Origin of the sequence: Haladaptatus sp. CMAA 1909, from assembly GCF_043952005.1 — an archaeon.
GTDB lineage: Archaea > Halobacteriota > Halobacteria > Halobacteriales > Haladaptataceae > Haladaptatus.
In genome coordinates, this window is the sequence record NZ_JBIOAV010000003.1 from 1 (window position 1) to 115,343 (window position 115,343).

The 115,343-nt window shown below is 53.6% G+C and carries 90 protein-coding genes and 8 pseudogenes (1 of these 98 running past the window's edge); 38 read left to right on the top strand and 60 right to left on the bottom strand.

Annotated features, from left to right (window positions below; genetic code table 11):
- The 3 genes and pseudogenes from ACGYLY_RS22065 to ACGYLY_RS22075 form a co-directional block, all read left to right on the top strand.
- A pseudogene (locus ACGYLY_RS22065) lies at positions 1 to 350 on the top strand (hypothetical protein); the annotation flags it as partial.
- Positions 351 to 925: 575 nt separating this feature from the next.
- A complete protein-coding gene (locus ACGYLY_RS22070; protein ID WP_395284945.1) occupies positions 926 to 1,522 on the top strand; it encodes a hypothetical protein in 597 nt (198 codons plus the stop codon).
- Positions 1,523 to 2,628: 1,106 nt separating this feature from the next.
- Positions 2,629 to 3,786 (top strand): glycosyltransferase family 4 protein, encoded by a 1,158-nt coding sequence (locus ACGYLY_RS22075; protein WP_395284946.1) that lies wholly within the window; start codon positions 2,629 to 2,631, stop codon positions 3,784 to 3,786.
- On the opposite strand, the gene ACGYLY_RS22080 is transcribed toward ACGYLY_RS22075, so the two are convergent.
- A complete protein-coding gene (locus ACGYLY_RS22080) occupies positions 3,766 to 4,923 on the bottom strand; it encodes a glycosyltransferase family 4 protein (RefSeq protein WP_395284947.1) in 1,158 nt (385 codons plus the stop codon). The two genes, ACGYLY_RS22075 and ACGYLY_RS22080, sit on opposite strands and share 21 nt — an antisense overlap.
- Positions 4,924 to 5,113: 190 nt before the next feature.
- On the opposite strand from ACGYLY_RS22080, the gene ACGYLY_RS22085 reads away from it, so the two are divergent.
- From ACGYLY_RS22085 to ACGYLY_RS22100, 4 genes and pseudogenes are all read left to right on the top strand, one after another.
- A complete protein-coding gene (locus tag ACGYLY_RS22085; protein WP_395284948.1) occupies positions 5,114 to 6,358 on the top strand; it encodes a glycosyltransferase family 4 protein in 1,245 nt (414 codons plus the stop codon).
- A gap of 562 nt (positions 6,359 to 6,920) precedes the next feature.
- A complete protein-coding gene (locus ACGYLY_RS22090) occupies positions 6,921 to 7,700 on the top strand; it encodes a sulfatase-like hydrolase/transferase (protein ID WP_395285396.1) in 780 nt (259 codons plus the stop codon).
- Positions 7,701 to 7,744: 44 nt separating this feature from the next.
- Positions 7,745 to 8,383 (top strand): annotated as a pseudogene (locus ACGYLY_RS22095) (IS6 family transposase).
- Between the two features lie 162 nt (positions 8,384 to 8,545).
- The gene (locus ACGYLY_RS22100) at positions 8,546 to 9,457 is read left to right on the top strand and encodes a hypothetical protein (RefSeq protein ID WP_395284949.1); all 912 of its coding nucleotides are present in this window, start codon (positions 8,546 to 8,548) and stop codon (positions 9,455 to 9,457) included.
- Between the two features lie 53 nt (positions 9,458 to 9,510).
- On the opposite strand, the gene ACGYLY_RS22105 is transcribed toward ACGYLY_RS22100, so the two are convergent.
- The 4 genes from ACGYLY_RS22105 to ACGYLY_RS22120 form a co-directional block, all read right to left on the bottom strand.
- Entirely contained in the window at positions 9,511 to 10,497 is a 987-nt protein-coding gene (locus tag ACGYLY_RS22105; protein ID WP_395284950.1) for a hypothetical protein, read from the bottom strand.
- 142 nt (positions 10,498 to 10,639) lie between these two features.
- Positions 10,640 to 11,761: a glycosyltransferase gene (locus tag ACGYLY_RS22110; RefSeq protein WP_395284951.1), complete on the bottom strand. Its 1,122-nt coding sequence runs from the start codon at positions 11,759 to 11,761 to the stop codon at positions 10,640 to 10,642.
- A 31-nt stretch (positions 11,762 to 11,792) separates the two neighbouring features.
- Entirely contained in the window at positions 11,793 to 13,280 is a 1,488-nt protein-coding gene (locus ACGYLY_RS22115) for a flippase (RefSeq protein ID WP_395284952.1), read from the bottom strand.
- A 5-nt stretch (positions 13,281 to 13,285) separates the two neighbouring features.
- A complete protein-coding gene (locus ACGYLY_RS22120) occupies positions 13,286 to 14,236 on the bottom strand; it encodes a hypothetical protein (protein WP_395284953.1) in 951 nt (316 codons plus the stop codon).
- A 442-nt stretch (positions 14,237 to 14,678) separates the two neighbouring features.
- Here ACGYLY_RS22120 and ACGYLY_RS22125 point away from each other — a divergent pair, with 442 nt between their 5' ends.
- Positions 14,679 to 16,238 (top strand): hypothetical protein, encoded by a 1,560-nt coding sequence (locus ACGYLY_RS22125; protein ID WP_395291282.1) that lies wholly within the window; start codon positions 14,679 to 14,681, stop codon positions 16,236 to 16,238.
- A 591-nt stretch (positions 16,239 to 16,829) separates the two neighbouring features.
- On the opposite strand, the gene ACGYLY_RS22130 is transcribed toward ACGYLY_RS22125, so the two are convergent.
- From ACGYLY_RS22130 to ACGYLY_RS22160, 7 genes and pseudogenes are all read right to left on the bottom strand, one after another.
- On the bottom strand, positions 16,830 to 18,308 hold the full coding sequence (locus ACGYLY_RS22130; RefSeq protein WP_395284955.1) for a sulfatase: 1,479 nt from the start codon (positions 18,306 to 18,308) through the stop codon (positions 16,830 to 16,832).
- 100 nt (positions 18,309 to 18,408) lie between these two features.
- Positions 18,409 to 18,657 (bottom strand): annotated as a pseudogene (locus tag ACGYLY_RS22135) (integrase core domain-containing protein); the annotation flags it as partial.
- A 141-nt stretch (positions 18,658 to 18,798) separates the two neighbouring features.
- Positions 18,799 to 20,004 carry a glycosyltransferase family 2 protein gene (locus tag ACGYLY_RS22140; RefSeq protein WP_395284956.1) on the bottom strand — a complete coding sequence of 402 codons (1,206 nt, stop codon included), beginning with the start codon at positions 20,002 to 20,004 and terminating at the stop codon, positions 18,799 to 18,801.
- A 409-nt stretch (positions 20,005 to 20,413) separates the two neighbouring features.
- Positions 20,414 to 22,063, bottom strand: a complete 1,650-nt coding sequence (locus ACGYLY_RS22145; RefSeq protein ID WP_395284957.1) for a sodium/phosphate symporter — start codon at positions 22,061 to 22,063, stop codon at positions 20,414 to 20,416.
- On the bottom strand, positions 22,056 to 22,808 hold the full coding sequence (locus ACGYLY_RS22150) for an FtsX-like permease family protein (RefSeq protein ID WP_395285397.1): 753 nt from the start codon (positions 22,806 to 22,808) through the stop codon (positions 22,056 to 22,058). Before ACGYLY_RS22150 ends, ACGYLY_RS22145 begins: the two co-directional genes overlap by 8 nt.
- 1,305 nt (positions 22,809 to 24,113) lie before the next feature.
- Positions 24,114 to 25,070: pseudogene (locus ACGYLY_RS22155) on the bottom strand (FtsX-like permease family protein); the annotation flags it as partial.
- A 3-nt stretch (positions 25,071 to 25,073) separates the two neighbouring features.
- Positions 25,074 to 26,171: a DUF1616 domain-containing protein gene (locus ACGYLY_RS22160; RefSeq protein WP_395285398.1), complete on the bottom strand. Its 1,098-nt coding sequence runs from the start codon at positions 26,169 to 26,171 to the stop codon at positions 25,074 to 25,076.
- A 352-nt stretch (positions 26,172 to 26,523) separates the two neighbouring features.
- Between ACGYLY_RS22160 and ACGYLY_RS22165 the strand changes: the two genes are divergently transcribed.
- Positions 26,524 to 26,769, top strand: a complete 246-nt coding sequence (locus tag ACGYLY_RS22165; RefSeq protein ID WP_395284958.1) for an antitoxin VapB family protein — start codon at positions 26,524 to 26,526, stop codon at positions 26,767 to 26,769.
- A gap of 93 nt (positions 26,770 to 26,862) precedes the next feature.
- On the opposite strand, the gene ACGYLY_RS22170 is transcribed toward ACGYLY_RS22165, so the two are convergent.
- Positions 26,863 to 28,158, bottom strand: a complete 1,296-nt coding sequence (locus ACGYLY_RS22170; RefSeq protein WP_395284959.1) for an RNA-guided endonuclease InsQ/TnpB family protein — start codon at positions 28,156 to 28,158, stop codon at positions 26,863 to 26,865.
- Positions 28,159 to 28,668: 510 nt separating this feature from the next.
- Here ACGYLY_RS22170 and ACGYLY_RS22175 point away from each other — a divergent pair.
- Both ACGYLY_RS22175 and ACGYLY_RS22180 read left to right on the top strand, forming a co-directional pair.
- Positions 28,669 to 31,542, top strand: a complete 2,874-nt coding sequence (locus tag ACGYLY_RS22175; protein ID WP_395291283.1) for an FtsX-like permease family protein — start codon at positions 28,669 to 28,671, stop codon at positions 31,540 to 31,542.
- A 275-nt stretch (positions 31,543 to 31,817) separates the two neighbouring features.
- The gene (locus tag ACGYLY_RS22180) at positions 31,818 to 32,843 is read left to right on the top strand and encodes a PGF-CTERM sorting domain-containing protein (protein ID WP_395284961.1); all 1,026 of its coding nucleotides are present in this window, start codon (positions 31,818 to 31,820) and stop codon (positions 32,841 to 32,843) included.
- Between the two features lie 205 nt (positions 32,844 to 33,048).
- Here the strand turns inward: ACGYLY_RS22180 and ACGYLY_RS22185 are convergent, their stop codons facing one another.
- The gene (locus tag ACGYLY_RS22185) at positions 33,049 to 33,666 is read right to left on the bottom strand and encodes a DUF4352 domain-containing protein (RefSeq protein ID WP_395284962.1); all 618 of its coding nucleotides are present in this window, start codon (positions 33,664 to 33,666) and stop codon (positions 33,049 to 33,051) included.
- 354 nt (positions 33,667 to 34,020) lie between these two features.
- Between ACGYLY_RS22185 and ACGYLY_RS22190 the strand changes: the two genes are divergently transcribed.
- Positions 34,021 to 34,665 carry a DUF4397 domain-containing protein gene (locus tag ACGYLY_RS22190; RefSeq protein ID WP_395284963.1) on the top strand — a complete coding sequence of 215 codons (645 nt, stop codon included), beginning with the start codon at positions 34,021 to 34,023 and terminating at the stop codon, positions 34,663 to 34,665.
- Between the two features lie 579 nt (positions 34,666 to 35,244).
- On the opposite strand, the gene ACGYLY_RS22195 is transcribed toward ACGYLY_RS22190, so the two are convergent.
- The 3 genes from ACGYLY_RS22195 to ACGYLY_RS22205 form a co-directional block, all read right to left on the bottom strand.
- Positions 35,245 to 35,769: a DUF1697 domain-containing protein gene (locus tag ACGYLY_RS22195; protein WP_395284964.1), complete on the bottom strand. Its 525-nt coding sequence runs from the start codon at positions 35,767 to 35,769 to the stop codon at positions 35,245 to 35,247.
- Positions 35,770 to 36,356: 587 nt separating this feature from the next.
- The gene (locus ACGYLY_RS22200) at positions 36,357 to 37,976 is read right to left on the bottom strand and encodes an alpha-amylase family protein (protein ID WP_395284965.1); all 1,620 of its coding nucleotides are present in this window, start codon (positions 37,974 to 37,976) and stop codon (positions 36,357 to 36,359) included.
- A 342-nt stretch (positions 37,977 to 38,318) separates the two neighbouring features.
- The gene (locus ACGYLY_RS22205; RefSeq protein WP_395284966.1) at positions 38,319 to 39,752 is read right to left on the bottom strand and encodes a sodium:solute symporter; all 1,434 of its coding nucleotides are present in this window, start codon (positions 39,750 to 39,752) and stop codon (positions 38,319 to 38,321) included.
- A 100-nt stretch (positions 39,753 to 39,852) separates the two neighbouring features.
- On the opposite strand from ACGYLY_RS22205, the gene ACGYLY_RS22210 reads away from it, so the two are divergent.
- On the top strand, positions 39,853 to 40,899 hold the full coding sequence (locus ACGYLY_RS22210; protein ID WP_395284967.1) for an NrpR regulatory domain-containing protein: 1,047 nt from the start codon (positions 39,853 to 39,855) through the stop codon (positions 40,897 to 40,899).
- A gap of 3 nt (positions 40,900 to 40,902) precedes the next feature.
- Here ACGYLY_RS22210 and ACGYLY_RS22215 read toward each other — a convergent pair whose 3' ends face one another.
- Both ACGYLY_RS22215 and ACGYLY_RS22220 read right to left on the bottom strand, forming a co-directional pair.
- On the bottom strand, positions 40,903 to 41,901 hold the full coding sequence (locus tag ACGYLY_RS22215; RefSeq protein ID WP_395284968.1) for an agmatinase family protein: 999 nt from the start codon (positions 41,899 to 41,901) through the stop codon (positions 40,903 to 40,905).
- A gap of 290 nt (positions 41,902 to 42,191) precedes the next feature.
- On the bottom strand, positions 42,192 to 42,608 hold the full coding sequence (locus ACGYLY_RS22220; RefSeq protein ID WP_395284969.1) for a VOC family protein: 417 nt from the start codon (positions 42,606 to 42,608) through the stop codon (positions 42,192 to 42,194).
- A 166-nt stretch (positions 42,609 to 42,774) separates the two neighbouring features.
- Here ACGYLY_RS22220 and ACGYLY_RS22225 point away from each other — a divergent pair, with 166 nt between their 5' ends.
- Positions 42,775 to 43,332 carry a MaoC family dehydratase gene (locus tag ACGYLY_RS22225; RefSeq protein ID WP_395284970.1) on the top strand — a complete coding sequence of 186 codons (558 nt, stop codon included), beginning with the start codon at positions 42,775 to 42,777 and terminating at the stop codon, positions 43,330 to 43,332.
- 224 nt (positions 43,333 to 43,556) lie between these two features.
- Entirely contained in the window at positions 43,557 to 43,886 is a 330-nt protein-coding gene (locus tag ACGYLY_RS22230) for a hypothetical protein (protein WP_395284971.1), read from the top strand.
- Between the two features lie 552 nt (positions 43,887 to 44,438).
- Here the strand turns inward: ACGYLY_RS22230 and ACGYLY_RS22235 are convergent.
- The 6 genes and pseudogenes from ACGYLY_RS22235 to ACGYLY_RS22260 all read right to left on the bottom strand — a co-directional run.
- A pseudogene (locus tag ACGYLY_RS22235) lies at positions 44,439 to 44,924 on the bottom strand (zinc-binding alcohol dehydrogenase family protein); the annotation flags it as partial.
- Position 44,925: 1 nt separating this feature from the next.
- On the bottom strand, positions 44,926 to 46,206 hold the full coding sequence (locus ACGYLY_RS22240; RefSeq protein WP_395284972.1) for an RNA-guided endonuclease InsQ/TnpB family protein: 1,281 nt from the start codon (positions 46,204 to 46,206) through the stop codon (positions 44,926 to 44,928).
- 2 nt (positions 46,207 to 46,208) lie between these two features.
- A complete protein-coding gene (locus ACGYLY_RS22245; RefSeq protein WP_395291284.1) occupies positions 46,209 to 46,352 on the bottom strand; it encodes a hypothetical protein in 144 nt (47 codons plus the stop codon).
- Between the two features lie 121 nt (positions 46,353 to 46,473).
- Positions 46,474 to 47,019 (bottom strand): annotated as a pseudogene (locus ACGYLY_RS22250) (alcohol dehydrogenase catalytic domain-containing protein); the annotation flags it as partial.
- A 101-nt stretch (positions 47,020 to 47,120) separates the two neighbouring features.
- Complete coding sequence (locus ACGYLY_RS22255) at positions 47,121 to 48,224, bottom strand: glutamate-cysteine ligase family protein (RefSeq protein WP_395284973.1); 1,104 nt, start codon at positions 48,222 to 48,224, stop codon at positions 47,121 to 47,123.
- Positions 48,225 to 48,651: 427 nt separating this feature from the next.
- The gene (locus ACGYLY_RS22260; RefSeq protein WP_395284974.1) at positions 48,652 to 49,563 is read right to left on the bottom strand and encodes a M48 family metallopeptidase; all 912 of its coding nucleotides are present in this window, start codon (positions 49,561 to 49,563) and stop codon (positions 48,652 to 48,654) included.
- 184 nt (positions 49,564 to 49,747) lie between these two features.
- Between ACGYLY_RS22260 and ACGYLY_RS22265 the strand changes: the two genes are divergently transcribed.
- Positions 49,748 to 49,954 carry a hypothetical protein gene (locus tag ACGYLY_RS22265; RefSeq protein WP_395284975.1) on the top strand — a complete coding sequence of 69 codons (207 nt, stop codon included), beginning with the start codon at positions 49,748 to 49,750 and terminating at the stop codon, positions 49,952 to 49,954.
- A gap of 37 nt (positions 49,955 to 49,991) precedes the next feature.
- Here the strand turns inward: ACGYLY_RS22265 and ACGYLY_RS22270 are convergent, their stop codons facing one another.
- From ACGYLY_RS22270 to ACGYLY_RS22280, 3 genes are all read right to left on the bottom strand, one after another.
- Positions 49,992 to 50,807: an aldo/keto reductase gene (locus ACGYLY_RS22270; protein ID WP_395284976.1), complete on the bottom strand. Its 816-nt coding sequence runs from the start codon at positions 50,805 to 50,807 to the stop codon at positions 49,992 to 49,994.
- A 1,056-nt stretch (positions 50,808 to 51,863) separates the two neighbouring features.
- Complete coding sequence (locus ACGYLY_RS22275; protein WP_395284977.1) at positions 51,864 to 53,048, bottom strand: acyltransferase; 1,185 nt, start codon at positions 53,046 to 53,048, stop codon at positions 51,864 to 51,866.
- A 129-nt stretch (positions 53,049 to 53,177) separates the two neighbouring features.
- A complete protein-coding gene (locus ACGYLY_RS22280) occupies positions 53,178 to 54,725 on the bottom strand; it encodes an oligosaccharide flippase family protein (protein WP_395284978.1) in 1,548 nt (515 codons plus the stop codon).
- A 352-nt stretch (positions 54,726 to 55,077) separates the two neighbouring features.
- Here ACGYLY_RS22280 and ACGYLY_RS22285 point away from each other — a divergent pair, with 352 nt between their 5' ends.
- Complete coding sequence (locus ACGYLY_RS22285) at positions 55,078 to 56,553, top strand: hypothetical protein (protein WP_395284979.1); 1,476 nt, start codon at positions 55,078 to 55,080, stop codon at positions 56,551 to 56,553.
- Positions 56,554 to 56,566: 13 nt separating this feature from the next.
- On the opposite strand, the gene ACGYLY_RS22290 is transcribed toward ACGYLY_RS22285, so the two are convergent.
- Together ACGYLY_RS22290 and ACGYLY_RS22295 are read right to left on the bottom strand one after the other, a co-directional pair.
- Complete coding sequence (locus ACGYLY_RS22290) at positions 56,567 to 58,681, bottom strand: carboxypeptidase-like regulatory domain-containing protein (protein ID WP_395284980.1); 2,115 nt, start codon at positions 58,679 to 58,681, stop codon at positions 56,567 to 56,569.
- 976 nt (positions 58,682 to 59,657) lie between these two features.
- Entirely contained in the window at positions 59,658 to 59,918 is a 261-nt protein-coding gene (locus tag ACGYLY_RS22295; protein ID WP_395284981.1) for a hypothetical protein, read from the bottom strand.
- Here ACGYLY_RS22295 and ACGYLY_RS22300 point away from each other — a divergent pair.
- Positions 59,917 to 60,735 (top strand): hypothetical protein, encoded by an 819-nt coding sequence (locus tag ACGYLY_RS22300; protein WP_395284982.1) that lies wholly within the window; start codon positions 59,917 to 59,919, stop codon positions 60,733 to 60,735. The genes ACGYLY_RS22295 and ACGYLY_RS22300 overlap by 2 nt on opposite strands.
- 235 nt (positions 60,736 to 60,970) lie before the next feature.
- Here the strand turns inward: ACGYLY_RS22300 and ACGYLY_RS22305 are convergent, their stop codons facing one another.
- Positions 60,971 to 61,093 carry a zinc ribbon domain-containing protein gene (locus ACGYLY_RS22305; RefSeq protein ID WP_395284983.1) on the bottom strand — a complete coding sequence of 41 codons (123 nt, stop codon included), beginning with the start codon at positions 61,091 to 61,093 and terminating at the stop codon, positions 60,971 to 60,973.
- A 209-nt stretch (positions 61,094 to 61,302) separates the two neighbouring features.
- Between ACGYLY_RS22305 and ACGYLY_RS22310 the strand changes: the two genes are divergently transcribed.
- Entirely contained in the window at positions 61,303 to 62,916 is a 1,614-nt protein-coding gene (locus ACGYLY_RS22310; RefSeq protein WP_395284984.1) for a PQQ-binding-like beta-propeller repeat protein, read from the top strand.
- A gap of 768 nt (positions 62,917 to 63,684) precedes the next feature.
- Here the strand turns inward: ACGYLY_RS22310 and ACGYLY_RS22315 are convergent.
- Positions 63,685 to 64,803, bottom strand: a complete 1,119-nt coding sequence (locus ACGYLY_RS22315) for a mechanosensitive ion channel family protein (protein WP_395284985.1) — start codon at positions 64,801 to 64,803, stop codon at positions 63,685 to 63,687.
- Between the two features lie 1,376 nt (positions 64,804 to 66,179).
- Positions 66,180 to 67,025 (bottom strand): mechanosensitive ion channel family protein, encoded by an 846-nt coding sequence (locus tag ACGYLY_RS22320; RefSeq protein WP_395284986.1) that lies wholly within the window; start codon positions 67,023 to 67,025, stop codon positions 66,180 to 66,182.
- Positions 67,026 to 67,882: 857 nt separating this feature from the next.
- Here ACGYLY_RS22320 and ACGYLY_RS22325 point away from each other — a divergent pair.
- From ACGYLY_RS22325 to ACGYLY_RS22360, 8 genes are all read left to right on the top strand, one after another.
- A complete protein-coding gene (locus ACGYLY_RS22325; RefSeq protein WP_395284988.1) occupies positions 67,883 to 69,376 on the top strand; it encodes a DUF58 domain-containing protein in 1,494 nt (497 codons plus the stop codon).
- 2 nt (positions 69,377 to 69,378) lie between these two features.
- Positions 69,379 to 69,837, top strand: a complete 459-nt coding sequence (locus ACGYLY_RS22330) for a hypothetical protein (RefSeq protein ID WP_395284989.1) — start codon at positions 69,379 to 69,381, stop codon at positions 69,835 to 69,837.
- On the top strand, positions 69,830 to 70,717 hold the full coding sequence (locus ACGYLY_RS22335) for a hypothetical protein (RefSeq protein WP_395284990.1): 888 nt from the start codon (positions 69,830 to 69,832) through the stop codon (positions 70,715 to 70,717). Before ACGYLY_RS22330 ends, ACGYLY_RS22335 begins: the two co-directional genes overlap by 8 nt.
- An 843-nt stretch (positions 70,718 to 71,560) precedes the next feature.
- Positions 71,561 to 72,379 (top strand): GNAT family N-acetyltransferase, encoded by an 819-nt coding sequence (locus tag ACGYLY_RS22340; RefSeq protein ID WP_395284991.1) that lies wholly within the window; start codon positions 71,561 to 71,563, stop codon positions 72,377 to 72,379.
- 81 nt (positions 72,380 to 72,460) lie between these two features.
- Complete coding sequence (locus tag ACGYLY_RS22345; RefSeq protein WP_395284992.1) at positions 72,461 to 72,853, top strand: OsmC family protein; 393 nt, start codon at positions 72,461 to 72,463, stop codon at positions 72,851 to 72,853.
- Positions 72,854 to 73,009: 156 nt separating this feature from the next.
- Positions 73,010 to 74,044, top strand: coding sequence for a thiamine pyrophosphate-dependent dehydrogenase E1 component subunit alpha (locus ACGYLY_RS22350; protein ID WP_395284993.1), 1,035 nt, complete (start codon positions 73,010 to 73,012; stop codon positions 74,042 to 74,044).
- The gene (locus ACGYLY_RS22355; RefSeq protein ID WP_395284994.1) at positions 74,041 to 75,051 is read left to right on the top strand and encodes an alpha-ketoacid dehydrogenase subunit beta; all 1,011 of its coding nucleotides are present in this window, start codon (positions 74,041 to 74,043) and stop codon (positions 75,049 to 75,051) included. The genes ACGYLY_RS22350 and ACGYLY_RS22355 overlap by 4 nt, the downstream gene beginning before the upstream one ends.
- Positions 75,052 to 76,047 carry an NAD(+)/NADH kinase gene (locus tag ACGYLY_RS22360; RefSeq protein ID WP_395284995.1) on the top strand — a complete coding sequence of 332 codons (996 nt, stop codon included), beginning with the start codon at positions 75,052 to 75,054 and terminating at the stop codon, positions 76,045 to 76,047. It abuts the gene before it with no gap.
- 35 nt (positions 76,048 to 76,082) lie between these two features.
- On the opposite strand, the gene ACGYLY_RS22365 is transcribed toward ACGYLY_RS22360, so the two are convergent.
- Positions 76,083 to 77,696: a 2-oxo acid dehydrogenase subunit E2 gene (locus ACGYLY_RS22365; protein ID WP_395284996.1), complete on the bottom strand. Its 1,614-nt coding sequence runs from the start codon at positions 77,694 to 77,696 to the stop codon at positions 76,083 to 76,085.
- Positions 77,697 to 77,870: 174 nt separating this feature from the next.
- On the opposite strand from ACGYLY_RS22365, the gene ACGYLY_RS22370 reads away from it, so the two are divergent.
- Entirely contained in the window at positions 77,871 to 78,152 is a 282-nt protein-coding gene (locus tag ACGYLY_RS22370; RefSeq protein WP_395284997.1) for a hypothetical protein, read from the top strand.
- Between the two features lie 56 nt (positions 78,153 to 78,208).
- Here the strand turns inward: ACGYLY_RS22370 and ACGYLY_RS22375 are convergent, their stop codons facing one another.
- Together ACGYLY_RS22375 and ACGYLY_RS22380 are read right to left on the bottom strand one after the other, a co-directional pair.
- Positions 78,209 to 79,273, bottom strand: coding sequence for an APC family permease (locus ACGYLY_RS22375; protein WP_395284998.1), 1,065 nt, complete (start codon positions 79,271 to 79,273; stop codon positions 78,209 to 78,211).
- A 6-nt stretch (positions 79,274 to 79,279) separates the two neighbouring features.
- The gene (locus ACGYLY_RS22380; protein ID WP_395284999.1) at positions 79,280 to 79,558 is read right to left on the bottom strand and encodes a hypothetical protein; all 279 of its coding nucleotides are present in this window, start codon (positions 79,556 to 79,558) and stop codon (positions 79,280 to 79,282) included.
- A gap of 424 nt (positions 79,559 to 79,982) precedes the next feature.
- Between ACGYLY_RS22380 and ACGYLY_RS22385 the strand changes: the two genes are divergently transcribed.
- Positions 79,983 to 82,475, top strand: coding sequence for a TIM-barrel domain-containing protein (locus ACGYLY_RS22385; RefSeq protein ID WP_395285000.1), 2,493 nt, complete (start codon positions 79,983 to 79,985; stop codon positions 82,473 to 82,475).
- A gap of 175 nt (positions 82,476 to 82,650) precedes the next feature.
- On the opposite strand, the pseudogene ACGYLY_RS22390 reads toward ACGYLY_RS22385, so the two are convergent.
- From ACGYLY_RS22390 to ACGYLY_RS22400, 3 genes and pseudogenes are all read right to left on the bottom strand, one after another.
- Positions 82,651 to 83,034: pseudogene (locus tag ACGYLY_RS22390) on the bottom strand (manganese catalase family protein); the annotation flags it as partial.
- A gap of 11 nt (positions 83,035 to 83,045) precedes the next feature.
- Positions 83,046 to 84,326: an RNA-guided endonuclease InsQ/TnpB family protein gene (locus ACGYLY_RS22395; protein ID WP_395285001.1), complete on the bottom strand. Its 1,281-nt coding sequence runs from the start codon at positions 84,324 to 84,326 to the stop codon at positions 83,046 to 83,048.
- 266 nt (positions 84,327 to 84,592) lie between these two features.
- A pseudogene (locus tag ACGYLY_RS22400) lies at positions 84,593 to 85,024 on the bottom strand (manganese catalase family protein); the annotation flags it as partial.
- Between the two features lie 188 nt (positions 85,025 to 85,212).
- On the opposite strand from ACGYLY_RS22400, the gene ACGYLY_RS22405 reads away from it, so the two are divergent.
- The 3 genes from ACGYLY_RS22405 (at position 85,213) to ACGYLY_RS22415 (ending at position 89,172) form a co-directional block, all read left to right on the top strand.
- Entirely contained in the window at positions 85,213 to 86,412 is a 1,200-nt protein-coding gene (locus tag ACGYLY_RS22405; protein ID WP_395285002.1) for an AI-2E family transporter, read from the top strand.
- 79 nt (positions 86,413 to 86,491) lie between these two features.
- Positions 86,492 to 87,823: a DUF389 domain-containing protein gene (locus ACGYLY_RS22410; protein ID WP_395285003.1), complete on the top strand. Its 1,332-nt coding sequence runs from the start codon at positions 86,492 to 86,494 to the stop codon at positions 87,821 to 87,823.
- Positions 87,824 to 87,921: 98 nt separating this feature from the next.
- Positions 87,922 to 89,172 (top strand): sulfite oxidase, encoded by a 1,251-nt coding sequence (locus tag ACGYLY_RS22415; RefSeq protein ID WP_395285004.1) that lies wholly within the window; start codon positions 87,922 to 87,924, stop codon positions 89,170 to 89,172.
- A gap of 32 nt (positions 89,173 to 89,204) precedes the next feature.
- On the opposite strand, the gene ACGYLY_RS22420 is transcribed toward ACGYLY_RS22415, so the two are convergent.
- The 4 genes from ACGYLY_RS22420 to ACGYLY_RS22435 form a co-directional block, all read right to left on the bottom strand.
- Positions 89,205 to 89,408: a hypothetical protein gene (locus tag ACGYLY_RS22420; RefSeq protein ID WP_395285005.1), complete on the bottom strand. Its 204-nt coding sequence runs from the start codon at positions 89,406 to 89,408 to the stop codon at positions 89,205 to 89,207.
- A 9-nt stretch (positions 89,409 to 89,417) separates the two neighbouring features.
- Entirely contained in the window at positions 89,418 to 89,921 is a 504-nt protein-coding gene (locus ACGYLY_RS22425) for a DUF2243 domain-containing protein (RefSeq protein WP_395285006.1), read from the bottom strand.
- Positions 89,922 to 90,007: 86 nt separating this feature from the next.
- On the bottom strand, positions 90,008 to 90,295 hold the full coding sequence (locus tag ACGYLY_RS22430) for a hypothetical protein (RefSeq protein WP_395285007.1): 288 nt from the start codon (positions 90,293 to 90,295) through the stop codon (positions 90,008 to 90,010).
- A gap of 92 nt (positions 90,296 to 90,387) precedes the next feature.
- A complete protein-coding gene (locus tag ACGYLY_RS22435) occupies positions 90,388 to 90,876 on the bottom strand; it encodes a ferritin-like domain-containing protein (RefSeq protein WP_395285008.1) in 489 nt (162 codons plus the stop codon).
- A 173-nt stretch (positions 90,877 to 91,049) separates the two neighbouring features.
- Between ACGYLY_RS22435 and ACGYLY_RS22440 the strand changes: the two genes are divergently transcribed.
- Positions 91,050 to 91,592 (top strand): uracil-DNA glycosylase, encoded by a 543-nt coding sequence (locus ACGYLY_RS22440; RefSeq protein ID WP_395285399.1) that lies wholly within the window; start codon positions 91,050 to 91,052, stop codon positions 91,590 to 91,592.
- A gap of 16 nt (positions 91,593 to 91,608) precedes the next feature.
- Here the strand turns inward: ACGYLY_RS22440 and ACGYLY_RS22445 are convergent, their stop codons facing one another.
- On the bottom strand, positions 91,609 to 92,169 hold the full coding sequence (locus ACGYLY_RS22445) for a type 1 glutamine amidotransferase domain-containing protein (RefSeq protein WP_395285009.1): 561 nt from the start codon (positions 92,167 to 92,169) through the stop codon (positions 91,609 to 91,611).
- 133 nt (positions 92,170 to 92,302) lie between these two features.
- Between ACGYLY_RS22445 and ACGYLY_RS22450 the strand changes: the two genes are divergently transcribed.
- From ACGYLY_RS22450 to ACGYLY_RS22465, 4 genes are all read left to right on the top strand, one after another.
- On the top strand, positions 92,303 to 93,034 hold the full coding sequence (locus ACGYLY_RS22450) for an SRPBCC family protein (RefSeq protein ID WP_395285010.1): 732 nt from the start codon (positions 92,303 to 92,305) through the stop codon (positions 93,032 to 93,034).
- Entirely contained in the window at positions 93,031 to 94,200 is a 1,170-nt protein-coding gene (locus ACGYLY_RS22455; protein ID WP_395285011.1) for a zinc-dependent alcohol dehydrogenase, read from the top strand. The genes ACGYLY_RS22450 and ACGYLY_RS22455 overlap by 4 nt, the downstream gene beginning before the upstream one ends.
- A 697-nt stretch (positions 94,201 to 94,897) precedes the next feature.
- Complete coding sequence (locus ACGYLY_RS22460) at positions 94,898 to 97,432, top strand: FtsX-like permease family protein (protein WP_395291285.1); 2,535 nt, start codon at positions 94,898 to 94,900, stop codon at positions 97,430 to 97,432.
- Between the two features lie 84 nt (positions 97,433 to 97,516).
- Complete coding sequence (locus tag ACGYLY_RS22465; protein WP_395285013.1) at positions 97,517 to 98,182, top strand: ABC transporter ATP-binding protein; 666 nt, start codon at positions 97,517 to 97,519, stop codon at positions 98,180 to 98,182.
- Positions 98,183 to 98,613: 431 nt separating this feature from the next.
- Here ACGYLY_RS22465 and ACGYLY_RS22470 read toward each other — a convergent pair whose 3' ends face one another.
- From ACGYLY_RS22470 to ACGYLY_RS22485, 4 genes are all read right to left on the bottom strand, one after another.
- Positions 98,614 to 99,741 (bottom strand): methyltransferase, encoded by a 1,128-nt coding sequence (locus ACGYLY_RS22470; RefSeq protein WP_395285014.1) that lies wholly within the window; start codon positions 99,739 to 99,741, stop codon positions 98,614 to 98,616.
- A gap of 451 nt (positions 99,742 to 100,192) precedes the next feature.
- Entirely contained in the window at positions 100,193 to 101,251 is a 1,059-nt protein-coding gene (locus tag ACGYLY_RS22475) for an AAA family ATPase (protein WP_395285015.1), read from the bottom strand.
- Positions 101,252 to 101,349: 98 nt separating this feature from the next.
- The gene (locus ACGYLY_RS22480) at positions 101,350 to 102,492 is read right to left on the bottom strand and encodes a DUF4350 domain-containing protein (RefSeq protein ID WP_395285016.1); all 1,143 of its coding nucleotides are present in this window, start codon (positions 102,490 to 102,492) and stop codon (positions 101,350 to 101,352) included.
- 2 nt (positions 102,493 to 102,494) lie between these two features.
- Positions 102,495 to 102,770, bottom strand: a complete 276-nt coding sequence (locus ACGYLY_RS22485; protein WP_395285017.1) for a hypothetical protein — start codon at positions 102,768 to 102,770, stop codon at positions 102,495 to 102,497.
- Positions 102,771 to 102,873: 103 nt separating this feature from the next.
- Here ACGYLY_RS22485 and ACGYLY_RS22490 point away from each other — a divergent pair, with 103 nt between their 5' ends.
- Positions 102,874 to 103,425: a metal-dependent hydrolase gene (locus ACGYLY_RS22490; RefSeq protein WP_395285018.1), complete on the top strand. Its 552-nt coding sequence runs from the start codon at positions 102,874 to 102,876 to the stop codon at positions 103,423 to 103,425.
- A 27-nt stretch (positions 103,426 to 103,452) separates the two neighbouring features.
- Here ACGYLY_RS22490 and ACGYLY_RS22495 read toward each other — a convergent pair whose 3' ends face one another.
- The 12 genes from ACGYLY_RS22495 to ACGYLY_RS22550 all read right to left on the bottom strand — a co-directional run.
- Positions 103,453 to 103,953, bottom strand: coding sequence for a hypothetical protein (locus ACGYLY_RS22495; protein ID WP_395285019.1), 501 nt, complete (start codon positions 103,951 to 103,953; stop codon positions 103,453 to 103,455).
- A gap of 59 nt (positions 103,954 to 104,012) precedes the next feature.
- Positions 104,013 to 104,264, bottom strand: coding sequence for a hypothetical protein (locus tag ACGYLY_RS22500; RefSeq protein WP_395285020.1), 252 nt, complete (start codon positions 104,262 to 104,264; stop codon positions 104,013 to 104,015).
- A gap of 70 nt (positions 104,265 to 104,334) precedes the next feature.
- Positions 104,335 to 105,513, bottom strand: a complete 1,179-nt coding sequence (locus ACGYLY_RS22505) for an AGE family epimerase/isomerase (RefSeq protein WP_395285021.1) — start codon at positions 105,511 to 105,513, stop codon at positions 104,335 to 104,337.
- Positions 105,514 to 105,589: 76 nt separating this feature from the next.
- Positions 105,590 to 106,609, bottom strand: a complete 1,020-nt coding sequence (locus ACGYLY_RS22510) for an NAD(P)-dependent oxidoreductase (protein ID WP_395285022.1) — start codon at positions 106,607 to 106,609, stop codon at positions 105,590 to 105,592.
- Between the two features lie 15 nt (positions 106,610 to 106,624).
- Positions 106,625 to 107,434, bottom strand: coding sequence for a sugar phosphate isomerase/epimerase family protein (locus ACGYLY_RS22515; RefSeq protein ID WP_395285023.1), 810 nt, complete (start codon positions 107,432 to 107,434; stop codon positions 106,625 to 106,627).
- Positions 107,431 to 108,789, bottom strand: coding sequence for a glycerate kinase (locus tag ACGYLY_RS22520; RefSeq protein ID WP_395285024.1), 1,359 nt, complete (start codon positions 108,787 to 108,789; stop codon positions 107,431 to 107,433). Before ACGYLY_RS22520 ends, ACGYLY_RS22515 begins: the two co-directional genes overlap by 4 nt.
- A gap of 20 nt (positions 108,790 to 108,809) precedes the next feature.
- Positions 108,810 to 110,144 carry a glucoamylase gene (locus ACGYLY_RS22525; RefSeq protein WP_395285025.1) on the bottom strand — a complete coding sequence of 445 codons (1,335 nt, stop codon included), beginning with the start codon at positions 110,142 to 110,144 and terminating at the stop codon, positions 108,810 to 108,812.
- Between the two features lie 16 nt (positions 110,145 to 110,160).
- Positions 110,161 to 111,306 carry an ABC transporter ATP-binding protein gene (locus tag ACGYLY_RS22530; RefSeq protein ID WP_395285026.1) on the bottom strand — a complete coding sequence of 382 codons (1,146 nt, stop codon included), beginning with the start codon at positions 111,304 to 111,306 and terminating at the stop codon, positions 110,161 to 110,163.
- A 33-nt stretch (positions 111,307 to 111,339) separates the two neighbouring features.
- The gene (locus ACGYLY_RS22535) at positions 111,340 to 112,497 is read right to left on the bottom strand and encodes an ABC transporter ATP-binding protein (protein ID WP_395285400.1); all 1,158 of its coding nucleotides are present in this window, start codon (positions 112,495 to 112,497) and stop codon (positions 111,340 to 111,342) included.
- A gap of 24 nt (positions 112,498 to 112,521) precedes the next feature.
- Complete coding sequence (locus ACGYLY_RS22540) at positions 112,522 to 113,421, bottom strand: carbohydrate ABC transporter permease (protein ID WP_395285027.1); 900 nt, start codon at positions 113,419 to 113,421, stop codon at positions 112,522 to 112,524.
- Between the two features lie 3 nt (positions 113,422 to 113,424).
- Positions 113,425 to 114,330, bottom strand: coding sequence for a carbohydrate ABC transporter permease (locus ACGYLY_RS22545; RefSeq protein ID WP_395285028.1), 906 nt, complete (start codon positions 114,328 to 114,330; stop codon positions 113,425 to 113,427).
- A 40-nt stretch (positions 114,331 to 114,370) separates the two neighbouring features.
- Positions 114,371 to 115,343: the 3' portion of an ABC transporter substrate-binding protein gene (locus tag ACGYLY_RS22550; protein WP_395285029.1), read on the bottom strand. The gene runs 362 nt beyond the window's last position; 973 of the gene's 1,335 nt are visible here — the last part of the coding sequence; its start codon lies beyond the right edge, outside the window; it ends in the stop codon at positions 114,371 to 114,373.

A 115,343-nucleotide genomic window follows, 5' to 3' on the forward strand; every position in this document is an offset into this window, starting at 1 on the left:
ATGGTACGATTTCTATCATAGATTGCGACTTCTATCACCGCTATCCAAACAGCAGCTGCGGAGGGCCGATTACAGCACCAGCGCCGTGCCAGCGCATCGATATTCGACGGACTCGAATCAGTTACGATTCAACAAAAAATCACGATGCGATCTACACATATGATGCAACGATGTACGACGGCACGCCGGCGAATCTCGAATATTTGCGACTCGAAGACGTGCAGGTCACCAACGACCACGATTCGGAGTACGCGATCTACATCGGACAGGAGCCAGATGAATGGAGACAATCGTCCGGTGTGTTAGGTGGGAGTAGCCCACAGACGAACTCAAGTTATATCGAAGGTTAGATGACCATTAATGATAATCCCACATCGCCGAATACAACGCCACCATTGCCGAGTCCACCGACACTCGGAGAGATACCAATGGAGGATGCACAGCTCGTCCGTATTGACAATACGGGTAATAACTCACCATCGTCGTACGAAATTACGGCGGGTGAGTACGTCCTTCCGACAGGTAATGACGATGCAACGATAGCCACAGGGTGGGGGCCAGATGGTGGACCAACTCGGCCGCCAAATTCGGAGGTTGCTACTGGGACAGTTCCGGCTGGGGAGGTGTTTGCTTTTTATGTAACTGGTGGCATTGTCTCGACGGAATCAGATGGGCTAGCGACCTGGACGGTCGATGGGGAACCGTACGAGCCGGGTACTGAGGGAGTACTCGTGACGAACACTCTCTCAAGTAACCAGGAAAGCAGAAATCAGTGGCAGCAGGCTGATTCGGTCGGGCACCGACTAACATCGCCATCGCGAAGCCGCTGTCATTCAATGGCAGCCACCCATGTCACATCCGCCTTCGGAACGTTGACGATGGCAATTTCGAGTACAAACTCGAAGAATGGCCATATCTCGATGGCTTGCATACCAGCGAGACGTTCTCTACACTCGCCACGACACCAGGTGAACGAGAGTTACAACTGGGTGATGGATCTTCGTGCCGAGTGAAAGCAGGAACAGTCGACGTTAACCAGAACTTCGACTCTGTGTCGCTTGACAATTTCTTTGGGTCGGAGACACCAATTGTGTTGGCACAAGCCCAGACGTTCGATGGGTCCGATCCGATCGTGACCCGGGTACGGAACGTCTCGAATGTGTCGTTCGATGTGCGCGTCCAAGAGGAGGAAGCTGCGGAATCGCACGTGCCTGAAACAGTCGGCTACATTGCGCTCGAGCAAGCAACGGGTACACTCTACGGTACGCCGTTCGAGGTCCGACAGACCGACACAACGGTCAACGAGAACTGGACACGTCTCACGTTCGACCACAAATATACGCAACCACAATTCATCAGTAGCATGCAGACGTTCAACGGTCCCGATACGGCAAATCTCCGTTATCGGAATCTCACAAGCACTGGCGTCGAGGTCAAAGTGGAAGAAGAGCAAAGCACCGACACCGAGACGAGTCACACTAACGAACGTATCGGGTACGCTGTCTTTGCGGACTCCGTGTAAGAGTCGACATGGCGTTCATCAAAGCTTCGAAAGGGACGTGAACGTTGGTAATTCGTTTCGGGCGTACGTCCTTTCCTCCAACGAGAGAAACGAGTAAGCAAAGGTAGTGTGAACGAGTGTCTCTTGTGACACCATGACAGCATCGACTACCTCTGGTTGCTCTTGCAAGAATTATATTGTTGTAAGAACGAAGGAGTTCAAATACACTCACCATCCAATCGCAGACAGATCGCACTCGACAGTAGTCGACCGTTGTGTTCGATGGTGGTGTGGGTGAAACTTTTGTCCCTCTGATTGGAGTGATGCGGCACACGGAGGGTTCGCCGAACCTCCCATATTATGGGATTGAAATTACTCCTTCCAGTGTGCGCGAACCCATCCACGTAGGTTGGGGTGGTTCCACTCGACGCGAATGCTCTTTTCTTCGATTTTTGTGGTTGCGTCGATCTTGGGAGTAGCGAGATACCCATCAACGTACGCCACTCCAGAAACTGAAACAAATGGTTCCGCCGTTAATGCGAATGGACTCTAATTCTGGAGATTTGGAGTTAAGACGACTCATCGCCCGAGGCTACGTTCGGACGACCACCGATTCAAATGTCAGATCACATGATTCGAGCGACGTTCGTACGGACTTCTGACTATCAGCGGACGAAGGAACACGCAAGCTTCTCTAAGACTGCTACTTCCATAATAGTCATGCGGACCGAACGAAACTAGCAATCGTCGTGAAATCCTTGTCGACTCCAGGGAAGACTCCGAACGTTCAACCGTTATTAGTTTGAACACTGGGTCGAAAGCACAATTTGAGCAAAACTATCCGAAGAATGGGTGAAAATCCATGTCTTGAAATACTGAAATACGAATAGTTTATGTATAAAAGGTTGCGAGACAATAAACACCAACAGAACATCTACTGGGTATTGCATTTAAATACCTTCACCGGTGACTCAGTTCGACAAAGCAGTTTATCGGGAATATTTGCAAAAATTTGTCTATTCAGTTTAAAGATAGCCAATTATATATTTGTATTTATCATATGTGGAATAATTATCGACTGGTTTCCAAAGAGAATATATATTACACTACTGTAGCAATAAAACATATTGACCATTGAATTCTCAGACCAGGATGATGATTCAGTCCGCGTATTAGCTCTCAACAAGCGAACGTGGCACCACTCTAAGTCGGGGGGTGCAGAATTGAATTTAGAGCGAAGTTTAAAGGGACTTGCTGAGAAGGGTCACGAAATTCACTTGCTCACGGGTTCTGACGAAAATAGACCGAAGAAAGACATTGACCAGTCTGTTCATATTAAGAGAATTGGAATCAACCATCGGTTTTCATCTCCGTGGGACGTGGTCGTAGCTTATTTAACAATCTCGATTTATTTCTATTGGTGGGTTTACCGGCTCTCACCAGATATAATCTATGCGGTAAACTCACCTCTTCCGTGGCCAGTGATTACACGACGGAAGAAAATAACAATATTTCACCATATAGCTATCGATTCATTTTACGAGACTCATCCGTTTCCACAAAATGTACTTGGGTCACTCACACAGTGGATAGGTGTCTATCGAGAGCGAGCTAATCCCTCTGTCAGTGTCAGCCCTAGTACGACAAAGGAACTCGTTTCTAGAGGTCACAAGCCTGAGACGATTTACGAGATTAAGAATGGACTGGATCTAAAAAAGTTTTCACCAGGCAATAAATCCGCAAAGCCGAGAATCGTTTATGTAGGGGGATTGGAAAAGTACAAAGGGGTTGATAAGATACCGACAATTCATCAGAAAATCAACCAGATGATGGACCAGCCAGTCTTTTTAGATGTTGCAGGCAAGGATGGGCCATTATGTGAGCGAATCAAATCATACTGTGATAAAAATACTAATGCACGATTTCACGGATTTGTTAGTCACGAAAAAAAAGTCGAATTATTACAATCAGCATGGGTGTTTATTGCACCGAGCAGAGTCGAAGGATGGGGTATTGCAATACTTGAGGCGAATGCTTGTGGAACACCTGCCGTTGGAAGTAACGTGAGTGGACTTCAAGATTCGATTCGAACAGGAGAGACTGGTCTTCTTGCTAATGAAGAGAATCCAGAACTATTTGCACAGCAAGTTACCCGATTACTGACCAATACGGAAGAACGTAATGAACTAGCAAATCGAGCTCAAGTATGGGCCAATAAACATTCTTGGGAACAAACCATCGATTCTCTAGATGAACTCATTCGTTCAATTAGCAGCAATGACTGACTCGTAGAGAGACTCGAGGCGGTCTATCCTCGATTTAATCGAAAAGTACTGCTCTGCACTTGTTCTTGCCTCTATACTCATCCTGTCAAGTTGAGTTTGATTGTGTGCCAGTGTCGTCAACGCGTCTATCAATTCATTTTCATCATTTGGTGAGACAAGAATCGTATTATCACCAACTTCGACGCCATCTGGAGCTTTTGAGAGTGAAGAGGCGATGACGGGTGTCCCTGATGCATAAGCTTCAATCATTGTCAATGTAGGAAATGCTTCCCCTGATTTTGAAGTGAAAAGAAAAACATCGGCAGCCGAATAGTACTCCTTTAATTCTTTGTCCGACAATGATCCAAGATACTCTACGTTATCGTGCTCACTTGCGACCTGTATGACTTCTCCGCTCATTGGTCCATCTCCAGCGATAAAGAATTGGATACTTTTGCTATAATCTTTAAATTTTTTAACTGTATTTAATAGCACATCAACCCCCTTCTTCTCAGACATTCGTGATAGTGAAAATGCAGCGACTGTATCAGAATCGCAATTGAGTACAGACTCTTTACTCCCGCGGCGAGGGTGGAAACGGTCACTCTCAACACCATTCATTAGTAGTGTTGTGTCAATCTCGCCATCAAGTTGTGTTACGTATTGTTGGATCTCTTCAGTCACACAGCAAACCAAATCTGCGGATTGGAGGTTCCATCTGCCAACTATATTGTCATTAATAATTTCCACACATTTCGCTGGCCAAGAATACTCGACAAACGGGGTGTGCTGATGAATAATGACTGGAATGTCTGTTGGTAATCCTAAAAGCATAGCAGTGGTTGTGAGATAATTCAATCCATGAAGATGAACGATATCAACATCTGATCCTTTGATTAAAGAATTCATTTTCTGCCGCGCTTCTACGAAGTCAGGAATAGGATAAGGGATACCAATACTCTCAAATGGGTTCCATGCTCTATATCTTTTGATATTGTATCCGTTTCGTTCCGATTCGTGGTCCTCGGCCCCGATATCTGTCGTAATCACAGTCACATCGTGCCCCCGTTCGGCGAGCTTTTTTGCATGTAACTGAACAACCGATTCAATCCCCCCAATATGGGGGTGGTAATAGTGTGAGCCAAGTATGATATTCATTAATAAATAAGTCCTCCCAGACACTGCAATTTGTGCTCATAGCCTAGGCCGTACAGTTGATCCGTATTAACTTCTTTATTCACGTATTGGAAAGAGAGGATACGATAAAGTAAAAAGCATTCGCATCAAAGAAATCGCTAAGCCAAACAAGATGACACTAATTAATAAAGAAATGAGGGAATATTAACTAATGGCGAAAATCTGTTTAGTCAACGGTGTCTATCCACCGGACGAGTTCGGAGGGGCGGAAAACTATGTTCAACGGACTGCAGTTGCTCTCGACAATCGAGGTCACGATGTCTCAATCCTAACAACAACAAGCAAATTCTCCCGTGATACGTTAGATATCACGAAAGAAACCCGAGATGGTATCCAGATTTGCCGGTTTTATCCATTGAATGTCTCTCACCGGAGTGAAGGGACCGGAGGAAGCGTGTTTACAAAAGGAATTTGGCATCAGCTGGATACCGTTAACCCACACGTAAAAACGGTGGTGAAGAAATTCCTGGAGGATCAAAAGCCAGATGTGGTTCATACAAATAATTTTATGGGCATCTCAACGTCGGCCGCGAAGGCAATCTCCGAGAGTGATTCTAGATACGTCCATACCCTTCACGACTATAGTCTTATTTGTCCGAAAAGTAATCTTCTCCGTGACAAGACACTCCCCGGAGACGAATTGGGGGTTTGTGAGAACCCGCCGTTACCCTGTAGACTGTATGGGAAGGCTAAAAAAAGGATGCTTGGTCAGCCTGATTTGGTGGTCGGACCCAGCCAGCACGTTATCGATATTCACCGAGAACATGGTTTCTTCGAAGGAGTTGAATCGAGGCGACTCCAACATGGTATCAATTCGGAACGATTCAATTGTGATGTGCCAGTCTGTGAAACCAATAAATCAGCTGAGTCGACTGAATCTGTACTCTATGTCGGCAAACACTTACGGGCAAAAGGTATCGAGACATTAATCGCATCTGCGGAAAGACTACCAAACGTTACATTCCACCTGTGTGGTACTGGACCATTCGACACGTACAGCTCGGATGCTGCAGAACGATTAAATAATGTGAAATATCACGGATTCGTTTCAGAGGAACGCCTTCAACAACTGCGAGATGAGTGTGCGGCAGCGGTAGTTCCTTCGATTTGGATGGAAAACTCCCCGTTGACTATTTACGAAAGTTTTGCAGTTGGATTACCGGTAATCGGATCGAATATCGGTGGAATTCCGGAACTGGTTGATGAATCACGAGGGAGACTATTTACACCTGAAAACGATAATGAACTTTCTAGGAAAATTAGCGACTTGATCTATGAAGCCGATAGAGGGGAATTGAGAAGAAACACACGGACATGGGCAAAGAATCGAGGGCTAGAAGACCATATCACAGGTCTAACTGAATGTTACAACATTAGAAAGAAACCAAAAAGATAATGTGAAATGATCACAATACTGGCCCCATAAAGGTCCCAATTTCGGCAGGTGCACTCGATTATTTTCGAGATTTAATCCCTACGTCTATAGAGAGTGTTACGCTATCCGGATATGACTCGTATATATCATGGCAAGCGGACCGCGAACATGAGCGAGATAACTTCGATCTCGAACGACGAGAGATTTCAGTAGATCATATCATCATAATCGTGCTTGACGCCCTTCGTCCAAGTTTTGAACCAAAGCTAAATTTGGAGTTCGAACGAGCAATTGCTCCCAGCACCTGGACATTCCCCTCTGTCACAAGCTTTCACAGTGGTCTTTACCCACACGAACACGAGGCTGTTGCGCATACTCATCCAAACGATGAGTCGTACGTGATGCCCAAACAGGCAACTCCACGGTACACGCTTCCTTCTGTACTTGAGTTAGTGGGATATGAGACGTATGGAGGATTCGCGTTTATGACGCCGTTCCTGGCGTCACGTGGTTGGTACAACAGATATCAGGTATACAGAGACACTCGTGCAGAACGAGTACTGTAGGACTATGAGAGCTGGCAATCAAATGGGAACAAACATTTGCGTATCTCCACCTAGAAGACTTACATGTACCAAGATCACTACCAAAAAGATATATCGAGGGAAACAAGGTAGATACACCGCTTGAGACACTCGAACGGCTGGTACGATATACTAGTGGCTTTGACGGGTCAGATTCATGCGAACAATTTCGCATTGAACTCCTAAAACTCTACCAAGCAGCTCTCAACCACGTCGAAGAAGTGTTGGACCCGTTTATTGAGCGATTTCGAGAAAACTCGATGATCATTTTGACTGGTGATCATGGTGAAGCACACTGGGAACATCACCGAATTGACCAACGGTTTACCGATTCACGACCGAACTACAGCGTCGGTCACGGTGGGACACCGTTTGATATGGTCACTCGTGTTCCATTAGCTGCAGATGTTCTGGACGGTAAAATTCTTCCAGAAAATGGTTTTGCGTTGCTCTATGATATACCTGTAACCGTGAGTCGAGAAGTCCTTAAAGATCATCCATTCGATAAACGAGAGTGGCACGAAGAAATTCCAGAGAATAGGATTGTATCCTGTGAAGGTACACGATACGGTACCGAGCGAAAAGCCGCATATCGTGGGAGGAAAAAGGTAATCAGAAGCAAAACCGATGGCATGACACTTACTAGTGAAATTAACCCAAATGCATGTGAGATATTCACTGGCGAAGGATTGGATGATGAAGAGATATTGGAACTTCTTGGTGCGCTCCCAGAGTACTGGTCAGACTGGAATATCGACTCTAAGACTGGCACTGTCTAGTTAGGCCAGTTTGAGACGGTGAGGAGTTCTTGTCACAAGTGTCCATATCGCTCGAAGAACCCCTCAGCAATGGCTTAAACGCGGATTTAGAAGAAACTTGGGAGAGTGAGCGGACGGCGACGCCCGTCAAGGCGTTCGCCGTCCGGCTCCACGCGACCGGTTGTTAACTCAGAGAGACACAAGCAATTCTAGCGCTTTTTGACGTAGAACGCTCACATCAAGCGATTTTTCAGTGGGTGCATCGGCTGGCTGACAGCGTCTCCGACCCGCCGTCGGCTTCGCCGACGCGGGTCGCGGTGGACGAAACCGCTGTCAAGATTAACGGCGAGTGGTTTTGGGTGTACGCTGCAATAGACACTGAAACAAAACTGCTGCTTGATATCGAAGTGTTTGATCGGCATGGCACTGATCAAGCAGCTGTGTTTCTCGGCCAGTTGACCGAGAAACGCGATCTCTCGGACACCGTGTTTCTCGTTGATGGCTACGGCTATCGGACTGCCCTCTTTCGAATTGGATTGAGCGGTCGGCTCAACTACACGGAGCGAAACCTGATCGAAAAGTGGTTTCACACGCTCAAACAGCGCATCGACCGCTTCCATACGTCATGGATGGGCAGTCGACCGAGCGTCCAGCAGTGGCTTGAACAGTTTGTGCATTACTATAACCATCAGCGACCGCACTAATCGCTCAACAATCGAACGCCTGTCGTAGAGGAGCTAAACTAGACAGTGCCCTCTATCTGATTATTCGGAAGAGTCATCTATTTCTATCTGGACTTATCCGGTTGTTTCCATCTATCTTAATCACAAAACCTATTTGACCCTGGGTGACTTTCTCTCATATTAATGGATCTCACAGATTGGTTAGAAAAATCATATGAGAACTTACGTACAGATGGATGGGATGGATTAAAGCGTTCTATGTGGCCAGCCTATCGGAAAATCATTGAACAGGGTCGGCGGTTCCAACCAGTTGGTGACAATATTTATGATTATGAGTGGGATTTGTTAGTTGTGGTAGATGCTTGTCGATTAGACTTGATGCAAGAGGTTGCACCGGAGTATTCATATATACCCTCTGTTTCTTCCCACTGGTCACTTGATAGTACTACTGCACTCTGGATGCAGCGAACCTTCGAAAATCGAGATACATCGAAAACGACATATATCTGTGGAAATCCTTTCTCAGAAGAAATACTTGAAGCCGCATCATTTGTTGATCTACACGAAATTTGGAGAGACGTGTGGACTAATCCGGGAACGGTTCCTCCGCGTCCCATTACAGATGCGACTATCGATGCCATGCGAAACCATCGGAGCCAGCGAACAATTACACACTATCTTCAACCACATTGTCCGTTTATCCCCCGTCCAGGACTGTCTGCTGGTAAGGATTTAAATCAGTTTGGTAATCAAGACCATCGAGATGTGTGGGAACTCTATCGTGACGGAGATCTCAGGTTCGATAATCTCTGGGATGGTTACCGGTCAAATCTCAAACTAGTGCTTGATGAAATTGAGCTCTTACTGAATAATGTTTCTGCCGAGAAGGTTGTCATCACGAGTGACCATGGTAATGCACTAGGAAAACTTGGTATTTACGGTCATCCGCCGCGGATGCCACATTGTTCTCTTCGGGAAGTACCCTGGATAAAAACTACTGGTGAGGATTCCGGTGAACATACACCCCAGACGGACATCGAAAATCAGGAGAATATAGATCGTGCGGCACAGTTGAGAGCACTTGGATACGTTTGAGCGCTAAACTATTGTTCCTGCCCAGGATTTTATACGGTGGAATAAATCGTATTTCAGAGGTACCCGAGTGAACGTAAGTTCTCTTCTACGTCGAGGTCTGTGTTTTCGACACCGATCTCTGGGATGCTTGTATTGTTGTCAATTGCACTGGTGAATGCAAGTGGTACACGTCGGAGATATGGATTAAATGATCCACTGGTGTGCCCCCAGCGCCCCCACTCGCCGAAGCATTCTCCGTGATCTGCCGAAATGAGGACATTATCAGCATCGAAATTATTTAGCAATCGCTGGACTCCATCAAGACCGGCTCTCAGTTCCGTGAGGTACTTTTCCCAGACCAGCTTTTCTTCGCCACCTGAATGAATATAGTCCCACGGATACTGCTCTGCCTGTGATAGCTCGGTTGCTCCGCGTTTGGCCGCCGCCGCAGAGAACGGGTAATGTGGTTCAATAATATGTGCTATAACGCGGTCGAATTTATCCTCGCGACCGACATCGATAGCTAGATCGACCACAGTCTCAGCATCTGCTTGTGGCTGGTAAGAATATCCAGACCGACCTTCACCATAGCGCCATGCTGGAATGTGTAAGCCAAGCCTGTCTCCGGGTACTGTCCCCCAATTTGTCGGTGCACTGGTGGCACGAAATCGATCCTCAGGTCGGAAACCTTCATCAAGGATTTGCGCTGGCCAGCCGTTTGCAGAGATAAGTGCGGTATTTTCAATTTCATCAGAATATTTTTCGGTGAATGTTGCCGCCGTCCATTCGAGTGTGGAGGACCCAACCGATATTGTGTGTTTTATTTTTATTGACTCTAAAAATGAATATTCGTCTGCCACTGCTCGGAGTGCATCAGGACGGCAAGTGTCGAGGACGACTAAGAGATCCCAATCCCTCTCAAATACGTTGACACCTATCGGTATATTCGCCGAAAGTGAGAGTGTTGCTCCTTTCACGAATGGGATACCCAAGTAACGTGCAGCCAATCTTGGATTATTTAGTCCTTTCCATATCTTCTCAGGAAACGATTTAGTGGACATCCTTGTAGTAAGGAAGACAAACTGACTGTTGAACTTTTCTGTCTTGGTCTCATCAACTCGGAGTAAAAACTAGAAGTAAATATAGATTTTAAATGAACCACGTCTTGAAAGCTAAAATCCACTGTGAGAAAGACAGTATTATTTACAATTCTTCGTACAACTCCACAATATCTTTGCCAATTCTCTCCCAGTCATAGCGTTTTTGACATTCACAAATTTGATCAGAGAACTCCTTCTGTTGCTCATCGTTTCGTAGCATCTCAATTGTTTTGTTACCAATCTCTCGTGAAGTGTTCCGGTCTGTGACTAAACCCGTTCCATCTGCTGAGACTGTCCGGCCAATGTCGCCTGTGTTGGTAGCAATGACCGGTGTTCCGAACGCATAGGCTGTCTTTAATACTCCGCTCGCTGTTGCATCGTAGTACGGAAGGACCACCGCCGTTGCTCGAGAGAAAAATTTTCCAACTTCTTCGTTGGGAATGTAACGGTCGTGAAGTTCGACTCGCGAGTCATCGCGAAGTTTCTCCAACGTATCATCTAAATATGTCGAGTTTCTGAACGCACCCACGTCTGGATTGCCGGCAACGATAGCTGATATATTCTGAAACTCTCGTTCAACTATATTAAGAATTTCAGGAATTCTGTCGTAACCCTTATTGGGTCGAATTCTACCGAAGAACAGCAGTGTATTAGAATCAGTTGGAATGTCTTCGAACTCCTCTTCGAGGAAGAAATCGTACAATCCATGTGGGAATATCTCTACCTTCTCCATCGGATACTTCGCCTCAACCGCCTGTTCATAACAAGCTTGACCATGAACTATTGTGGTATCTAACATCTCTGAGGTCCATTTATTCAAACGCGTCCGAATCTGGAGATGCTGAGGGCCGTATTCCATCCCAGTATGTGCAATCGGGTCATGGACTGTTCCAACTACCGGAACTTTGAAAAGTTTGAGAATTGGAACGAGTATCGTGGAACTTGCTGATGAAATAAATGGGTGATGGATGACATCCGGATCAATGTCACGAGTAAGCCACAATAGTTCTCCAAGGCCGAGAATACGTCCGGTGATTCGGCCAGTGGTGTTCGTGGTTGCAGAATACGAATGGAAAGTGACTCGGTTAGAGAGCAGGCCCTCTATATCTGCGTCAGCGGGGCCGATAATGTGCGTATCAGCCCACTTTGATATACCATTTGCCATTTGTGTGGGGTACTGTGCAGTACCTCCCTTACCACTAAATACGTATAGCAGTACCTTCATAATTGATCGTATATGATTTTTGGTGTGGCTCTCATACAATGTTGACCCCAATTTGTTTCAGTAGTGTCTTATCTGAATCTTCAACCCCTAGGACATAGAGTGTCACTAAGAAGAATATCACTCCTAAAAACCCACCTACAATGGCAAGAGGGAGTCCGTCAGTAACTTCACTTACTATTCTCATCACGCTGTAACAAACTATGATGGCGACGATAGGTTTATAATAATTTCGAGAATATGGCGACATTCCCTCGTAGTACCAAACCTCTAGGAGCTTGAGGACGTTGAAAATGCTGGCGGAAATTAACGTTGCAATTGCTGCCCCAATTAATCCGAACTCTTGGATAAACACTATGTTTAGGACCAAGTTGAATATTCCGAGCCCCCAGTTGTTCACCATCGTGATAAGTTGATGATCTGTCATCATTAGCAAGGTTCCACATGGTCCTGCTGCCGCCTTTATCAGCTCATTTAAAGCGAGTACAACCACTATCATTTGCGCCACCACGAATGATCCTCCGAACAAAACAAGAAGTTCCTTTCGATATACAATAATCCCGACTGCAACGGGTAACGTGGCTGTTAGTGACCACCGCGTTACAGACTTGTAATAGTTTTCAAGATCTTCTAGTCGATTTTCCGCGTACATTGCCGACGCTTGGGGAGGAAATAGCTGATTCAGTCCGTTCAAGGGGAGTGCTATCAGCATCGACAACAATGCCGCAACTCGATAGAATCCAATAGATGCTCCACTTAAAAAGAACCCAATAATAAACACATCGATACGGGTGGTGATAGATGATCCTGCACTTGACAATGTTAACGGAGCGGTGTATCGATAAAATCGTGTTAATTTTTGCTTATCAGCTGTTAGTCGGGGTCTGATATCTAATTGATGAAATAGCAAAGATCCAGCTATCGTAAAAAGTAAGATGGATCCGATCAGTATTGCAGTCACGGTACCTTCTACGGCAAGTCCAAGTACAGTGGCCATACCCACGGCTACTAATCGAGAGAGGGGTTCCAGCAATTCTGATAATCCTAGTTGGTATTTTGGGAAATTAAGCGCTCGGAATGTATTCTGTATCACTCGTGTCAATGCCTTGAATGGGAGAATGAATGCGAGGACCCGTAGTGCGAAGATGAATGACTTTTCTGAGAGCGTGTACGAAGAAATAAGTGGTGCAAAAATGTACATTAGCACGGAAACCAACATACTTGCTGCGAATGCCGAATAGACTGCCATACCAAGAAAGCGTTCCTGCTCCCATTTGTCATCTAAATATTCCGGCAAAAATCTGACCATCGCTTTATCAGTGCCGAAATCCGCGACGTTAAGGGCAAACAGTACCAGCGAATTTGCATACGTGAATATCCCGTATCCGAGGGGACCGAGTAGATTTGTTAGCAAAAAATTGATACCAAAACCTATGAAATTTTTAGATATTCTTCCCACAGCAAAGAGGGATGCGCCTCGTGCAGCAGATCCAAGTGCTGATGACAACTCCTTGTTACTCATAGTGATTATTCTGTGTATCCAAGGTCCCGGAGCCGGTTCTGTACCACGTTATTAGCTACCTCTTTATCATCCGACACAGGTGGGTCGTACGTTACCTTCTTTCGATTATCAAAATTCAACACAAGCCAAGGAATGTCAATCAACTCTGGTGTATAAAGCCCACGTGGGTGACCCCAATCCGGAATCGGAATGGGAGACGAGCGCTCACCAACCATGTTCCCGTGATCGGAACTCACCACTGTCTTTCCTGTTAGTTTATTTCCAAGATTGGAGAGAGTAGGAACGATAACGTTGAGGTTTCGGTTGTAGGCATCCCAAATTACTTCGGAAGGAATATTGAGTGTCCCACTACGGAGCTGAAGCCAAAACGGAACTTCTTCTGTGGTTTGGTCGGGCACTTGCTTATCGAACTCAGTATCAGTTCCCACAAATGGGAAATGTGGTTGCATGAAGTGAATTAGCAACCGCTTATTCGGATATTCCTCGTTGGCCCGTAAAGCATAATCATAGACAGTTTCTGGTAGGACGGTCGCTTCGTTTTCGTCCCACCCAGCCTCATTCCAGACGTCAACAACCTTGTGGAATCGGAACTCACACGTATTCTCAATTCGTCGATGCATCGGATTCGCAGTAATGTAAACAGTATCTGTTGCATCTCGCCCGTCAAAGTTTGCTTCGAGGAATTGGGCAGTCATAGATCCCTTCGACTTTTCACGACTAAGCTCACCGGGTAAGTTGACATGTTGCTCAAACATGTCGTACCTACACGCATCCAACAATAGGAGGTTGTCCCAATCCTTGGAGTGAATGTTAATACCATCTTTGTACTCTGATTTCCCATAGCAGAACTTGTGATACAGGATGTTCGCGTTCCGAATATGGAGAAATAATCTCTTGAGCGATTTGGGAAAGTCCGTGGCTAAAGTCACATGATACCTATTGTACTTCTCCATCATAAACTTGAATGTCTGAGATTACTGAAAGATAGTTATAATTTGGCAGGATCTCCCGTCTTGAATATGTTGTCCGTATTGAGGTCAATCGGTTAATTTCTTGAAATCTATCGAAGAAATTAAATCCGACTCGAATTAGATAATGATATCAATCGTTTTGATCTGGATTTTCGGTGGTTCGACGTCTATTAGCCAAAATTTTCCCGAAGTGTCACCTATATTTGGACCACAATACAGGCGTAGAAATTCAAAACGTTCATGCCGTTCAAATACTTATCTACGTACAGTGCTAAAAGGACCGCGAACATGGGATTGGCGGATGCAAGCCTGTATCCCCCTATTATTGATCGCTTCTACCACGATCTACCTAGCCCACTCCCAACACATTTCAGGGCCTTGGGCGGGTATATATTATCACTACTCAATGTTCTGGATTTTAACATGCGTGTCTGCCATTCTTGTAATTTACTGGCGCGAAAGGTTACCAAATGCTTTTACGGAATTTTATTCAGTCCTATTCGCTCTCACGATTGTGAGTGTGTCTCTATCGTGGGGATTTCCGTATGGTCCTGCTGACGCGTGGAGACACCTCTGGATTGTAAAAAGCCAGGAGTTCTCATTGCAGACTAACGTTTACCCTCTATTTCACGTCTTAGTTGCAGAAATCTCGATTATATCGGGTAGTAAACCAATGTATGTCTTGGAAAGGGTACCCGCCCTAGCTACATCATTAGGTGTTGTATTCTCACTGGCTGTCCTTTCCCGACTTGAGTTCAGACCTAAAAACTGTAGTATTATTGTGATTTTGGTTCCAGGATTACTATTCGGATTCATACCGCGGCCATTCACATTGGCAGTTCCATCCATTTTACTCGCGTATTGGTACGTACTCGCACGAGGTGATGGATTACAAACCAATCTTTATATCGTCGCAACAATTCTTTTCTTAGTATTCGTATTATTACATCCATTTATAGCTATAATCTATCTGATCATCCTTGTGATCGATGCGGTTCTAAGTCTTAGAATCCGAATCCCAATAATGTCCTCACTCCGCAGTTTCAAGTCCAAATCGATGATCCAGGATACGACTTCATATATCCCAACAATTGTTGGCACTTTCATAATATTTTATTTTTTGAATACAAACATCGGGGGTCACTTACTTCAGTCACTAGTTCTTTCGTTAGTTGGTCTTGATAACGGTGGCCCATCTTATCAAGCCGGAGTTGCATCAAGTGCAACCTCAGGCATCAGGGCGATTGTCGAGGCTATTAAACGTGGTAGTTATTCACTTCTGTTCTCTAGTATCGCAGGAATCGGTATAATCTCTGGTCTACGCAGAAAAGAGTTGGAACATTCAGTGATAGTTGCAACATTGTCAGGTATCGCGACAATAGGACTATTTCTCGGTCTCGCGGTTTTTTCTCCTGGGGGCATCGGCCTTTTCAGGATACTTTCATTTGCTCCTGTCTTGAGCTTGCCAGCGGCAGCGTATGGAATTGAATATCTTGATGAAAACATAAATAGCAAAACTAAGATAGTTACTTTCATTGGGGTGCTTGTTCTTTCCGCTGGAATAGGCGTAGCATTTGTTACTCCCACAACTGGGGGTATTGAGTTTACTGCGAACTCACAGCAGGTGGCTGCATCAGATTGGATAGTAATGACCCAACCATCTGATGTGGTGGGCAGTCGAAGTACGTTTAATATAATTTTGGGACGTCATGGTCCATCCGCAAAATCTAGACTATCTAGTGAGAATTTGTCTGACAATCAAGTAACATATAGCTGGGTGCAGACGGATCCAAAACCTGGGACTCTATACGTTGTTGATGATCCTGCAGTCGCACTTACACATGTTGACGCTTCGGAAGGAATAAAGTCACCACTGAGGTGTCTTTCATCATTCCGCATACGGCAGGGGAAAATATATGACAACGGGGGTGCGGATATTTACAGAAAGTCGACACCACAATCCAATCTTTGCTATAATGTCGGATAAATTATATAAAGAATACAAATCATATTTTGGATATATGGTGCCGTCTAGCGAAGCAATGCTGTTATTGAGAAGCGTTTCACGGCCACTACCGGACGCAACTAACAAATCAATTTCAGCCATCGGTACAACAATTTTGGTAAAACTGTCGAATTCTAGCTTCTCACAGAACAACCGATCTTATCCTTTAGAATATTTCACCAATGAACAGTGCAGAGAATCTCGACAACCGTATCGTTGTCGCTCGATTTCGCTTATCTAGACAGTACCGAATATCTGACAATAGGGTTGGTTGGGCACCGTCTAGATAAGGGAAACCAAGCGAGGACGGTACGGTTGTTGAGATTCAATACACCAACCAGTAGTGAGATACTCTCGAGAATAAGATCGGTTGCGCTGTGAAAAGCTAGAATTCGACAGCGTTCGCAAAAGTGTGTACCAATGGTTATAATCGATTTATTAACTGCGTCCGGTAGAGGACGTGAACCACTGCTTTACAACAGAATCGCTTAACTAGACAGTGCCGTTGGTTGATTCATATAAAATTTATTATATATAGACATAATATACAGATGAGCACAGTTTATTTTTAACTTATTTCATATATCCAAGCTGAGAAAGTAAATTTTGAGTTTCTTTTTGAATTTGTGCGGAAGGGGCTGAATTTTTCAGATCATCAAGTGTAATGATATTGTCTCTTATCGCTTTTACAAGACGATCTGGTGTGTCCAAGCTATCCCGTTTTTCAATCTCCTCGGGATCTGCTTTAAGGTTGAAGTAGTAAGCATCATCAAGTATTGAATCGTCTGGGTGAAGAGATTTAGTGATTAACTTGTGTTTGCCAGATATTGCTGCAAATGTATGCCCCTGTTCAGTGAGTGCATCTGCTAAGACTACTGCCCCAGGATCTGGATTAAAGTGGCTGTCGCGACCTGACTTACGAACAAAATCGACAGGGTTGAGATCGGTAATCTCTGCAATAATTTCATACAACCACCCAGTAGATGTTGGTTCTACAATTGTTTGTGTTCCGTCAATAGCGCCCCCTCCAATTATGAGTGGGACACGCAACAATTCATTGTACATATAGTCACGTGTAGTATCGTAGAGATGACGATCTTGTCCCGATGCATGGCCATAAATTCCACGGTCAAACAAGGCTTCGCCATGATCGGCAGTGATGATGAGTACAGACTCCTCCCACATATTTGACTTTTTCAAATATTTTATTATTTTTCCGACTTGACGATCAACATATCTAATCATCGAGTCGTACATAGTATTGTACGTAGCCGTTCGTTGCTGACTAATACGACGGATGTCAGCATTGTAGTGTGATATCGTCGAGACTGATTCTAGTTCGGATCGTTCAGTGCGATCGTGATTGATTGGTGCATGGATATCGTTGAAGTGAGCCCACCCAAATATAGGTTGATCCGGGGTTCTATTCGGTTGAGGGAGCGTCTTTATTATTTCTCTAGTGACCTCTTCACCATCAACGGTTGGCCATCTGGAACGCTGTTGGTATTCCCTATATGTATAGAATATTGGGGCGTAAAGTGCCCAACGGGTAATATTATTAGCGTTTCTAACATTTGATCGAAGGTTGTGGATGTGTGATCCTAATGATGCGAGTCTCGAGTTTCTATTATCTCCCGTGTCGTTTGTTGTTGTATCTTTTGATTCCACACCCCACCCGACATTACCCACTGCAAGGTTCTTGAATGAGTCAAAGCCGTAGGCGTATCCTTTCATTTCTGCTAATTGAGGGTTTGCTAAACGCGCAACTGTTTCGTAGCCCTTGCTAGAAAGCCAAGACGCAATAGTTGGAGAAGGTGGTGTACGGTGCCACCGTCGACTTATGTAGCCGCTATCTGTTGAGAGTGCGCTGGCAATGATCCCTGGAAAACTCTCATTCGTTCGTGGTCCAGTCGAGTAACATTGTTCCCACCGGTAACCTTCCGACGCGAGAGCGTCTATTTCTGGTGTAGTCTCCCGGTCGTGACCGTAGCAACTTACTCGGTCCGCACGTAGACAATCGATCGATACCAGAATAATATTTGGGAATTCCATTAGTTTCAATTAGTAGTAAAACATTGTTAATCTTTCTATATCTCATCCATCACAGCACGGAAAAATAGAAAAATATTATAATATAATCATAAGGAACTGTCTAGTTTAGCTCCTCTTCGACAGGCGTTCGGTTGTTGAGCGATTGATGCGGTCGCTGATAGTTATAGTAATGCACAAACTGTTCAAGCCACTACTGGACGCTCGGCCGACTGTCAACCCACGACACATGGAAGCAGTCGGTCCGCTGTTTGAGCGTGTGAAACCACTTTTCAATCAAGTTTTGCTCGGTGTAGTTGAGCTGACCGCTCAACCTAATTCGAAAGAGGGCAGTCCGATAGCCACATCCCAACATTCGAAATTTGCCGTCTCTAACGTCTCTCCGAACAGTTCTTAGTTGAGCATAAACACCAAAACCACTGAACTGCTCGTTTCTCAAACTGGCTTAACTAGCCAGTGCCGCCAATATCTCTATGTTCTCTAAATTACTCATTCATTCCGCAATCGTACTCATGAAGAACGCCGAGAACACTGTTTGGACACCTAAAACTATCGCTGTGAGCGCAAGAATGTCGTCCATCAGCAGCGGCAGCTCAACGAACCCACTCGACACCCACTGTACCACGAGAAATGTCGCATACGCCGCACCACCAGCGAACAACAGCACCCCAAGTGTTGCTGCATGTTCAAGTCGCAACTGCTTCAAAATCCAACCCATGATAGGTTGGCGCGATTGCTTGATCGGATTCCCAGCAACAGTCGCGAACACGCCTAGACTCCCAACCTGATAGCCGGTTATCGCCAACAAACTCCCGGCAATCATCGAATGCAGGCCGACGTGTACCCCATTGATCGTAATACCAGTATACGCGAGTAGCATCACCAGCAATCCGATTCCGGTCAACAGCATCGCTGGAACCGAGAACAAATACCCAGGCGCATTTACGAGCATGAACTTCACGTGCCGCCAACCGTCACTGAAACTATCGAGGGTTGCATCACCTTCGCGTTCGTGATAGATGATTGGAACCTCTTTGATCGTCATATCACGAGCACCAGCTTCCATAATCATCTCACTTGCATACTCCATTCCAGTCGTCTTCAACTCCAACTCCTCATATGCTTCCCGTTCGATAACACGGAATCCACTGTGTGCGTCTGAAACACCCGCACCATAGAATACGTTGAGGAATTTCGTCAACAGGGGATTGCCAATGTATTGATGAAGCTTCGGCATCGAACCAGGTTTAATCTCACCTTCAAGCCGACTTCCCATTACCATGTCGGCATCACTCTCGTTGAGTTCATTCAACAACCGAGGTAAATCCTCGAAGTCATACGTTGTGTCTGCATCACCGATTGCGACATAATCTCCACGAGCGCGTTCGAACGCGTATCGATACGCATACCCGTAACCTGGTTGGTCTGGCTCGATGACGATTGCTCCCATTTCGCGAGCAATCTCGGGCGTTCGATCCGTCGAACTGTCACTGATGATGATCTCGGTCGTCACACCGATCTCGTTGATTCCCCGCTTGACCATCTCGATACATTCAGCAATGCCACCTTCCTCATTGAGCGTCGGCATGATGACACTCAAGGTCGGTGTCTCTTCGCTATCTTGGCCTACAAGAAGATCGCTGGATTCGGTACTCTGTGTGCCGTGAGACGTAGTACTACTCGCTTGTTTGGTGTCCATTGAGATTCAACCCCGTATCAGTCGTCTGCGTTTTGCTTGTCCGTACTCACGGTCGCTCGTGTCATCACCGGTGATTCACCACAGTCGACACAGGCAAACGAACCTGCGACTGTTTTGGCTACAGGTGCGTTACAGGCGACACATTTGATTGCCGCATCACGGACGGTTTTTGGATATCTTCCCATTATTTTTTAGCTCCTTGATCGTAGCTACTAAATCCAACGTCTTAACTATTTTTTAACGAACTAAACAGATTTTATCAACTGATATATGTAGTAAATCATATTTCTGGATCTTTTGCTTGATTAGATGAATACATCTATAAGACATATAGATTTCGATGACAAATAGAAATGTCAGACACTGATAGAACAACCCACCAGTAATAAAATATAAGGGAGTATAATACTCATGGGTGGCAGATAGCGGGCGTAACACCTGACGGCCGAGAAATAACGACCGGGTCCTCACCACTAGCCGAATAGATGACTTGTTTAGACTCAAGCCAAGACCGATACTGATTTTTATCGAGTTGTATCGGTGATGCGGGGAAAAGTTGTGCTCCAACAGTTGTCCACGACTGCTGTGAAACAACAGTACACTTTGGTGGCTCACCCCCACCGCGCAACCATTGATACAAGGGAGTATAGGTGGAGTTTGTCTGCGATGGATAGTAATATGACGCGAGTCGAGTGATATGCCCGTCACTCACCCACGTAGATGGGATATACGTCGCAGCAAAGGTAGTCGTCTCGAATTCATTTGGCTCCGTCACCGGTTGTGCTGGCGTCGCTCGAAGGCCAGCAAATGCAAGTGGTGCACTAACCAGTGCAATCACAAGTAACAACGGAATCAACCCTGTACGAGTGACACGCAAAATTCGATTAGTCACACGACCTCGAATACCAAGACCTACAACTGCAAGAGAAGCTAACACTATCGCCCCGAAATGTGCGAAGATCTGACTACGAGCAATGATGTCCTGGTACTCGACAGTCAAATCCGCAGTCAGGGCAAAGCCGATCAGAGTGAGTGGTCCCAGAACAAGCGCGAGAACGACCGCCCCGTCTCGTGTCGTAGTAATGTATGGGAGTCCGTATGTCGCAACGAAACCACCCACCGCTATCGGTATTACCAACAGGAGAGCCATCGTTTGGAGTTCGGCCGTTCCCGGGAAGACAGGAACAAAGAAATTGGCAACCACAACCCCAACCCCACCGACTAAGATGAACATCGATACGGCACGTTGACTCCGAACGCTTGTCGTCGGAAGTCCAACTGATGCAGTGATCAAGACGATGATCCAAGCGAAGAAAAGACCAGGAACAGATGAAACTCGTGAGACGTCACCTAACTCCATTATTGAATAGTAACTCCCGAGGTACGCCCAGAAGCCTACAACAACCATAGCGCCAAGGATACCAACACGAGAGATTGAACGACGAAGAGATCCAGCAAGAAGCGACGTAATGACGAGTGCGCCAATCATTGTGCTGAGGCTGTGGGTGAGCGGGAAGATGATAACGAGAAGTACCGTCAAAACAATCCAGGATGGTCGTCCTGTCTGTATCATCCGATAAAAGACAAAAGCGATGACAGCAACAAACACAATTCCAGCACCTTCACTCGTAACCGCTGCAGATCGTCCGAGGTAGATACCTTCTGTCGCTAATACCAATCCAGTAAGTGCAGCTGCGATACGTGTTTGCCCTGGCTGCCACCCCAATTCTAGACCGATACGACGAGTAATCCATACAGCAATCAGACAGGGTACGCTCCCGATGACCGCGATCAACGGCTGGGCAATACGGATGGGCGAGATTCCGGTCAGTTGGCTGCAAATCGTAAGCAGTGCAGAGAACGTATATTTATCCGGTTGAAAGTACGAAGCCGACGTTGGGAGGTGGCCGTGAGCCAGCGTATATCGAGCAGGAGCAGCGAACTGAAAGCCGTCAAGGTTGAACGGTAAATAACTCCAGTACAGGGGAATCATTCTCATTGCAACCGCAGCCATGAATACCGTGATACCGACGAGTATGTACGGACGACGGTTATCCATGGTACTCACCAAGAGAATCCCTATTAACCTCGGGTGTCGGTCTGTGAGAATTGAACAGAGAGACTGGCTGTTTTCGGAGAAGATCAAGAATCACAAGAAGTGCACTAAGAAGAACAATCATGAGTTCGCCGAATATTACAATACCGACCACTGTAAACGTTATCTGAGAAGTTATTTGAATGCCGAAAACAGTGAGAAACCCACTCGATGCAAGTATTTTCGTGAGAACTGTTGCACTCACAAGTCCGATTCCAGTCGCGACAACTCCTATTTTGAATGCATCTGAGAGAACGAGAGTGGCAATCTGTCTTGGTGATCCCCCAGTTGCACGGTGAACACCGATGGCCTGTCGTCGAGCATGAATCGCTTGGGCAAACATAGCCGTCGTACTGCCGATCGTCATAATGCCCGCTAAGAGAGAAAGGATCCCAACGAGAAACGACAGGTTCCCAAACGCAGTTTCGAGAATTCGACCGATGCCACTCCCGCCCGAATATGCACCTCGATTCGCATACGCGGTGACAATTCGCTCGTCACCAGTCACCGAATACGTAGCCGTATCCAGTGTTTGACCAGCGGCGCCCATACGGACAGTATACGAGCCAGGAGCCGCTCGTGAGAGTTGAAGTGTTGTCGACTTGTATTCCCCCGGCCCGACGGTAAGGTCACGTGTATACTGGCTTCCTGCCACCGATAAGGTGATCCGCTCATCGATCTCGGTCTGCCACGGATTGTACAAGGTCATCCGAGCACGTGGCTGTACTGTCAGAGACGGCTGGTCGGGACGAATCTGTACCTGTCCGATGAGAGTTTTCGTTGCGTTCTGGGAAACAGTAACTGTCTGGTGTACCGAACGATTGTCTCGTGTTACCGTAACTCTGTACGTTCCAGGTTCTCCAAATGGAACACGAACGGTTCCATTCCCTTGCGTCGTAACCGTTCGATCACCTACTTGGAGCGTCGCATTCTGAACTGGTTTCCCTTCTGCGGTTAATACTCGCACACGTGGGTGACTCGATGGAGGCACGGTTTTTGGAAGCCCCACAATTCGAAGTGCAGTCGATGAAATAACCGTGACCGATGTCGTTTTGTTATCGACATGCACTTGCTGAGTTCCGACGTGAGACACGGGAATTCGAACTGTGATAGTCCGCTCAGCATGTGGCTTGAGAGTAATTGACTGCGTTTGGGATCGGTTCCCTACACGAGCAGTAATCGAACGAGAGGCCGTTTTCGAACCGAAATTCTTCACCCGAATACTGACGGGAACGGATTCTTTGGTGGTCACCGTATCGGGTGCTGATACGTTTAGAAGGGAGACGCCTGAACGTGGCTGTGAGCCCCCATTCAAGGTCTCTTTCGTGCGAATAAAATGCACCATTCCTGGCTTCGCGTTCGAGAGATGCTGCCCTGTCGACAGCGAGACGAGTAACTGGTCGTCATAGATGCCTGGTGCAGAGTACATTCCCACGACTTTGACTCGCGTAAACGTCGCTTTCGTACTTCCGCCAATAGTTATAGAATCGCCGACATCTATATTCTGGCTAGTAGCGAGATCTTCACCAACTAACGCCTCAGTCGATGTTTGTGGTTTCCGACCCTGTGTTAGTGTCGCATTTGAAACGGTTGCGAATGAGTCGAACTTGGCACCACGCATGACGAGAGCAGTGCCATTATGTACTGAAAATAGCAGGAGTTCGGGACTTGCCGTGATTCCCTTTTCTTGCAAGGTGCTCGCATAGCTACTAGGTACCTTACTAGCGATGGGGTGGACGGCACCCGGCTCCGTAATTGTCGTTCCACCCGTCTGCATTAGCGGTGTGAGAACCCCAGCAACGGATGCACCAACCAACACAACCGTCGCAAATACAACGAGTGTGGCCGTACTGGGAAGCAATGCTCGCCAGTCAAGTAACCTGAGAGACCAGTACTTCGAAAATGAGGCGAAGACACCCTCCGACTCTGAGCTAGATTCCTGCTGTTGGCTAATTGACGCAGGAGAACCTCGACTTGCTGACCATGCAGCCCCCACTCCAGCGACGAGTCCAGTAAACCCGAGTCCGCTATATCCTAATAGGAGGAGTTGAATCACACGAGGCGTTACTCGAACTGACAGTGATACTGGAAATCCGGATGCGACTGCGATGTTAACCGCTGCACTCGTCAGGATCACGCCAAACGCGTAGCCAAGACTGATCCCAGCCACCGTTAGCATGAGAGCACGAATTCCAAATAGTCGCCGTATGGTATTGGGCGTGCCACCAGTCGAGCGAATGAGCTGAATTGCCTGTAGACGGTCACGCACGGTCATTCGCGTAATGCTGTAAACGATTACGCCGACAAGGATGGCCCCGCCAAAAGCCAAGAGTGCAATGACCGAAAGTAGTTGTCGCGTTCCCACAATGAAAAACGCTAATGCGGCACCCAAGGGCACGCCAGCAGTAGGAACAGCATCAGCACCCTCAGAAGGGGGCTGGATAACGAATGCACCAGTCACACCGAGGCGGTGTACTGTTTTGGGCGACGAACGAAACCACGATGGTGGAATACTTGATTGAGAGGTCCCGTCGATGGAAACCGATACCGTATGTGATCCATTTGACCCGGAAAGTCGCTGTGTCTTCCCAGAAAATCCTGAGCTACTGGCGACACTCACCCCTTCGGTTGGCGGGTCAGGAATCGAAATTCCCGTTTGCTTTTGAAAACGCCGAGTTTCATCCGGTGGAATACCGACGACATACTGCTCTGAGCCATTTGAGTTGGTCACTACTGCGAGAGGAAGAACAAGCCCATTAGAAGACGCTTGTGTCTGTGCCGTCTCGAGGGAATTATAGTACGTAGCCGTCCCATCAGAGCCATAGTCTTGTGCGATGGAGGTCGTCTGATTTCCAGCGGCAGTGAGGACTATCGTCGTCCCTGTGAGAAACGCAACAGTGACGGCAATCACGAGAATTGCAAGCTTATCGCGATGTGACCATCGGGTGAGAATCGAACGGCGATATCCCACGGATTACCCCGCAGTTTGTTTCGCGCGTATGTCTCTAGGTGGCACAGCCAACGCATTGGAAGGAGACCCGTTCGAAACGTTTACCCAAAGGTGCAACTCCCGATACGCAGATTGCTCTGAAGGATTGGCCGGGAGCTGATCCTTGTACAATAGATATTGGAGTCGTAGTCGAGTTCCGGTTATAGGTGGAGCAATAGTATGGCGTTTACGCCATGTCGAATTCGCATCGAGAGTTGTCTGAAATCGCTTTAACTCTCGTGTCGTCTGAACCTGTGTACTGTTATTCTTCACCGTTACTCGTTGAAGACGCACAACCACCGTGTAATCTTCCTGTTGGTGCTCATGGTTACCGATTCCGACGTACAATGGTTTGCTCTCTCCCTGGGTGAAATTAGTTGGATAATCATCTGCTACGAACTGCCCACTCTCGTTTTTCGTCAATAGATAGAATTCCGAGAAGGATTCTCCTTGATTCGGGACCATTGTTACATATCCAACGCTCCCGAGTGCAAGGAGTAAACTAAGGACCAACACCACATTGAGTGCGGCATCAGCTCTCGTATCCGGGTGAAAAAGCTCTGTCCTCGTGGCTGCAAACCACCGTTTGTATGGAACGCGAAAGCGCTCTTCTTCGGGAAGGTTGGTACGTCGAACTGCTGCAATACCAGTCATACACAGCGTGAACGCACTGAGGCTTAGCAAAACGGGAACAAGTCGAATTCCCCACGGTGTGAAGTTCAGCACCAATCCGATGAGGGGGACAATTGCGATACTCGTTCCAAACGACAACGCAACTCGCTCAAGGCCATCGATTCCAGTACCGGGTCGTGGAAGCCGTGATTCTCCTTCGTCAGGTGAATCATCATCTACTGTTGGTACTATTGGTGTATCCTCCGGAAAGAGTGCAGCAATAAATGCATACCCGGGTGGGAAGAGGACAAACACAAGTCCAACGAGGGCACGAATCGGTGTCTCATTCAGACCGGGTATTAAAACCACAGCGAGTGTGAGAAGAACTACAAAACAGATGGCAGCTAAATCCGCCGGTAGGGAGCGGACTGGTCGAGGGAGAAGGAGCTGGAGGTCAACGTCACGGGCCATTCGTTTCCTTGTAATCTCTACCATAATAAAAAGCCCTCGAAAGAGTAGGGATTTCTCCATTGTAGATCTGAAAAACCAGAATGCACGGGAAATAGAACTCTCTTAAGTAGATCTTCCCAGTGCCAGATAGGCCGTGAAAGAGCTCACCTTTGTCGGAGCAAACATCATACTGTGCATTGACGCTCTCTCCCCAGAATAGAACGGTGATTGTCTTTTAGAGGTCGGCCTTCAGCTTTTCCCACCCCATAATCCCGATTGGCCAACAACGTTGTGCAGGATGCATTCTCTCGTTTGATCCGGAGATCTTCGATCATTCGCAACACCCAATAAAGATGTATGCGTGTGTATGCATATGGGGACGAAAACCATCCGACTCGACGACGAAGCCTACGACCGTCTCAAGGACCGGAAAGGAGAGGGAGAGAGCTTCTCGGATGTAGTCAAACGCCTTACAGGCGAACGGTCGCTCCTCGAATTCGACGGAATACTCTCGGATGAACAGGCTGACGCCGCTCGCGACGCGGTCGCCAAACTCCGCGAACACGAGAGGGAACAGATGGCAGCACGTCGAACCGAGCTGAGCGGAGAGACCGAGTAGTCTTCCCATTATTTTCGACACCTGCGTACTTATCGATATAATGAACAGGGACGAGAGCGCAATTGAGACAGTTCGTGTGGCTGAACGTGAGCGTCAGTAACCCACGACTGAAGTCGTGGGCTTGTCAGTGGACTCCCCTTCTGCCGTCGAATCGACGGAGGCGTGGAAATCGCCGTTCAGGTTCAGCGTCCCGGACGTTAGCGCACACTGACAGGGTGCGCCTCCACTCGAAGACATCTGCCCCGAATGGAGTTTCTTGAGAAGTTTACGAGCGATGTTCTTACTCGCGTTGTAATCCGCGTTCAGTTCGTACTCACACTTCTGACACACAAAATGATGCTTCGACCGCCGATTCGATTCATGTGTAAATCCGCACGATGAACACCGCTGAGACGTGTACGCAGGACTCACCTGCGTGACCACGACACCGAACATCTCGGCCTTGTATTCGACGTGCTGGTACAATCGCCGAAACGCCCACGCGTGGAATCGCTTTGCACCAGCCATCCGCTTGCGAATGTCGGTCAGGTCCTCGAACGCGATATGTGTACACCCGTGGTCACGAGCTTCGTCGAGAATCTGATTTGAGGCCCGATGCAGTTCGTCTTGCATCCACCGGTGTTCACGGTCTTTCATCGACTGAATCGACAGATGTGCAGAGCGCGTACCAGCCTGTTGCATTGAACCGCGAGTCTTCTCGAACTCTCGGCGTCGATGATTCATCTCGTTGGCGTTCCCGACGAACGCACCTGTCGAAGTTACAGCGAGCGAACCGTCCACGTTCAAGTCAACACCAAGGACTGTTCTGTGCTTGGAGTCAATAGAAGCAGTCGTGGACTGCTCGTCGCTTTCAGTTCGGCGCATCCGAGCGTGGAGGTAGAACGACTCCGTTTGGCGGTCGTACTGTAGCGTGGACATACGGAACTCGTAGTCCTCGTTCAGCAGGTACTCCCCAATCGGCGTTCCCTCGGCGTCGTCGGGAATTACGTAGTCGCACTCAATGCGACCGTCCACTGTGGACAGCGAAACGTGGTCACGGTGGAACGTTGCAGAGCGTTTGTCGTAGACGACGCTCCACGCATCAAAGTGCGGTTGGCTCGTGTTATCCCCTTTTTTGAGCCGTTCGACACCGCTTTTCGTGGCCTCGATAGCGCGGCGAATCCCTTTCTGCACGAGATTCGCAGTCAACTCTGTCTCGTTGCGAAGTTGGTCGTAGAGGGTTTTCTCGGCGTTCTGTTTCGAGGTCACACAGTAGTCGTTCGGGTGTCTCCATGCCCACTCGGCGGTGGTGTTCGCACAGTGGAGGAATTGGTCTTTCGTCTGATGGAGGTCCTCGCACCGCTCGTCAGGGACGTCGAGTTTGACCTTGACGGTACGAATTATCCCCATCGTTAATTCACATATCGAACTACCTCTTTATAATAATTTAGGGTGGCGTGGGAGTAGAACTGCTATCGCTCGTGGATTGTTTCAAGCCCTGTCGGATTCCTCCCACGGCTAAAGCCGTGGGCTTCCTCCTTGAATCAGTGTGAGTCGATAATTTTCCGGAAGATCCTGTGGTTGCTGTGTTTCGATCGAACACTCCCCGTGTGATTTCCGAAGATCTTAATTCGGAGAAAATATATTTACAATAGAACGAACAATTAGTGATGGAACTGGCCGTTAATTTTGAATACTCTTGGGCTTCGATAACCAGTAAGGACGTCTAATCAAAATCATGAGTAGGGACATGCGACCCGAATGAATTATACACGAGCACTGTTGACACGTTGGTCACGGCGAGACCGACTCGCAGTACTCATTATCGCCATCACCGTTGCCTTCCTGGTTGGTACAACACTATTGATATCTTCGGCGAGTACCCAATCAGCGGCTGTTGCAGGAAGCGAGAGCGGCTCGATGGTAGTTCAACAATACCCCTCATACGCAACTGCTCGACAAAATGCAACCAAGAGCGATCTTGTCTTTCCACTGACGACGATCCAGCAAGACGGAGAAAACCACACGGTAGTGGGAGTACCTGAAAGTACACCGTCCGAATTGTCTGACCTTTCAGTGTCGTGGCGAAACGCAACGATTCCAGTACCACCAGATAGAGGCATTCGCGGGGCAGTCTCAACACCGAACAGCCAGCGCATTCAAACCCGTTCAGGAGACCAAACTTCTATTCATGTCAGTCCATACGAAACGGACGATTCTATTTTCCCCCGTACGTGGTACGTTGCAAATCCATCTACAGTTCAGGAGTTTGGAGAAACTGGAGCACTCGTCATCCGAGTAAGCGACTCGAGTACACATGGACAGCAACTCACACAAAAGGGAACAATAACGCCGTCTTTATCAGCATATTTTCTACGCGGGATGCGTGAGGTGCTCCATGCACTCACTGCAGCAACAATAGCTGCCAGCGCGCTCATCCTCGTTGTCTTGTACAACGTCACGAAAATGAGTGTCCGGGATCGTATCAGATCCATCGCTGTTATTCGGTCGACCGGTGGAACAGCCCGGCGTCTCATTGGCATCTTTTCACTTCGATCCGGCCTTTTGGGCATACTCGGCTGCATTCTAGGGGTTGTTATCGGAGTGGGTGCAACACGGGCAGTCGTAGAGATTGCCATCTATCTCGGGATGTCCTTCTCACTTGATCCGAGTATTACACCCTCGGTTGTGCGTATTTTGCTGGTGATAAACGGTTGTCTGGTCGGCACTGCAATGCTTGCAGGCGCTAGTGCAGCCTGGTCGACAGTGAGACAACCGCCAGCACAACTGAATCACGAAAAAACAAGAGCGTCTGTTTCACGAACAACCCAAAAATCGTGGAGAGGGATCCGTATTCAGCCCCGACTGCTTTCGTGGCGAGCGGTGATTCCGACAGCAACGACATTGACCGTCTTTGCTCTCATCATCATTCTTTCGGGATCGCTTGCAGGGGTGCTTGCTCCGCTCGCAACAGCATCAACAGGCACTGTCACAGAACCGGGTGCGCCATATCCGATGGCAAGCCGTATCGAAACCCAGTATGCAACCGCATTGAGAGATCAAGGCATCGAGGCAAGCCCAGAGATCATCGCGGTGCAGGTTGCTGATGGAAAGCCATACTTGGCGAGAGGAGCAAACTACTCTGCATTCGCTGCAGTTTCAAATGCAGATCTTGTCACGGGTCACTCTCCCCAGTCACCAAGTGAGGCAGTTATCGGGGAAGACCTAGCACAGACATTGAACATCACGACCGGAGATACAGTGTTGATTGGGGGAAGTACGTCGCCAGCCTTCACACGAGTACGAGTAGTAGGCGTGTATCGTGCACCCGGCATGCAGGACGACCAACTCATATTCCCACTTGAGACCGCCCATACGATCTCAACGAAACCCGGGACGGTTCAATTCATTCGAACAGCAGGCGACACGCCACAAACACAGACTGGAGAACATCAGGGTTCGGAGACAGAAAACATCGTCATCAGTAGTATGTCCGCCCCAGAGATGGTAGGCGTCGGTCAGGAATTCACTGTCAGCGTCGGTGTTCAAAACATCGGAACATCCGAACGGACACGAAAATTTTCGATGTCGTTTGCTGGTGAGACACAACACCGTTCCGTTACACTCCAATCGGGTGAAAAGACGACTGTGAAGCTGAACTCAAGTGTCTCTGAAGCAGGCAACTATTCGTTAACCATCGGGCCACATTCACAGTCCATTTCAGTCTACCAAAAGCCACCACTCGTCCTGCCAGCGACTCCCGAAGAAGCACCGCCAGGTGCGGAAATCGGAGTTGCTGTTCGAACAATCACTGAACAAAACGTCTCTAACGCAAAAATTACGATCGGAGATACGAATACGACAACGAATGAATATGGACTGGCAAAAATAACACTCCCGGAAACACCCGGAACGTATGAGTTGACGGCCAGTAAAGGGAATCGAACTAAAACGACTAGCATCCAAATTTCATCGGATGCCACGCGACACTTAGTGGCGGACATCGACATCACACCGGATAGGGGAACCACCTATACGAAACCAGAAGCTCTTATTCGGATTGCAAACCCATGGAGTACAGATCTTCATCGAAACGTATCGCTTGTCAGCCCGCTTGAGACCGAAAGTCGGATTGCAACGATTCCCGCATATAGTGTTAAAAACATCCCAGTGACGCTCGAGGAAACTGATTCACCAGACCGGATCCCACCAGGACGATATACCGCGAAAGTCGTCTCCAATGGAACAGTACTCGCAACGGATACATATGTCGTGACGGGCGATGCACAAATTCAGTCCTCACTCACACAGAACACAGACTTTTCGAGTGGTAGTGGTCTTGGACAGGCCGTAGAAGTCGTCTTCGGGAATTTCAAACTGCTCATCGCCGGGATGATGCTACTTGCCGGGCTCACTACCATCGGGAGTACAACAGCAACGTTTGCCCAAGAAGTACACGCTCGTCGACAGGCGATCGGGATTCACCGGGCTACCGGTGCGACCCGATGCCATCTTCTGAAGGCGTTGTTTTCGGATGTCGTTCGAATATCGATACCTGCATCCATCATTGCAATCGTTTCTGCATTCGGAATCATGTATGGTATGTCTCTTGCTGGAATGCTGACGATCTTTGGAATCCAATTAACAGTGATGGCAAACCCCTTCGTGATTGTTGGAACGATCTTTGGGGCATTTTTGTTGTCCTGTCTAAGCGTCTCTATTGCAGTGCTACCGTTGCTCATGACAAGCCCCTCTGTCTTGCAATCCGGGCAAGTCGCCCGATCAAGTCCATAGAATTGACATCCTCCCAGCGTCTGAAGACGGAAGTCTGCACTTTATTTTCTATCAGTCTCGGGGTCTCCTTACCACCTAACCTTTCCAAACCGAATCGCAATCAAATGCGTCCAGAGAAAAGAATCATTTAACCCGGACAGAAAGGTATATTCGAAAACATGAACATTCATCGAAATATAATATACAAAGATCTAACAGTAATCGTAAATAAATACTATGTGGTTGCTTAAATTAGTACACGGCACGGTAACGAAGTATTCCGATCAAACACAACAATGAACAAAAGTAAGATACTGAGTATTTTCCTGGTGGGGATACTCATCACATCCGCATTCGGTGTCGTTCAGGCAGATAACGGAAAGGACAAGGGTAAAGACGGCAAGCACGCCCAAAAGGCCGTGTTCGAAGTCGAGAAGATGACGATTCACAACTGGTCGTTTTACGTCGGACCAGATGATTCCCCAGACCGGACTGTATACGTCGACCCGGTTTCGATAAAGGACAAGACGTTCAAGTTGAACGCAAAGAAGATGATGAAGGGTGGCGGCATGTCTGAAATGGCCGCGATGCCTGCAAAAAAGAAAGCAATGGCACAGGCAAAAGAAGGCATCGACCGAAAGAAGGGCGAAACTATCCGTATTTGCATCAAGAGCATCGAGGTGGAGAACGTCAAGGTGGTTGCAAAACTCCCGAAGATGACACCCAAAATGATGCAAAAGATGTCGTCCGACCAGCAATCTTCGATGTCGGATGCTCCGCAACTGCCCTCCTACAAAATCACGATCCACCGAATGAACATCGACCGATGGTCGTTCGTGGTCGGAGCAGGTGAGCCGAAAAAGACGATCACGCTCGGGGATGTGTCGCTCGAAGACAAAACTATTCCCCTGGGAGGTTCCTCGATGGACGAGCAACAATCGAGCCCTGCTATGCAATCGGTCCAAAAGCAAATCCAAGATGGCATGATGAAGAAAGGCGCGAAGATGGGTTCGACATACCGCATCGTCATCCAAAATGTCCATCTGAAAGATGTCACACTCGCCGCCGGAGGTTCCGATGAGATGGATGATTCAGAGGATACCCAAACGACCACTACCGATGAAGAGATGACGACCACCGAAGACGAGAAGAAGACAACCACCGAGGAAGAAATGACGACGACCGAAGATTCCTCGAACGAAGGTGGATCTGGAAGCGACGGAGAAGAAACGACCAACAGTAGCGGACAGCCTGGTTTCGGCATTGGAATCGCTGTCATCGCCTGTCTCGCAGCAGCACTCCTCGCGACACGAAACTGGTAAGCTCTTAACACCGAGAGCAATCTTTTCGGCTTTCGTTGAGGACATGAACGCCAAAGGAGCATTTTAGTTCCTTATTCGGTTGTTTCCACAGTTTGTAAAGACAGGAGCGATTCTCGCCATCCCAACAAGCCAGACTGTCACCATGCAGAAATTCGGGAACCACTAGCTTGCAGGAAGTAGATCCTTCAACTGAAAGAGTACTTTATCACTCACTCGTCCACTGGAGGGTCTTTTTTCCGTCAGAAGAAGAATATTTGAGAAACGCAGCCACATCAGACTGTTCTGTTCCGTCTGGGACTTCAAAGATGAGAGTCCCTGACCGCGTTGCACCGCCCTTAAGCGACCCAGTGGTGTACAAACTGCGAACCGCACCTTTGTAATCAACTGGGTCGTATCGATTTCCCCCTACCGAGACATAAATCGACATATTAGACGGGATGTCTTGTGAGGAGTCTGTTGGGTTTGTAACCCTGAATTTTACAAAAAGGAATGACTGATCGGTTGATTCTGTCGTTTCCGAACCCTCATACTCCGATTTGAATTGGAATTTCTGTACAGTTCCCGTAAGCCCACTCTCGAATGTCGCTGTCTCGCCCAACGTCAAAGTCTTGCTCGTCGTTTGTCTGTCAGTTGTGCCTGCTTCTGTGGTAGTCGTCTCAGTGCTCGCGGTTGTCGTTTGTGTTGTCCTGCGAGTCGTCTGCTGTGCGGTAGTACTAATTTCGGTGGTTGAGGTTTCTTCGTCTGAATCACCTGAAGAAGAACAACCTGCCACCCCAATCCCAAGACCAGTACAGACTATCGCAATGAACTCTCTACGTTCCACACAAGGTTGAGAACCTCTTCGTTAATTATTCTATGCTAAGGAAAATTATAAAATGAGAGAATTGAAAATTACCGCGATGAGCGCGAAGTCAGGAGAAAGAAGCTGAACAAGAAATCAAAGAGGTACATGATACAGATAAATCAATTATATACTTACCCAACAGTAACCGGCTGAATGGCAGAAACGTACTCGAATGACAGTGACCCAACCAAACTGGTCCGGGGAAATAGTTTTTGACTAACTGGTTGAGTGTCGGTCGGGGGAATCAAAATGAAGCAAACCAGACGAGAAGTGCTCAGAGCCATCGGTGTGAGCAGCATACCTATTCTCGGGGGGGTTTCGAGTGCACAGGACATGACCTCCAGCCAAAACGGGAACGCGAGTCGCGTCCGAGGCATCCACGCGATTCCGGATGGTCCGGAAGTGGATGTTTATGTCGATGGAAACCGCGTCCTGCAGAACCTCGCGTTCAAAGACGTGAGCGACTATCTCGAATTCGAACCCGGGCGATACACCGTCCAGGTCGCGCCAGCGGGACAAGGACAGGGGAGTGCGGTCGTCGACGAGCAGGTCACCCTCGACGCGAACACCGATTACACGATCGCTGCAGGGGGAACACTCGAGAGTCCCAAGGCATTCGTGTTCGTGGATGAGAACCAGGTACCGCCCGAGAATCAAGCACGACTTCGAGCGGTCCATCTATCACCGGATGCGCCAGCGGTCGATATCGCGGCGGAGGGCAACGTCCTCGTCAAGGGACTCAAATACGGCACCGCTAGCGAATACGTCGAAGTTCCCGCGGGGTCGTACAGCATCGAAGTCCGACCCGCGGGATCGAACGAGGCCGTCGCTACATTCGATGTGAACCTCGAGGGCGGCACGGTAGTTTCAGCGTTCGCCGTCGGATTCCTGCAGACGAACGACGATGCGCAAGCCTTCGACCTCCTGCCGGTGGTAGACGCCCCGAGTGGGATGATGACGACGACAACGATGACGTAACGACAGCAACTGGTGCGAAACGACACAACTTCTGTTTTCTATCAGTTGTCGATAAAGGTGTATCACGAACGGGTCTAGCAGTGATTCGGGACTTCGGTTGTTCACACGTTTCCGAACGGTATCTTTGTTCCAGCCAACAGACAATGCGTGGCCACCCGTAGTCGTTCGTGTGGGCTATTCAGTCTCTTCGACGGTTCCACAGTTCCGACAGCGCTTCATTCCACCATGCGCGTCTCCGTAGTCGTGTCTGAGACCCGAGATGCAGAGCATGTCCTGGAGTACTCCCATATCAAGCAGGTATCGCGGCCACCGGATAACAGTATCCTGTCAACGATAACAGGTGACTCCGCTCCCATCGCTGAAATCGGGCATGCCAGGAGGAGACCGGATTCGACAGGGTCGATCCAAAATTTCTCGTAAATAGCAGCTTCGTCGTATAGTTTCCCTAGATATCTTTCGTTGGTTCGTCGTATGCTAACAGTTAGTATCGAACGGGTATTCAAATCCGGGATTCACCGTGAATCAGCACCGATTCGACGGTCGCACGACTCCGAAAAAAGAATCGAAGACACCACCCGATTAGAGGTCTACGACCGCAGTTACGACGTTCCAATTTCGGCGTGTCGCTGCCATTCCCAACTTCTTACCCACGTCGGTGAAACGACCGGACCCAAGTTCCTCCTTATCGAGCTCGCTGTAGACGTCGCGGCCACGGATTTCGAACGATTCCGCTTCGCTCTGACTATCCAACAACTTCTCACGTTGTTCGACTGTCGGTACCTCGTTCAGAAATGTGAGATACCGTTTGATCGAGTCGTCATCGGGCTCCTCGAACGGTTGGTCGTCAACGGCGTCAGCGAGTTCGGTGCGTGTCCGTACCATGACAGTGATGTCGTAGCCGAACGTATCGGCGATGGCGTCCGTAACATCCGAACGAATCGTCTCTTCGTCACTGTCCGTCTCGAATACGACGTTCCCACTCTGAATGTACGTCTGAACGCTTTCGTAACCGAGCGACTCGAACAGTACCCGCAAATCATCCATCTTCATGCGATTATGAGCGCCGACATTGATGCCGCGAAGGAATGCTATGTAGGTCGTCATGAGATGTTCCTTGGAAAGGTTATAAGCGTAGACTGTACTTGAGCTTTTTTCAGTCTTCAGCCAAAATCGTTTATTTACTCCGTGTTCTCTCTATCAGGTGAGTGCGGGTGACTCGGCTTTGACCGATACAACGGTCGATATCATATCGTAGGACACCGAGTCCACGCGCACTCTCGAGAAAGAGAAGTGGCGAACTGATAACTCTCCACGCCTCTTTCGGTTTAGTACGCTATACTGTCGGAGTTATAGTCGGTTTCACGTTTCCACCAGTTCCGACATTCGCCGGAACAAAAGTGATACATGACAGTGACGTCTTCATCGATCTCGTTCACCTCTTCTCGGGTAAGTGTCGGATGGGATTCGGTGATGTCTAACGTGGCCGTACAGCGAACACAGCTCACGTATTGCCTATCCGCATCTGTGTCATTTATCGACGTTCGCGTTTCGGTCACGATATCTTATTACAGGGAACTCTTTTGATGGTTTTGGTAGCTCACTCCAAGAGCACATCTGTCGGATCGTCACGGATGAGAAACGAAAACAGCGATAGTACGAGATGTGAGAGCACGTTCGGTAGGAGAGTTCGATTACGGCTGGAACCAACAGAAACCATACGGTGAGAGCGAAACGTACACGGAATCAGCGTCAGGCTCAAATCGAGCGTCGCCGAAAACGGGTGTCGGGTCGGCATTTAACGGAAGTTCCGTCGTGGCCGTCTCGGCGCTCAGATTATGGACGGTAACGATAGTCTCGCCAGCGAGCGAACTCGCGTGAGCGAACACGGCCGGATGATCCACGTCGAGGACGGTTCCATCGCCACGGAGAGGCCCCGAGAACTCGTCGCGAGTTCGAACGAGATGACTAATCCAGTTGAGTAGGGAGTCGGGGTCCGCCCGTTGGTCGGCCACGTTTACTTCTGCTGGAGCGTACGTATCATCCGAAACGATCGGACGAATGAGATTATCAGAATCAACGGTCGAAAAACCGGCGTTTGGCTCGTCGGTCCACTGCATCGGCGTTCGGACGGCGAAACGACCCGGTTGATTCAGGTCCTCACCCATCCCAATCTCGTCTCCATAGACGATGATCGGAGTGCCCGGTAGTGAGAACAGGAGGCTGTAGGCGAGTTTGATGTGCTCGCGGTCGCCGTCGAGAATCGGTGCCAGTCGGCGACGAATACCGCGGTCGTAAATCCGCATCGTTTCGTCAGGGGCGAACGCATCGTATACGTCTGCCTGCTCCGCCTCGGTGAGCGCGCCAATGTTGAGTTCGTCCAGATTCCGCAGGAAGTTCGCCCAGCCAGCGTTTTCGGGTGGGTCGGGAAGTTCTTCGAGCACTGAAGCCAGCGGTGCGGATTCACTGCGAGCCAATGCGAGAATTACGTGGGCATTGAGTTGGAAGTTCAACAGGAGGTGCATTTCGTCGCTGTCACCGAAGTACTCGCCCAATTCAGCAGGCGGCCGGTCGGCCTCCGCAAGAAGAACGGCGTCGCTGCGGCGCTGAGAGACGAACTCGCGCATCTCACGCAGGAAGCCATGAGGGTCGTCCAGCGGTTCATCAACGAGCCCTTTCGTCTGTGTGAGCAATCCAGCGGCGTCGATGCGGAAACCGGCGACCCCGACTTCCAACCAAAATCCGAGTATCTTCTTCACTTCCTCGCGCACCTCGGGGTTGGCGACGTTCAAATCCGGCTGGAAGTGATAAAATCGGTGATAGTAGTAGGCGTCGGCCTCGCTATCGTACGACCACACGTGGTCTTCCTCACCGGGGAATATCGGGCCGCGGTCGGGGTGGATATCCGGCTCTTCATCCGCCCAGAGGTAGAAGTCCCTATACTTCGAGTCGGGGTCGCTGCGAGCGGCTTGGAACCACGGATGCTGGTCAGACGTGTGATTGACGACGAGATCGATAACGACACGAATACCTCGAGCGTCGGCAGCACGTACGAATTCCACGAAGTCGCCGAGGGTGCCGAGCTGGGAATCCACTCCGTAGTAATCCATAACATCGTACCCGTTATCCCGCCCCGGCGAGGGATAAAACGGTAACAACCAGATGCAGTCGATTCCTATTCTGGAGAAGTAGTCCAGACGTTCGGTAAGTCCCTGAAAATCACCAATACCGTTTTCGTCCGTATCCTGGAATACTTTTAAGTCGAGCGAATAGATAGTCGCATCCTGGTACCAAGTATTCTCAATATTTTGCATATTAGCAACTAAGGATGCAAAGTAGGAAAATCATCCGGCTCGATCATCAACAATTTAGTTTGGTCATAGGCGCAGTTTATTCTTTTCGTGAAGATTTCAGACGAATTAAATTCCGAGTTACTTCTCCCAAACTATCAAAACACAGAGCTTCAGCGCCAAGAGAAGAGATGTGTGAGACGCATCTCGAATAGCGAACCGGATTCCGAGATCGGGAATTACCGTTGAAAGTTCAGCGCGGTAATACTATCAGGCTGTGAGGTGGGTGTTACAGCAATAACGGACGTCAGTTGCAACCATCGTTTCATAACGGCTTGTGAAAATCAAATGCCTTATCTCGAATTGTCAGTCCAGAGACGCCGGAGAGTCCAGCGTTCGAACCCACCGCTCGAGTTTCTCACGTGCCGGTGGTCCCGAGACGAGACTGACCGGGACGAACACGAGGAGACTACTAACAAGCCCGTAGATAATGGGTAGATTCGACGAAAACCCTTCCAAAGACAGTGTTGTAACGACGACCGCTGCACTGACACAAATCGACGAGAGGGCACCTTGCCATGTCGCTCGCTTCCAGAAGAACGCCCCGAATATCGGCACGAAGATACAACCCGTGAGCAAGTCGTACGCGATGGTTAGAGCGAGTACGACACTCCCGATTTCGATCGCCGCATAGGTCATGACACCGCCGAGGACGATAATTAGCCCTCGAGAAACGCTGGAATACCGTGCATCCGATGCATCGGGATCGATAAATCGCTTGTAAATGTCGCTCGTGAAGAGGGTACTCGAAGCGAGCAAAGCAGAGTCCGCCGTCGACATCATCGCTGAAACGAATCCGGCAAGGATGATTCCCGAGAACCCAACCGGGACGATTTCGAGGATAAGTCGGGGAAGGGCGAGTTCCGAATCACCAAGGGATGGTAAGACGACGAGGGCGATCATTCCGAGAAAAGCCGTCGTGAGCCCATAGACAATCGCGTACACACCCGCAGCAATGTTCCCTTTTCGAGCTGTCTCGGCATTATTCGCGGTGAAGACGCGCTGCCAGATGTCTTGTCCAATCATGATGCCGAGGACATACAACAGGAAGTAACCGACAATCGTGTTCATCCCGATAGCTGTGACATCGAAGTAAGAGGGCTCGAGTTCCGACATCAACCCCGAAACACCACCCACGGAGTTGAGACCGAGTGGGAGTGCGATAAAGAAGATACCGATGGTCATGATACACCACTGGACGAAATCGGTCATCGTCACGGTGAGCATGCCACCGAGTGCGGTATAGGCTATAATGATCGCCCCTGCGAGCAGAATCATCGTACTCTGCTCGAAGCCAAAGAGTACGCTCAATACTTTTCCAACCGCGATGGTTTGCGTGGTCGCGATAGTGAGGGCATAAATTCCAGCGATCATAGCACCAATCGTTCCCGAATATTTGTCGAATCGACGTTCCAGTACCTCACCCAGCGAGTACGCCTTGAGGTTGGCCAGATTCGTCGAAATGAGCAATCCAAGAGCAATCGTCCCGATACCGAGTGTGATGACCAACCAGGCCCCTGAAATCCCGCTTTCGTATCCAAGGCTCCCACCACCGACAGTGGCTGCACCACCGAGGATGACGGCGGACATGACCGGGACATACATCCAAAGCGGGATATTCCGGCCGGCAACGAGATAATCGTCCAGTGTTTCGGATTTTTGATACCCCCAGTATCCAATACCGATCATGCCCACCATATATAAAATGAGCAGACCAGTGTCAATGGGTGACACAACCATGGCATCACTATGCCACCTCCAATACTAATATATTGCCATTCCTGTCTGTTCGGAATAGTGTATCGCGTACGTTTATCGGCTAGCACTCCACTGTGAGAGTATGGCCGACCGTCTCGATAACCGGGAGTATGATTTATTGCGACTCATCGAGGTGCACGAGCCGATCGGGAGTATCCGTCTCGTCGATCAACTCCAACATCGCGGCTATTCGATCAAGGGACGAACCGTTCGGCTTCTCCTTTCGGAACTGGATGCGGATGGGTTCACGGAAAAAATACCGGGTCAAGGTCGGCGTTTGACCGAGAAAGGTCGATCCGAGTTACGGCATGGACACGTCAGCGGGCGACTCGAGCAAGTCCGAGAACGTATTGCTGTCCTGACCGGGCAAGTTACGTACGATCCGTTCGAGGATACTGGAGAGTTGGTCACGTCCGCTATCGATCTCCCGTATTCGATGGTCGAAGACGCTTTAGAAGAGCTAACTGCGGTCGATTCCTTACCAATAGAGCCCGTTCTCGTCGCCATCGAAGAGAATCCAAACGAAAACCAGAGCGATGATACCGTTCGCCTTTTCTTCCCGTCCAGTATCACCCTCGATGGAGTGTTGCTTTCACGGGGTATCAACAGCCAATTGCAGGTCGCTGGGATAGTCGAATATCATCCCGACCCAGTACCCGAACAGTTCGCTCACGAAGGAACTATCGTGAGCGACCACGGTGGCGCAGTTCTCCGATACACGGATGCGGTCAGTGGGGAAGGGTCCACCGTCGACATCGCTGATCTACTTATCGAGGCAAAGAGATCCTCGATTCGTCCACTACTCAACGGAGAAGATTCTGGCTTGTTCATCGTGGACAACCGGGAGTTTCCTTTGATCCGGTACGAAGAAGCGTCTGATCTCGCTGCTGCAACCAGAAGACAACTCGGCGGAGTCATCGACCTTCGAAAGCCACGGGAGAAAGGACCCTTCCCCTGCGGGCAGCCGGGATGGGACTTCGCCTCGTTAACGTACGGAGCGATCGGTGAACTTGCGATTTCACTTCTTGCCGAAGAAGGATATAGTGAGTCATGGACGACACTCCACGGACTGAAAGAGCGGTCGACGTTTCGACCCGTTGCAACCGTACTCGCCCGCAAGGATTGGTAATCGTTATTCCGCAAATTGTCGTTCGAGGAGTGTCACGGCGAGGAATGCGGCAAGTGTCTGTGTCGATTCCGTCGGGTCATACCGTGGTGATACCTCCATCACGTCAGCAGCGCCAACGGCATCGTGCGTCCCCAGCACTTCCATTACACGCACTGCTTGGTGTGCACTCAATCCATCGGGTTCTGGAGTCCCAGTCCCCGGTGCGATACTCGGATCTACGCCATCGATGTCGAACGTGACGTAAACAGCGTCTGTGTCAGCTGCCGCGGCCTCAACTGCATCGACAACAACATCGGTGATACCGCGGTCATGAACATCGCGCATCGTAAACAGATTGAGGCCGGTCTCATCGGCGAATTCGAAGAAATTCGGGCTTTCATAGCCACGAATCCCGACTTGACTAATATGGGAAAAATCGCTGTATTGGGACTCAGCGATAAGTCGAGTACTCGAGCCGTGGTAGTGTTTTCCGAATGTCGTACTTTCGGCAGAGGTATCGGTATGTGCATCGATTTGAACCAATCCAACTGAGTCTGCGTTCGAACCCTCGGCAAAGCCACAGAAGGCTGGATAGGTACAGTAGTGGTCCCCACCTAACATCAGCGGGAAGGCGTGTTCTGCTATTGTTGCAACATGCGACGTGATGCTCTCTGCGGTCTGTTCGTAATCCATCGGAAAGACCGGAACATCGCCGCAATCGGCGACCTGGAAATCGGAGTAATCGACCTGCGCACCCGTGTTCATGTTCGTGAGCCCTCCCTTGTAGTTCGATAAGTAAGCCCACCAAGCACTCGAACGGCGAATCGCTTCGGGTCCGTACCGGGCACCTGGTCGGTTGGTGAGCGCTCCGTCATAGGGCACTCCAAGAACACCGACATCGATATCATCGAGATCACCTACGCCGCGTGTTTCGCCCTTCAAAAACGTGTTTCTGCCCGCATACGCCATTTCTACATCCGCACCGGGGTGCGTTGACCGAAACTCTGCTGCAGGATTCTTCATTGATAACGTCCCCTGAGATTGTCAATTGCTCGTGTGTGCACATTCAACACATGCATGGCAATGTATTGCCACCCTTCTATTATACGTATTTTGGTCAGATGTTTGATCTCTCGCCAGGATTCATCAAGAACGGTTTCTCGCCGACGGTAGCAGTTGAACAGAGAACCAGGGAATACTACGCTCCGAACGCGTATCTCACGATCAGTTGACGTATCGGTTAAAACTGCTCGACAAAAAATAATGTTCTAAAAGGCCGTATTAGGTGGTAATCCACTCTGAAAACGGCGATATTACCTCTCTTCGGCATCCGAGGGGTGTTCGACGAGGACTATCCCATTCCCATAGAGGTCTGTTGCGATAGCTTCGATGCCGTAGGGTTGTTCGGACGGCTCAGAGGTGAATTCAACACCGCGTTCACGAAGCGTCTCGTACGTTTCTTGGCAATCATCCACAGTAAAGGCGAGTGCCGGTTGCTTCCCGAGCATTGCAGAGCGACTGTCAGCTTCCTCGCCTTCGAACCACTCAAGCGGTTCGAGGACGATTTCTGCGGTATCGTCTTGGTCAGCGGCGACAGTAACCCATCGCTGATCATCGGGTCCAAACATCTGGTCTGCTGCTTTCTTGAGCCCGAGTTTCTCGGTGTAGAATTCGAGTGCTTCGTCTTGGTCGCTAACGATACGAGTCGTCAAACGGAGCTTTTCGATCATTGTTTTCCTCACCTCGGTAGAGGTCGCTCAGGGAGAAATACGCTCGCCTAGTGGTCCGAAAGTGACCACTCGTCCCCCTTGCTCTCAGTTCTCCTGAATCGGATAGAAACCGTCCATCGATCAGGAGTCCGTTTTAATATGCTCTCGTAGATTATCGACGTGCACTATGAGCGAGACTGATAGACGCCTCGTTGCTGGCTGGCACGGGCGATATTTCGAGGACTTCACCGTAGGAGACGTTTATAAGCACCCGTTCGGGCGAACGGTAACCGAAACGGACAACGTTTGGTTCACGAACGTCACGATGAACCTCAACCCGATGCATTTCAATGACGCATACGCCACCAAGACAGAGTTCGGCGAACGGCTCGTCGACGGAACGTTCGTCATCGCCCTTGCAGTGGGAATGAGCGTCATCGATATCTCGGTCAACGCGACAGCAAATCTCGGCTACGACGAGGTTCGCCATCACGCTCCCGTTTTCCACGGAGATACCATATTCGCGGAGAGTGAAATACTGAACACGCGTGAGAGCGAATCACGCGAACACGTCGGAATTGTCACGACGGAACTTCGTGCATTCAACCAAGACGACGATTTGGTACTCTCACTCAAACGTACGCCGATGGTCCTCAAACGAGCATTCGCACAACCGAGTGCGGAAGTTCCTCCAGGGTGGCCCGAAGGCGTTGGAACGCAGTTGGACGACCTCAACGTGTCGTAAATCCGAGTATAGGCGGTCTCCAACGACCGATAGACGAGGATATCACTCGAAAAAGAACTATGAGCCGGATTCACCGGCATTGTAGTCGATACGGAGAGATCCTCATTTCAATAGCCACCATGTCGGATATAGCGATCTGCTGTTTCATTTCCTTAGTCGAGTCGATGGTAGCGCGGATATCTGGGCCACAAAAAGTTAGATGAGGAGCGTCCTCACTAGAATATATGACAGATATCATAGAGAGACTTCGTGATGATGAAGAGCGAGAATCTGAACAGGACGCTGCGGAAGAGACGTTCCGATTGCTGAATCAGGTTGAACGGTTATCAAAATCGAAAAGGGACGTATCGGGAATAATCGAGCGACATGCCGGTGAAATACACGAGATTTACCAAGACGTCGATACGGACGATGTGAGCAACCGTGAAATGGCGCTGTTGTATGCCTATGGCCAACTCTGTCTATGGGGCATGGACAACGTCGGAACACCACAGCAGCGACACGAGGACCTAATACGTCGGATCGATGCCGTTGAACGAGGCAAACGCCAGTGAATCGCCTCGGGGTCAAGCCTCGAGGCATCCGCGCTGTATTTTCTGTGAACTACCCTGCCCTGCTTGGCTTGTCAGCCCAGCTGAGGACGGGGGTTCCTGTTTCGACGACGTGCTTTGCGGACACAACGGTGTCCATGAGGGTGTAGCCACCATCGAAGATATGAATCGCGCCGCTCAACGGTCGTCATGGAAGACATGTAGCATGACAGGTCGGGGGCTCTGAGACCTTTCAGAGAAACACGACGCTCTCCCCAACCAGCATTGTTACTTGGGTCCCCTAGCTCATAATATTTTCCACGATAGCTGACGGACGAGTGCGTACGCTTGGAGGCCGAGGGATTCGCCGGCGAGATGAGTGGAGAACCTCCCTCGGCAAAACGACATACGTGATGGAACGGTGACTCCTCTCCGTTCTTGGTGCTTTAGTTCCGTTCTGGCCACTGGGCGAATATCTGATTGAGCCGCTCCGTATTCGATACCTGCGTGTCGGAGGTCAGTCTCTGCACAGTCCGCAAGTCTGCTGTGCAAAAAAACGATCGGGTGGGAGAAAAATCAAGGAGTAATAACGAGCTTTCCAACGCTCTCGCGATTCTGCATCGACGCGAACGCCTCGTCCGTCTCCTCGAGTGAGTAGGTTTCGTCGACCTCCGGCGTGAGCGAACCATCGGCGACGAGTTCGACCAGCGTCTCCAAGTCGGACTGTGTCCCCATCGTACTCCCGATGACGCGCTTGTGACCGAGGAACAAGTCGGGGATATCGATCTCGGACGTGCCACCGGCCGTTCGCCCACACACCGCCATCCGACCACCGCGCCGCAATACGTCCAACCCGAGTTGGGTATACGCACCACCGAGGTGATTGAGGATGCCGTCGACCGGACCGATATCAGAAACCGCATCCCGAATCTCGTTCGGGTTGGTACTCTCGATAGCGTACTCAAGACCGAGCGATTCGAGATGGTCGAGTTTCGTTCGGGAAGAAGACGTCCCGATGCTGTGGGCACCAAGGAGTGCTGCGAGTTGTGAACGAACCCCGACCTCAAGGGTCGGGGCTTCCCGCTTCCACGACGCGCTTTGCATCCACGCGCCCCGAATGGCGAGTGAACGTAGGGAGCGCAGTCTGCACGGGCGTTGATTCGGACCGTCCTGGCCCTATATTGACTTGAAAAGAATGTTCCGTCCGTCTGAATGGCACGCCGACCTCGGCTAACGCCTTGTCCAAGATGTTCTTCGCCGCGTTGAGGTCTCGATCCTCTTCGTGGCCACACGCCGGACACGAGTGTTCCCGAACCCATAGCGGTTTGTCGGTCGTGACGCCACACTGGTTGCACACCTTCGTCGTGTTTCTTGGATTCACTGGCACGACGTGAACTCCGTAGAGCTTCGCCTTGTACTCTAAGAGCGAAAGGAATTGACTCCACGAAGCATCCTGCTTGTTCTTCGCCGACTGACTGGTTTCGAGCATCGGCTTCACATCCAAGTCCTCGACGGCGATAAACTCGTAGCGTTTCACGAGCCACGTCGAGAGTTTGTGCTGAAAGTCAAGTACCTGCCGTTTGATCTGACGCTTCGCCTTCGCCACACGAACTCGCTGTTTCTCCCACCGCGAAGAACGATGGTCCTTCCGAGAAAGCGACCGTTGCGCTCTCGCGTAGCGGTCGTAGCTGTCCGTGAGATCGAGACAGTCTACCGAACAGTCATCGCTTGTGTGGATGTACGACAAAATCCCAAGGTCGATGCCCACACAGTTCTCTACCGAGAGATTGGACAGGTCGGGTTTCTCCGATTCGGGGACCTCGACGCAGAAGGTCACGAACCATTCGCCGGTGCGTTCCTTCTTGAGAACGACGCGCTTTACGTCGTCGGTTTCGGGAACGTCGCGGTGTGCTCGCACGTCGATCCAGCCGATTTTTTCGAGTCGGAGTCGTATCCAGCCATCGTCGCCCGTGTTGTGATCCACGTTGTAGCGGGATGGTTGGTTGTACGACACCGATCGGAACTCGCCGCGACCCTGCCATTTGAGCCGTCCCGTCTTGTAACCGCGTTTCCGCCGTCCCCTTTGTGTCTCGTGATCTTTGTGGATCTGCGAGACGGCTTGTTGAGCGGCATGTGCGGACGGTTTCTTGAACGTTGGCCAGCGCCGTTTCCATTCGGGAAGTTTGGCGTGTTGGTCGTAATCGCTCGGCCGGTCGTTGCGTGGAGATTGGTAGTAGTCGCGGACCGCTTGATTCCGTATCTGCCGAAGAACATCGATGTGCTCCCACGCTACGCTGGCGATTTCCTCGTTGGGGTAGGCGCGACAACGAAGCGTGAGATCCATTTCTACTCCTCTGTATCGGCGTTGAGACCGGCGCGGATAAGTTCGGCGTAGGCACGGGGCATCCGTACTCCGTGCTTTTCCGCATACGCTTTGGCCCGGTCCATATCCTCGTCCGTGAGGTGAACTCTGAGATTCCGTTCTGGCATTTTTTGTGCATTCTATGCTAACACCTGTTCTAACATATGCTTTGTGTTCCAAACGACATTCCGGATAAGCGTACGCGATTCATCCCCGAGGTCAAGCCTCGGGGCAGTCTCGCTGATACCGCTGTACACCGGCCACACCGACACCCCCAGTGCAACCGGGAATGAATACAAGGTCGGTCGGTCCGGTTTCCACTCGGCGAAGCATATGATAGGCCGTCATGTAGGCCGTTGGGAGAGCCGCCGCTTCGACCATCCCCACGTCGCTAGGAAGCGGAACGAGGCGGTCAGCCTGGACCCGAGCGGTTTCGGCGAGGCCACCGTGGTACAGGGAGTAATTCTCGCACAGATTTTCCGGCCCCTCACGACAGTAGCGACACGTTCCGCACGTCTCGTTCGGACAGAGTACCACGCGGTCACCGGGTTCGACGGAGGTAACTCCCTCACCAATTTCTTCGACAGTTCCGGCAAGGTCGAGACCACTCACGAACGGCAGATCGTTCGTGTCCACCATCGCGGAGTCCCCCTCGAGAATCCAGAGATCGTGCCGATTGATCGAACACGCCTCGACTTCGACCACCGCCTCGTGTCTATCGGGTTCCGGTGTCGATTGTTCGATAATCGAGACACCATCCGGTCCGGTCAAATCGGAGAATGCTGCGACACGCATGGTCTGATGGTCGTTTCCTGTGCTCATAGGTGTGGAGGAGACGGCGACATCGACCGATACCATGGCAACCGATTCGTGCCAGGATAAACCGATGTGCGGCGCTACGACCCAACCGTCTGTTTCACATCCTGTTCGAGTGATTCTGCACGGTCCAAGCGAAGTTTTCGAGCCGCAGCAGGTGAAATTCTATCGCGACTGTCCTCTTGCTCCGATAGGGGGTCATAGGCCGCGACGTCGAACGTCATTCGTTCGAGATACGTTCGCAACAGCTTCGACGATACTCCGTCTCGAATCGCCGCATCAACGTGTTGGAGAACGGTATCGAACTCCGGGAGCACGATGACGTCATCTGTGATACGACCGCTATCCCCCTCGATATGCACCTCGGAATCCCGCAATCGCTCCATGATGTGTGCGATGCTATCGGCCAGTTGCGTGACTTGGCTCGGGAGCGCAGTATCGGGCGACCGCCACTCGACAGTCGTGAATGTATCTCGTAGCTGAACGGGAGTCCAGATCGCACTTTCCGGACCGAAGTTGGACTCGACCGCCCGTCGGTTGACACCAGCGTCCAGCGCCGCGGCCACGAACTCCTCGTATCGCCGTTCGAGACGCAAATCCCATTCGTGAGTGGTCCCGATGTATCGCCATAGCCGCCCTTGGTGAGCGAGTTCGTCGTAGGCCATTCGACGATACAGCTTCGACCGTGCTCCCAGAGCTAAAAACCGTCCGTGGAACCACCGTGAGGAGTTGACCAATGCAAGGGCAGGGTCGAGCGCTATTAGCGTATTAAATTGGTCGACCTCGCGTCCAGGTAGCTGTTCGACGTGGATGTGAGTTCCTGCACAGTGTCGTACATACTCGAAATCCTCACCGATGACCAGGTTTTGAATTCGGGTTCGTTCGCTCGGAAACTCCCGGATCTCTTCGTGGGAAATCGGTGTCGCCAATGGGACGAGCCCTCTCCCCATTTCGTTAGCTTGTTGAAGGGTATCGTGGATTCGATTGAATAGTTCTCGGCGGAGTTCAGCTGTCGTCTCACATGGCGAGGTCTTGATTTCCAATAATGGTTCGACAAACTCGCACTCGGCGCCGTCTGATGCCACTGCGAGAGGGCTAGAGTCGACGAGATATCCCTCGCGGTCGACAACCCAGTATTCGACCTCGATGCTACGTCGTATCGGTGTGGATTTGGATGTAGACACGTCTATTGACTACTACTTCGGTTGTATCGCACTGCTACTGACCTGATAGGGCGATATTCCGTGATAGCTGATCCAGTTTCAGCCGTCCCGATCCCATCCCCCCAGTCACGGAGTTCGGTCGGTGAGATTCCGTGTTGTTGGCTCAGGCATTCAGGTGTTATTTTGATTGTGTATGTGTACCAATCACATGCTAGTGAATATTCAAATACACCAATGGCTATAAAGTCTTTTGAACATATGACTGATGTATCTCTATTTTGGCGATGCCTGTTTTCACATATAGATTGATAGTGTACGAATATCCACTTTCAAAGGAACAAATCGAACTATTGAGGCACTATTTTCGGAGAGTATAGAGGCAAACCCGACTCGGACAGGTAGTGGTTCACTCGGTAAGCGCCGATACACTTACAGAAATAGTGAAAAGTCACGTGACGCGACGCGGTCGATATGGACTGGCCCAGACAGGGATATCACAGCCGAGTCGAGCGACGCGGTTTTCGATCGATGGATGGGTGGCAAACAGGGAAAAGAGAACCGAACGGTCAGTGTTCCACGGAATCGGACCAGCGACATCCTCGATATTATCGCCGGTTGCGATAGCAGCAACTCGATACAGTGCCTCAGCGAGCGTTTCCGGATCCACGACGTGGGCGGCGTATGCGTCCGCACGGTACTCCTCCATTCGATTGGCATAGCGACTCAACGAAAGTGCGAGCGGTTCAACGCCCAATCCAAGTGCATAGCGAACGATGCGGATTGGTCTCTCTTCGATGAACGCGAGTGCGCTGAACAACAGTGAGCCGATGGCGGCCACAAAGGGGCCACGTTCTGCAAGAAAGACGAGCCAAAACGCACTGAAACCGAGTATTTGGGGAATGTATGCACGAATCGCATCCGTGTGAATATCCGTTCCCAGATGACCCAGTTCGTGTGCGAACAACGCAGCCACGCCTGCTTGCCCGACGACTCGCGGGAGGAGCGGGTCGAAAGCGACGACGGGTTTTCCGTCGTCGTAGCCGACGACGGCACTTGTGGCATCCATCTCCATGAGGACGATTCGTGGAAGGGGACGTTCAGCACGTTCACAGACTTCGAGGACTGCCCGCTGTATGACTGGTGACTCAGTGGAATCGAACGGTCTGGCGTGTTCGTGTTCGAACTCGTAGCGACCGCCAGAGCGATACGATAGATACGCGATGATACCGAACACGAAAAGACCGAGACCAACGACGGGAAGCGGAGCACCCGTTCGAATGACTGCTGTAACCGCGAGGAGCGTAGCGACCAACAACCCGAGTGTGATCCCCCACGCCCGAACGATCAACGAAACCGTCATACAATCCCACACTTTTCGGATGAATAATAACGAAATCGATCATCGGAGTGGCGACCGATTACCGAACTGCACCTACGTGTACGTATCGGAAAGCGTTCCAACGTATCACTATCCCTGATTCGACGGAGAATGGGCTTGAATCTGCAAGCGATAGTCGTATCCATCTCGGTTGGTAATTGAATCTGTGCCTGATTTTGGTAATCCAATCGGTTTCGATCTCGCAACCGTTCTCACCGGCTCGGGACTCACCCTTCTGTTGTCTGCAGCGATTGCAAAGTATGGTGAGCAGTTCCAGTACAGCACTGTCGAGTTATACGGAATGAGCGGTGCTATCTTCATCGCCATCGGAGTGATTTTCGGCATCGTTCTCGTAGCGACCGGTAATCGCTAGTCTCCGATTTTTTAGGCCTCAAATCGGGAGTACGAGGTTACAAGTCAAGTTTAGAGAGAAGAGACGTATCGGGGGTCTTGTTGTTTTCGAACAGTGCTTTCATCTCCCCACCGGAAAGCTCGAAGTCGAATACGTCGAAATTCCGTCTAATACGGTCCGGTTTCGACGACATCGAGATGGGTGAAACCATGGGTTGTTGAAGCAACCATCGAATAGCGATTTGTGCTGCTGTTTTATTGTACCTCTCCGCGATTTCACCGAGCGTTTCGTTATCGAGTACGTCACCACCTCCAATGGGGCTGTAGGCAGTGAGTACGATATTTTCGTCAATGCAAAACGAGAGGAGGTCGTCTTTTCGTTCGTTGATGTTATATTCGACTTGATTGGTGCGAATCGGTGCATCCGAATAGTCTATCGCATCTCGAGTCTGGGCGATCGAGAAGTTCGAGACGCCAATATGTTTGACCGCTCCTTCGGCAACGAGTTCGTTCATTGCTTCGAGCGTTTCCCGATGTGAAACGTCTTCATTCGGGAAGTGAATTAGAAGTAGATCGATGTAGTCGGTTTCGAGTCGACCGAGACTATCACGTGTTGAGTCGATAACCTCATCGTGCGTTCGATTGTCACCGGACAGTTTCGTCGTGATGAACACCTCCTCACGATCGAGATCAGCATCGCGGACCGCATCTCCGACGGCAGACTCGCTGCCGTACATTTGGGCGGTATCGAGATGCCGATAGCCGGCGTCGAGTGCGGTAGAAATCACTTTCCGACGTTCGTCATCGGTGTCCATACGCGCGGTCCCAAACTGAAGGACGGGAACCGTCGTGCCGCTTTGTGTGGTGAAATACATACGACCAGGACAATCTACGGCTAGTACTCACAAAAAGAGTCTTGCAGATATGGCAGCTCGTCAACAATCTTCGTGACCTACCGCGTCACCGCAGAGCTGGTTCCATTTCCAACTCAACAAGGATCTGAAACCGCATCAATCACGAACAGGAACAAAACTCACGAACCTATTAAAAATCCCGACCGGGGAGAAGTAATCCGCGAGCATGGCAGCGAGTCCATACCCACGTCCCAGTCGGAATCAGAGCCGATGCGATAGCAGCGTGGTGTTCGGGTAGCTGATGGTGAACTGAGTTCGCAGTTCACGACCCTGTCGAGGGAGCGTGTGTGCCTCTGACACTACTTCGACAGGCGTTATGGCCGAGTTTCCTCGAGCCAACGAAAACAATGGTTGTACCAAAAAAATAAATTCTGACCACATTCTCAAAACCGATTCGATTACGTTGAATCAGGCGCAAAGCCTCGCCCTTCAGGGCGGGGATACGCGCCGTACAGTTTAAGCGTCTTCCCGCCGTATATTTCCTACCGGAGTTCCCTCGTTGACGAACACGGTCTTTGACCGTACCGATGCTTTGCATCGACTCGTTGCGTGGTAACAAATCCGACGCCCACTCCACCACGTCCGGGCCTACGGGTCGTCTGACGCTGATGGTGGTACCTAACAGGCTGAATACCCTGCCGTGGAGGGACGAACGATATTCCATCCCGGTGAAACGCCCATTGAAGATGGGTGGGAAGGCCGTTTTGACACGGCTCTACGCACTGCAACGCTCACCCTCGGTCATAATTGGGTGGCAACCGTTGAGGGAAGGCGCGAAAGCGTACTTCGTTCCCGAGGAAACGTGCAACCTTGAACTCCCCGGGGAATCCTCGCCCTTTAGGGCGGGGAGGATGTCAAAGCTACCACTCTCCCTCGAAGCGATGACAGAAACGGAGTCATCTCGCTGGAAACGAGAGTCCCCGAGGTGGGTACCGTGCGCCGTGACAGCCAAAAACTCTCGGTCGTAACATCGGTTCCCGTCCATTGACTGACTCACTTCACGACCGATAATTGAAATCAGTCGTTTTCCGTTCGCAGTTGTACTGTGGTTTCGTCGAGAGATCTTCCGGGAGCGGGCGCTTCTTTTCTATTATTCACGGCAATCCGGACGCGTGATACGATACGAGACAGCCACGGAGTGTGGCTTCCGCCCAGTTCTATGACGTGCATCTTGGCCAAAAGGAGATAGAGCGACAGCGAAAGGACGTATACCAGCGGCACGATCGCCAGTTGCCAGAGAAGCGTCGAGGTAAGGTCAATCCCAATCGCCGGACGCCAAACCCTGTTCATCGTCCGGAGGAGACGAATCAAGGGGACGTGAAGCAGATAGATCCCAAGGGCGTGTTGTCCCACTTTTGGGAGAATCGTATTCTTCCCCCACTGTGGGTTTGAGAGTACATATGTGAAAAGAGCGAGAACGAAAAATATCGTTGAAATCGTGTATTCGGTCAAGAATATCTCTTGGCGAAGAACGTTACCACGAATAACGTAGCCGATTGCATACTGTTCGAGAAGTTGGACGCCTCCAAGGAGGCAGACAGCTCCGAGATAGATGTGACTGCGGTTCTCGTTCGGTGTCCAGTCAATCGAGCTAACATGATATCCGAGAGCGACGTAGAAGAATCCGAAGAAGAGGGCGTCCCGTGTTCGAAACGGTATGTCTACAATCATCTGATAATTCGTTCCGATGAGGCCGACGAGGTGAATGAGGATAGCAATGGGCAACAGATAGCGGGTTTTTCGGAACTTGACGAAACAACCGAGGAAGATGAGTGAGAAAATCAGCGCTGTCAGGAACCATAATGGAACAGCAAGTGCGGTTCCATAGTATAGTAAATCAATTCCGGAGATATCACCGATGCCGCGAGCAATAAGAGCGTTCGCTACTGGAACGCCCCGGAATAACGCGAGACCGACCACTGCTGTTAGAGAGATTATTCGCCCGAACAGATAGATCGAGCCGAGTTTCTTGACAGAGTTACTCACGCTAGATTTGACGGTATCGAGATTCACCGTCTCTCCAAAAAAGTACCCGGACGTCAGGAAAAAGAATGGAACGTCAAATTGACCGATAGTGTCTAACGCGAAGTAGACGTGATTTCCGTACGTTCCGAAGCCTCGAAACGGTTGAACGTGTGCAATAACGATAAAAAATATAGCGACGGCTCGCAGCGTATCAATGCTATGAATTCGATCACTCATCGTATATCAAAGGTCTAGTGGAGAATCCCTCGCGACTAATTAAAACGCCTCTGATTATGGAAGCCGAATGTGACTTGTTTTCACATGTTATGGATGACTGATCAGAGGCCCACACCGATGTGTCACAGCCTACGTCGGGAGATTTTCCGAGAAGAAATCCTGGTCTTCTTGTTCGATGCCGAGGAGGTAAAGGACACCTGCGAACGCGACGAGACCAATGACGCCGCCAACCGCGCCTTGAATGAGGGCGGCAATTTTTGGTGATCCGATTCCCACCATGTAACCCGCGAGGAAGGACTTTGTACCAAGCATTGCAAGCGCTGAGACACCACCACTCAATACCGGCTTGATATACCGCTTTGAGTAGGGAATTAGTCGAACAGTATACCAGACCTGAACCACCCGAACGACATTGATGAACGTAATGACTGTTGCGGACGCAAGTGCAGCCCCGATGAGACCGAATTGCTGGATGAACAGATAGTTGAGAATGACGTTACAAATTCCGAGGACCCACTGATTGACGAGCGTGAGATAATGATGATCGGTCATCAGTAATACATATCCAGAGGGGCCAACGCTTGCATTAGCGAGTTGTGCGACAATAAACAACAACAGGACGGCCTCTCCTTGTCGGGCGAACGAATCACTGAACAGAACTAAAAGTTCGTGTGCATACACAGCAGCGCCGACCGCTGGAAAGAGCCCTAGCGTAAACGTCCAACGGGTAATACGACGATACAAGGCCTCCAGGTCCCCCATCTTGTTATTATTGTAGAGGCGAGAGGCAATAGGGGGGAAGAGTTGGCTGAATCCACTCAAAGGAAGGAGAAGCACGCCAGCAAGGACAGATGCGATTTTATAGATGCCAACGGCATCCTTGGTAGTGATGTAGGCGCTTGCCAGAAATCCGACCATCAGTAAGTCGACTTTGCTCGCGAGGACTTGTCCAGCGTGATTTAGCGTAAGGGGTAACGAAAAGTCATAGAACTCAACGATATCGGAACGAGAGCCCCCGAGCTTGGGTTTCAGGTCAGTTTTCGAGATAACCAGATAGACGGCAATACAGAAGACGAGAAGTGAAGCGACAACCGTGGCGGCAACTGTCCCAACGAGCGCGAATCCAAGAAGAATCGCGATGCTGATCCCGATAACACGAAAGAGTGGTGTCAGAATATTCCGTACGAAAACCTGATATTCGGGCATTTCCAGGCTTTTGAACAAACTTCCAAAACAGCTAATGAGCGTATCGACTGGCAGTAGCAGGGCAAACACACGCAGAACGTTGGTAAAGTACGGCTGATATGCAGGGTCGACATATCCATTAATGAACGGCGCGGCAAACCACAGAACGGCCCCGAAGATGATACCCGCGGTCAACGACGTAAGATACGAGAGCCCAAGCATCCGTCGACGTTTCAGCGGGTTATCGTCATACATTGGGATGAACTTCATGATGGCCTGGTTCGTCCCGAGATTGGTGAATACCTGTGCGAAGGTCAGAGCAACTAATCCGAGAGTATAAACACTGAACAGAACGCCACCGAGCCCCTGTACGAGAACCCAGTTGAGAACGAATCGAAGGGCGTTATCGAGCCCTTTGCCAGCCATGAAAAAGGAAGCACCGCGGGAGACGGACTTTAGTGAAGAAGACGACTCTGAAGATTGATCTGCCATTAGTTCAGGTTGTGTGTATCTTATCAGAGCCGATTATCTCTTCCGCTTTCGCCGTTGTGTGCATGCTTGTGTGTCCCACACCAGTCACAGAGCCGTTGATTTATCCATCATGTTCTCTTTCCCTCTCACCAACCATCGACGACCAGACCAAGAATATCGGAAGTCTCCAGACTCAAGAAATCCAAGAATTTACAAATAAAAGTTCAAAAAATGTCCGATATAGTACGTGAGTCAATGACACACAAGTTGTTTCCCAAAACAACAGCATATCACCAGACGGCAATTGAATTGTCACTCTCATACCTCTAGTAAGCCGTTAGCTTTAACCATCAGTTGTGAGATTATAGACATCATGAGTATGGACAAGGATATGAGACATCAAAACCAATTTTTACTGTGCAGCCCTCAGTTCCAGCCGACTCTCCCTACTAGTTATTCATACGAAGCGATTTCGGACGATTTGGACATTTACTACTCTGAAATTCTCCCCTTTCAGCACGTCTCGGACGGTGAAACCGATCTCGCGATTATCGGAGACGTGGTTGTTCCGAACGGGCCAACAATTCAGAAATGGTTGATGGAAACGGTGAGTGAGCAGCTGACAGGGGTATTCCGTCGTTCACAGGAACTCACTGGACGCTTTGTGATTATTCACTCAACAGAAGATTCCACGACTGTCATCCCAGATGCGATCGCGAATAAATCCCTGTACTACCACACCGACTCTTGCCTGATCACCTCCTCGCTAAAACTGCTGGCCGATTCAATCGATATTGGACTGACAGAGAATTCAGCGGTCACGTCGTTCATGAATACGTCGCAGTTCAAGGGTAATGAAAGCGCTTTCGTCGGGGATAAAACAGTCTTTGAAAACTTCCGCTGTGTCCTTCCCAATCATGTACTCGACACTACCGAAATGGAAGTTTCACGGCGCCCACTCTTCATACCGGATATCCAACGACCACCAGCCGAGTACATCGCAGACCATATTTCAGGAGCAATGAAGTCGTTCAACGACAACTATCACCTCCTCGCGCCGATTACAGCTGGGCGAGACACGCGAATGCTTCTTGCTTGTTCTCGGGACATCGTCCGAGACATTACCTGGTATACGTTCTCCGATTGGGGAACGGGTGAACATCCCGACGTAAAGATACCGAAGCGGATAGCCAAAGAACAGGATTTCGACTATTCGATTTATCATCCACGGTCGCTCGATGATGGGTTTCGAGCAGCGTTTAATGATTACCTCTGTTGGACTCGGTACCTGCCCAAAACAAAACACGTTCAGTTTTTCCACAACAATTTCGACATGAACAAACATATCTATGTGAGCGGAAACGGGCCGGTATACAAAATGAACTACGTGATGCCCGAAAACGGAGAAAATCTGGTGGATCACTTCTGTAACGAACTCCAATATCCCGATAGTGAGTTTGTCAGAAACGAAATCAAAGAATGGTTACCTGGTGCAGTTGAGTACGCAAAAGAGTACAACTTGTCGCCCGCGAATCTACTGTATTGGGAACAACGAATGGGCCGATGGGGAGCATTAGCACCACGGGAAACGGACTTTGCACTCAGAGGTGTGTCCCCTCTTGTGAACTATGATCTACTATTGACAGGGTTGCATGTCGAACGATCGCGAGTTTCACCACCGGAGTACGACTTGATAAACAGCGTTATCGAGACGAAGTGGCCCGAACTACTGAAGTACACCTATAACCCGAGTAAAAACCCGTACAAAGCGAAAATCGGTCAGGTCGCGCCACCGCAGGTGAAACAAGCACTGACCACGATTAACGCTAAGCTGGACGATTTTATCTAGGCGAGGCAGTAATTCATTCGGTCACACTGTCACTGTCATCATCGACTAACGAACTTACAGCTTCGATGACGGCGGTCGCTGTTTCACGACTCACGCGATTTGTGGCGAATGCCGCCCGTTCGTACCGTTCGGTCACCTCACCGATAGTAGAGAGCGTTTCATCACCAACATCTGCTTCCTGGCAAGCATTATAGAATTCCCAGTGAGTCAAGGAAGTCGTCGGAACTAGGTTTGCAAAGCGGTCTCGAGTCGCTGCATATCCCATTTCGACAGCCCGTTCAAACTCTCCTTCGTCACGTGCCGAGCGGGCACGATCAAGGAATGCCATCGCAGATGGTGACGAATCAGATTCGGGCTCTTCGGGAGTGGGAGCACTATCTGGTTCTGGCGTACTCTCATTGCTCTCTGCCATCTCCTCACTTTCATCGTCATTCGAGCGCACGAAGAAGTAACCACCAAGGGCGACAAACACGCCAACACCGGCAATTCCTAACCCTAACCAACGACGGGGTATCGGTAGCAGCGAATCATTTTCAGCGACTGAACTCAGAAGCGTTGTCGAAGCGCGTGCTGATTCGACGTTCTTTCCTCGCCCATTGAAACGTGCGACAAACGTGGTATTGCCGGTCGAGGAAAGGAGTGCTGCTGGAAGCACTGTGGAGACTCGATAGGACCCGTTTTTGTTTGTCCGTGTGGATGCCACCTGTGTTCCATTAGTGAAGATCTGTACCTGTTGACCGGCTATTGATTCTCCAGATTTCGTCTTGAGCTGCCCAGAAAAGTCAACATTTCGTGGTTTTCCTTCCGACCCTGAAAGCGTGAGTGTCGTCTGTGATGGGTCGATGGTTACTGGTGCCGTTGTGTTTGCAGCGGTAAGTGAGCGGTTGCGGAACGGGAATACTACTCGAATCTTACTGACATCCGAAGGCACATTAGCGGGTAGAGAACGTGTGAATGAGAACGTTCCATTCTGTGCGGTTCGAGTCGTTCCGAGTCGAACGTTGCCTGCATAGATAGCAACCGGAACATCAACTGCAACGATGTCCTCTGCTTGGACGCGTCCCGACACTGACATCGTGTCATTGTATCTCAACCGTTGTGTGTGTGACGAGATCGAAATGTTTCCTTCGACCTGTGAGACTGTCGCCTGAACCGTTTCGTTCGAACCCAGATAGATAGTGTCGTTTCGTGGTCGATACTCGACACGGAACGATTGGCTCCCGAGTGCTGTGACTGCTGGTCGACCAGTCAGTGTGAACTCACCATCCTCATCGGTCCTGTAATCAGTTCGTTTCGTACGATTCCCACCCATCAGAAGGTAAATCGATTTGTTTTCAATGGCCGTTCCGTTTTCGTCAGTCAGCTGGCCAGTGATAGTAATCGGCTCAAGAAACGACACTTGATCTGATTCGAGTGAGACCGATAAATCTGTTTTAACAAACTCGGTTTCGCGGACTTCGGTTTGCTGTGTAGAGATATTCTGTGTGACGTTCTGAATCCGTTGTTTTTCTTGATCTGTACTGACATTCGTGCGATTTGAGAGTTGATCGTAATTTGACGTCAGATTATCGCTCTTTTGATTGATCTGTCGAGCCAGTCTATTGAGCTTTCGAGCGAGATTCCGGGCTTTGTTATCGTTTCCGTTCTGTTTCGCCCGCTGATACCGATCATGAAGTGTCCGATAGCGCTGAACTCTCGAGACGTATTTTTTCTGGTTCTCTTGTGTGTTTTTGAGCGTTTCTGCTGTCTGGTCGTCTTTTGTTCCCTCTGTCTGTCCGGAGACCTCGACGTACTTACTTAGGAGATCATTATAATCATCTCCTAATACCGAACGGGCCTTTTGATACTGCCCTTGTTCGATTTGGACCGAGCTCCCACCGAGACGTGAGGACAATTGACCGGCAAGGTAGCTTTCGAGACCAGAGAGATCTTCCTCAGACCGGACATTATCGGGATCTTCGTGATGAACCGAGGAATTGTTGCGAGCGAGTGGCACCGTTTCAACTTGATCCGGCGTCGATGTGAGCTGAGTACTGTCAGCTGCCGATATTGCGGCTACCTGTGCGGGCAGTACTGTCGCTACGAGGAGGAGAGCGAGAAGACCGAGCGAAGCGGTGAACCGAGACACACCTATCTTCTCACATTCCATCGTAAAAACTACTTCTTTCTTGATTCGACATTATCTAGTTTGATTCCTCCTCGATGGGCGTTCGATTGTCTAATTCTGGAAATCTCCACATTCCCAAACTAGTTGTTACAGGAGTTCCTTGTGAAATGAAATGGGTACTGGCCTCACTCAATGTCCCGACTGTCGGTGGACCGGAAAGACAAGTAGTTGCGTGATCGAAGATCTTGAACGAAAGTGTCCTGTCTGCCACTACGTCTTTCAACGAAATTCGTAAACTACTCCGCCCTACTCACTCCCTCACGCGGTGCGCTCGGTCGCTCCTTGAGGGCGGGGCTTTGGCCCGTCATTGGGTTCCAGCCCCCGACTCCCGTGCGGGACGCGGCTCGACTACATGGCGGCAGGACAGGCACACGGAGGGGATTCCTGCGTGATTTTCTGTCCCGTGGTCTTCGTCCGAAGCCGCCTCACATCGATTTAATTCAGCGTGTTCCTCGCGTTCAATCCGTGGGACTGTTCTGTGCCACCTTTCACGGTCGTCAGTTCCGCTGTTCAGGGCCGATCTACAGCGGCCCCTCCTAAGCGTCCGTTTTGGCCACTGAGGAGTATCGTACAAAACACCGCGGGAAAGCCTAACTCATCCGATACGGGTGGAATGGAACAAAGACGGGAGTTTCCTTCCCACCCTACGCGCGAAGCGCGTTGAGGATGGGGCCTCCACTCCCTGTATTTCAGGTGAACCGAGGAATTTATTCACTTTTTCTGAGCCACCAAATCCCCACCGAGAAGCATAATTTCGCACATTCTACCTCACCGGGTTGATGACGCTCCTCAAGCCGTTGATGTACTGGCCGTCGTTCTATTCAAATCATACTCAAGACCCACCCAGCAGAGTGAGAATTTGTTATCCAAAAACACTTAATAACCAACCTGAATATACTTATTCATATAAAACGAAATCGTGAAATATGAGAGTAAATCAGAAGATCACAATTATTGCAGTTATTATAATGGCTCTTGGAGCCGGGTGTTCATCATTCGGTACTATCGAGAACGATACAATAACTACGAGAACACATACTAGTGAAACAACACCAGAGATTACATCCGACAATACAGCAACCACAACCAATAGTGGGGGGACAATAAGGGAAACGGACGCAACTACCGTGCCGTCGACTGCAAATACATCCGAAAGCAGGCACACTTCCGACTCGTCGAAAAGCGATTCAACCACCATGGCTGACAAGGCAGGGAAGGAGACATCTGCCGACGATTCATCCTCGGCGACAACCCAAAAGCCAAGCGAAGACTCAACAGACGACGGTGATACATCGAGTGAGAATTCGGATAATAATTCAGTGAGTGACGACTCTTACTCTACTAATGGCACGACTACTACAGAAACACGTACTACCACGACAAAAAGCTCAAAGCAGACCTCAACAACTGCCGATCCAACTGCAACGACGAATAATGTATCACCGTCTACTATACCTGCCGACGAATCCCAGCAAACAACGACGACTAATGAGCCACAGGTGACGAATACGACAGTAGCTGAAGACAGTACGACCACGGAAGACAGCACAGAAGCGTCGGTTAAAGCCTCTAAATTTGGCAAGCCAACCCCTAAAACCCCAACTCCAGACCCGACAACTGAGCCCACATTAACATCAAAATCAACTTCTGTGAAGGGCGAACATAGCTATCGAGAGAAGTTCCTCGCAGAAATCGAATCGAGTGGTATCACTGTGATTCACTACACTCATCATAGTGGGGACCCAAATGTGATCTATGCCACGCAGTATTTAGACAATGCAAATGCTCAACACGAAGAGATGGATGTTATCATCAAAGCATTTGCTGCGGGAGTAGAAGATGGCTGGCAGACAAACACTCTTCATGCCACCATCCAAGAAGGATACAATGAGCCGTTGGCTTACTACCATATTGAGCGGAAATGGGTTGAGCAGTACAACCGGGGAGAGATCAGCTACCACGAACTGAAGAAGAACGTTGATGAGACGACCAAGTGGTTGTATAATGAACCTTGACATCCCCCTGCGCCTAAAGGCGCAGGAATCCTCACGCTTGGGGTCTGGACCGTGTACCAACCCAACGTAAGCAACTTTCCGCGATACCGGGAGCGTACTCTGGTGTGTGCGCACTTCTTTGGAATTTCCGTGAGAGTGTGGTTTCTCCGACCCCTCGGTGGTCGTCTTACTCGAATCACACGGGCCGTGCCATCGGCCTTGGTTCGTAGTCTTCGTCTTGCTGTCTCAGGAACGTCTAGGACGCGGTGAAGTCAGCGTGACCGTCGAATCCGCATGGGCAGGTGAGCGAATCGCCCTCTCGGATCATCCGATCAGTTGATCTGCACGCCGAACATGTCTGAGAAGTCCATGCTTCCAACGCTTCTTCAACTCGGATTCAGTACTCCTCGGCAGTACATTTGTGGCGCTCGTATTCAGATCATTACGCACCCAACAAAGGCTTTCTCCATTTCTTTGGACTTCGTCGCTATTATTGATTTAATGTCCCCCTTCCGATAGAAATGTCTCGTAATCAAGATCTTGGATACTCACACAAAACTTATACATATTTGAGGAAAAGGACTCGGTATGAAATCGAAAACTCGGCGAGGATTCTTAAAAACAGCTGGCGTTCTTGGCACAACACTTGCGGTTGGATCACAGTTCACTTCACCCACAAAAGCTGCTGACGGCTATAGCGGTACATGGACGATGCCTCGCGGAAACCCGGGACGAACTGGCGCAACCACCGACCCTGGTCCGGGATCAAATGTCACTACCGAATGGTCATTTGATATGAACGGTGGAATGCACACCGCAGAACCGGTTGTCGATAATGGAACCGTGTATTTGGCTGTAACAACCGCACATACGCCGTCAGTCAGCAAGGGCTATGTAGCTGCCTTTGACCTAGAGCAAAAGACCACAGTCTGGAAACACGATGGAATCTCCCGTCCAGGGACGCCGACAATCAGTGGAGACACGGTCTTTTTCAACACCGGCGGTTCTGAGGATGCCGAAGCGTCTGGATTCTTTGCACTTGATAGCAACAGCGGTGAACAGAAGTGGCACAAATCTGCATCGGCCGGTCTATCGAATGCACTCGTCGCGGACGGTCGGCTCTATGTTGATATCTCTGGAAGTATTGCGCAACTAGATCCCTCGACCGGCGACAGTATCTGGACAACCGACGGAGTTGATGGAACTGCGTGTTATATTGATGGGATTATCCTCACTGCAGATGGGGTCGCACTTCAAGCCAACGACGGCTCTGTTCTTTGGGATGTCTCTGCCGATGAAGACACAATACAAACAGCCGTTGATAACCTTGTGTATGGCATTGGGAATAAAGACGACAACGAGCCGGTGGTAAAAGCGAGGTCGACGAGCGATGGGACAGTTCAGTGGGAATATCCACTTGGATTTAAAGATGAATGGTGGGGGTCCCGACTGACAGTCGCTCACGGACACGTGTTTTTCGGAGTTGGAAATTCGATCCGGGCAGTCGACGCAAAGTCGGGCGAGGAAGCATGGAGAACAGACATCAGTGCGGAACTATCTTCCGCGCCATCAGTTGGTGGTGAGACACTCTATGTTCCTGGGCGAACAACCCCAGAACAGGATGATGGAGACGCACTAATCGTTGCTCTTGACCCACTATCCGGAGAGCAGAAGTGGGACTACTCATTCGGCAGTTGGGACTTTGATGAATATGGCCCTACCGCTCGATCACCCGTGATTTCTGATGGACGGGCATTCGTTACGACGTATCCAATGATGTCGACCCTCGATTGGATGTACACAGAATATGCAGACTTCCACGTCCTTGGTTCCGGATCGAAGACAACAACAACAACTGAATCCTCGACTCAAACAGAAACGACGACCCATACAACAACCGAGTCAACGACAGGGACAGAGACAGCAACGAAAACCAAAACAACAACGGTTCAAGAAACGACTACCACCGGAACGAATTCAGAGGTCACAACCACTTCTGCATCCACTACTGGACAATCGACGATGTCTAAAACGACGACCACAAGCACAGACAAAACGGCTACGGGAGAGTCAACAATTCAATCGACTAGTACGAGTACTACGAACTCCGATGGACAGCCAGGTTTTGGAGTACTCACCACAATTGGTGGACTTGCTGGGGTCGGCGCGTATCTTCGATCACGACTCGAAAATTCAGAGTAATCAGTAAGTCGAATTTTCACGTTGGGCGTGGGAGGCCCGCGTCTTCAGGCGCGGGAGGATGTCACTGTTCGTAGGTACCTCGATAATTCCTTCACCCATGGAACGCCGCAACTATCAGACTACAGTCATCAGTGACATCCGCCCCGGGGTAAACGGCGGAATTCTCTCCTCGAAGAAAGATAGCCCACAGCAACTGTCGAGAATTTTGCTTGCCAGTACTCACAACAAGCAAGGCAGAAACTCTTAGCACAACCTAGACAATCAACGCAGAAACGTGATAGAGATAGAATCGATCATACCATATTGCTGTGGTTTCGAGGTAAAATACTTCTATTTAGGTATTGAGATAACACAACAATCGTTTTTGCTCAACCAGGTAATGGCACGCGTTCGAACAGGAAGGAGGGTTTGGGTAGGGGTGATAGTGGATCAGGAGTGATGGCACCAGACCCACGTTGAAGACCTATTCAGGGGTTATCCGCGAACACACTGCAAGCTGTAACTTATTGTGGATCGGTAAATGCTTTGTGCTACTGTTCGAAATAAAGACATCAGGTTTCCTTTGAGAACGGCTGAGCACTGTCAGACAACACCGGATCAGGTGCTGCAGTGGCCATACCAGATCAATAGTGCACTTCAAATAAACTCGCGTGACATGTAGCTAGTACTCTCTGGCGTAATATCAGCACCTCGGTGTTTCAGAATGCCTGCTTTCTGATATAGAGGAGATACGCTTTGCCACAAATTGGACAATCTCGATTAACTTGCTCAATCTTGTTCGGGAATTGTAATCGTTGATTCGCCATCGACCACCCGAAACCCACCGGCTTCTTTCCGAGCCGACACCTCTTGTTGTGGATATGGAATTTTGATTCCCTCTCGATCATAGGCGAGTTTGACTGCACGTACCACGGCAGTCACTGCTCGCCATTTCCGACGACTACTTGGTTTCTCGATCCAGAAACGGAGCTCAAGCAGTACTGCAGAATCACCCAGTTGTTTTAACACCACGTCAGGACTGGGTACCGTTAGGATATCATCGACACTCTTCATTGCTTCTTTTGCAATTTCTGTCGCATGATCAGGATCTGCTTGGTAGTCTACTCCAACTTCAACATTGAGTCGAAGTCGTCCCTTCCGCCCGATATTGATGATTGTACTACTACTCACAAAGTCGTTTGGGAGCATGACATATTTCCCCTCGAACGTCTCAATACGCGTCGTGAAAATCGTGATGTCAGTCACGATCCCCTCATGCTCGCCAATCTGTACCCAATCGCCGATCTCGAACGGCCGGGAGAACATGAGTTGAAAGCCAGCTAGCAGTGACCCAAGCGTTTCATTCGCTGCTAATCCAATTGCAGCACCAAGCAGTCCAGCACCCACAAATAACCCTTGGAGGTTTATTTTCCAGACACCTAATATAGCGACAAAACCAACGAGATAAACACCGATAATAGACAATCGGGAGACGACCTTTCCCTGGTGGCGTGTAATCTCTTCGGTCTGTTGTAAGAGTCGGTCAATGACCCGATCGACCATTCCAGCACTAACATACGCTGCTATACATACACCGAGTGTCAGCACGATCTGAAATCCGGTCTTTCTGACTGAGCCGAGTGCTTTTACACCATCTGTCGCTTGTTGTGTTTGTTCCCAGATGATGACGAACAGACTGCCACTGACACCAATGAGAATCAAACTCGCGATGAGGAGCCCAATATTTACGAGGCGAAATGGATAGTCACGCTTTGCAACCCGCGACAGTCTCCAAAGTATCCACTCACAAAGGATGAGCCCGATACCGACAATGAGCGAGAGGAAAAACTGGCCCTCAGAACCAGGGAATTGATTGAGAACCCACTGAAGAGGTGATGCGAAGATCATCGATACTCATCTCTTGTGGACTTGTGTTGGAAGGCACTCTCACAGCAGGATATCCAGGTTTGAACATGTAATTGCTGTACGACGCACGTCATGCGTCACATTTGAAGACAGCGATGTCACAAGAGTGTACCGAAAATAGATTCCGTCTACACAAAATACAGCGAAAGTGGCCCACAGTCAAGCCGCGTAGTACGTTCACTGTGGACCAGTCGTCGATGAGCAGACGGTCGTTGACTTCGAATAAATTCATCGTCCTGTGGTGATAGCTGTGGGAAACAGGTATCATGATGGTTATTGACTGGTATATCCTTGCACAATGTTTATCTAAATTCCGTTTGCAAACACATAGCTGCAATTAAGAACGCGACTGCCGGCGAGAGGCTTTAGCCACTCCTAGTGGAGAGGATAAAGACAAGCCGAATCGGTGGTTTCCGACGCAGGCCGGGGTGCAGATAGGGCTGAACGAGGTATCGAACAAACTATCCACTGCTAGTTGGATGATCAACTCAAACTTTCTCGTTAAAGAGTTCAAAAGCATAGTTCTATACAGATACTGTCGAAAGTCGTTGGTGCACGAATGCGATTGATTCAATTGACGATTCCGCAGGACAAGCAGGATATTGTCTGCCGGATTCTTGAACAGCGGGATCTTGATTTTACTCTCATCGCCGAGATATCTGATCGAGACTATGATGCTGTTATCTCATTCCACCCGCTGCTGCAGTCGGCCTCGGAATCGCCTATAGTGATTCCGTGCTTGTCGTTAGTGCTGGAATTCTCGTGTTGGTCAACATTCTCTCGATCAACTTCGCCAGCTTAGCCGTGCTTTGGATACGTGGCTATCGGCCTGATCACTGGTTCGAAGAAAATCTCGTCCGGCGTACCACACTCAAACGAATTGCGGTACTCACCATCGGGATTCTTGTACTCTCATCCTTTTTGGTGGTCACATCGGTCGATCTCCAGCGGAACGCCAAATTCGAATCAACAGTTGGTACAACTGCCGAAGAAAGTGGACTCACTGTGTTGTCAATAGATATCGAGTATCGGACAAACCTATTCTCGCGCCATCCCGATCAAGTTGTTCTTTGGGTAGCAACGAACAATGACCGGGCTGCAGATGCACTTCGTCGACGAATCAAGCACCGGACAAACATCGACACCTCGGTTGTTATCATCCGTGAAAATGTTGAGACGTCCACCGACTCCCAAACACAACCAACGTCTCTGGCACCTACCAGAGGAGTGTTGAGTAGGTTGGCTCCGTCTTTCCTGTAGCTTCAGCACTTGTTTTGGTCACCATGAAGACAAGACGAATTCAAATGGTAGTGAGCAGTCCACTTCTTCACTCCAAAAAGCATCGTCGACGAAGCGTGCTATTCTGTGATATCAATCGACCCTTCAAGCGTTCGAACCGGATAGGGCATGTCGATTGCCTCAGCATCAAGCCGTTCTTTCACTGCTTGTACTAACTCTGACCGAATTCGTGTGAAGTTTCCTCGGCCAGGCTCACCGATCCAAAAGCGAGTTTGCAATCCGACATATGAGTCAGCGAGTTCAGTCACCCGAATATCCGGTGCTGGGTCTGCGAGAATTTCATTGTGTTGTTGTGCCTCGTCAAGAATCACATCTTTCGCGTGATCGATATCGTCGTCGTAGCCGATTCCAAAGACAAATTTTTGCCGGAGCTTATCGTAAGCAACCGGATTCTTTACCGCATCATTCGCTAAGTCACCATTCGGAACGGTAATTAGCTCGTTATCGAACGTTCGCACTCGTGTCACACGCAAGTCGATATCCTCGACCTGTCCCTCACCGTCACTCCATTCAATCCAATCACCAACCGTGAACGGTCGGTCTTTGAGAATGAAAATCCCAGCAACAAAGTTACCAAGGAATTCCTGTGCGGCGAACCCAATAGCAAGTACGATAGCACCGGCGAACACACCGAATGCAGCAATGACGCCACCGAAGCCAGCAACCGTGAACGCAAGGGCAATAGCGAGTACCCAAACGAGAACGCCAGCCACATTCTCGGCCAGACTTCGAACAGCTGGATCATGACCTTGTTCTTTCAGTACTCGTGTAAGTAATGGAATGAGGACACTCCGCCCAATCAGATAGACAACAACGAGTGTCACGAGAAACAGTACGGTGGGAATCACGTAATTGCTGACAATAGATGTGGTTGTGAGTGTATTACCCGTTTGTAGTGGGGTCATTGAAACCCCATTCAGCACAAAATTCAGTATCATAATTCAAGTCGAAAATCGAAGAGCTGTTTTATGAACGTTTTCCCAGATTAGTCCTCATTCTCGTCACTGTTGTCGTTCCACCGCACTCGGATTTCGTATTGTGTGCTATTGTCTGCTTTCGAAATGTCCTCGATCAGTTCGACTGTGGCAGGTCGCTTCGTAATCGAGTTTAAGAACGATTCATCGGCTGGCACTTCTATCGCTTCCATTCGCTCATATCGACTGAATATCTGTTCACGAACGAAGCGAACATAGCGAGCAGTTTCATCGCGGGTGAGTGATCGTTGTTGTATTTCTGTCTGTTCATCAGCCATTTCCGTTCGGTGTGAAAGGACTGCATTCAGTACTGCCCTAATGAGCGGTTTTATCGTCCATTTCAAGCGCCTGTCGAATATCAGAACCGGGGTCTTTTGAGCAATTGAGAGGCTGAAAGCCACCGATTCTAACGATGTGGTTCGGCTGTGTATTCGAATTAGATCTGCCGTCACTTCACGATCATCTCGCTTTGTCGCCCGTATCATCACGACGAGAAACTCCCCTCAAGTTCGAGAAACGCCGTCGGAATATGTCGGAAGTAGCGATTGTACTCCGGAGAGTACCATATCGCCGAGTCACGAAGAGCTCGATCGTGAACCCGCCAAACAGCGTTCTTATCCCGATTTCGATATCATCGAACCGTTAACCGTTCATTTACGCCAGAGATTTGAAGTCCCCTTGACCGACGAAACGGACAAAGATAAATCAAATCAGTAGAACAGGTACGACAGGTTCTGATCGACAGGTAATACAGTACATTAAATTAGGTGGGGATTGCTGGCAATAGTATGGAGGGGACGCGGCGATACGAAGCCGGGGTGGTACTCGTCTGTCTGCTTGCAGCCAGTGCATGGCTTCTCGACCAACCATTGCTCCTCGTCGGAGCGGCTGGAATCGGCGCGTCACTGGTTGTTCAGCAATATCGCTTCATGCGAGACATGCTGTCAACGACGGACAACCTCACCGTAACCCAATCCGTATCACGCGATCGGGTGAGTACTGACGAGGAACTATCGATCGCCGTCCATGCAGCGCTTCCGGAATCGACCGGGCTTTCGATGATCGTTGAAGCACAGCCGCCAGTGACTGCAACTGTCCGTGACCCGGAACTTCAACAGCTTCGTCTTGACACAGGGGATACAGAAGAGACGACAACGTTTTCACTTCGCTGGCCAGTAGCCGGAAAATTCGAGTGTTCGCCACCAAACGTGACGCTCACTGACCAGACAGGGATGTTTCGCTCGACAGTTCCAGCAGGGAATAGCACAAGTGTAACTGTTAGACCGCGACGTCCACGGTCACTTCACGTCGGCATGGCTGGCAAAGGGATGTCCACTGTGTTTGGTGAACACGAAACTGGTCAAAAAGGCGCCGGCCTAGACCCAGGAGAGATCAGACGGTACGTGCCAGGAGATACGGTTCGACAAATTGACTGGAAGGCCACTGCGCGAATGAGACAACCCCATGTCCGTGAATTCGACGCCGAAACAGACCTTTCGACCGCGCTCGTCGTTGATAATCGGTCGGCGATGGCAACCGGGATAACAGGAGAAACGAAACTTGATTATCTTCGACAGGTCGCACTCGCCTATGTTGATAACGCAAAGATGAATGGAGAGCCAATTTCGCTCTATACCGTTGAAGATGGTGGTGTGACTACCGTCCGGCAACCGGCTGCAAGCACCCGCCACTACATCAACCTAGAGACGGAGCTTCATGATCTTGCCCCACACACACCGGAGGACAGAAGAACATCCAGAGACACCGTATCTCCGACACAGACGACAGCAAAGAGGGGAACAGAGAAAACTCAAACCCCCCACCAAGCACGAGAAATGGCGAGTCGCCTCCGCGAAGACGGCTCGCCGTTCGGGAGAACCCTTTTCCCCTATGTGACAAACTCTGAACGGTATGTACAACGAATTCAAGACGACCCGCTTTACAAGGCAACTCGAACGTATCTCCGAGGAATCCAGGGTCCCCTCGTGACTGTGATCCTCACGGACGATACACATCGAATGGAGGTTCGAGAAGCAGTCAGAGCAGCACGTCGCCACTCCCAACAGATCCTCGTATTCCTCGCACCGACGGTGTTGTTCGAACAAGGTGAAATCGGAAATGTCGAAACAGCATATGAAGAGTACGTCGATTTCGAACAGTTCCGCCGTGATCTCACTCAAATCGATGGTGTAACTGCGTTCGAAGTCGGTCCAAGCGATCGAATCGAAGCAATTCTCACTGATGCCCAACGAACGAGAAAAACGGCCCTTCGGGGGCAATAACGATGCAAGAGGAGACCGCAACTTGGCTCGGTGGCATCGGAGCGCTCTTCATTGGGATCCTGTGTGCCGTCGCCACTGGGCCACCAGGTATTCTAGCCGGAGTAATATTCCTACTGGTGTGGTACACTGTACCCACATTGTACAGCGTCGCATTTGGACAACTCGTTGTTGCTGTTTTCGCTGATAGCATCACCGCAGAATACCTCATCCTATTGGAAGTCGGCCTCCTTGCTGTACTCGTCGGACCGTTACTAACGGTCGATCGACCACGCTGGCGTGTTACCGTCACAAGCGCTATGGCCGTCCTATTCGGCGTGGGGGCACTAAAAAGTCTTCAGTGGAGTAATCAACTTTGGGTTGCAATCGCTGTTGTCGTCTTCGTTTTCGCTATCGTCTCGTATGGGCTGCACCGATACGAACGCGTCGCACTCGGACTCGTAGAGGAGAGTACTCATGAGTAAACAATCTGTTTCACCTATTCCAGAACAAGGTAACCAAGCGGAATCGGATGCTGAATCAGTCGCTGACCTTACTGCCAGAATCGAACTCCTCACGGAAGAAAACAAACGGTTACGCGACGAATATCGCCGTGCTCGACGAACCAGTTACCGACGAACCGCGCTCGGAATGGCTGGACTCGGTGTCCTCGCTGGGATGGGAGCTCTGTTATTTCCCACCGCACAAACCGTCCTCCTCGCGTTAGCCGGCACTGGATTGTTCGCCGGTGTACTCACGTATTTCCTCACTCCAGAACAGTTCGTTTCAGCATCGGTTGGCGAACAGACGTACGCTGCCCACGCTGCAACTGGTATCGAACTTGTGGAGACACTGGGCTTAACCGACACGACGGTGTATCTTCCGACTGGAAATACAGCGAGGGGGGATGCGGGCGTACGGTTGTTCGTCCCCCAGCATCGCAACTACGACCTTCCCGAGAAAGACGATATGAACACACTATTCGTCGTGACAGACGATGAGCGTCAACGAGGAGTGATCGTCTCCCCCACAGGGGCAGGACTATTCGCCGAATTCGAGTCTATGGTCGGTGATACTGCATCCCAACTGCCTGAACTTGCAGACCAACTTGCAGATGCACTCGTCGAAGGATTTGAACTCGTCGAAAGTGCAACACCTGATGTGGATCCAGAAGAGGGACGCATCACCATCGCCATTACCGGGAGCCGATATGGTGCTGTAGACCGATTTGACCACCCCGTTTCTTCGTTCGTAGCCGTTGGATTGGTGCGTGGAACTAATCAACCGATTACACTCGAAAGCAGCGCAAGCGGCGACGACCGAACCGATTATCTCGTTACTTGTTCGCTTGTTGACGAAGAGTGAGAAGGAGATTGTTCGATGCGTGCTGCCCCGTTTTTGATCGCCGTTGCAGTCAAACACTCAAAACAGCCGAACACTTCATCGTCATTGTTTCCAAAGACGCGAGTGAAGTCTGACGTAACGAAAGAACCACAATTGCGGCATCGCCGATCGCTGTAGCCGACTTCCTGTTGAGGCATTCGTTTCGATCCAGTCATCGTGTCATCACATTGGTCGTTCGCTGAAACGAGTCAACGTTTATCCTATCGTTACTTGTGGTGAGAATTCTTACGCACAAACCCTGAATGCTATGGTGGGTAATACACCGTTCGACTCTTCTTCGGATATCTGGTTTTGGCCGTGACATCGTGGTTGTAGGCGGTAGTCGTTCGCATTTCTTTAAACAGTGAGAGAATCCCGCCGTTTACGGCGGGCGTGAATCGCGTAGGCTTTGTGACGCAACTACCGTCAGTTGCATGGACGAAACCCAAACGCGTAGTACACACCGTGACGTGCCTAATATCAAGGGCTGCGTCGGCTCCCGGCACTTGCACGGGAGTACGAGATGCGCTGAAACCCGCGCCTTTGACGCCGAAAGAGATGGTCCTGAAACCTGCTCGGCACCGGGTCGGGTTTCCTCCTGTGTGGGGAAGCCCCGTCGTTTACCACGGGGAGGATGTCACTCGCTGAGGTTGCAAATCTTTTTTCGTGGTTTTCTGAGATCATAATAAAAGAGATATTTAGTCCAATGGTTGGATCCGAAACGACCCCATCCGAAGGTCACTAACAGTGAAAAAAGTCAAGCATATCCTCAACACCGTAACCGTTCTGGCGTGAGTTTATCCGATTCAAGAAGAAACTTGGAGTATGAAACTCCACGAATCGACGTCGAACGATATGGAGCGAATCCACGAGTTGGCACGGAGCGCGATGACCGCCTCGTACTCCCTAAGTCCACAACAGATTGAGAATGTGGTTGACGAGGAGTTCTCAGACGAACGACTCGACGACATGGTATCACGCTCCGACGGCTACGTGTTCGCGCTCGAAGACGAGGAGTTCGAGACGCTCGTGGGGGTTATCGAGGGACGTCTCGACGGTGACACAGGTGAAATACGATGGATACTCGAAGACCCCGAACACCGTGGGAAAGGGGTCGGAAAGGAGTTGCTCGAAACGACGGTGGAGAAGTTACGCGAGGACGGCGCGGAGCGAATCTACGTGAAAATCCTCGATGCGGACAGGGAAGGTGCGGAATTTCTCGACGATTTCGACGTCGCGAAAGCGGGAAGTCAGCAGGTTGAGTACGACGGCGAATCGTTCGTCGAGGATCTGTACACCCTCGATGCGAGCGAACGAGAGGCAGTGGACGACGAGTCGGAGGAGGAACTCGAACCGACGGAGGTAGCCCTTGAGAACACGGAAACTCGCGACGGGACGCTGATTGCCACCACCGACGACGGAGAGACGGTATACCTGAACGTGGCGGAAGCGAAATCGGGAACCGAAAGCCCGTTCTTTGTCACCTACACCGACGAGGAGTTCACCGAACGGTTCGGCTACTTCTGTGGCAACTGCGGATCACTCGAAACGGCGCGTGACGCCCAAGACCACATCGAATGCGCCGAGTGCGGAAACGTTCACACGCCGAAGTCAGCCGAGTCGTACGACGATTCGTATCTCTGAACGGGGTTCCACGTCTGGGAGGATGGTCGCCCGTACTGGGCAACGATAACCCCTACATGGGTGCTGACCGTGGAACGGACGATGCTCGAAAGCACGACGACTTCGACGGAAGGGTTCAGAACCGTTTCCGAAATCGACGGCAGCGAGCTCACAATCGACACGGACACCGAAACCGATCCGAGTCCGACCGAAACCCTGCTCGCGAGCTACGCCGCCTGCTACACGGTGGCCCTTCGAATCGGGGCACAGCAACGGGATGCCGACGATCTCGGTCGTATCGAAATAGACGCGGAAGCGGACCGCGACGACGAACACGACCTCGAAGCGATTCGGTTCACGATCGGCGTGGAAGCCGACGAGAGCGACGAGACGCTAGATGCCGCCGTGAGTCGCGCGAACGACCTCTGCCACGTCCACGACGCCGTTCGGGAGGAACTCCACGCGGACGTCGGCATCCACGGTGACGCCTTCTGAGAACGGAGAAGGGGACCGAAAATCGGTGGCGGTCGTATCCGTCGACCGCTCATCAGGAGGCGAATAAGTTTTCAGAGACGATTCAAATTTCCATAATGATACGTCCATGATCGATCATAATAGTTAATGGTCGTTGAGTAGAGTGTAGTATGGACAATGGTAGCGATTGACATTGAAACGGAGGACGGGCAGAAAGAAGCGCTACGCCGAATGTTAACGATTCGGGCGTTCGACACGAAAGCGGGAGAGTTGTTCGGCGACGGGGAACTCCCCGGGTTCGTACACCTCTACATCGGTGAAGAAGCGGTCGGCGTCGGCGCGTGTTCGGCACTGGAAGAAGACGATTACATCACGAGCACCCACCGAGGGCACGGCCACTGCATCTCGAAGGGACTCGGATTGGAGGAGATGATGTCCGAGTTGTACGGCAAGGCGGACGGCTACTGCAACGGCAAGGGTGGCTCGATGCACATCGCGGACGTGGACGCGGGCATGTTGGGCGCGAACGGTATCGTGGGTGCCGGACCGCCGCTCGCCACGGGTGCCGCTCTCACGTCGCAGGTAAAAGGGGAGGACACCGTCGCGCTGGCGTTCTTTGGCGACGGTGCCGTCGCTCAAGGACAGATTCACGAGGCCATCAACCTCGCCGCGACGTGGGACCTTCCGGCGATATTCTTGGTCGAGAACAACCAGTTCGGCGAGGGAACGCCGGTCGAAAAACAGCACAACCTCCAGAACCTGAGCGAGACGGCAGAAGCGTACAACATCCCCGGCTTCACGGTGGACGGAATGGACGTCACGGCCGTCTACGAGGCAGTGAAAGAGGCTCGGAAGCGTGCGCTCGCACGCGACGGGCCGACATTCATCGAGGCGGACACCTACCGCTATCGCGGTCACTTCGAGGGCGACCAACAGCCGTACCGAACCGACGAGGACATCGCGATTTGGAAGGAAAACGACGCGATAGAGCAGTTCAGAGAACGGCTCATCGACGCCGGAACCATCACCGAATCGGAGTTCGAGGAGATGGAATCCGAAATCAGCGAGCAGGTAGAGGAGGCGGCGGAGAAAGCCAAGGAAGCGGATTACCCCGAACCGAGCGAGGCTTACGACGACATGTTCAACGCAAACGTACCCGAGATAAACGACTTTGCACGACAGATGCGGACCGACGGAGGTGAGGACCGATGAGTACCGAAAGCATGCCTTCCTCGGGGCCGTCTGACACCGAGGAGATGACGGTCCGAGAGGCGATTCGCCTCGCGATGCGGGAGGAACTGAACCGCGACGACGACGTCTTCGTCATCGGCGAGGACGTCGGCGAGTTCGGCGGCGTCTTCGAAGTGACGAACGGTCTCGTGGACGACTTCGGCGAGGACCGTATTCGAGACACGCCGATAAGCGAAGCCGGATTCATGGGCGCGGCGGTCGGTGCCGCGGCGACGGGAACGCGGCCCGTCGTCGAAATCATGTTCGCGGACTTCCTCGGCGTCTGCTCGGAGCAGATAATCAACCAGATGGCGAAGAACCGCTACATGTTCGGCGGCAAGACCGAGATGCCCGTCACCGTCCGAACGACTGAAGGCGGCGGAATGGGTGCCGCGAGTCAGCACTCGGGCACGCTGCACACGTGGTTCGCACACTTCCCGGGCATCATCGCCGTCGCTCCCGGAACGCCGCGGGCCGCGAAGGGCCTGTTGAAGTCGGCCATCCGTTCGGACGACCCGGTGTTCGTCTTCGAGAACAAGGCGATGTACGAACAGACGGGCGATGTTCCGCTCGACGAGGATTTCACCATCCCGCTCGGGACGGCGAACGTCGAACGCGAAGGCGACGACGTGACCGTCGTCGCGACACAACGATTGGTCGGCGAATCGCTCGAACTCGCCGACGAACTCGCGGGCGAAACGAGCGTCGAGGTCATCGACCTCAGGTCGCTCTACCCGCTCGACACCGACACGCTCGCCGAGAGCGTGGACAAGACGGGGCGTCTCGTCATCGCCGACGAAAGCCCGCTCTCGTACGGAACCCACGCGGAAATCGCGACGCGCGTCATGGAGAACGCGTTCTTCAGCCTCGACGCGCCGATTCAGCGCGTCGGCGTCGCGGACGTACACATCCCGTTCAGTCCGACGTTGGAGGAGGAAGTCCTGCCGGACGCCGACGACGTGAAAGCGGCCATCGACCGCGTCGTATAAGTGTCCCCGACAGTCGGACTCATCGTCAACCCGGTCGCCGGTCGGGACATCCGGCGACTGACGGGCGGCGCGAGCGTCAGTAGCAACTACGCAAAACGGCGGACGGCGACCTGCGTCCTCGAAGGCCTGACGATGGCGGACGACGCCGAGGTCCTCGTCATGCCGGACAACGCCGGCCTCGCCGACAGAATCGTCGACGGCGCACCGGAGGACCTCACGGTAGGCCTGTTGGACATGACCGTCACGGCGTCAGGTGAGGACGCACGGAACGCCGCGGAACGGTTCTCGGAGGAGGCGGATGCCGTGGTCGTTCTCGGCGGCGACGGCACCAACCGCGACGTCGCCCACGGAATCGGGGACGTCCCCGTCGTGAGCATTTCGACCGGGACGAACAACGTGATTCCCATGGCGGTCGACGGAACCGTCGCCGGTATCGCCACGGGACTCATCGCGAGCGGTGCGGTGCCCGCCGACGAGACGACGATTCGGCACGGAACCGTCGAAGCAGTCGTGGACGACGGGAGCGAAGAGCGACGCATTCGGGGGCTCGCAACGCTCGGGGTTATGGACCAGCAGTTCGTCGGAACGCGAGCCATTCTCGACCCGGAGGACGTCGTCGGCGGCGTCGTCTCGCGGGCGTCGCCGAGCGAAATCGGCCTCTCCGGCATCGCCGGTGGACTCACGGTCCGCCGTCCCGACGACCCCGGCGGCATCGGATTCCGGTTGGGGACGACGAGCGAACCGCAACAGGAGGTACACGCGGCCACGGTTCCGGGCGTTCTCTCGCGTATTCCCGTCGAGGAGTACCGCACGCTCGATGACGGCGAAGCGTTCGAATTCGACGTCGTCACCGGCGTCATCAGTGCGGACGGCGAACGCGAACTCGAAGTGCGCGATGCGTCCGTCCGATTGCGCCCCGTCGCCGACGGACCGCGACTCGTCGACATCGACGCGGTGATAGAACGGGGCGCGAAGGAAGGACTCTTCCGCGCGTAGTAATGCGATTCCCGGAAGAGAATCCGTCTTCCGAGTTATTTTTCGCCCGCCGCGATCACGAGCGGCCACGGGTTTTCGACGTGCTCGACGAGCGTCCCGAGGAACCGCGCGGCGTCCGCACCGTCCACGATTCGGTGGTCGAACGAAAGCGAGAAGGATATCTGCTTGCGGACGGCGACCCCGTCGTCTTCGGTCGGTACCACCTCGCGTTTGATGGTGTTGACGCCGAGGATGGCGATTTGGGGCGGGTTGATTACCGGGTCGAAGCGCTCCACGCCGAGGACGCCGAGGTTCGAGACGGTTATCGTCCCGCCCGTGAGGTCGTCCATCGTGTACTCGCCCGAGAGCGCCCGGTTGGTCACCTCCCTGCGTTTCGCCGCGAGGTCCGAGAGCGAGAGCGCGTCCACGTCCGAAATCACTGGCGCGATGAGTCCGGCGTCGATATCGACGGCGACGCAGATGTTGTGCGCCTCGTGCAATCGGTGAACGTCGTCCTCGAAGGTGGCGTTGAACTCGGGATGGGTGTCGAGCGTCGCCGACAGCGCGGTCAACAGGATGTCCGTCACGGACACGTCCGGGGAAAGGGCCTCGTCCGCGGCGGCCGCGGCGGCGAGGAGTTCCTCCGCGTCGGCCGACCGATGTTCGGTGACGTGGACCGCTTCGCGGTCGCTCTGTCCCAGACGCTCCGCGATGGTACTGCGCATCCCCGTCAGCGGCCGTTCTTCTTCCCGCGTTCCGGGCACCGTCTCGGCCTCGTCGTCCATCGTCCCCTCGGCCGCCATCCGGACGTCGGTTTCCGTGAGACGACCGTCGATTTCCGCTCCGACGGTTTCGACGTCCACGCCCAACTCGCGTGCGAGTCGGCGGGCGCTGGGCGTGGCGAACACCCGTTCCGCGGGGACATCGGGTTCGTCGGTGGCCGCGACTGTGGCCGCTTCTCCGCCCGTCGGCTCGGTCGAAGTCGCCTCGACTTCGACCGCTTCCTCTTCCATCGACTCCGCCGCGGCTTCCACGTCGCCCTCGGTCACGGCCCCTTGTGGCCCGGTCCCCTCGGCGGTGTGGAGCGGGAGATCTAACTCCTCCGCCCGCCGTTTCGCTCGCGGTGTCGCTTTCACATCGTCGGTCGGTTCGGACGAGTCGTCCTCGGCCGCCGCCTCGACGTCGCTTTCTGCGATGGCACCCTGCTGCCCGGTGCCGTCGATGGCCGTGAGGTCCACGTCCAGCTCCTCGGCCCGTCGCTTCGCTCGCGGCGTCGCCTTGACTTCGCTCACCGGTGCGGTCGAACCGTCGATTGCGGCCCGCGCGTCGCGCTCCTGTGCGGGACTCGAATCCGCGTCTTCGGCGGACGACTCGGATGGGGTTTCCGCGGATTCACCCTCGACTTCCGCGACCAAGTCGTCGATATCCGCATCCGGCGCGGCGACGATGCCGAGCGGTGCTCCCGGGTCGGTCACGTCGCCCTCCTCGACGAAGACCCGTCGAATGACGCCGTCCTCGCGGGCGTCGATTTCGGCCGTCGTTTTCTCCGATTCGATTTCGGCGACGACGGCTCCTTCCTCCACCGTATCGCCTTCGGAAACGGTCCAAACGTTGAGCGTCCCGGAGTCCATTTCCAGTCCCAACTTGGGCATCTTGATAATGTATCCCATGGCATAGAAAGACAGTCTCGGTTGTATTAAATCTCCACCGCCGGTTTCGAAACCGATTTTCGACTGACTGGAGCGGTGGTCGGGTTATCTGAACGGTGATGAAAGGGGTGGGGATAGGGTGAGGTTGCATGTGCCAGTACAACCCTTTCGGTTCTCGCGTGAGAAACCGAAGACATGGCAACCGAATCCAACGAAGAGACGTATTCGTGCGACCACTGCGACGAGGAGTTCGAGCGAGAGGAAGAACTCCACGAACACATGGAGGACGCCCACGGAACCACCCCGGAGGAAGAACGGAGCGAGGAGTCGGCGGCAGCCTCCTCGGACGCGAGCGCGTCAACCGGTTCGATTACCACGGAGACTAACGAGTCCCCGTCGGCGGCCGAACCGTCGGAGGCGGCGGGCCCAACGTCGAACGACGACGATATCGAACCGGATTCGGACGACGAAAACTGAGACGCAGCGCCTTCCGCGGAGACGGACGATAACTCGGTGAAACGCTATTTTTCCGGTCAGTCACCGCCGACGGACGATTGATCCTCCGGAGTCGTCGCAAACAGATCCGTCTCGAAGTAGGCCAGTTCGACGACGACGGCGACGATAGCGAGTGCCACGACCGTGTAGAAGACGCCGCGTTGTGCCGAAAAGAGGTGCCAGAGCATCATGGGGAGGAAGAGAACCGTTCCGAACAGACCGATCGCTGGGGGAACGGCCGAGACGGATTCGTGGTCGCGCTGTGTCAACGCGAGGTAGCTCATGCCGCCGAAGACGACGATGAAGGTTAGCGACGCGAACGACGTGATCCCCTCCAAACTGCCGACGACGGTGAACGCCGCGGTCAGCACGCCGAGAATCACAATGATGCGCTTGGGCAGGTCCTCGCCCACGTGGAACTCGTCCGGCGAGCTGGCGTCGAGTTTCTTCGGCAGGAGACCGTTCTCGATGAGACGGTCGGAGAACTGCGCGCTCGTGAACTGGGTCGCGTTGATGGCGCTCGCGGTCGAGAACAGCGCCGAGAGCGAGATGACGAGTTCGCCCCAATAACCGCCGAACTCCGAGGCGGCGGTCGCCAGCGCGACTTCTGGGTGTTTGGACACCAGCGCGACGCCAACGATGCTGGTGGTGACAATGGCGACGCCGATATAGATGAAGACTGCGGTCGGAATAGAGAGGTAGATGGCGGTCGGGTTGGTGTCGCTGTGGTTCTCGATGGTCCCTTGGGAGTACATGAGCAACTGCCAGCCCTGAAACGCCACGAACGACATCGTGGCGGCCATTATCGGCGTGAAGCTCAGTGAATCGAGGCCGGTGTGGATACCGCCGTTGGACGACCCGAACCAGAATCCGACCACGGCCAACCCGACGAGGACGGCGATTTTGACGACGATGAGACCGATTTCGACCCATCCGGACTCCTCGACACCGACGAGGTTGAGACCGACGAACACGCCGATGATGGCGAGCGACAACACGGCGCGCAACGGAAGCCCGAGGACGTGTTCGATGCCCACAATATCGACGGTGTAACTGCCGAACGCGTAGGCGTACATCGCTATCGACCCGACGTAACCGAACAAGAGGGTTCAGCCAGCCATTCCAGCGAGCGTGGAACTGTCCGCAAACCATTCAAGATACGTGGGCGATGCCCCCTCCGGGTCGCCGAGCTGGTTGAGCTTGATGTAGGAGTAGCCCGCGCACATCGCCACGATGCCCGCCAAGACGGACGAGAGCCACGCCAACGCGCCGGATACCTTCACCACGACGCCGAGAACGGCGTAAATGCCACCACCGATCATCCCGCCGAGGGCCATCGACACCGCACCTGTCAATCCGAGGCCCCCGCCAGCATTATCGTCTGTCATTCGAGAGTAATTTGCTGATTGAAAGATGATGAGCCCTGTAGCCGAATAATAAACGTGTTTATACGCTTCCGAAATTCCCTGCTCTCGTTCAATGACGACCACAACTCCTTCGACAGAAGATACGTCGTCCCGTTCCAGTATTGAGAGCCAAACGCTGGACTGTGCAGTATGTCGATTATCGAGTTATCCTCACGAACTATGAAGACAGTGTAAGAATACACATACGCAATTATTGTACACCCTATTACAATATTATAGAATTATTCAGTTTCGTATTTTAAAACGATATAGTTTCTAACTAGATATTACACAATTTCTAAAATAAGTATTTATATTCCTGTACCAATTATCGAATGCAATGAAAGGTGAACAATTTCATCACAAATTTAACCGTCGGTCGTTTTTAAAGACTGTCGGCCTAGCTATGGTCGGAACCGCCGTCGTCTCGCGTGGCGTCGGTGCGGTAACACAACCCGGAGACGACTCAGAACTGAACAAAGGCGAACTACAGAAACTCTCGGTACAAGGAATCCAACCACTTGACAACGGCGTCAAATTCGACCTTGGGACGAACGTAGCGTACATTCGTCTTTTCGATGCTGACCTCGCGAAGATATCCATCCTCGAAGCCGGGGAATCGGAGTTCGAATCTCCCGGCATCAAGAAAACAGCGGACGAGTGGGATACGCCCCAGTTTACGAGGAACGACAGCTCTAACCGGTACACGCTCAAAACAGATGCAATCACCATCGAAGTTAAAAAGCAGCCGTTCGGAATCAAGTTCCTTGACGCCGACGGCAACGTCGTCAACGAGGACCACCTCGACTACGGCACTGCGGGCTACGAGAACGGAAAGCCGTATGTGTTCAAGGAGACCACCGACAATGAAGCGTTCTACGGGTTCGGGGAACAGGCGGGACTGAACCTCGACCAACGAGGAGAGAGTCTGGGGCTCTGGAACACCGACGCATACTCGTACGGCTTGGACACAAAATATCTCTACACCGCAATTCCATTCTTCGTTGGCCTGAAGGAAGATCGTGCATACGGCATCTTCTTCGATAACACCCACCGCTCGTACTACGAGATGGCCTCCGAATCCGACGAGTACTACTACTTCTATGCGAATGGCGGCAAACTCACATACTACTTTACTTACGGCCCCGCCATCGGCGATGTCGTCGACCGGTACACCGAACTCACGGGGAAGATGGACGTCCCTGCGAAGTGGACGCTCGGACTCCATCAGAGCAAATGGCAGTATACTCCCGAGCAAATCCTGAACGTTGCCCGGACCTACCGCGAGAAGAACATCCCGCTGGATACGATGCACTTCGACATCGACTACATGCGGGACTTCCGCGTCTTCACGTGGGATGACGAGTACAAACAGGCTCTTGGAGAATTGAAATCGATGGAGGGTTTCCACGCCATCGCGATCAACGACCCGGCCGTCAAGCAAGACGAAGAATACGAAATCTATCAGGAAGGAACGGAAAACGATTACTGGGCCGAAAACCCCGACGGCTCCACTTACATCGGAGAGGTGTGGCCGGGCGATTCTGCATTCCCAGATTTCCTGCAAGAGGACGTGCAAAACTGGTGGTCTCAAAACCACGAAATCCTCTTCGATGCGGGCATCGACGGCGTTTGGAACGATATGAACGAACCGGCCGTGTTTGACGGCCCCTTCCATACGATGCCCCTGGACATCGTCTTCGGTGACGGTCCAAATACGAAACTGCACAAGGAGTATCACAACCTGTATGGTCACGACGAAACATCAGCGACCTACGACGCGTTCGAGATGCACAAGCCCGACGAGCGCCCGTTTGTCTTGACCCGCGATATGTACGCTGGCACTCAGCGCTACGCTGCGCTCTGGACCGGCGACAACGTGAGCAGTTGGGAACACCTCCAGATGTCCCTACCCATGAATATGAACGTTGGACTGTCCGGTGTCTCCTTCGTCGGCAACGACATCGGTGGCTTCGCACAACGGCCGGATGCGGAACTCTTCGGGCGGTGGATCGAAGTCGGCGCGTTCCTCCCGTTCTCCCGGATACACTACGACAGCAATGCGAAAGCCGACGGAAGCACTCAACGTCAGGAGCCGTGGGCATTCGGCGAAGAAGTCGAAGCAATCAGCAAGAAGTACATCGAGATGCGCTACCGGTTGCTTCCGTACCTCTACACCGAATTCAAGGAAGCTGCGGAGTCCGGCAAGCCTGTCCAGCAACCGCTGGTATACCAGTTCCAGGACGACGAGCGGACGTACGATATCGCGGACCAGTTCATGTTCGGCGATGCGCTCATGCTTGCGCCGGTCGTGAAAGAGGGACAGACCAGTCGAGAGATCTACCTACCAGATGGTGAACGGTGGACGGACTACTGGAGCGGAACAGAGTATGAGGGTGGACAGACGCTGACAGTCGATGCCCCGCTTGACCACCTCCCTATCTTTGTGAAACGAGATTCGATGGTGCCAATGCGGGACGTCCAACAATACACCGGTGAGAAACCGCTGACGACGCTCGAACTCGACGTCTATCTCGACAAAAAGGCGACGTACTCCTTCTACGAGGATGACGGCGAGACGCCCGATTACAAAAACGGGGAGTACAACATGACGAACTTCACTGTGTCCGCCAGTAACGGCGGCGTCGTCACATTCGAACACGAATTGAAAGTCGAGAACTACGATGGGTCCCAACTGTCGTCGTACCTGCTGAAACTCGACCGGTCGGAAGCGCCTCGGAAAGTACAGGCCGGGTCAAACAAGTACAAACTCGTCGATGCGGAAACGACAAAAGGAACGCCAGAGACGTTCGCCTACAGTAAGGATGAAGACGCTGTGTTAGTCCACATCCCTGTCGATGAAGACGAGAAAGTGAAGCTGTTCTTCAATGGTCACTGACGCGAGTAGGCACCGCTGAGATAATCATCCAATTTTTACAGGTACTGCGTCCCACAACGTACGTAATGGGATTCCACATCAAGTGGTGGCATTGTCAACAACCACTGAGAAGGATTTCGACGAGTCGAACGATACCGCGAGAAAAAGGTGTGAACGATTCAGTCGGCGATTGCGGTCAGTTCACTTCGTTGTGCATCGCGTCGATGACCTCGCCGAGGTCGGGCGTGCCGCCGCCCGGTTGACGGCCGTAGGAGAATTCTTCCTTGCCGTCTGCCGACTCGCCCTGCGTCCAGCGCTGGTCGGGGTTCGGCCGCTCCTCCTTCGACGTGGACATGAACTCGTAGTTGTACTCCTGGTTTTCCTTCTCCTGCGGAAAGCTGTTCGGGACCGGAACGTGGTCCTCCATCGTTTCGAGAGCCGCGTGCCACTGATTCTGGTGCATCGTGTCACGGGCGATGAGGTACGACAGCATGTCCTTCATGCCGGGGTCGTCGGTCATCTCCCAGAGTCGCGCGGCGAGGGTTCGTCCCGTGGATTCGGCCATGACGTTCGCGTGAACGAACCCCAGGGTCAAGTCCCGGGGTTTCCCGCTTCGACGACACGCTTTGCATCCACTCGCCCCGAATGGCGAGTGAACGTAGGGAGCGCAGTCTGCACGGGCGTTGATTCGGACCGTCCCGGCCCTATATTGATCTGAAAAGAATATTTCGTCCGTCTGAATGGTATGCCGACTTCGGCTAACGCCTTGTCCAAGATGTTCTTCGCGGCGTTGAGGTCCCGATCCTCTTCGTGGCCGCACGCTGGACACGAATGTTCGCGTACCCACAGCGGTTTGTCCGTCTTTACTCCGCACTGGTTGCACGCCTTCGTAGTGTCTCGCGGGCAGACCGGCACGACGTGAACGCCATGGAGCTTTGCCTTATATTCCAAAAGTCGGATAAACCGCGACCACGCAGCATCTTGCTTGTTTTTAGCGTTTTGAGTGGTTTCGAGCATCGGGTTCACATCGAGGTCTTCGACCGCAATGAACTCGTAGCGTTTTACAAGCCATGTCGTGAGTTTGTGCTGAAAGTCGATGACACGTCGTTTGATTTGGCGTTTCATCTTCGCTACTTTGACGCGCTGTTTCTCCCAGTTTGAAGACTCGTGCTCTTTGCGAGCGAGTGATCGTTGTGCTCTTGCGTAGCAGTTGTAACTGTCGGATAAGTCGAGGCAGGCTACCGAACAGTCATCTGATGTATGAATATACGACAGGATACCGAGATCGATTCCCACGCATTTGTCGGCGGTCAACCCTGACAAATCTGGTGCGTCCGGCTCGTCTACCTCAACTACAAAGCATACGAACCACTCGCCGGTTTGTTCTTTCTTGAGAACGATACGCTTTACGTCCTCTGTCTCGGGAATATTGCGATGTGAGCATACGTCTATCCAGCCGATCTTTTCGAGCCGGAGTCGAATCCAACCATCTTTGCCCGTGTTGTGATCCACGTCGTAGCGTGTGGTTTGATTGTACGATATTGACCGAAATTCCCCGCGACCCTGCCACTTTAAACGTCCCGTTTTTTTACCATTCTTCCGGTGGTCGTTCAGTGTCTTGAGATCCTTGTAGATCTGTGAGACAGCCTGTTGCGCGGCGTGAGCAGACGGTTTCTTAAATATAGACCACCGTCGCTTCCATTCAGGAAGTTTGTTGTGTTGGTCGTATTCACTCGGTCTGTTGTCTCGCGGTGAGCGGTAGTAGTGTCGAACCGCTTGGTTTCTGATTTGCCGGAGGATGTCGATGTGTTCCCATGCTACGCTAGCGGTCTCCTCATTGGGGTACGCGCGACAGCGTAGCGTGAGATCCATTACTATTCCTCGGTATCGGCGTTGAGACCTCTGCGGATAAGTTCGGCGTAGGCACGAGGCATCCGCAACCCGTGTTTTTCGGCATACGCCCTTGCACGGTCCATATCCTCGTCCGTGAGGTGAACTCTGAGATTCCGTTCTGGCATTTTTCGTGCATTCTTTGCTACTATTCATGATAACATAAATGCTATGTTGGGAATTGCTACCGGGTAAGTGAACGCGATTTACCTGGGGGGTCAAGCCTCGAATAGTCTCGCTGATTTTAGGTACATGTCCGCCGCTAGGTTGCCGCTGGCGACGACGTACCCGCCGCTGAACGGAACGCCGTTGGAGTCGACGGGCATCGCGTGCAGTCCCGCCGAGAGCGCCTGTCGCGGCTGGCCGCTGTCCATCATCTCGGCGATGACCGCGTCCTCGCGCGCCGCTTCGCGCTGTTCCTCGGATGCCCCTTCCAAGTTCTTGGCGACCGCGGTGGAGAGCATCTCGATGTGTCCGAGTTCCTCGGTCGCGGTCTCCATCAGCAGTTGCCGGTACTCGCTCTTGTCGGCGGGCACCGCGAACGCCTGAAACATGTACTGGAGCGCGACTCGCATTTCTCCCTCCGCACCGCCGATTGCCTGTTGTAGCATCTTGGCGAATCGGGGGTCTGGTTCCTCGACCGTCACTTCGTACTGGAGTTCATCGTCGTGGTAGAACATCGTTTTTCTCCCTCGCAAGGGACACGGGGGAAATCAGTAATCGCGAGGGCTGCAAATGCACGTTGGTTATATATCCCCCCGCAGAATCGCCCGTATCGCTCGAATTCGACCGTCCGTATAGGACTGTCGTGTCCCGTGCAGAACCGCGGCCACAACTGTTTGCAGGGAGGAGAGATTTAGACGAGACAATGGTAGATGTTCCTCTCGACACGCTTCCGCCCCGGGGTCGTCTCGGATGGTGGATTTTCGTCCTCCTGCTCGCGCTCGTCGCCGGATTCGTCGCCTACTCGTTCGTGGGGATGGTGGTTCTCGGGGTCTTCGGCTACTACGCGACCCGCCCCATCTATCGACGGGTGAACGTCATATTCGATTCCGACGGGTTGGTAGCCGGATTGACCCTCCTCGTGGTGTTCCTTCCCATCTTCCTTCTCATACTCTACGCCGGGTTTCACCTGTTTCAGCAGGCACAGCAAACGTTCGGTGGAGTCACGGATACGGCGCTCGTCACGAACTATCTCGGGGCGCTTCCACAAGAACAACAACAACAGGTGCTCGCCGCCATGCAGCATCCACAGCAGTTCGTCTCGAACCCGCAAAAAACGGTTCAGATGGTGCTTCAATCGGGAATCCAAGTCACGTCGGCCATCATCGGCGCGGGAATGCTCATCGCGCTCGCGGTAGCGCTCGCGTACTTCCTCCTGAAAAACGACGATGGACTCTCCTCGAATCTCACCCGGTTGTTCGGGGGGAAAGACACGACGGCGTACGCCTACGCCGTCGCCGTGGACGAGGACCTCGAATCCGTCTTCTTCGGCAACCTGCTGTTCGTCGTCGTGATGTCGATCATCGCGGCAATCGCCTATTGGGGGACGAACCTCGTCGCACCGGCGGGCCTGCACATTCCGATGATGTTCGTATTGGCGTTTCTCACCGGCATCGCCAGTCTGATTCCAATCGTCGTCGGAAAACTCGTGTACTTGCCGGTCGTTGGCTACCTCGGGATACAGGCGATGAACGCCGACGGAAATCATCTCGTGTTCGTCGGCGGCGTACTCGTCGTCTACGTCCTCCTCCTCGATACACTACCACAGACGTTCCTCCAACCGTACATCACCGGCCGCCAACTCGACATGGTGATGATGATGTTCGCGTACCTACTCGGACCCATCCTCTTCGGTTGGTACGGCTTCTTCCTGCTCCCGATACTGTTTATCCTGATGCTGGAGACGGTTCGTATCGTGCTTCCTGAACTCCTTCACGGGAAGCCGCTCACGCCGACCGTCTCGATGGGCGAATCCGTCGGGACGAACCCCCGTTCGGCGCGGGACCTACCCCACGGGGAGAATGCGAACGAGGGGGGAACGAACGCGGAAGCCGATACCGAATAGGGGCCCGACCTCCGTGGACCCTCCATCCACCGCATCATCGGCCGGAAGATACAGCAAACCCAAGCCAGTCTAGTACACAATGCGAGAGCTCCACGTCCACGTATCGGACGACGAACGAGAAACCGTCGCGTCGATTCTCGACGAATACGATGTCAACTATACGGTCGTGAGCGGCGACGAGGAGAACAGTATTCTGTTTTTCTTTCCACTCCCAACCGCCATGGTCGGGCCGATTCTCGACGAGTTTCGTGAGTCGGAAATCGATGCAGACACCAGTACCGTCTCGACGAAAGCGGAACTGGTCGAAACACCGAACTTCACCGAACTCCGGCAACGGTATAGCGCGTCCGTGCAGAAACTCTCGAAATCCGAACTTCACGCGAAAATTCGGGGAATGCAGTGGCCGTATCAACTCTACTATCTCGGGACGCTCCTCTCCGTCATCGCAGCTGCTGCCGGGTTGCTATTGGACCAACCGGCGCTCATCATCGGTTCGATGATCATTGCGCCACAGGTGAGTTCAGCACTCGCAGCACCGACCGGATTCATGTTGGGCGATTGGGATTTGTTCATTAGTAGCGTGAAAGAACAGGGGCTCGGCCTTGGGAGCGCGATACTCGCTGCCGCGGCCTTCGGGTGGGGCGTTCGTCAGGCGGGATTCGTACCGCCCGACGTGTCCATCATGCAAATCGAACTTATCGGTGTTCGTCTCGCTCCCACCGCGCTTTCAACGATCGGTGCCATCATCGCCGGCATCGTAGGCGCATTCGGATACATAACCGAGCAGTCGACGACCATTGTCGGAGTCATGATAGCGGCCGCGATAATTCCGGCGGCAGCAGCGACCGGACTCGCAATGGCATGGGGGATCCCGTTGTTAGGCATTGGCGCTCTATTGTTGCTTTTGGTCAACATCCTCGCTATCAACGTCGGCGCACTGTTCACGCTCATCGGGCTGGGATACCGGCCGAGGTGGAGTGATTCAGATAGGTCGTTTCGAGAGTCGATACCGTCAGGGCAGAAAGTCGTGGTCTACGCGACGTTGCTCATACTCCTGGCTGCCACGGTCGGCACTGGCGTTCTGACCGCAACAAACGTCGCATATAGCAGTTCCACGAATCGAGAAGTAGCGGCTACGCTCAACCAACCCGCATACTCGAACCTCACGCTGTCCGGCGTCCAACAGACCTACGGTGGAATGAGCTTGCAGTCGACCCCGGCGAACGTCACGGTGAGCGTCAGTCGGAGTTCCAACAAAGCGTACAGCGACCTTCCCACCCGGTTGGAGCGGCGAATCGAGCGGGGGACGAACCGGAACGTCTACGTCACCGTCGAGTTCACCGAGTCGGGGACGGCCAACGAGTGGAACTCCTCGAACGCGTACCGGTCACTCTCGAATCCGGGGTTTTGAGACCTCGCGGCGTGCGAGAGAGAAGGATTTGGCCACACACGGACTTTCATCAGCAAGCATAGCGAAGGAGTGGCCCCTCGTGGAAAACGAACCCAACGATGCCACCCCAAGACCGCGGTGAAACCGACCCGTCGGACCGCCAGCGTTCGTCGCTGGCCGAACGATATCCGGGATTGGACGTCCTCACCGAGAACCCCGAAAACGCACAGACGGCGTCGCGGGAACACCTCGAATCCTACCTGACGCCGCGCGAGGAGCACTACATTCGGACCCACCACCGCACGCCGGACATCGACGCCGAGGAGTGGAGGGTTTCTTTGACCGGGATGGTCGGCGAGGAAGCCGAACTCTCGGTGGAAGAGATACGACACGACTACCCGACGGACTCGGTCGTCCACATGATGGAGTGTTCCGGGAACGGACGGGCCTACTTCGACCCCGACGCGGAGGGCGACCAGTGGACGGTCGGCGCGGTCGGAAGCGCGGTCTGGACCGGAACGCCGGTTCGAGCCATCCTCGACGACTACGACGCCGCCACCGACGAGGGACTGTGGCTGTCCGTGATGGGCGGGGAAGCCAAGGAGGACGAGGACGTGTTCTGCCGGTCGATTCCCATGGAGAAGGTACTGGACGACTGCCTGCTGGCCTACGAGATGAACGGCGAACCGATGACGCCCGAACACGGGTATCCGCTCCGACTCCTCGTCCCCGGATGGTTCGGGAACAACAGCGTCAAATGGGTGGACCGGATGCACGTCATGGAGACCATGGTGTCCGGCGACGAGTGGGAATCGAGGGACGGCCGCGATTATACCGAGTATCAGCAGTCCTCGTACCGCATCGTCCCGGCGCAGGACGACGAACCGGAACGCTACGAATCGGTCGATACGTTCAGCACGTACGACCAACTGCGGAATCCCGACGGGATTCGAAACGCCTACTGCTTCGACCAACTGGTCAAATCGCTCATCACGTCGCCGACGCGAGAAGTCGTATCGTCCGACGAGCGAGTGGAAATCACGGGCGTCGCGTGGTCGGGTGACGACGCCGTCGAGCGGGTCGAGGTGTCTGTCGACGGCGGCGAGACGTGGGACGACGCCGAGTTCGTCGGCCCCGATCTCGGCCGCCACGCCGTCCGAAAGTTCCGATACGTGTGGGACGCGACGGCGGGCGAGCATACGCTCCTCTCGCGGGCTACCGACGAGGAAGGACGCACGCAACCGGCGATCGTTTCGGACCCGGAAGAAGGGCTTCGCGGGATTGCGGACGGGAAGTATCCGTGGAACGAGAAGGGGTACAGTAACAACGCCTACCGGCCGCTCGGCGTCTCCGTTACGGTCGAGGAGTAAAGACGACGTACGTCACGAAAGCGCTCGTTCGTTCACTCCGTCCACGACAGTCGATCGAACAAGCCGTCGAGCACAACCACGCCAGCGGCGATGACGACCCACACGCCAAGAACCGCGACTATCAGCACGACCCAGTGCGGGACCGGCGTCTGCGAGGAAACCGCGTGTAGCGGGACCGGGCGTATCGCTATCGGGAGTTCCGAAAGGCCGATTTCCACGGGAATTTGATACGTCATCGTCCCGATTCAGGCGTTTTCGGACGACGTTTCCCGTCCCTCGTTTGACCCGGTTCGGTAGACGTAGATTCCGGCCCCGATGATGAGCAGGCTGACGACGATCCAGTGTGGGTTGTAACGGCCACCTCGTGAAAGCGGCTGGTGGAGTCCCAACAGGATGTGGTCGACGAGCGAGTCATAGAGGTCGAACACGCCGAGTCCGATAACGGCGGACCCGGCGACGGGACGAACGGGCAACGGACTCGCCGCACGCCGTTCCGCCCGCCAGAGCAGGCCCGCGCCGATGCCCATGATGACGAGCATGGCGATGGAAAACAGACCGTCGGCGAGGATGTTCGTTCGAAGCCCGTTCATCGTGGTCTGCGGGTAGAGCCCCGAGACGAGGTGGTGCCACTGCAACACGAGATGGAGTACCAGCACGTCTATCAGGCCGCTGAACCCGAATCCGGAAATCCCCGCGGCGAGGAGCGCCCGGCGCGTCGCACCGTCGAACCCGTCCCAGTCGTTACTCATTATGTTCCGAAGGACAGGGCCGACTACAATAGACGGCGGGGCTCAATTCGCAGGTGCTTTAAAACCGAGGCGGATGGAACCGACGGTCATCGCTCCTCGACCCGAACGTCGGTGACGTCCCCGAGCACCGCCCAGTCGTCCTGGTCGGGGGCGTAGCGTCGTGCGCGCGGCGTCGTCCAGTCGTCGTTCTCCCGGTCGGCACGAACGTCGTGTCGGATGCGCGAGTCCTCGTCGCCCTCGATTTCGACGCGCAGTCGCTCCTCCGGGTCGTAGTCGATGATGGTCGCTTCCCCGTCGATGGTCGAGCCGTCATCGACCGTTATTCGGACTCGTTCCCCCAATTCCAACCCTCCCAGCGTTTCTATGAGCGTCATTATTGGACCCCTCCGAGATGCGTCAACGTAACCGGTCGGATGCGTTTCGTAGAGTGGTTCAACACCGAGAAAAACGAAGAACGGTGGCGGAGTTAGTCGGCGGACGCCTGCTGGTCGAACTGCTCGCCGGCCTGCGAGAGTTCGTCGAGGGCCGACTGCTCCTCCCGGAGCGTCTCCGCCAGCATGTCCGACGCCTCATCGTAGCCGAGTTTCCCGGCCAGCGACGTGACGTTACCGTACGCGGCGATTTCGTAGTGTTCGGTCTTCTGCCCGGCGGCGATGTTGTAGCGGTCGAGTACCTCGCCGTCGTTCTCCGAGGCGAACTCCTCGTGCTCCTCGATGAGCGCGTCCAGCACGCGGTCGTCTCGCTCCTGCGGTTGTTCGTCGATCTGCTCGAACACTTCTTCGAGACGCTCGACGTGTTCCTGCGTCTCCTCGCGGTGTTCCGAGAACGCTTGGCTCGCGCTCTCGTCGTCCGTTTGCTCTGCGAGCGTCTCCAGCGCGTCGACGAGTTGCTGTTCGTCGTAGTACAGTTCTTGAAGACCCTCTACGAGCAGCTTTTGTGTATCATCTGAAGTCATCTTCTATCCCCGACTAGGTCGTGTCGACCCACTACAATGAGGAGCGAGGCTACATTCTCAGGGCGTCTAAAACGGGGGCAAAGGAGCGGTCGAAAGTAATCGCGTACTCCGTTCGAAGCGTGTCGAGGCTATCGGCCGGTCGGTTTTCGGTGCTCGCCGCCGAACGGGTATTCATGCGTTCGACGTTCGAATCCGAGTTCGACGACGTACTCGCGACGGTCCCGGACGAACACTACGAACGGTCGCGCTTCGTCCCGTCGGTCGGTCCGTTGGACGCCGACGTGATGGTGGTCGGCGAGGCCCCGGGCGAACGGGAAGTCGAGGAGGAAGAACCGTTCGTCGGCAGCGCGGGCGGTCGGTTGGACAGCGCGCTGGATGCCATCGAGGTCGGGAGGGACGAGTTGTACATCACCAACCTCGTGAAGGTTCGACCGCCGGAGAACCGAAACCCACATCGGGACGAGATAGACGCGTGGTGGCCCGTCCTGCGGGAGGAAATCGAGAGGGTGAACCCGTCGGTCATAGTGCCGCTCGGGAGTTTTGCGACGCGCGAGATACTCGATACGGACGAAAACGTCTCGGACATCCACGGCAGAACGTTCGAGATGGAAGGCCGCGATGTCGTTCCGACGTACCACCCGGCGGCGACGTTTTATGACGAAAGCAAAAAAGTGGAACTCCAACGGGATTTGGAGGCGGCGTTCGAACGGACGTGATCGCGGCGAGGGTCAGTTATCGCTCGTGTTTCCCTTCCTCGAACTCCTCGACGACCTTATCACAGAACGCGGACAGGTCGTCGGGTTTGCGACTGGTGACGAGTCCCTCGTCCACGACGACTTCCTCGTCGACCCACTCCCCGCCCGCGTTGCGGATGTCGGTCTGTAGGCTGGGGTAAGAGGTCAGCGTCCGACCCTCGACGACGTCCGCCTCGACCAGCGTCCACGGGCCGTGGCAGATGACGCCGATTGGTTTGCCTGCGTCGAAGACGTCCCGAACGAACCCTACTGCGTCTTGGTCAGCGCGGAGGGTGTCCGCCCCTACGGCGCCGCCCGGAATCAACAGGGCGTCGTACTCGTCCGCGGACGCCTCCGAGAACGTCCGTTCGACTTCGTAGGTGCCGCCTTCTTCGAGGTCGTGGTTGACCGTCTCGACCTCGCCGGTCTCGGCACCGACGACGTCGACGTTCGCGCCGGCGTCCTCGACGGCCTCCTTGGGTTCGGTGAACTCGACTTCTTCGGTACCTCGCGAGGCGATGAAGATCGCGACGTTCGTATCGGTGAGTGTGTCTGCCATCGTAATCCCCGTCGGCGATACCCCGTCGATTTCCCTAAAGCCAGTGGCAGAACACAGAGACACGCGAGGGCGTGCCGAAGGACGGACAGAAGATACATCAATCGTCCTACTGTCCCGAACGGCGGGGGAGAAAATGTCTCAAATCGTGAAATTGAAGGGTGGTATCGGAGCGGTTCGGCTACTCGGTTCGACGACCGGACGGCTTCCGGTCGCGCATGGGATGGCTCGACCGATATCGGGGAACGGTACGAAAACCGCCGGTTCAGGGGATGACGAAGCGGGAAAACGGAGACGACTGGCCGCCGTCGCCGCCGGAGGAGCGCTGGTCCTCGTCGGCGGATGGCTGTTAGTTCGTGAACGCAGCGACGACTGGGACGGGAAGTCGGTCGAAAAGACCGTTACGGTCCAGAAGTCGGCCGACGACCTCCACGAACTCTGGCGCGACCCCGAGTCGTTGACGCGAATCATGGACCATTTCGCCGACGTAACCCCGGCGGGGACGGACCGACAACATTGGGAGGTCCACGGACCGACGGATCGAAGCGTCTCGTGGGACGCGGAAATCGTAAGCGATCGCCCCGGGGACCTCCTGCGGTGGCGCTCCGTCGAGGGGGCCGACATTCCGAACGAGGGGACGATACGGTTCCGTGATGCCCCGGAGGACCGGGGAACCGAGGTGACGCTGACCATCAGTTTCGACCCGCCGGGAGGCGCGTTCGGCGATGCCGTCTCCGAGTATCTCGGCATCCTCCCCGAAACGCTGACGAAGCAGGCTCTCCGTCGGTTCAAGAGTTTGGCGGAGACGGGCGAGATACCGACGCTCGAAGGCAACCCGTCCGCCCGTGGACGAGGTGATGCGGTATGAGGGCGCTGTGCTGGAACGGGGTCAACGACTTGGGCGTGGAGACGGTTCCCGACCCCGACATCGTCAACCCGCGCGACGTCGTGCTGCGGGTAACGATGTCCACCACGTGTGGCTCCGACCTGCACTTTCTCGACGGCTACCTGCCCACGATGCGCGAGGGGGACGTCATTGGTCACGAGTTCATGGGCGAAGTCGTGGAAGCCGGTCGGAAGGTGGAAACAGTGGAGGAAGGGGACCGCGTGGTCGTCCCGTCGTTCATCGGGTGCGGTAACTGCGCGTACTGCAGCGACGACCAGTGGTCGCTCTGCGATAACACGAACCCGAATGCGGAGCTACAAGAACCGGTCCTCGGCTACTCGACCGCCGGAATATACGGATATACCCACGCGTTCGGCGGGTACGCGGGGTCACACGCCGAGTACGTTCGGGTTCCGTTCGCCGACAACGACTGTTTTCGCGTTCCCGACGAATTGAGCGACGAACAGGCCCTCTTTGCGTCCGACGCGTGGCCGACCGGATACATGGGCGCCGATTTCTGCGACATCGAACCCGGCGACACAGTCGCCGTCTGGGGGTGCGGCGGGGTGGGACTGATGGCACAACAGAGCGCCTCGCTGATGGGAGCAGAACACGTCATCGGCATCGACCGATTCCCCGAGCGGTTACGAATGGCGAGGCGGGAAGCGGGGTCGGACACCATCGACTACACCGACGTCGAGAGCGTGGTGGAAACCGTGAAGGAGAAGACGGGTGGACGCGGACCCGACGCGTGCATCGACGCGGTGGGAATGGAGGCCCATGGGTCGGGAATCGACCACGCATACGATACCGTAAAACAATCGCTGAAGTTGCACACGGATCGCGGCGCGGCGCTACGGCAGGCGATCCGCGCCTGTCGTAAGGGTGGTACCCTCTCGATATTGGGCGTCTACGGTCTGATGGACAAGTTCCCGCTCGGCGTCATCATAAACAAGGGGTTGACCGTCCGAACCGCCCAGCAACACGGGCAGAAGTACGTTCCACGGTTGCTGAATCATATCGAGGAGGACGAGATGGACCCGTCGTACCTCGCAACGCATCGATTCTCGCTGGAGGAGTCGCCGCGGGGGTACGAGATGTTCAAACACAAGGAAGACGGATGCGTCCGGGCAGTGTTCACTCCGTAGTGAATACAAACTGCTAATAAGATTCGACCATTGCCATTGTTTTAACTAAGTTCGATCGGAAAGGAGTGGATACGATTCTTCAGGCGGCCCATACTCTTGATGTTGGTAGTGATACCCCGAACACGGGGTTCGAATGGGGTATCAACGGAGACTGTGTACACAGTGGTCACGTCGTGACCAGCTGACGATCGTTATTATTGCGATAGCAACTGCGTTTCTCGTAGGAACTACGATAGTATTGGTGGCGGTAAACACACAAACATCGGCAGTTTCGTCGGGATTCAACAGCTCGATGGCGGTCACAGGATACGACTCACTTGACGAAGCGAACGCGGCGGCAGCTGATGACGACATCGTGCTTCCCGTAGCAGCGGTCAGACAAAATGGGACATCACAGTACGTTGTCGGAGTCCCTCAAGATGCCCCAAGGGTCCTCGAAGAGATCTCTGTCTCATGGCGAGAGGCACGATTTCCCCAACCGCCTCCGGACACGGTGCTCGCCGGACCGGTCGATACACAAACGCAACAGCGGTTTGTAGGAACCAAACGAACCAAGACAGTGACAGTTTCACCGGCGTCTACGGAGAAATCTGTTTTCCCACAATCGTGGTACATCGGTAATCCTACGACGGTTCAGTCGCTGGGAACGACTCGCGCGTACGTCGTCGATACCTCTCCAAGTAACGGCGGAAACGGCATGCAAGCGATGGATCGCGGCGTCGTCACACCTAGTCTATACAACTACTTCATCGCAGGAATGGGGGGCGTGGTGAACCTATTAGGACTGGCAACCATCGGTGGTGGCATTCTCGTCCTCGTCGTCGTGTACAACGTTACCCGGATGAGCGTCCGTGACCGGTTAGATGCCATCGAAGTTATCCGCGCCACCGGCGGAACGCCGCGGAGCCTCCTCGTCCTCTTCAGCGCGCGATCCGGTCTGCTCACGGGGGTTGGTATCATACTCGGCTACATAATCGGAGTCATCCTTACGAAAGCTGTAGTTAAGGGCGCAATCGCTGCTGGACTACGCATTACCATATCGCCTTCAGTCACGCCAGCTGTTCTTCGTGTCCTTCTCCCTGGATTCGCCTGCCTGCTTTGTGCGGGAATCAGTGCAGGCGCACTGGCCGTTCGACCTGCAACGAGCACACCGCCGTCTCACCTTCAACAGACGTATAGACAGAATCGAAAAACGACCGAAACACACTGGTCAAAGGTCGTAGGACGACTGCCTTCGATCGTTGAGCCAACCGTCCTTAGGTGGCGAGCCGCTATTCCGGCGGCGTCAGTATTGACCATTTTCGTTCTCATCGTTCTCCTCGTCGGATCGCTGGCTGGCGTTCTGGCCCCACTCGCGACAACGTCAGGCGGAACGATAACCGAACCAGGCGCACCGTATCCGATGGCGAGTAGAATCGATGCCGGATACGCAGACCTACTCCGCCAGCAGGGTATGGAAGCCAGTCCGGAAATCATCATCGTTCAGCTCCAGGATGGGCAGCCGTATCTTACCAGAGGAGCAAACTGGAGTTCGTTCTCCGCGGTGTCGAACACGACGCTCGTAAAGGGACATACGCCACAGACCAAATACGATGCCGTTATTGGCCGCGACCTCGCGCAGACACTGAACGTTGATGTCGGCGACAATCTCACACTCGGCGGTGCCTCCTCGCCTGCTATTACCCGCGTTAGGATTACCGGAATGTATACTGCCGAGGGGATCGAGGACGACCAACTCATCGTTCCGCTTCCAACCGCCCACGATCTCTCTACGGAACCGGGAACCGTTCATTTCATCCGCACCTCGGGGGGCGCAAAGCGCCTCTCACGATCGGAGTCGAATACAGAGGATGTCATTGTCACGAGCGTCTCGGCCCCGAATGCCGTGATCCACGGAAAACAATTAGCGATCCGAATTTCAGTCCGAAACCTTCGGTCTGAAGAACGGACACGGCGAGTGACAGCGAGAATTGGACCCGTCTCGGAATCCCGTATGGTTACGCTTTCGGGTGGCGAACGTCGGACGGTAACGATAAAGATACCTGCGTCGTCGCTTGGGAATGAGACGCTCCGTGTCGGGTCGTATACACAGTCAATTGGCGTGTATCGTCACGCACCGCTACGGGTCCCAAAATTGCCCTCACAAGTACCACCAGGCGAAACGATGGTAGTACCCGTTCGTACAATCAATGGTGGGAATGTCTCAGGAGCGACGGTTCATATAGGAAATCAGACATCTCGTACGAACGAAGGAGGTATCGCGGTCATTCACCTCCCGAGCGAGGAGGGAACCTACGACCTGACCGTCCGGAAGGGGAATCGAACAAACACGTCGACAATGCACGTCACGTCAGGTGCAACGCGATCACTCATCGGGGCTGTCCGCGTTTCACCAGACAACGTAAGTGCCTCCTCCCAGCCGACCATGAAGCTCGTCGTATTCAACCCATGGCAAACCTCGACTACTCGAACGCTTTCACTCGTTACACCGACGGGAACGAGAGAAAAAAGGGTCTCCCTTGGACCGTACGAATCGGCAGTTACAACGACGGAACTAGGTGGAACCACAAAATCCGGATCCGATCGACTTGTTTCGGGTGAATATTCGGTACGGTTGTTGTCTCGGGGGGAGACGATAGCGACAGACTCGTTTACCGTCCACGGAGATGACCAGGCGTTCTCCACAATTGCCCGGAATACTCACTACGCCAGTGGAAGCGGACTTGGGCAGGCAGTTCGTGGCGTGTTCGGCAACTTTAATCTCCTCCTGTTGGTGATGGTGGTTCTCGCCGGACTGACGGCGGTCGGCGGAACGACGGCGACGTTTGCCCAGGCAGTCCACGCGCGACGCCGCGCTGTCGGTGTGTATCGGGCCACCGGTGCGACGCGAGCGCAACTGATTCGACTCCTCCTCGCCGACGCCTGCCGGCTTTCGATTCCAGCCATCATCGTCGCGCTGGCTGCTGCGTTGGCGACGATACGCCTCCTCGCCGTCACCGGGTTGTTCACCGTATTTGGAATCCGGCTTTCGACACAGATTCCACTCTCGATACTGCTCCTTGCGGTGGGGAGCGCGCTCGTTTTGATGGGCCTGAGCGTCTTTGTCGCGGCGCTTCCTTATCTCCTCGCTCAGCCGACAGCAGTCCAACGGGGAACGACATCGGACAGTACAGTCACCGATAGTGGGGCGGATCTACACGCCGATCACGAGACAGAATCATATGCCGATTAGGATGCGCGATCAAACCAGCATTGGGGAGCAGTCACCAAACCGGAAGAGACTAGACTTAACCAATTGTACCAAGGATCAAGAGCAATGACCGAAACCGTACTGGAAGCGAACGCCGTCCGCGTCGTCCGGGGGGGAGAGGACGTTATCGAAGACGCCTCGCTTTCAATACCCACAGACGCACAACTTCTCGTTCAGGGACCGAGCGGCGCAGGAAAGACGACGCTGTTCAACGTACTCGGTCTGCTTGACACGCCAACCAGTGGAACGGTCACGATTCGGGGGGAGGATACCGCTTCACTCTCCGAGAGAAAACGTGCCAAGCTGCGTCGAGAGACGCTGGGGTTCATTTTTCAGGATTTTCAACTCATCGGAGATTTGACCGCGTGGGAGAATGCCGCCCTCCCACAGGACCACACGGGCGATCGAGATGAGGAGTGGCTCGAAACGCTGTTCGAACGTTTGGAGATAACCGACCGCGCGGATCAGTACCCGGCAACGCTTTCGGGCGGGGAGAAACAGCGCGTCGCCATCGCCCGCGCGCTAGCAAACCGCCCCGCGATCGTGCTGGCGGACGAGCCAACTGGCCAACTCGATCCCGATACGACCGAACAGGTACTCGATCTACTGTTCAGACTGCAGGAAACGGCGGATACCGCGCTTGTTGTCATCAGTCACGATATGCAGTTAACGCCACGGTTCGATACCGTGGTTCGACTTGAAGACGGAACGATACACGCTGACGTAGCCTAAGTGACGATTGAACAGGGTGTGAAGTACCACGGGTCGGGTGACCCGCGGCTTCACCATCTTGGGAGACAGTCCAAAATTGAACCGACTCCCGCAGGCAAATTTAATTCCCTTCGCGCTCCCTTTCGGTCGCGTGGAAGCGACAACACCCGATTCGGTGTGTTCGGTCGTATCGGCACTTCCGTCCGACAGCGACCTCACCGAACCGTGAAGGTCGGCGGCTTCACTCACCGCCCGACACTACCAGTCTCACCGAGTTTGTTGCAGTCGGATTTTGAGAGGTTGTTAACGGTGGCTTCCAGTTGGAATACTGTGCAAAGACGCTCTAATTCATCCGGATGTGGCGATTGCGTACGCGATTCATCCACGAGTCACCTGACCCGTGGAACTCTCGCTGTATTTTCTTTCGACCGATCGCTGCCCACTGTTTCAAGCTATGGTATCGCATTCAGAACGACATGTTCGTCACCGGTTCGACACTGCTCGACCGAGTCGAACCGGGAGAGGTGGTCTCGGAGGTCGAGTTCGCGATGATGAACGATACTGAGCTGCCCATCTGAATCGAGGACAGTGTACGCGCCATCGAACAGGTCCGCGAGAACGCCATCTCCCGCATGCGTCGGCGGATTACAGAGGATGCGGTCGAACGTCACATTTGCAACGCCCTCGATTCCGTCCGCGGTGACGACGGTGGCATCGACGTTCGACTCGCGTAGGCTACGCTCGGCACAGTTCGTCGCAACCGTGTCGACATCGGTAAGCCAGAGGCCACAGTCCGCGACTCGTCCAGCGTGAACGCCGACGGCTCCATACCCACAACAGAGGTCCAGCACGCGTTCGCCGTCCTCGACGTTGGCGGCTTCGATGAGCAATCGCGTGCCGTCATCCAACGACGAGGGCGAGAAAAGTCCCGGAACCGTAACGAGCGAGAGTTCGACGTCGTCGATTTGCGGGCAGATTTTCCGTGGGGTGACGTAGGACGGTGCGGTGTACGTCAGGGGACGAATCGCCCTGAGAATCCGGTATTTGCCGAACTTACCCACCCGTTCGACGGTGGAGGTGAGTTCGCCGAGGCAGTCCTCGTACCGCGAGAGTCCGGTTCGCTTGGATGCCGCGATGTAGCACCGCCCGCTAGGACGGAGGCGCGAAAGCGCGTCGGCGACCCGTTGTTTCCCGATTTGTAGCGCGGTATAGGATTTTGGGGCGTACGCCACGGTGTCGAATTGACGGTCCACTGTCGAGAGGTCAGCGAGACACGCAACCGACGCGTCGGCGCGGTTCTCCCGTGAGTTCCGTTCACAAAGCCGGGCCGCTCGGGCGCTCGATGCCGTCATCAGAAGCGAATCGGCCGTATCGGAGAGGACGGTGCCGACGACCCCGTAGTTCGCCTCCGGACAGAGGACGGTCCCGAGTTCGGAATTCCATACGTGTTCCAGTAGTCCAAGTTCGGCCGTTCGAAACGAGTCCTTCGAGCATACGCCGTCCGCCGTATGGAAGTGATAGGTTCGAGGCGGGTCGGTCACTTTCGATTCGAGGGAAAGCTCATAGGCGGGACGGGTCATCTGACACCTCCCGTTCGAGGAAGCGAAATACGAGCGGTTCCTGTGCTGTCTTGTGTGCGATACTGCTGGTCGTGCTCCGGTCGTGTCGGAGATGGCTCGGTCATTGGCGTGGAGTCGGCAAGTCGTAGTCGAATAGCGAGACAGCCCACGCGCTACGCTCCTGCAAGTGAAACCAGAGAATGGTGGTTCACGCACGGCTACGCGTAGCACGCAAACCAAGCACCAATTAGCGCGACTGCCCGACGGGAATCACGACCGATAGCGTCGGCAGTCGTGACGTCTGGCAGTCCACAGTTGGCAGGCCGGCCGAACCGGTTACATCGCGTCCGTTACGCGAGCGCCGTGCTCGACCCGGAGCACTTGTTCAATGTGGCAGACAGTTCGGAGAGGGGTACCTAAAAATTTTCTGCTCGTTAAAAGGCCAACTAGAGACGACAGCAATCGAACGTGTTCAGTCGTCGTTCGGCTGTTCTGGGGGCACGACATCGGCGGAGTCGGAATCAGTCGACTCGACGTTCGAGTACTCTGAGTCGGAAGTGGCGGCCACGTCATCAACGTCCTCGTCGTTTGCACCGTTCGGTGGAGTCACCGTGTCCAAGAGGTCGTTTATAATTTCAACAGTCGAACGGTCGCTCAGTTCGGCTTCCGTACTCAACACGAGACGGTGACGCATCACGGGCACCGCCAGCGCCTTCACATCATCGGGAATCACATAGTCACGGCCATGAATCGCCGCTCGCGCTTTCGCGGTATGGAGTAGCGCGAGCGTCGCACGAGGTGACCCACCATGAGCGAGGTCCGAGTGTTCGCGGGAAGTACTCACGAGCGACTGAATATAGGATCTAACCGACTCGGCAACGTGAATAGATTGCACCGCCTCGCGTGCGTTGAGAATGTCCTCAAGGGAGACAACCTGTGAGAGATCTTCAGCGTCGAGGTCGGGCGTCTCGTTGAATCGGTCGATGAGTCGCAGTTCGTTCTCGTCAGACGGGAGTTCGACCACGAGTTTGCATTGGAATCGGTCGCGTTGAGCCTCGGGAAGTTCGTACGTTCCATCCATCTCAATGGGGTTCTGTGTAGCAATGACCATGAACGGAGATGGCAACAGAAGGGTGTCGCCCTCAATCGTCACAGTTCGTTCTTGCATTCCTTCAAGGAGAGCACTTTGCGTCTTCGGCGTCGCGCGGTTGATCTCGTCGGCGACGAGCAAGTTTGTGAATATCGGTCCGCGCTGGAGTTGGAACTCACCGGTCCCTTCCCGGTAGACATGGGTTCCCGTGATGTCGGCCGGTAGTAGGTCGGGGGTCATTTGAACGCGCGCGAAATCCAATCCCGTCGCGTGTGCAAACGCGTTCGCAATCGTCGTTTTCGCCACTCCCGGGACACCTTCGAGAAGGATGTGTCCGCGAGTGAGAAGTGAGACAGTGATTCCCTCCACCACGCCATCGTTGCCGATAAGGACATCGTTCATCTCCTCGGACAGGGCAGCATAGACAGCCTCGGGGTCCATCGTTGTACAATCTTTCGAAGCAGAGCAGATAAATCAACGGGTTCGTTGATCGAAATGGATGTCTTGACAATGATTCATCCAAAAAATGCGAAGATTCCTCAGTTACTCCGGCGCTCATCGCGGTGGGCCGCGACGACGCGGCGGATGCGATCTGCTTCCCAGTCCGGATGGCGTTCACGAACGTAAGCGACCATCGTCGATTCAGACATCTCTGGGGAAAGCGAATCGGACTGACTCATCGATTGCGCCTTTGACAACTCCGTCATTCCACTCGCTACGTTGTCTTGCCTGCCTCTCGATCGACGATAAAGGCGAGACTGAACCGAGAACAGAAGACGACGGACGGACTCCGGTCGCTGTGCCCAGACAAACACAAGCATAAGACAGCCACCACCGACGAAGAATTGCAATAGCGATGATTCTCGAATCATCAGAACGGCAAGTGCAAGCGGCGGTAGTCGCGACGTATGTGAATAATCGAGCAGAACAGTCTGATTATCGCCAATGACATTTCGGACGAACGCACGATTACCCGGGCGTTCGAGCATCGTGTTGATCATTGCACTGGAGTCCCCGACGACGATTACCCGACCGTCGCCGAATTGTTCGACGGTAGCGACGGGTCTCGACGAAATCGTCTCGTTGTCATCCAGTTTATGGTTGCGATTCACATCGAAATAAGCGAACCCGGACGTGCGGACGAGGACGGTTGCATTGTTCGGTTGGACTGCCGTTCCGTGATTGAGGGTGAGCGCCGACACGTTTGTGACGAGTGAATGGTTCGAAACGTTTCCGGCGACGGGCAGGGCCGGCGATCGATACTGTCGTCTTTCGTCACGAATCGGGCGACCATCGAGTCGTGCATCAGTACCGAGTGCCGAAAGCAACCGGTTTGTTCCCGGGCCATAATCGCCTGCGACCAGAAGCGTTCCTCCTTGTTGGACAAACTGGCGAATGCGATTCCGATCGGTCTCCGAGTAGTTCCCTTCCGGTGAGAGGACAAATGCGACTGTATCGTTGGGCGTGACATGCGAGTAAGCAGCGGTGTCGTGTCCGATTTGTGGCTCTGCACCGGCGCCAGTTGCAACATCACGAAGCTCACTTGTCCCATCCCAGGCGCCATTGTACGCACCGAAGGAAGCAGCTGACGTCGAAGAAGCGACGATGAGCCCTCCCACAACGAGGACGATGAGTACACTTAATACGAGCGTTGGCACGGGGTACTCGGTGGGGCGTTTCACGGTTAAAATACCCCCGGTGGAAGAATCGATAGGATTCTGCGAACGACAATGACACCGAAGACAAGCAATCCAAGTGCAATGAACCACTTGAGCCGTCTTCGCCACCGCGGTGTTACGTTGAACGGTGCAGTGAGTTCAATGATGACGAGCAGACCGATGAGACAAAGCACGAAGAACAATTCGAGTGAAAGGGAACCAAGCACCGCCAATACGATGAGGGAAACAAGCATCCACGCAAGTTGTGCATGAATAAATCGTTGACGGCGTTGAGTCGACATCTACAATTAACTACAGGCACCGGACTTACCAAAGTATCGGTCTTCGCCATCCGATCTTCTCAAAGCCGAAATACCTACCACCGTGTTTGAGTAACAGATACCTATGTGGCCATGGGGACACCTCGCTGTCGGCTATCTCTGCTATTCGCTATGGTGTCGATATAAGAAACGACCAGTGTCAGCTCTCGGTGCCGTGGCTGTCGCTTTTGGTACACAGTTTCCGGACCTGATAGACAAACCACTCGCATGGACGTTCGGTGTACTTCCTTCGGGGCGCTCACTGACTCATTCGGTGTTTACCGCCACACTCCTACTCACACTACTCTGGGCCGGCTCGCGGCGATATGACAAACGGCTCCCGTTAGGGGCGTTCGCAATCGGCTACCTGAGCCATCTCGCCATGGACGCCCCAATCGTGAACTGGGAGTTGGAGGGGATGACTTTCCTCGTGTGGCCCGTTCTTCCGTCACCGGAGTATGAAACATCTATGAGTTTCCTCGCACATTTCGCCAACTTTGAACTGGCACCATTTGTCCTCCTCCAATTTGCCCTAGCTGGACTTGCGTTCGTCGTCTGGCTCAAAGACGGTGCACCGGGATTGGACGAGATTCGTCATTTGTGGCCGACGAGGAATCAGGATACTGCTGGGGAATGATAAAGGACGGACGCAGAACAGAGGCAGTCAGTCTCCGTCCGAATCCTCCGATGTAGCGGACTCATACACCGTCTTGCGGTCGTCGAAGTAAGTCGGTGCATCGTGGTCAGCCTCGAACCGAACGACTCGCTCCATTGCCTCCCGCCCGTCGTCAACGTCCGAACGGAGTTCTTCGGCAAGGGAAAGATATGCATCCGTTAGCTCCCGAAATGCAACCATCCGTGCCCGTTTCGCTTCGATGACCGCCTGGGTCTCTGCGATATCCTCCTCCAATTCACCCACCGCCGCGGCGTCAGCCTCGACTGTTTCCGAGGCAGTTCCATCCACCATTTTCGGGTCGTCCACATCGTCCGTCTCCGAATCGTCTCCTTCGAGACGGGACCGGACCGCCGCGATTCTCTCGTCCACTTCTTCCAATAGCTCGTCGGCCTCCGACGCCATGGTCTCGACGTGTCCGGAGAGGAGGCCCGCCTGCGTCTCACAGTACTCCGCAAACTCGTCGGTGGAGAGGGAATCCTCGTCGTCCATACCCGACGATTGGGACGTTCGATAGAAATCGTTTGGGACCGGCCGCCAACCGACGAGGGTTACTGTTGGACCCGGTCGACGCCTTTCTGCCCTTGTTCTTTCACTTTCTGACTCTGTTCTCTCACTTGATCGATTCGTGAGCGGGCGGACACTCGAGTCTCCCCGACCATCGCACCGACGAACGCACCGATTGCACCGCCGGTACTCGCCGCGTTTCGGCTGATGAATCCGCCGATTGCACCGCCGATGGCGGCACCGATGGCTGCGTGACGGGCACGACTCAATGCGCGTGTAAGGCGAATGGAACGCATACACACCTATTAGTCACCGATAGTCATAAACTCACTCGAGAGCTGACAGGAAAAGCATCGTTAAACTAATTCAAAACGCATCCATCGCAACGTATGCGTTACTGATAGGATGATAGCCTGGTTCCACCGCCGTCCCGCGGTTCGGGCTGTCACGGTCGTTGGTCGGGGATAGTCGTTCGAACCAATTCCCATGTCGCGGGTTGATAAAGTTCGATTCCCCATACTCCCATAGTCGGTCGTACCAGTCCTGATATGCCTCGTCGTCCCGGCCGAGGAGCGCCGCCGCACCGATGCCCTCAGTTATCGCCCAACCGTATTTGTCCGCGACGACTGGTGCGCCGTCCTCGTCCACAGTGTAATAAAACCCTCCGTATTCTTCGTCCCATCCTGTTTCGACCGCCCAGTCGAACAGGTCGCGTGCGGCGGGTTCGAGCCACGAGTCGTCGCGGTACTCGGCGAGGAGTGAGAGGAGTTTCGACCACTCCAGATGGTGGCCCGGTTGGTAGCCCCATGGACGGAACTGGTGATTCGGTTGGTCTTCGTTGTACCCCATGTCATGGGTCCAGTCGGCATCATAATGCTCCCAGAGTCGCCCGTCCGTCTCCGCCGCGAGGTCGCGGACGATGCGTTCGGCGATACCGTACGCTCGGTCGAGGTAGCGGTCGTCTCCGGTCACGTCGTGTGCGACGAGCATCGCCTCGCAGGTGTGCATGTTCGCATTCAGCCCGCGGTACGGGGCGACCGTTTCCCACTCCCCGTCAGCACGGTCGGCAAACAGACCGTGGTCCGGTTCCCGGAAGTGCCAGTCGAGAGTTTGGACGGCGCGTTCGAGTTCCGCTTCTGCACCCGAAATCCCCGCTTCCAGTGCCCGTGCACTAGCTAGGACGACGAAGGCGTGGCCATAACAATATCGCGTGTCGTTTGCGGTGTCCCGACCGTCGAGTATCCAATCGTAGCCGCCGTTCTCGGCGTCCCACTGGTGGTTCGAGATAAACGACAGGCCGTGTTCGGCGGCCGTTCGACACCAGACGGGGCCATCGATGAGCGCGCCGACACTGAAATTGTGAACGGCCCGCGCGGTGGCGACAAGGTGTTTCGTCCGGCCGTCGTAGACGAAGCCGTCGCGTTCGTCTAACTGGGCGACGTACCCGCCATAGCGGGTATCGATGCAGTCGGGGTAATAAAAGTTCAGGACGCGGAGTATCTCGCGTCGAAGCAATCGAGGGTCGCGATAGTTTAGCGTGGTCATGGGTCGTGATTTCGTCGGAAGGACTGAAAGGATTCGGCTTCGTTCGGATGTCGGTACCACATGAGATGAGAGATGGTCACTGTGAACGGAAGTGTGCGGCGAGGTGTTCGGCCCACCGCTCGTTCGCGTCCCGCGTCCGGCCCGCGATGTGCGGGGTGTGGACGACGTTGTGACGCCCGAGGAGGGGGTCGTCGAGGGGAAGCGGTTCCTCGTCCCACACGTCCGCGGCGAGGACGATTTCGTCGGCGAGTACCCGTTCCCGAACGGCGTCCATGTCACAGATTCCGGCCCGCGTGACGAGAACGAGTATCGACCCCTCTGGGAGCGCATCGATGTGGTCGGCCGTCACGACGCCTTCTGTCGCGGGAGTCAGTGGAATCGTCGGGGCGAAAACGTCGGCGTCGCTCACGAGTTCCTCCATGCTGTACACCCGCCGCGATCCCGTGCTGTGGAAACACGGTTCGTCGGCGAACGGGTCGTAGGCCGCCACGTCGGCACCGAGATGGTTCACCGTCGCGGCGTAGCGACTACCGATGTTGCCAATTCCGGCGACACGAACACGCTTCCGTGCGACGGTTCCGCTCACGAAGTTCGGGTCGTCTGCGAACTGGTGGCCGCGTGCGCCGGGCACCTCGTTGTCCAGTTGGTCGAGGTCCCACGGGTCTTGTGTCTCGGTCATCGCGGCGTGTTTCTGTGGAATCCGGCGAAGCGCGTCAATGGTCAGTCCGATACCGAACTCGGACACGGACTCGCTCCAGAATCCTTCGTTCGTGTGGTCGTGGACCGTCACGCCGCGGTCGCGGAGGGAATCAGCTATCTCCTCGTCCACGCCGTACATGGAGTCGGTCATCACGAACGCCGCTTTCAAGTTCGTGAATTCTCGGAGGTCGGCGACGGAAGCGCGGACCCCGAGCGAGACGAGTCGCTCGACTGATTCGGGCGAAGAAACGGCCTCGCTCAGGTTCGTCTCCCTCGTATCGGGCAGTCGAACGAATTCGACAGATGTTCCGTCCTCGGTCCAGAGGTGGTGCAGGTGGTCCGCGGCGAGCGGCCACACGTCTTCGAACAGTGGGTCTACGACAATTGTGTGTTTCATGGGAAATTCCAGATATCAACTAGTCGATTCGAACAGGTACTGCATCGTGTCGAGCACGTCGGGCGGCATCCGGTGCGGTTCGGTGTTGTACGCCGGGATTTCGGCGGAAATCCACCCGTCATAGCCGACGTCGGAAAGCGCCGCGACGACACTGTCCCAGTCGATGTCCCCCTGAAGCAGGTACGTCGGTCGGTGAGCGTCCGTCAGCCAATCCTTGACGTGGACCTTCGAAATCCGGTCGCCGAGTTCTCGAATCCAACGGTCGGGAAGACCCCAACGGAAGCCGTTTCCTACGTCGAAGTAGGCGGAAACCCTCCCTGCCGACTCGACGGCGTCGAGAAATTCGTCAAACTCGCGCGGTGAATACAGGAAGTCGTTCTGGACGTTCTCGATACCGACACCAATGTCGGCGTCCGCCGCGTAGCCCGCGATTTCTCGCACCGATTCGACTGCGCGGTCATAGTCGGCGTCGTAGTCCGCACCAGGAGCGATAAGCGCCGGAACAATGAGTATCTCATCGGCGTCGAGCACCGCCGCCGCGTCTACCATCTCCCGTGCGACGTCGATACCTTGCCGTCGTTTCTCCTCGTCGGCACTCGACAACGGATACTCCCAGTGGAGCGTAGTCGAAACGGCGGGAACGTCGAGTCCGTGTTCGACGGCGGCTTGCCGAACCCGCTCGCGTCCGTTCGGTGTCGTCAGTAGGCCGTCGGCTTGATAGTTCGGTTCGACGCCGTCATATCCGGCGTCACCGAGGATTTCACACGTAGTTTCGATATCCGACGTCGGAAATCCGGCTTGATTGAGTCCGTATTTGTGGGTCATGTACGTTCAGATTCATCCGTCGCTGGGTTATCCCCATTCGCCTGTCCGACGACGATAGCGCGCAAATCGTTGACGTTGGTGCCCGTTTCGCCGGTCTCGATGAGCGCATTTCGGTCGTCGAGGAAGGGATACACATCGTGGTTTCGCAACGCTGTGCGTGCGGCCGCTTGCTCCTCTCGTTGGACCGTCTCGTAGTCCACGATTGCGCCAGCGGCGTCCGTGCTTCCGTCTAAACCGTCGGTGTCGATGCTCGCGACGACGATTCCGGGGCGGTCGATCTCCCGCGTCGCGGCGAGCGCGAACTCCTGATTCGGTCCACCGACCCCGTTGCCGTCGACGGTAACGGTCGTCTCACCCCCCGAGAGGAGAATCGCAGGGGGGGCGATCGGATTGCCGGTTGCGAGACACTCGACGCCGATTGCGGCGTGCGTGCGGCCTACATCCGACGCCTCACCGCCGACGCGGGACGACAAGACGAGCGGCGTATAGCCGTGTTCGCGTGCGTGGTCCGCCGCCGCATCGATCGCGGTCCAGTTGTCGGCGATGACGTGGTTCGTCACGCGCGCAAACGCGTCGTCTTCGTCGGATCCGGCGGCGGTCATTTCCCGTCCGTCGAGTGCCGCTTCGACGTCCTCGGGAACAGGGTCGAGGAAATCGCGGAGAACAGCGAGGGCGTCCTCGGGCGTCGCCTGGCCCGGATATGTCGGCCCGCTGGCGACCACCGACGGATCGTCGCCGATGACGTCGCTCACAACCAACCCGACGAGGCGGGCGGGGGCGGTGGCGCGGGCGAGGCCGCCATCCTTCACGTTCGACAACGCACGACGGACGGTGTTGATGTCGTGGATGTCGGCACCGGAACGGAGCAGGCCGTCCGTGACTGTCCGAAACGAATCGAGCGAGATACCGTCGGCGGGGGCCGAAAGGAGCGCGCTGCCGCCGCCCGAAATCGGCGCGAGGACGAGAGTTTCCTCGTCGGCGTCGCGGGCAGCATCGAGGATGTCCCTCGTCGCGTCCCGGTTGCATTCGGTCGGCAACGGATGGTCGCCGGGTCGAACCTCGATTCGCGTCGTTTTAGCAGGTGTGTCCGTCACGACGATGCCCTCGGTCAGGTGTTCGCCGAGAACGGATTCGAGGCTGGCCGCCATTTCTCCGGCGGCGTTCCCCCCGCCGAGGACGACGACGCGTGAGAAGCCATCGAGGTCGAATGTCTCGTCCGCGACGGTGAGCATCGACCCGTCACGAGAGAGGGTTCGGCGGACGACTTCTCGGGGCTGTGCGGCGTCGATACCCGCGTGCAGGCAGTTGAGCGCGACGGTCCTCGGCGACGGTCGGTGGGTGTGGTCGTGAGTCATCGGTTTTCACGTGGGTTTCCTTACGGTTCGTACGCGCCCCGTGTTAACAGTGCGGTTAGATACTCGGCGTGACACCACGCGAGCGGTATGGCGAACCGAACCACCTCGCGGTCCTTCGTCTGCGCTTCGAGATCGCGGTAGGCCTCCTGCATGTGACCCAGTTCCTCGGCGACGAAGTCAAAAGAGACATCGCGCAGGACGTCTTCGTCAAACTCCTTCTCGAAGTCGAGTCCCGTATCCCACTCGTTCTCCATGAACGCCTCGAACCGCCGTCGCGTCGTGAGGTGTTCGGGGATGTGGCCTTCCTCGTTCGCGTGGCGTCCGATCGTATCGAGGACGTCGTTTCCGCGGTCGGTTTCACCGTTCGCGAACCGGTACTGGGCGTGCCACGCGGTGTACTGCAACCACGGCCCGTTGCCGCCGTGCTGATGTACATCGAAATCACGATAGAACCCCATGAATCGCTGGATACCGCCGATTTCGGGGTCTTCGAGCGCCGTCGCGCTCCTGTCCGCCGCCTCGTGAAGCGACTCCCCGAAGAGGTCGCCGAGGCCGAAGTAGAAGGGAGCGAACAGCGTCACGTCGGGTCGTGTGTCGAGTTCGCCGGACGGCGCGTACCGGCGGGGGACCTGTGCTGGACTCGTGAACGCGCGTTTCACGCCTCCTTCGAGGTGCGACCGGAACCCCCCGATGCGGTCCTCGACGTCCTTGGATTCCTCGGGGAGGAGCGAGAGCGCCCGTTCGATGTCGCGGAGGGCGGACACGAACACGCAGTTGACCCACAGGGTGTAGCCGGATTCGATGCGGCCCTCGTGGATGCTCGTGGTGCTCTCGACGAGGTGGGCGTTCGGGTCGAACAGGTCGTCGCGAACGTACGAGACGGCGCGGTCCGCCGCCTCGACGACGCCCTCCCGGAACGACGCATCGGTCGTTTCGAGCGCGTCGGTCGCGTCGAGTGCGAACACGGCGTTGGCGAGGATTTGGAGGCCGTGTCCGACGTTGTCCTCCTGCTTGTAGATGCCGCGGTCGGTACCGTCGAGCGCGTATCGCTGCCGCCACCGTCCGTCATCCTCCTGTGCGACGAGGAAGAACCGGGCGACGTCGAAGACGTGTTTTCGACACCGATCGGGGCGAACGCCCGCTTCGACGGCGTGAAGCCACGCCTTCGTGATGCAGGCGATGTCCCGCGGATAGGCGTAGGGATAGCGGTCGTCCGGGTCGCTCGCGAGCGGGACCGACCCGGCACACTCCGCGGGATAGACGAGGTCTTCGAGGACGTCGAGGTGGAACGTCGGGTCGTCGAGGGCGGTCGTCGGCGAATCGTGAATCGTTTCGTTCGTCATGTTATGAGACATTTATTGGGAGGAATGGTCAGCTGGAGATAGAGGGTCGATGTTTCCGCTCGTCGGAAAGCCCCCGCGTTTTGCGTGCGATGCCGGTGTCCGAGTCGAAGAGGAACACGTCCCGCGGGGACACCGTCACACCGAGCGTCTCGCCCGGGTCCGGATAGGTGTCGGACGGGACGCGTGCCATCACGTCCCGATTGGCAACCGAGAGGTGGATGAAGTTGTCATTTCCTTGGTATTCGGAGACGGTGACGGTCGCGGTGAACGTTCCCTCGGCGGGGTCGTCGAACAGTCGAACGTCCTCGGGCCGAAGTCCAAGCGTCGCGGTGTCCCCGTCCGAGAGGGACACCGAATCGGACGGAACCGCCGCGAGCGTCGTTCCGTCGTGGCGGAACGCGAGTTCGATTCCGTCCCCGTGGACCGTCGTCTCGAAGGTGTTCATCGAGGGACTGCCGAGGAACGTGGCGACGAACTCGTTTTCCGGGTGGTCGTAGGCCACTTCAGGCGGCGCGACCTGCTGGAGTTCGCCGTCGTTCATCACGGCGATGCGGTCGGCCATCGTCATGGCTTCCGTCTGGTCGTGGGTGACGTAGACGGCCGTGACGCCGAGGTCGGTCTGGAGTTGCTGGAGTTCCGTCCGCATCCGCGCTCGGAGTTTCGCGTCCAGATTCGACAGCGGTTCGTCCAGCAGGAACACGTCCGGGTCGCGGACGATGGCCCGGCCGAGCGCGACGCGCTGTTTCTGCCCGCCGCTCATCTCGTCGGGTTTGTCGGAAAGCAGTTCGGTGATGTCGAGGAGTTCGGCGATTTCGTCCACCTTGCGGTTTCGCTCCGCCTTGCTCAGATCGGTCGAGTGTTTCAGCCCGTAGGCCATGTTCTCGCGCGCGTCCATCTTGGTGTAGAGCGCGTAGCTCTGGAACACCATCGCGATGGAACGTTCGCTCGGCGCGAGGTGTTGCACCTCGCGGTCGCCGATGGTGATGGTCCCGTCGGTCACGGTTTCGAGTCCGGCGAGCATCCTGAGCGTGGTCGATTTTCCACACCCGGACGGCCCGACGAGGACCAGAAACTCGCCGTCGTCGATGTCGATATCGAGCGAATCGACCGCGACTTCGCGGCCCTGTGCGTCGTCGTAAATCTTCGTGAGGTCGTTCAGTTCAAGCGTCGCCATCGTTACCTCCGTGGCCGTATTCGGCAGTTCGGTTCATCGAATCGCCTCCCCCGTCGCGTCGAACGCGTGGAGTTCCGTCCGGTCGAACGCCACGTCGACGCTCGCACCGGGAGAAACGCCCTCGGGAAGCGCCCGAACGCGGGCGATGAACGCGTCGTCGCCTCGCGCGAGTTCGAGTTCGTAGGCGTTGCCGAGCGGTTCGATGACCTGCACGGAACAAGTCACTGCGTTCGTCAGGTCCGCCGGGTCAGGGCGGGAGACGTTCGCCACGTCCTCGGCAGGGGTTTCGAGCAAATGCACGTCCTCTGGGCGAACGCCGAGCGTTTCGGTGTCGTCGGGAAACCCCGCGTCGAGCGAGACGGCCTCGCCGTTCGGCAGGAGCGTGACGCCGTCGTCGACGACGGCGTCGAAGAAGTTCATCGGCGGGTTGCCGATGAAACCGGCGACGAACTCGTTCGTCGGCGTCTTGTAGATTTCCTCGGGCGTCCCGACCTGTTGCAGTTCGCCGTCGTTCATCACGGCGATGCGGTCGGCGACGCTCATCGCCTCCTCCTGGTCGTGGGTGACGTAGACGGTGGTCGTTCCCAGTTCCTGCTGGAGTTCCCGAATCTCGAAGCGCGTTCGAACCCGCAGTTGCGCGTCCAAGTTCGACAGCGGTTCGTCCATCAGGAACGCCTTCGGTTCACGGATGATGGTTCGACCAACCGCGACGCGCTGGCGCTGCCCGCCCGACAGTTGGCCGGGTTTCTTTTCGAGGAGGTCCTCGATTTCGAGGAGTTCGGCCGTGTGTTCGACCTTCGCGTCGCGCTCCTCGTCCGTGACGTCCATCTTCCCGAGCGGGAATTCGAGGTTTCCGCGGACGGTCTTGTGCGGGTAGAGCGCGTAGCTCTGGAACACCATCGAGAGGCCGCGCTCCTGCGGGAGCGTCCGAGTGACCTCCTCATCGCCGATGTCGATGCGCCCGTCCGACGGCGTTTCGAGTCCGGCTATCATCCGGAGCGTGGTCGATTTACCACACCCGGACGGGCCGAGGAGGACCAGAAATTCGCCCGGTTCGATGTCGAGTGAGAGACCCTCGACGGCCAGTACGTCCCCGTAGGACTTTTCGATGTCCGAGAGCGTGATACCGGCCTGCTTCGTCTCGACCGCCGAACCGTTCGTTTCCGTACTGGATGCCGATTCCGCGTCGATTTCGGTGGTTTCGGAGGACACGGATTAGCCCTCCACCGAGCCGAAGGTGAGGCCTTCGACCATGTATTTTTCGAGGTACACGAACATGACGATGATCGGGATGCTCGTCAGCAGCGATGCGGCCATTATCTGTCCCCATACCTGATGGAACCCGGACGAGAGCGCGTCCAGACCAATGGGAAGCGTGAACGTCGATTGGGTTCGGAGGAAGATGCTGGCGAAGAGGTACTCGTTCCACGCGATCATGTACGTGTAGATGAACACGGCCACGATGGCGGGTGCCGACAGCGGGAGCGTGATGCGGAAGATGACTTCCAGCCGCGAGTAGCCGTCCATCATCGCCGCCTCCTCGATCTCCGGCGGGACGCTCCGGAAGTAGTTCCCGAGCATGTACAGCGACACCGGCAGCGTCTGGACGAGGTACGTGACGACCAGACTGCCGAGGTTGTCCACGAGCCCCATCCAGACGATGATTTTGAACAGCGGAACGACGAGGAGAATGCCCGAGAACATGTACACGAGCAGGACGCCGCGCGAGAACAGCCCCCGTCCGGGGTAGTTCAAGCGGGCGAAACTGTACGCGCCGAACGTCGCGACGACGACGGACATCCCCGCGGTTATCACCGAGATGATGAGGCTGTTCTTGAAGTAAGTGACGAACGGGAACGTCTCGGGACTGAAGACGCTCTGGTAGTGTTTCAGCGTCAGGTCCTGCGGCACGAACGACGGCGGGAGCGAGTAAATCGCGCTCTCCGGCATGAAGCTCGTGACGACCATCCAGTAGAACGGGAGGAGGGAGACGAACAGCGTCAGCGCTATCGCCCCGTAGAACACGACCCGTTCCCACAGGCTGGTTTCGATGCGACTTCGCCCGAAGGCGTTACCGAAGCCCTCGGACACCGTAGCGAGTATCGTTTGTATCATGTGTTACCACTCCAGAATCCAACTGACGTACACGAGCACGAACGCCATCAGCGCGACGAACAGCACCATCGCGATGGCGGCCGCCTGTCCGTGGTTGTAGTTCGCGAACGCCGTCTGGTAGGCGTATAGCGACAGCGTGTTCACCTTCTTGGTCAGCAGCCAGATGTCGGCGAACTTGTTGAAGTTCCAAATCCAGCGAAGCAGGAAGACGGTGGCGAGGACGTACTTCAACTCGGCGAGGGTGATGTCCCTGAACCGGGCGATGTAGCCAGCGCCGTCTATCTTCGCCGCCTCGTACATGTCGCTCGGAATCGCTTGCAGTCGGGCGATTATCATCAGGAACGCGAACGGGAAGTAGCGCCACGCGTCGAAGGCGATGACCGTCCAGAGCGCGGTTTTCGCGTTGTTCAGCAGGTCGATATCCCCACCGTAGACACCGAGGACGTTGCTGAAGAAGTACGGAATCATGCCGTAGAGCGGGTCCAACAGCCACTGCCAGACGTAGGCCACCGCGATGAGCGGGGCGACGTACGGCAACAGCATGAGACCGCGGACGAGGCGACGGCCGCGGAACTTCCGGTTGAACAGGATGGCGACGCCGAGTCCGCCGACGGTCGCGAGCACGTCGCTGAGGAGCGTGAAGATGACCGTCGTTTTGAGCGCCGCCCAGAACTCGCCGCTCGAAAGGAGGGTTCGGTAGTGTTCGAGACCGACCCACGTCGGGGAAGCGTCGGGCGACAGGGGGACGTTCGTAAAGCTCAGGTAAACGTTGTACAGGACGGGATACACGATGACAGCGGCGACCAGCAACAGCGCCGGTGCGATGAGCAGATAGCCGAGGATGGCCTCCTTCTGCTCGACGGTGTAATCGCCGTCCAACGATAGCTTCGTACGATTTGCTAAACTCATGAGTGAAATGGGGTCATGGTCGGTTTCGAGCGAGTGCCGATTACTCCTTGATGGCGTCGCGCATCTTCTTCGCCTGCTCCTTGGCGACGGTGTCGGCGCTCTCGCCGTCCGTTACGCGCGAGATGGCCTCGGCGATGAGGAACTTGTTCGTGATGTTGCCGAGTTCGGGGAACGCCTTGCCGTCGACGTAGCCGAAGCGTTCGATGTTCTCGAAGGCGGCCGACACGTCCTCGACCGTCGAACCCCACGCCTTCAGCGTCTCGTTGTCCTTGAACTCGTCGCTGCTCGCCGTCTCCTTGAGGACGGGGTTCATCCCGCCGGGGGCCATGTGGAGCCACTCGACGTACTTGTCGTTCATCATGTACTCACACAGCGTCTTTCCGGATTCGAGCTGTCCCTCCGAAGCCGACTCGAAGAGGTTGAGACCGACGATTTGGCCGAACGAACTCTTGCGCTTGTGTTCGACGTACGGGGCGAAGCCGGTGTCCTTCACCATCTTCTCGCCCTTGTCGACGAGATCGCCCATGATGAACGTCGAGTACTGGATGACGTGCGACTGCTCGTTGAGGTACGTGTTGTTCGCCGTCTTCCACGTGTCCTTGCCCGGCGGCGTGTATTTCGAGAGTTTGCCGTAGAAATCGAGCGCCTCGATCATTTCCTTGCTGTCGAAGACGATGTTCCCCTCCTTGTCGAACACGCGTGCACCGTTGGAGCGGGCGAAGGGAGTGAAACACTGGCGGGCGAACGCCGTCTTCTTCGTGCCGACGACGATACCGTACTGGTTGTCGTCCGGCTTGTGGAGCGTTTTCGCCGCCTTCAGCATGGTGTCCCACGACGTCGGCTGTTTCAGGTTGTTCTCCTCCAGGACGCTCTTTCGGAACCACATCCCCTCGACCCACCCGTACATCGGAATCGAGTAGTGACCGCCGTCGGGCGCTTTCGTGAGGTCGAGTGCGCCTTTGTAGAACTTGTCCTTACCGACAGAGCTGATGACGTCGTCGGCCGCTTTCGTG

Bases quoted from the DNA above. Each gene is read 5' to 3' on its own strand.
- ACGYLY_RS22080 (WP_395284947.1), bottom strand. From the start codon at position 4,923: ATGAATATCATACTTGGCTCACACTATTACCACCCCCATATTGGGGGG.
- ACGYLY_RS22085 (WP_395284948.1), top strand. From the start codon at position 5,114: ATGGCGAAAATCTGTTTAGTCAACGGTGTCTATCCACCGGACGAGTTC.
- ACGYLY_RS22100 (WP_395284949.1), top strand. From the start codon at position 8,546: ATGGATCTCACAGATTGGTTAGAAAAATCATATGAGAACTTACGTACA.
- ACGYLY_RS22105 (WP_395284950.1), bottom strand. From the start codon at position 10,497: ATGTCCACTAAATCGTTTCCTGAGAAGATATGGAAAGGACTAAATAAT.
- ACGYLY_RS22110 (WP_395284951.1), bottom strand. From the start codon at position 11,761: ATGAAGGTACTGCTATACGTATTTAGTGGTAAGGGAGGTACTGCACAG.
- ACGYLY_RS22115 (WP_395284952.1), bottom strand. From the start codon at position 13,280: ATGAGTAACAAGGAGTTGTCATCAGCACTTGGATCTGCTGCACGAGGC.
- ACGYLY_RS22120 (WP_395284953.1), bottom strand. From the start codon at position 14,236: ATGATGGAGAAGTACAATAGGTATCATGTGACTTTAGCCACGGACTTT.
- ACGYLY_RS22130 (WP_395284955.1), bottom strand. From the start codon at position 18,308: ATGGAATTCCCAAATATTATTCTGGTATCGATCGATTGTCTACGTGCG.
- ACGYLY_RS22140 (WP_395284956.1), bottom strand. From the start codon at position 20,004: ATGGACACCAAACAAGCGAGTAGTACTACGTCTCACGGCACACAGAGT.
- ACGYLY_RS22145 (WP_395284957.1), bottom strand. From the start codon at position 22,063: ATGGATAACCGTCGTCCGTACATACTCGTCGGTATCACGGTATTCATG.
- ACGYLY_RS22150 (WP_395285397.1), bottom strand. From the start codon at position 22,808: ATGACCTTGTACAATCCGTGGCAGACCGAGATCGATGAGCGGATCACC.
- ACGYLY_RS22160 (WP_395285398.1), bottom strand. From the start codon at position 26,171: ATGGCCCGTGACGTTGACCTCCAGCTCCTTCTCCCTCGACCAGTCCGC.
- ACGYLY_RS22165 (WP_395284958.1), top strand. From the start codon at position 26,524: ATGGGGACGAAAACCATCCGACTCGACGACGAAGCCTACGACCGTCTC.
- ACGYLY_RS22170 (WP_395284959.1), bottom strand. From the start codon at position 28,158: ATGGGGATAATTCGTACCGTCAAGGTCAAACTCGACGTCCCTGACGAG.
- ACGYLY_RS22175 (WP_395291283.1), top strand. From the start codon at position 28,669: ATGGTAGTTCAACAATACCCCTCATACGCAACTGCTCGACAAAATGCA.
- ACGYLY_RS22180 (WP_395284961.1), top strand. From the start codon at position 31,818: ATGAACAAAAGTAAGATACTGAGTATTTTCCTGGTGGGGATACTCATC.
- ACGYLY_RS22190 (WP_395284963.1), top strand. From the start codon at position 34,021: ATGACCTCCAGCCAAAACGGGAACGCGAGTCGCGTCCGAGGCATCCAC.
- ACGYLY_RS22195 (WP_395284964.1), bottom strand. From the start codon at position 35,769: ATGACGACCTACATAGCATTCCTTCGCGGCATCAATGTCGGCGCTCAT.
- ACGYLY_RS22200 (WP_395284965.1), bottom strand. From the start codon at position 37,976: ATGCAAAATATTGAGAATACTTGGTACCAGGATGCGACTATCTATTCG.
- ACGYLY_RS22205 (WP_395284966.1), bottom strand. From the start codon at position 39,752: ATGGTTGTGTCACCCATTGACACTGGTCTGCTCATTTTATATATGGTG.
- ACGYLY_RS22210 (WP_395284967.1), top strand. From the start codon at position 39,853: ATGGCCGACCGTCTCGATAACCGGGAGTATGATTTATTGCGACTCATC.
- ACGYLY_RS22215 (WP_395284968.1), bottom strand. From the start codon at position 41,901: ATGAAGAATCCTGCAGCAGAGTTTCGGTCAACGCACCCCGGTGCGGAT.
- ACGYLY_RS22220 (WP_395284969.1), bottom strand. From the start codon at position 42,608: ATGATCGAAAAGCTCCGTTTGACGACTCGTATCGTTAGCGACCAAGAC.
- ACGYLY_RS22225 (WP_395284970.1), top strand. From the start codon at position 42,775: ATGAGCGAGACTGATAGACGCCTCGTTGCTGGCTGGCACGGGCGATAT.
- ACGYLY_RS22230 (WP_395284971.1), top strand. From the start codon at position 43,557: ATGACAGATATCATAGAGAGACTTCGTGATGATGAAGAGCGAGAATCT.
- ACGYLY_RS22240 (WP_395284972.1), bottom strand. From the start codon at position 46,206: ATGGATCTCACGCTTCGTTGTCGCGCCTACCCCAACGAGGAAATCGCC.
- ACGYLY_RS22245 (WP_395291284.1), bottom strand. From the start codon at position 46,352: ATGCCAGAACGGAATCTCAGAGTTCACCTCACGGACGAGGATATGGAC.
- ACGYLY_RS22260 (WP_395284974.1), bottom strand. From the start codon at position 49,563: ATGACGGTTTCGTTGATCGTTCGGGCGTGGGGGATCACACTCGGGTTG.
- ACGYLY_RS22270 (WP_395284976.1), bottom strand. From the start codon at position 50,807: ATGTATTTCACCACACAAAGCGGCACGACGGTTCCCGTCCTTCAGTTT.
- ACGYLY_RS22275 (WP_395284977.1), bottom strand. From the start codon at position 53,048: ATGAGTGATCGAATTCATAGCATTGATACGCTGCGAGCCGTCGCTATA.
- ACGYLY_RS22280 (WP_395284978.1), bottom strand. From the start codon at position 54,725: ATGGCAGATCAATCTTCAGAGTCGTCTTCTTCACTAAAGTCCGTCTCC.
- ACGYLY_RS22285 (WP_395284979.1), top strand. From the start codon at position 55,078: ATGAGTATGGACAAGGATATGAGACATCAAAACCAATTTTTACTGTGC.
- ACGYLY_RS22300 (WP_395284982.1), top strand. From the start codon at position 59,917: ATGGCTGACAAGGCAGGGAAGGAGACATCTGCCGACGATTCATCCTCG.
- ACGYLY_RS22295 (WP_395284981.1), bottom strand. From the start codon at position 59,918: ATGGTGGTTGAATCGCTTTTCGACGAGTCGGAAGTGTGCCTGCTTTCG.
- ACGYLY_RS22310 (WP_395284984.1), top strand. From the start codon at position 61,303: ATGAAATCGAAAACTCGGCGAGGATTCTTAAAAACAGCTGGCGTTCTT.
- ACGYLY_RS22315 (WP_395284985.1), bottom strand. From the start codon at position 64,803: ATGATCTTCGCATCACCTCTTCAGTGGGTTCTCAATCAATTCCCTGGT.
- ACGYLY_RS22320 (WP_395284986.1), bottom strand. From the start codon at position 67,025: ATGACCCCACTACAAACGGGTAATACACTCACAACCACATCTATTGTC.
- ACGYLY_RS22325 (WP_395284988.1), top strand. From the start codon at position 67,883: ATGGAGGGGACGCGGCGATACGAAGCCGGGGTGGTACTCGTCTGTCTG.
- ACGYLY_RS22330 (WP_395284989.1), top strand. From the start codon at position 69,379: ATGCAAGAGGAGACCGCAACTTGGCTCGGTGGCATCGGAGCGCTCTTC.
- ACGYLY_RS22335 (WP_395284990.1), top strand. From the start codon at position 69,830: ATGAGTAAACAATCTGTTTCACCTATTCCAGAACAAGGTAACCAAGCG.
- ACGYLY_RS22340 (WP_395284991.1), top strand. From the start codon at position 71,561: ATGAAACTCCACGAATCGACGTCGAACGATATGGAGCGAATCCACGAG.
- ACGYLY_RS22345 (WP_395284992.1), top strand. From the start codon at position 72,461: ATGCTCGAAAGCACGACGACTTCGACGGAAGGGTTCAGAACCGTTTCC.
- ACGYLY_RS22350 (WP_395284993.1), top strand. From the start codon at position 73,010: ATGGTAGCGATTGACATTGAAACGGAGGACGGGCAGAAAGAAGCGCTA.
- ACGYLY_RS22355 (WP_395284994.1), top strand. From the start codon at position 74,041: ATGAGTACCGAAAGCATGCCTTCCTCGGGGCCGTCTGACACCGAGGAG.
- ACGYLY_RS22365 (WP_395284996.1), bottom strand. From the start codon at position 77,696: ATGGGATACATTATCAAGATGCCCAAGTTGGGACTGGAAATGGACTCC.
- ACGYLY_RS22370 (WP_395284997.1), top strand. From the start codon at position 77,871: ATGGCAACCGAATCCAACGAAGAGACGTATTCGTGCGACCACTGCGAC.
- ACGYLY_RS22380 (WP_395284999.1), bottom strand. From the start codon at position 79,558: ATGACAGACGATAATGCTGGCGGGGGCCTCGGATTGACAGGTGCGGTG.
- ACGYLY_RS22385 (WP_395285000.1), top strand. From the start codon at position 79,983: ATGGTCGGAACCGCCGTCGTCTCGCGTGGCGTCGGTGCGGTAACACAA.
- ACGYLY_RS22395 (WP_395285001.1), bottom strand. From the start codon at position 84,326: ATGGATCTCACGCTACGCTGTCGCGCGTACCCCAATGAGGAGACCGCT.
- ACGYLY_RS22405 (WP_395285002.1), top strand. From the start codon at position 85,213: ATGGTAGATGTTCCTCTCGACACGCTTCCGCCCCGGGGTCGTCTCGGA.
- ACGYLY_RS22410 (WP_395285003.1), top strand. From the start codon at position 86,492: ATGCGAGAGCTCCACGTCCACGTATCGGACGACGAACGAGAAACCGTC.
- ACGYLY_RS22415 (WP_395285004.1), top strand. From the start codon at position 87,922: ATGCCACCCCAAGACCGCGGTGAAACCGACCCGTCGGACCGCCAGCGT.
- ACGYLY_RS22420 (WP_395285005.1), bottom strand. From the start codon at position 89,408: ATGACGTATCAAATTCCCGTGGAAATCGGCCTTTCGGAACTCCCGATA.
- ACGYLY_RS22425 (WP_395285006.1), bottom strand. From the start codon at position 89,921: ATGAGTAACGACTGGGACGGGTTCGACGGTGCGACGCGCCGGGCGCTC.
- ACGYLY_RS22430 (WP_395285007.1), bottom strand. From the start codon at position 90,295: ATGACGCTCATAGAAACGCTGGGAGGGTTGGAATTGGGGGAACGAGTC.
- ACGYLY_RS22435 (WP_395285008.1), bottom strand. From the start codon at position 90,876: ATGACTTCAGATGATACACAAAAGCTGCTCGTAGAGGGTCTTCAAGAA.
- ACGYLY_RS22440 (WP_395285399.1), top strand. From the start codon at position 91,050: ATGCGTTCGACGTTCGAATCCGAGTTCGACGACGTACTCGCGACGGTC.
- ACGYLY_RS22445 (WP_395285009.1), bottom strand. From the start codon at position 92,169: ATGGCAGACACACTCACCGATACGAACGTCGCGATCTTCATCGCCTCG.
- ACGYLY_RS22450 (WP_395285010.1), top strand. From the start codon at position 92,303: ATGTCTCAAATCGTGAAATTGAAGGGTGGTATCGGAGCGGTTCGGCTA.
- ACGYLY_RS22455 (WP_395285011.1), top strand. From the start codon at position 93,031: ATGAGGGCGCTGTGCTGGAACGGGGTCAACGACTTGGGCGTGGAGACG.
- ACGYLY_RS22460 (WP_395291285.1), top strand. From the start codon at position 94,898: ATGCAAGCGATGGATCGCGGCGTCGTCACACCTAGTCTATACAACTAC.
- ACGYLY_RS22465 (WP_395285013.1), top strand. From the start codon at position 97,517: ATGACCGAAACCGTACTGGAAGCGAACGCCGTCCGCGTCGTCCGGGGG.
- ACGYLY_RS22470 (WP_395285014.1), bottom strand. From the start codon at position 99,741: ATGACCCGTCCCGCCTATGAGCTTTCCCTCGAATCGAAAGTGACCGAC.
- ACGYLY_RS22475 (WP_395285015.1), bottom strand. From the start codon at position 101,251: ATGGACCCCGAGGCTGTCTATGCTGCCCTGTCCGAGGAGATGAACGAT.
- ACGYLY_RS22485 (WP_395285017.1), bottom strand. From the start codon at position 102,770: ATGTCGACTCAACGCCGTCAACGATTTATTCATGCACAACTTGCGTGG.
- ACGYLY_RS22490 (WP_395285018.1), top strand. From the start codon at position 102,874: ATGTGGCCATGGGGACACCTCGCTGTCGGCTATCTCTGCTATTCGCTA.
- ACGYLY_RS22495 (WP_395285019.1), bottom strand. From the start codon at position 103,953: ATGGACGACGAGGATTCCCTCTCCACCGACGAGTTTGCGGAGTACTGT.
- ACGYLY_RS22500 (WP_395285020.1), bottom strand. From the start codon at position 104,264: ATGCGTTCCATTCGCCTTACACGCGCATTGAGTCGTGCCCGTCACGCA.
- ACGYLY_RS22505 (WP_395285021.1), bottom strand. From the start codon at position 105,513: ATGACCACGCTAAACTATCGCGACCCTCGATTGCTTCGACGCGAGATA.
- ACGYLY_RS22510 (WP_395285022.1), bottom strand. From the start codon at position 106,609: ATGAAACACACAATTGTCGTAGACCCACTGTTCGAAGACGTGTGGCCG.
- ACGYLY_RS22515 (WP_395285023.1), bottom strand. From the start codon at position 107,434: ATGACCCACAAATACGGACTCAATCAAGCCGGATTTCCGACGTCGGAT.
- ACGYLY_RS22520 (WP_395285024.1), bottom strand. From the start codon at position 108,789: ATGACTCACGACCACACCCACCGACCGTCGCCGAGGACCGTCGCGCTC.
- ACGYLY_RS22525 (WP_395285025.1), bottom strand. From the start codon at position 110,144: ATGTCTCATAACATGACGAACGAAACGATTCACGATTCGCCGACGACC.
- ACGYLY_RS22530 (WP_395285026.1), bottom strand. From the start codon at position 111,306: ATGGCGACGCTTGAACTGAACGACCTCACGAAGATTTACGACGACGCA.
- ACGYLY_RS22540 (WP_395285027.1), bottom strand. From the start codon at position 113,421: ATGATACAAACGATACTCGCTACGGTGTCCGAGGGCTTCGGTAACGCC.
- ACGYLY_RS22545 (WP_395285028.1), bottom strand. From the start codon at position 114,330: ATGAGTTTAGCAAATCGTACGAAGCTATCGTTGGACGGCGATTACACC.